At 48.7% G+C, this 115,343-nt stretch carries 112 protein-coding genes, 1 tRNA gene, 1 other RNA gene, 4 pseudogenes and 3 other annotated features (2 of these 121 cut by a window edge); of the genes and pseudogenes, 12 read left to right on the top strand and 106 right to left on the bottom strand.

What is annotated here, in order from left to right:
• The 4 genes from alaS to BCOA_RS31165 all read right to left on the bottom strand — a co-directional run.
• Positions 1-829 carry the start of an alanine--tRNA ligase gene (gene alaS / locus BCOA_RS31175; protein ID WP_014097921.1) on the bottom strand. The gene continues 1,817 nt to the left of window position 1, outside the view, so only the first 829 of its 2,646 coding nucleotides appear in the window; its start codon is at positions 827-829; the stop codon falls past the left edge of the window.
• A gap of 417 nt (positions 830-1,246) precedes the next feature.
• Entirely contained in the window at positions 1,247-2,338 is a 1,092-nt protein-coding gene (locus BCOA_RS31170) for an AI-2E family transporter (RefSeq protein WP_014097920.1), read from the bottom strand.
• A gap of 261 nt (positions 2,339-2,599) precedes the next feature.
• On the bottom strand, positions 2,600-2,731 hold the full coding sequence (locus tag BCOA_RS34830) for a DUF3918 family protein (RefSeq protein ID WP_014097919.1): 132 nt from the start codon (positions 2,729-2,731) through the stop codon (positions 2,600-2,602).
• Between the two features lie 17 nt (positions 2,732-2,748).
• Positions 2,749-2,961: a hypothetical protein gene (locus BCOA_RS31165; protein WP_035188196.1), complete on the bottom strand. Its 213-nt coding sequence runs from the start codon at positions 2,959-2,961 to the stop codon at positions 2,749-2,751.
• 159 nt (positions 2,962-3,120) lie between these two features.
• Here BCOA_RS31165 and BCOA_RS31160 point away from each other — a divergent pair, with 159 nt between their 5' ends.
• Positions 3,121-3,561 carry a YndM family protein gene (locus BCOA_RS31160; protein WP_014097917.1) on the top strand — a complete coding sequence of 147 codons (441 nt, stop codon included), beginning with the start codon at positions 3,121-3,123 and terminating at the stop codon, positions 3,559-3,561.
• Between the two features lie 38 nt (positions 3,562-3,599).
• On the opposite strand, the gene BCOA_RS31155 is transcribed toward BCOA_RS31160, so the two are convergent.
• Complete coding sequence (locus BCOA_RS31155; protein ID WP_014097916.1) at positions 3,600-3,950, bottom strand: Lrp/AsnC family transcriptional regulator; 351 nt, start codon at positions 3,948-3,950, stop codon at positions 3,600-3,602.
• A 6-nt stretch (positions 3,951-3,956) separates the two neighbouring features.
• Complete coding sequence (locus BCOA_RS35655; RefSeq protein ID WP_014097915.1) at positions 3,957-4,061, bottom strand: AsnC family transcriptional regulator; 105 nt, start codon at positions 4,059-4,061, stop codon at positions 3,957-3,959.
• A 331-nt stretch (positions 4,062-4,392) separates the two neighbouring features.
• Between BCOA_RS35655 and BCOA_RS31145 the strand changes: the two are divergent.
• A pseudogene (locus tag BCOA_RS31145) lies at positions 4,393-4,737 on the top strand (Glu/Leu/Phe/Val dehydrogenase dimerization domain-containing protein); the annotation flags it as partial.
• 166 nt (positions 4,738-4,903) lie between these two features.
• Here the strand turns inward: BCOA_RS31145 and recD2 are convergent.
• The 9 genes from recD2 to BCOA_RS31105 all read right to left on the bottom strand — a co-directional run bounded on the left by recD2 (position 4,904) and on the right by BCOA_RS31105 (position 14,934).
• A complete protein-coding gene (recD2, locus tag BCOA_RS31140) occupies positions 4,904-7,327 on the bottom strand; it encodes an SF1B family DNA helicase RecD2 (protein ID WP_014097912.1) in 2,424 nt (807 codons plus the stop codon).
• 10 nt (positions 7,328-7,337) lie between these two features.
• A complete protein-coding gene (locus tag BCOA_RS31135; protein ID WP_014097911.1) occupies positions 7,338-8,006 on the bottom strand; it encodes a tetratricopeptide repeat protein in 669 nt (222 codons plus the stop codon).
• 365 nt (positions 8,007-8,371) lie between these two features.
• The gene (mnmA, locus tag BCOA_RS31130) at positions 8,372-9,487 is read right to left on the bottom strand and encodes a tRNA 2-thiouridine(34) synthase MnmA (protein ID WP_014097910.1); all 1,116 of its coding nucleotides are present in this window, start codon (positions 9,485-9,487) and stop codon (positions 8,372-8,374) included.
• A 15-nt stretch (positions 9,488-9,502) separates the two neighbouring features.
• The gene (locus tag BCOA_RS31125; RefSeq protein ID WP_014097909.1) at positions 9,503-10,648 is read right to left on the bottom strand and encodes a cysteine desulfurase family protein; all 1,146 of its coding nucleotides are present in this window, start codon (positions 10,646-10,648) and stop codon (positions 9,503-9,505) included.
• Between the two features lie 16 nt (positions 10,649-10,664).
• Positions 10,665-11,084, bottom strand: a complete 420-nt coding sequence (gene cymR, locus BCOA_RS31120; protein WP_014097908.1) for a cysteine metabolism transcriptional regulator CymR — start codon at positions 11,082-11,084, stop codon at positions 10,665-10,667.
• Between the two features lie 466 nt (positions 11,085-11,550).
• Positions 11,551-12,966 (bottom strand): ISLre2-like element ISBco6 family transposase, encoded by a 1,416-nt coding sequence (locus tag BCOA_RS31115; protein WP_014095994.1) that lies wholly within the window; start codon positions 12,964-12,966, stop codon positions 11,551-11,553.
• Positions 12,967-13,430: 464 nt separating this feature from the next.
• Positions 13,431-13,898, bottom strand: a complete 468-nt coding sequence (locus BCOA_RS31110) for a hypothetical protein (RefSeq protein ID WP_014097907.1) — start codon at positions 13,896-13,898, stop codon at positions 13,431-13,433.
• A gap of 30 nt (positions 13,899-13,928) precedes the next feature.
• Entirely contained in the window at positions 13,929-14,024 is a 96-nt protein-coding gene (locus BCOA_RS35720; RefSeq protein ID WP_080564929.1) for a hypothetical protein, read from the bottom strand.
• Between the two features lie 166 nt (positions 14,025-14,190).
• Complete coding sequence (locus BCOA_RS31105) at positions 14,191-14,934, bottom strand: SDR family NAD(P)-dependent oxidoreductase (RefSeq protein WP_014097906.1); 744 nt, start codon at positions 14,932-14,934, stop codon at positions 14,191-14,193.
• A gap of 267 nt (positions 14,935-15,201) precedes the next feature.
• On the opposite strand from BCOA_RS31105, the gene BCOA_RS31100 reads away from it, so the two are divergent.
• Complete coding sequence (locus BCOA_RS31100; RefSeq protein ID WP_014097905.1) at positions 15,202-16,479, top strand: replication-associated recombination protein A; 1,278 nt, start codon at positions 15,202-15,204, stop codon at positions 16,477-16,479.
• A 32-nt stretch (positions 16,480-16,511) separates the two neighbouring features.
• Here BCOA_RS31100 and BCOA_RS31095 read toward each other — a convergent pair whose 3' ends face one another.
• From BCOA_RS31095 to BCOA_RS35410, 6 genes are all read right to left on the bottom strand, one after another.
• Positions 16,512-17,279, bottom strand: coding sequence for a tRNA threonylcarbamoyladenosine dehydratase (locus tag BCOA_RS31095; RefSeq protein WP_014097904.1), 768 nt, complete (start codon positions 17,277-17,279; stop codon positions 16,512-16,514).
• Positions 17,280-17,352: 73 nt separating this feature from the next.
• Entirely contained in the window at positions 17,353-18,288 is a 936-nt protein-coding gene (locus BCOA_RS31090) for a bile acid:sodium symporter family protein (protein ID WP_044051948.1), read from the bottom strand.
• A gap of 106 nt (positions 18,289-18,394) precedes the next feature.
• Positions 18,395-18,579, bottom strand: a non-coding RNA gene (gene ssrS / locus BCOA_RS34820) — 6S RNA.
• A gap of 163 nt (positions 18,580-18,742) precedes the next feature.
• The gene (gene aspS / locus BCOA_RS31085) at positions 18,743-20,515 is read right to left on the bottom strand and encodes an aspartate--tRNA ligase (RefSeq protein ID WP_014097901.1); all 1,773 of its coding nucleotides are present in this window, start codon (positions 20,513-20,515) and stop codon (positions 18,743-18,745) included.
• Positions 20,512-21,795, bottom strand: coding sequence for a histidine--tRNA ligase (gene hisS / locus BCOA_RS31080; protein ID WP_014097900.1), 1,284 nt, complete (start codon positions 21,793-21,795; stop codon positions 20,512-20,514). Before hisS ends, aspS begins: the two co-directional genes overlap by 4 nt.
• A gap of 144 nt (positions 21,796-21,939) precedes the next feature.
• Positions 21,940-22,162: a binding site (T-box leader), on the bottom strand.
• 127 nt (positions 22,163-22,289) lie between these two features.
• On the bottom strand, positions 22,290-22,466 hold the full coding sequence (locus BCOA_RS35410; protein ID WP_014097899.1) for a hypothetical protein: 177 nt from the start codon (positions 22,464-22,466) through the stop codon (positions 22,290-22,292).
• A gap of 137 nt (positions 22,467-22,603) precedes the next feature.
• On the opposite strand from BCOA_RS35410, the gene BCOA_RS31075 reads away from it, so the two are divergent.
• Positions 22,604-24,067, top strand: a complete 1,464-nt coding sequence (locus tag BCOA_RS31075; protein ID WP_014097898.1) for an N-acetylmuramoyl-L-alanine amidase — start codon at positions 22,604-22,606, stop codon at positions 24,065-24,067.
• A 29-nt stretch (positions 24,068-24,096) separates the two neighbouring features.
• Here the strand turns inward: BCOA_RS31075 and BCOA_RS31070 are convergent, their stop codons facing one another.
• From BCOA_RS31070 to BCOA_RS31030, 9 genes and pseudogenes are all read right to left on the bottom strand, one after another.
• Positions 24,097-25,923: a DHA2 family efflux MFS transporter permease subunit gene (locus BCOA_RS31070; RefSeq protein WP_014097897.1), complete on the bottom strand. Its 1,827-nt coding sequence runs from the start codon at positions 25,921-25,923 to the stop codon at positions 24,097-24,099.
• A gap of 9 nt (positions 25,924-25,932) precedes the next feature.
• Positions 25,933-26,583 carry an efflux RND transporter periplasmic adaptor subunit gene (locus BCOA_RS31065; RefSeq protein ID WP_014097896.1) on the bottom strand — a complete coding sequence of 217 codons (651 nt, stop codon included), beginning with the start codon at positions 26,581-26,583 and terminating at the stop codon, positions 25,933-25,935.
• Positions 26,584-26,590: 7 nt separating this feature from the next.
• Positions 26,591-27,031: a MarR family winged helix-turn-helix transcriptional regulator gene (locus BCOA_RS31060; RefSeq protein WP_014097895.1), complete on the bottom strand. Its 441-nt coding sequence runs from the start codon at positions 27,029-27,031 to the stop codon at positions 26,591-26,593.
• A gap of 246 nt (positions 27,032-27,277) precedes the next feature.
• Positions 27,278-27,718: a D-aminoacyl-tRNA deacylase gene (gene dtd, locus BCOA_RS31055; RefSeq protein ID WP_014097894.1), complete on the bottom strand. Its 441-nt coding sequence runs from the start codon at positions 27,716-27,718 to the stop codon at positions 27,278-27,280.
• Positions 27,719-27,731: 13 nt separating this feature from the next.
• A complete protein-coding gene (locus BCOA_RS31050; RefSeq protein ID WP_014097893.1) occupies positions 27,732-29,921 on the bottom strand; it encodes a RelA/SpoT family protein in 2,190 nt (729 codons plus the stop codon).
• Positions 29,922-30,142: 221 nt separating this feature from the next.
• Positions 30,143-30,664, bottom strand: a complete 522-nt coding sequence (locus BCOA_RS31045) for an adenine phosphoribosyltransferase (protein WP_014097892.1) — start codon at positions 30,662-30,664, stop codon at positions 30,143-30,145.
• Positions 30,655-33,018 carry a single-stranded-DNA-specific exonuclease RecJ gene (gene recJ / locus BCOA_RS31040; RefSeq protein WP_014097891.1) on the bottom strand — a complete coding sequence of 788 codons (2,364 nt, stop codon included), beginning with the start codon at positions 33,016-33,018 and terminating at the stop codon, positions 30,655-30,657. Before recJ ends, BCOA_RS31045 begins: the two co-directional genes overlap by 10 nt.
• An 88-nt stretch (positions 33,019-33,106) precedes the next feature.
• A pseudogene (gene secDF / locus BCOA_RS31035) lies at positions 33,107-35,372 on the bottom strand (protein translocase subunit SecDF).
• Positions 35,373-35,517: 145 nt separating this feature from the next.
• On the bottom strand, positions 35,518-35,838 hold the full coding sequence (locus BCOA_RS31030) for a post-transcriptional regulator (RefSeq protein WP_014097888.1): 321 nt from the start codon (positions 35,836-35,838) through the stop codon (positions 35,518-35,520).
• Between the two features lie 103 nt (positions 35,839-35,941).
• Between BCOA_RS31030 and spoVB the strand changes: the two genes are divergently transcribed.
• On the top strand, positions 35,942-37,486 hold the full coding sequence (gene spoVB / locus BCOA_RS31025) for a stage V sporulation protein B (protein WP_014097887.1): 1,545 nt from the start codon (positions 35,942-35,944) through the stop codon (positions 37,484-37,486).
• 33 nt (positions 37,487-37,519) lie between these two features.
• Here spoVB and BCOA_RS31020 read toward each other — a convergent pair whose 3' ends face one another.
• Entirely contained in the window at positions 37,520-38,173 is a 654-nt protein-coding gene (locus BCOA_RS31020) for a DUF421 domain-containing protein (protein WP_014097886.1), read from the bottom strand.
• 146 nt (positions 38,174-38,319) lie between these two features.
• On the opposite strand from BCOA_RS31020, the gene BCOA_RS31015 reads away from it, so the two are divergent.
• Positions 38,320-38,715, top strand: a complete 396-nt coding sequence (locus BCOA_RS31015) for a TIGR04086 family membrane protein (protein ID WP_014097885.1) — start codon at positions 38,320-38,322, stop codon at positions 38,713-38,715.
• Between the two features lie 30 nt (positions 38,716-38,745).
• On the opposite strand, the gene yajC is transcribed toward BCOA_RS31015, so the two are convergent.
• From yajC to safA, 9 genes and pseudogenes are all read right to left on the bottom strand, one after another.
• A complete protein-coding gene (gene yajC, locus BCOA_RS31010; protein ID WP_014097884.1) occupies positions 38,746-39,081 on the bottom strand; it encodes a preprotein translocase subunit YajC in 336 nt (111 codons plus the stop codon).
• A gap of 29 nt (positions 39,082-39,110) precedes the next feature.
• A complete protein-coding gene (tgt, locus tag BCOA_RS31005) occupies positions 39,111-40,250 on the bottom strand; it encodes a tRNA guanosine(34) transglycosylase Tgt (protein ID WP_014097883.1) in 1,140 nt (379 codons plus the stop codon).
• Positions 40,251-40,267: 17 nt separating this feature from the next.
• Positions 40,268-41,296: a tRNA preQ1(34) S-adenosylmethionine ribosyltransferase-isomerase QueA gene (gene queA, locus BCOA_RS31000; protein ID WP_014097882.1), complete on the bottom strand. Its 1,029-nt coding sequence runs from the start codon at positions 41,294-41,296 to the stop codon at positions 40,268-40,270.
• Positions 41,297-41,331: 35 nt separating this feature from the next.
• Complete coding sequence (locus BCOA_RS30995; RefSeq protein ID WP_014097881.1) at positions 41,332-41,538, bottom strand: DUF2905 domain-containing protein; 207 nt, start codon at positions 41,536-41,538, stop codon at positions 41,332-41,334.
• Positions 41,535-42,533, bottom strand: a complete 999-nt coding sequence (gene ruvB, locus BCOA_RS30990) for a Holliday junction branch migration DNA helicase RuvB (RefSeq protein WP_014097880.1) — start codon at positions 42,531-42,533, stop codon at positions 41,535-41,537. Before ruvB ends, BCOA_RS30995 begins: the two co-directional genes overlap by 4 nt.
• 16 nt (positions 42,534-42,549) lie before the next feature.
• A complete protein-coding gene (ruvA, locus tag BCOA_RS30985; RefSeq protein WP_014097879.1) occupies positions 42,550-43,152 on the bottom strand; it encodes a Holliday junction branch migration protein RuvA in 603 nt (200 codons plus the stop codon).
• A gap of 498 nt (positions 43,153-43,650) precedes the next feature.
• On the bottom strand, positions 43,651-44,370 hold the full coding sequence (locus BCOA_RS30970) for a YebC/PmpR family DNA-binding transcriptional regulator (RefSeq protein WP_014097878.1): 720 nt from the start codon (positions 44,368-44,370) through the stop codon (positions 43,651-43,653).
• A gap of 112 nt (positions 44,371-44,482) precedes the next feature.
• A complete protein-coding gene (locus tag BCOA_RS30965; protein WP_014097877.1) occupies positions 44,483-45,451 on the bottom strand; it encodes an aminoglycoside phosphotransferase family protein in 969 nt (322 codons plus the stop codon).
• 1,123 nt (positions 45,452-46,574) lie between these two features.
• Positions 46,575-46,722 (bottom strand): annotated as a pseudogene (gene safA / locus BCOA_RS35715) (SafA/ExsA family spore coat assembly protein); the annotation flags it as partial.
• Between the two features lie 186 nt (positions 46,723-46,908).
• Between safA and BCOA_RS30955 the strand changes: the two are divergent.
• The gene (locus BCOA_RS30955; protein ID WP_014097875.1) at positions 46,909-47,466 is read left to right on the top strand and encodes a transcription repressor NadR; all 558 of its coding nucleotides are present in this window, start codon (positions 46,909-46,911) and stop codon (positions 47,464-47,466) included.
• Positions 47,467-47,592: 126 nt separating this feature from the next.
• On the opposite strand, the gene pheA is transcribed toward BCOA_RS30955, so the two are convergent.
• The 33 genes and pseudogenes from pheA to BCOA_RS30790 form a co-directional block, all read right to left on the bottom strand.
• Entirely contained in the window at positions 47,593-48,438 is an 846-nt protein-coding gene (gene pheA, locus BCOA_RS30950) for a prephenate dehydratase (RefSeq protein WP_014097874.1), read from the bottom strand.
• 25 nt (positions 48,439-48,463) lie between these two features.
• Positions 48,464-48,916, bottom strand: coding sequence for an ACT domain-containing protein (locus tag BCOA_RS30945; protein WP_014097873.1), 453 nt, complete (start codon positions 48,914-48,916; stop codon positions 48,464-48,466).
• A gap of 48 nt (positions 48,917-48,964) precedes the next feature.
• The gene (gene obgE, locus BCOA_RS30940; protein ID WP_014097872.1) at positions 48,965-50,257 is read right to left on the bottom strand and encodes a GTPase ObgE; all 1,293 of its coding nucleotides are present in this window, start codon (positions 50,255-50,257) and stop codon (positions 48,965-48,967) included.
• Positions 50,258-50,291: 34 nt separating this feature from the next.
• A complete protein-coding gene (locus BCOA_RS30935; protein WP_014097871.1) occupies positions 50,292-50,822 on the bottom strand; it encodes a Spo0B C-terminal domain-containing protein in 531 nt (176 codons plus the stop codon).
• A 211-nt stretch (positions 50,823-51,033) separates the two neighbouring features.
• Positions 51,034-51,324 (bottom strand): 50S ribosomal protein L27, encoded by a 291-nt coding sequence (rpmA, locus tag BCOA_RS30930; RefSeq protein ID WP_013859801.1) that lies wholly within the window; start codon positions 51,322-51,324, stop codon positions 51,034-51,036.
• Positions 51,325-51,336: 12 nt separating this feature from the next.
• Positions 51,337-51,666 (bottom strand): ribosomal-processing cysteine protease Prp, encoded by a 330-nt coding sequence (locus BCOA_RS30925; RefSeq protein ID WP_014097870.1) that lies wholly within the window; start codon positions 51,664-51,666, stop codon positions 51,337-51,339.
• A gap of 12 nt (positions 51,667-51,678) precedes the next feature.
• Positions 51,679-51,987, bottom strand: coding sequence for a 50S ribosomal protein L21 (rplU, locus tag BCOA_RS30920; protein WP_013859803.1), 309 nt, complete (start codon positions 51,985-51,987; stop codon positions 51,679-51,681).
• 11 nt (positions 51,988-51,998) lie between these two features.
• Positions 51,999-52,082 (bottom strand) — a sequence feature (ribosomal protein L21 leader region).
• A 47-nt stretch (positions 52,083-52,129) separates the two neighbouring features.
• A complete protein-coding gene (locus BCOA_RS30915; protein WP_014097869.1) occupies positions 52,130-53,608 on the bottom strand; it encodes an Rne/Rng family ribonuclease in 1,479 nt (492 codons plus the stop codon).
• Between the two features lie 51 nt (positions 53,609-53,659).
• Positions 53,660-54,526: a M50 family metallopeptidase gene (locus BCOA_RS30910; RefSeq protein ID WP_014097868.1), complete on the bottom strand. Its 867-nt coding sequence runs from the start codon at positions 54,524-54,526 to the stop codon at positions 53,660-53,662.
• Positions 54,519-55,271, bottom strand: a complete 753-nt coding sequence (locus tag BCOA_RS30905) for a M23 family metallopeptidase (protein ID WP_013859806.1) — start codon at positions 55,269-55,271, stop codon at positions 54,519-54,521. The genes BCOA_RS30910 and BCOA_RS30905 overlap by 8 nt, the downstream gene beginning before the upstream one ends.
• 126 nt (positions 55,272-55,397) lie before the next feature.
• Positions 55,398-56,207 (bottom strand): septum site-determining protein MinD, encoded by an 810-nt coding sequence (gene minD, locus BCOA_RS30900; RefSeq protein ID WP_013859807.1) that lies wholly within the window; start codon positions 56,205-56,207, stop codon positions 55,398-55,400.
• Positions 56,200-56,892, bottom strand: coding sequence for a septum site-determining protein MinC (minC, locus tag BCOA_RS30895; protein WP_014097867.1), 693 nt, complete (start codon positions 56,890-56,892; stop codon positions 56,200-56,202). Before minC ends, minD begins: the two co-directional genes overlap by 8 nt.
• Before the next feature lie 224 nt (positions 56,893-57,116).
• Entirely contained in the window at positions 57,117-57,635 is a 519-nt protein-coding gene (gene mreD, locus BCOA_RS30890) for a rod shape-determining protein MreD (protein WP_014097866.1), read from the bottom strand.
• Entirely contained in the window at positions 57,635-58,501 is an 867-nt protein-coding gene (gene mreC, locus BCOA_RS30885; RefSeq protein ID WP_014097865.1) for a rod shape-determining protein MreC, read from the bottom strand. Before mreC ends, mreD begins: the two co-directional genes overlap by 1 nt.
• A 106-nt stretch (positions 58,502-58,607) precedes the next feature.
• Positions 58,608-59,625, bottom strand: a pseudogene (locus tag BCOA_RS30880) (rod shape-determining protein).
• Positions 59,626-59,798: 173 nt separating this feature from the next.
• On the bottom strand, positions 59,799-60,482 hold the full coding sequence (gene radC, locus BCOA_RS30875; RefSeq protein WP_014097864.1) for a RadC family protein: 684 nt from the start codon (positions 60,480-60,482) through the stop codon (positions 59,799-59,801).
• A gap of 199 nt (positions 60,483-60,681) precedes the next feature.
• On the bottom strand, positions 60,682-61,674 hold the full coding sequence (locus BCOA_RS30870; protein ID WP_225620896.1) for a hypothetical protein: 993 nt from the start codon (positions 61,672-61,674) through the stop codon (positions 60,682-60,684).
• 109 nt (positions 61,675-61,783) lie between these two features.
• Complete coding sequence (locus BCOA_RS30865) at positions 61,784-62,545, bottom strand: prepilin peptidase (protein WP_014097862.1); 762 nt, start codon at positions 62,543-62,545, stop codon at positions 61,784-61,786.
• A gap of 107 nt (positions 62,546-62,652) precedes the next feature.
• Complete coding sequence (gene pilO, locus BCOA_RS30860; protein ID WP_014097861.1) at positions 62,653-63,357, bottom strand: type 4a pilus biogenesis protein PilO; 705 nt, start codon at positions 63,355-63,357, stop codon at positions 62,653-62,655.
• Positions 63,354-64,202 (bottom strand): PilN domain-containing protein, encoded by an 849-nt coding sequence (locus BCOA_RS30855; protein ID WP_014097860.1) that lies wholly within the window; start codon positions 64,200-64,202, stop codon positions 63,354-63,356. The genes pilO and BCOA_RS30855 overlap by 4 nt, the downstream gene beginning before the upstream one ends.
• On the bottom strand, positions 64,203-65,201 hold the full coding sequence (gene pilM / locus BCOA_RS30850; RefSeq protein ID WP_026683603.1) for a type IV pilus biogenesis protein PilM: 999 nt from the start codon (positions 65,199-65,201) through the stop codon (positions 64,203-64,205).
• Positions 65,202-65,293: 92 nt separating this feature from the next.
• Positions 65,294-65,716: a prepilin-type N-terminal cleavage/methylation domain-containing protein gene (locus BCOA_RS30845; RefSeq protein WP_014097858.1), complete on the bottom strand. Its 423-nt coding sequence runs from the start codon at positions 65,714-65,716 to the stop codon at positions 65,294-65,296.
• A gap of 82 nt (positions 65,717-65,798) precedes the next feature.
• Positions 65,799-67,004, bottom strand: a complete 1,206-nt coding sequence (locus tag BCOA_RS30840; protein ID WP_014097857.1) for a type II secretion system F family protein — start codon at positions 67,002-67,004, stop codon at positions 65,799-65,801.
• Entirely contained in the window at positions 66,991-68,043 is a 1,053-nt protein-coding gene (locus BCOA_RS30835) for a type IV pilus twitching motility protein PilT (RefSeq protein ID WP_014097856.1), read from the bottom strand. The genes BCOA_RS30840 and BCOA_RS30835 overlap by 14 nt, the downstream gene beginning before the upstream one ends.
• Positions 68,044-68,052: 9 nt before the next feature.
• Positions 68,053-69,714, bottom strand: a complete 1,662-nt coding sequence (locus BCOA_RS30830; RefSeq protein ID WP_014097855.1) for a GspE/PulE family protein — start codon at positions 69,712-69,714, stop codon at positions 68,053-68,055.
• A gap of 45 nt (positions 69,715-69,759) precedes the next feature.
• Positions 69,760-71,214, bottom strand: coding sequence for a VanW family protein (locus BCOA_RS30825; protein WP_014097854.1), 1,455 nt, complete (start codon positions 71,212-71,214; stop codon positions 69,760-69,762).
• 16 nt (positions 71,215-71,230) lie between these two features.
• The gene (locus BCOA_RS30820; protein WP_014097853.1) at positions 71,231-71,959 is read right to left on the bottom strand and encodes a PRC-barrel domain-containing protein; all 729 of its coding nucleotides are present in this window, start codon (positions 71,957-71,959) and stop codon (positions 71,231-71,233) included.
• 26 nt (positions 71,960-71,985) lie between these two features.
• The gene (locus tag BCOA_RS30815) at positions 71,986-73,758 is read right to left on the bottom strand and encodes a hypothetical protein (protein ID WP_014097852.1); all 1,773 of its coding nucleotides are present in this window, start codon (positions 73,756-73,758) and stop codon (positions 71,986-71,988) included.
• 127 nt (positions 73,759-73,885) lie between these two features.
• The gene (locus tag BCOA_RS30810; protein ID WP_014097851.1) at positions 73,886-75,550 is read right to left on the bottom strand and encodes a polymer-forming cytoskeletal protein; all 1,665 of its coding nucleotides are present in this window, start codon (positions 75,548-75,550) and stop codon (positions 73,886-73,888) included.
• A complete protein-coding gene (locus BCOA_RS30805) occupies positions 75,547-76,056 on the bottom strand; it encodes a prepilin-type N-terminal cleavage/methylation domain-containing protein (RefSeq protein WP_013859826.1) in 510 nt (169 codons plus the stop codon). The genes BCOA_RS30810 and BCOA_RS30805 overlap by 4 nt, the downstream gene beginning before the upstream one ends.
• The gene (locus BCOA_RS30800; protein ID WP_013859827.1) at positions 76,053-76,472 is read right to left on the bottom strand and encodes a prepilin-type N-terminal cleavage/methylation domain-containing protein; all 420 of its coding nucleotides are present in this window, start codon (positions 76,470-76,472) and stop codon (positions 76,053-76,055) included. Before BCOA_RS30800 ends, BCOA_RS30805 begins: the two co-directional genes overlap by 4 nt.
• Before the next feature lie 118 nt (positions 76,473-76,590).
• On the bottom strand, positions 76,591-77,913 hold the full coding sequence (locus BCOA_RS30795) for a bifunctional folylpolyglutamate synthase/dihydrofolate synthase (RefSeq protein ID WP_014097850.1): 1,323 nt from the start codon (positions 77,911-77,913) through the stop codon (positions 76,591-76,593).
• A gap of 62 nt (positions 77,914-77,975) precedes the next feature.
• Positions 77,976-80,621 carry a valine--tRNA ligase gene (locus tag BCOA_RS30790; protein WP_014097849.1) on the bottom strand — a complete coding sequence of 882 codons (2,646 nt, stop codon included), beginning with the start codon at positions 80,619-80,621 and terminating at the stop codon, positions 77,976-77,978.
• 55 nt (positions 80,622-80,676) lie between these two features.
• Positions 80,677-80,905: a binding site (T-box leader), on the bottom strand.
• Between the two features lie 142 nt (positions 80,906-81,047).
• Between BCOA_RS30790 and BCOA_RS30785 the strand changes: the two genes are divergently transcribed.
• A complete protein-coding gene (locus tag BCOA_RS30785) occupies positions 81,048-81,239 on the top strand; it encodes a hypothetical protein (protein ID WP_014097848.1) in 192 nt (63 codons plus the stop codon).
• Positions 81,240-81,255: 16 nt separating this feature from the next.
• On the opposite strand, the gene ysxE is transcribed toward BCOA_RS30785, so the two are convergent.
• The 8 genes from ysxE to hemA all read right to left on the bottom strand — a co-directional run bounded on the left by ysxE (position 81,256) and on the right by hemA (position 91,094).
• Positions 81,256-82,272, bottom strand: a complete 1,017-nt coding sequence (ysxE, locus tag BCOA_RS30780; RefSeq protein WP_026104585.1) for a spore coat protein YsxE — start codon at positions 82,270-82,272, stop codon at positions 81,256-81,258.
• Positions 82,273-82,470: 198 nt separating this feature from the next.
• Positions 82,471-84,288 carry a LysM peptidoglycan-binding domain-containing protein gene (locus BCOA_RS30775; RefSeq protein WP_014097846.1) on the bottom strand — a complete coding sequence of 606 codons (1,818 nt, stop codon included), beginning with the start codon at positions 84,286-84,288 and terminating at the stop codon, positions 82,471-82,473.
• 385 nt (positions 84,289-84,673) lie between these two features.
• Complete coding sequence (gene hemL, locus BCOA_RS30770) at positions 84,674-85,963, bottom strand: glutamate-1-semialdehyde 2,1-aminomutase (RefSeq protein WP_014097845.1); 1,290 nt, start codon at positions 85,961-85,963, stop codon at positions 84,674-84,676.
• 15 nt (positions 85,964-85,978) lie between these two features.
• Positions 85,979-86,956: a porphobilinogen synthase gene (gene hemB, locus BCOA_RS30765; protein ID WP_014097844.1), complete on the bottom strand. Its 978-nt coding sequence runs from the start codon at positions 86,954-86,956 to the stop codon at positions 85,979-85,981.
• Positions 86,957-87,192: 236 nt separating this feature from the next.
• The gene (locus BCOA_RS30755; protein ID WP_014097843.1) at positions 87,193-87,981 is read right to left on the bottom strand and encodes a uroporphyrinogen-III synthase; all 789 of its coding nucleotides are present in this window, start codon (positions 87,979-87,981) and stop codon (positions 87,193-87,195) included.
• Complete coding sequence (gene hemC / locus BCOA_RS30750; RefSeq protein WP_014097842.1) at positions 87,978-88,910, bottom strand: hydroxymethylbilane synthase; 933 nt, start codon at positions 88,908-88,910, stop codon at positions 87,978-87,980. The genes BCOA_RS30755 and hemC overlap by 4 nt, the downstream gene beginning before the upstream one ends.
• A gap of 12 nt (positions 88,911-88,922) precedes the next feature.
• Entirely contained in the window at positions 88,923-89,747 is an 825-nt protein-coding gene (ccsA, locus tag BCOA_RS30745; protein WP_014097841.1) for a cytochrome c biogenesis protein CcsA, read from the bottom strand.
• A gap of 15 nt (positions 89,748-89,762) precedes the next feature.
• Complete coding sequence (gene hemA, locus BCOA_RS30740) at positions 89,763-91,094, bottom strand: glutamyl-tRNA reductase (RefSeq protein ID WP_014097840.1); 1,332 nt, start codon at positions 91,092-91,094, stop codon at positions 89,763-89,765.
• Positions 91,095-91,279: 185 nt separating this feature from the next.
• Here hemA and BCOA_RS30735 point away from each other — a divergent pair, with 185 nt between their 5' ends.
• The gene (locus tag BCOA_RS30735; protein WP_014097839.1) at positions 91,280-91,774 is read left to right on the top strand and encodes a LiaI-LiaF-like domain-containing protein; all 495 of its coding nucleotides are present in this window, start codon (positions 91,280-91,282) and stop codon (positions 91,772-91,774) included.
• 176 nt (positions 91,775-91,950) lie between these two features.
• Here BCOA_RS30735 and yihA read toward each other — a convergent pair whose 3' ends face one another.
• The 7 genes from yihA to BCOA_RS30700 all read right to left on the bottom strand — a co-directional run bounded on the left by yihA (position 91,951) and on the right by BCOA_RS30700 (position 101,491).
• Positions 91,951-92,535: a ribosome biogenesis GTP-binding protein YihA/YsxC gene (gene yihA, locus BCOA_RS30730; RefSeq protein WP_014097838.1), complete on the bottom strand. Its 585-nt coding sequence runs from the start codon at positions 92,533-92,535 to the stop codon at positions 91,951-91,953.
• On the bottom strand, positions 92,532-94,856 hold the full coding sequence (gene lon, locus BCOA_RS30725; RefSeq protein WP_014097837.1) for an endopeptidase La: 2,325 nt from the start codon (positions 94,854-94,856) through the stop codon (positions 92,532-92,534). The genes yihA and lon overlap by 4 nt, the downstream gene beginning before the upstream one ends.
• A 43-nt stretch (positions 94,857-94,899) precedes the next feature.
• Positions 94,900-96,537: an ATP-dependent protease LonB gene (lonB, locus tag BCOA_RS30720; protein WP_014097836.1), complete on the bottom strand. Its 1,638-nt coding sequence runs from the start codon at positions 96,535-96,537 to the stop codon at positions 94,900-94,902.
• Positions 96,538-96,828: 291 nt separating this feature from the next.
• The gene (clpX, locus tag BCOA_RS30715; protein WP_014097835.1) at positions 96,829-98,097 is read right to left on the bottom strand and encodes an ATP-dependent protease ATP-binding subunit ClpX; all 1,269 of its coding nucleotides are present in this window, start codon (positions 98,095-98,097) and stop codon (positions 96,829-96,831) included.
• 368 nt (positions 98,098-98,465) lie between these two features.
• Entirely contained in the window at positions 98,466-99,752 is a 1,287-nt protein-coding gene (gene tig / locus BCOA_RS30710) for a trigger factor (RefSeq protein ID WP_014097834.1), read from the bottom strand.
• 163 nt (positions 99,753-99,915) lie between these two features.
• Positions 99,916-100,908, bottom strand: coding sequence for a tetratricopeptide repeat protein (locus tag BCOA_RS30705; protein ID WP_014097833.1), 993 nt, complete (start codon positions 100,906-100,908; stop codon positions 99,916-99,918).
• A 139-nt stretch (positions 100,909-101,047) separates the two neighbouring features.
• Positions 101,048-101,491 carry a YndM family protein gene (locus tag BCOA_RS30700; protein WP_014097832.1) on the bottom strand — a complete coding sequence of 148 codons (444 nt, stop codon included), beginning with the start codon at positions 101,489-101,491 and terminating at the stop codon, positions 101,048-101,050.
• Between the two features lie 134 nt (positions 101,492-101,625).
• Here BCOA_RS30700 and BCOA_RS30695 point away from each other — a divergent pair, with 134 nt between their 5' ends.
• Positions 101,626-101,922, top strand: a complete 297-nt coding sequence (locus BCOA_RS30695; protein ID WP_014097831.1) for a hypothetical protein — start codon at positions 101,626-101,628, stop codon at positions 101,920-101,922.
• A gap of 238 nt (positions 101,923-102,160) precedes the next feature.
• Here BCOA_RS30695 and BCOA_RS30690 read toward each other — a convergent pair whose 3' ends face one another.
• The 5 genes from BCOA_RS30690 to BCOA_RS30670 form a co-directional block, all read right to left on the bottom strand.
• Positions 102,161-102,574 carry a hypothetical protein gene (locus tag BCOA_RS30690; protein WP_233896578.1) on the bottom strand — a complete coding sequence of 138 codons (414 nt, stop codon included), beginning with the start codon at positions 102,572-102,574 and terminating at the stop codon, positions 102,161-102,163.
• A 533-nt stretch (positions 102,575-103,107) separates the two neighbouring features.
• Positions 103,108-103,181 (bottom strand) — tRNA-Arg (locus tag BCOA_RS30685).
• Between the two features lie 184 nt (positions 103,182-103,365).
• Entirely contained in the window at positions 103,366-103,875 is a 510-nt protein-coding gene (locus BCOA_RS30680; protein WP_014097829.1) for a metallophosphoesterase, read from the bottom strand.
• On the bottom strand, positions 103,872-104,480 hold the full coding sequence (locus BCOA_RS30675) for an XTP/dITP diphosphatase (RefSeq protein WP_014097828.1): 609 nt from the start codon (positions 104,478-104,480) through the stop codon (positions 103,872-103,874). Before BCOA_RS30675 ends, BCOA_RS30680 begins: the two co-directional genes overlap by 4 nt.
• Before the next feature lie 107 nt (positions 104,481-104,587).
• Complete coding sequence (locus tag BCOA_RS30670; RefSeq protein ID WP_014097827.1) at positions 104,588-105,628, bottom strand: GerMN domain-containing protein; 1,041 nt, start codon at positions 105,626-105,628, stop codon at positions 104,588-104,590.
• 143 nt (positions 105,629-105,771) lie between these two features.
• Here BCOA_RS30670 and BCOA_RS30665 point away from each other — a divergent pair, with 143 nt between their 5' ends.
• The gene (locus BCOA_RS30665) at positions 105,772-105,972 is read left to right on the top strand and encodes a hypothetical protein (RefSeq protein WP_014097826.1); all 201 of its coding nucleotides are present in this window, start codon (positions 105,772-105,774) and stop codon (positions 105,970-105,972) included.
• Entirely contained in the window at positions 105,969-106,271 is a 303-nt protein-coding gene (locus BCOA_RS30660; RefSeq protein WP_014097825.1) for a spore coat protein, read from the top strand. Before BCOA_RS30665 ends, BCOA_RS30660 begins: the two co-directional genes overlap by 4 nt.
• Positions 106,272-106,417: 146 nt before the next feature.
• On the opposite strand, the gene BCOA_RS30655 is transcribed toward BCOA_RS30660, so the two are convergent.
• From BCOA_RS30655 to sdhA, 13 genes are all read right to left on the bottom strand, one after another.
• Positions 106,418-107,554, bottom strand: a complete 1,137-nt coding sequence (locus BCOA_RS30655; protein ID WP_014097824.1) for a zinc-dependent alcohol dehydrogenase — start codon at positions 107,552-107,554, stop codon at positions 106,418-106,420.
• A gap of 9 nt (positions 107,555-107,563) precedes the next feature.
• The gene (locus tag BCOA_RS30650; RefSeq protein ID WP_014097823.1) at positions 107,564-107,932 is read right to left on the bottom strand and encodes a spore coat protein; all 369 of its coding nucleotides are present in this window, start codon (positions 107,930-107,932) and stop codon (positions 107,564-107,566) included.
• Positions 107,929-108,144 (bottom strand): hypothetical protein, encoded by a 216-nt coding sequence (locus BCOA_RS30645; protein ID WP_014097822.1) that lies wholly within the window; start codon positions 108,142-108,144, stop codon positions 107,929-107,931. Before BCOA_RS30645 ends, BCOA_RS30650 begins: the two co-directional genes overlap by 4 nt.
• 90 nt (positions 108,145-108,234) lie before the next feature.
• Positions 108,235-109,044, bottom strand: coding sequence for a glutamate racemase (racE, locus tag BCOA_RS30640; RefSeq protein ID WP_014097821.1), 810 nt, complete (start codon positions 109,042-109,044; stop codon positions 108,235-108,237).
• 10 nt (positions 109,045-109,054) lie between these two features.
• Positions 109,055-109,507 (bottom strand): MarR family winged helix-turn-helix transcriptional regulator, encoded by a 453-nt coding sequence (locus tag BCOA_RS30635; RefSeq protein WP_035184469.1) that lies wholly within the window; start codon positions 109,505-109,507, stop codon positions 109,055-109,057.
• 441 nt (positions 109,508-109,948) lie between these two features.
• Positions 109,949-110,473, bottom strand: a complete 525-nt coding sequence (locus tag BCOA_RS30625; protein WP_014097819.1) for a GDYXXLXY domain-containing protein — start codon at positions 110,471-110,473, stop codon at positions 109,949-109,951.
• Positions 110,466-111,554, bottom strand: a complete 1,089-nt coding sequence (locus tag BCOA_RS30620) for a DUF2157 domain-containing protein (protein WP_014097818.1) — start codon at positions 111,552-111,554, stop codon at positions 110,466-110,468. The genes BCOA_RS30625 and BCOA_RS30620 overlap by 8 nt, the downstream gene beginning before the upstream one ends.
• Positions 111,555-111,566: 12 nt before the next feature.
• Positions 111,567-111,866, bottom strand: coding sequence for a DUF1648 domain-containing protein (locus BCOA_RS30615; protein ID WP_014097817.1), 300 nt, complete (start codon positions 111,864-111,866; stop codon positions 111,567-111,569).
• Between the two features lie 266 nt (positions 111,867-112,132).
• The gene (locus BCOA_RS30610) at positions 112,133-112,318 is read right to left on the bottom strand and encodes a hypothetical protein (protein WP_035184465.1); all 186 of its coding nucleotides are present in this window, start codon (positions 112,316-112,318) and stop codon (positions 112,133-112,135) included.
• A gap of 285 nt (positions 112,319-112,603) precedes the next feature.
• Positions 112,604-112,828, bottom strand: a complete 225-nt coding sequence (locus BCOA_RS30605) for a helix-turn-helix domain-containing protein (RefSeq protein WP_014097816.1) — start codon at positions 112,826-112,828, stop codon at positions 112,604-112,606.
• A 359-nt stretch (positions 112,829-113,187) separates the two neighbouring features.
• The gene (locus BCOA_RS30600) at positions 113,188-113,664 is read right to left on the bottom strand and encodes an acyl-CoA thioesterase (RefSeq protein ID WP_014097815.1); all 477 of its coding nucleotides are present in this window, start codon (positions 113,662-113,664) and stop codon (positions 113,188-113,190) included.
• Between the two features lie 97 nt (positions 113,665-113,761).
• Positions 113,762-114,529, bottom strand: coding sequence for a succinate dehydrogenase iron-sulfur subunit (gene sdhB / locus BCOA_RS30595; protein ID WP_014097814.1), 768 nt, complete (start codon positions 114,527-114,529; stop codon positions 113,762-113,764).
• Positions 114,530-114,601: 72 nt separating this feature from the next.
• Positions 114,602-115,343 carry the 3' portion of a succinate dehydrogenase flavoprotein subunit gene (sdhA, locus tag BCOA_RS30590; RefSeq protein WP_014097813.1) on the bottom strand. The gene runs 1,010 nt beyond the window's last position, so only the last 742 of its 1,752 coding nucleotides appear in the window; its start codon lies off the right edge, out of view; its stop codon occupies positions 114,602-114,604.

Genomic DNA, 115,343 nt, shown 5'->3' with positions numbered 1-115,343 from the left:
TATCTGCCTCTTTGTTTCCGGCACGGTATTTTTTACCGGAGATTTTTTCGACCTCTTGAATAATCGGCATGAACAAGTCGCTGTCATAGTTGGTATCGACCCCTTGCAGCACGCATGCCATCCGTTCGAGGCCCATTCCGGTATCAATGTTTTTCTTCGGCAGCTCCGGATACTCGCTGCGCGGAACCCCTGGTATCGCATTAAACTGGGATAACACGATATTCCAGATTTCAATATAGCGGTCGTTTTCCATATCTTCCTGAAGGAGCCGGATTCCTAACCGTTCCGGGTCGTATTTTTCCCCGCGGTCGAAGAAAATTTCCGTATCCGGCCCGGATGGCCCTTCGCCGATTTCCCAGAAATTGCCCTCGAGCGGGATAATATGATCCGGGGACACCCCGATTTTTTTCCAGCATGCAATCGAATCCAGGTCATCGGGATAAACGGTGACATACAGTTTTTCTTTTGGCATGCCGAACCATTTGTCGGAAGTCAGCAGCTCCCATGCCCAGGCAATCGCTTCTTCACGGAAATAATCCCCAATCGAAAAGTTGCCGAGCATTTCAAAAAATGTATGGTGGCGCGCTGTTTTTCCGACATTTTCAATATCGTTTGTCCGGATTGCTTTTTGCGCGTTGACAATGCGCGGGTTTTCCGGAATGACCGTGCCGTCAAAATATTTTTTTAAAGTGGCCACACCGCTGTTAATCCAAAGTAGCGACGGGTCATTGACCGGGATCAGTGAAGCGCTCGGCTCGACTTTATGCCCTTTTTCCTTAAAAAAGTCCAAAAACATGCTGCGGATTTCCGCACTTGATCTTTTCTTCATGAGAAAACCTCCTCTGTTTATTTATGAAAACCGGAACCCCCCGGACGCAAAAAAGCCCCCATCCCGGACAGGGACGAGAGGCTTGCTCGCGGTACCACCCTGATTAAAGGCAAAAAACGCCCTTCTCTTTGGGTGCCTGTAACGGGGCAAAACGGCAGGGTTTGGCTGCACTCCGGATTAGCGTTCTGTTATCCTTCATTTTGGAATTTCTTTCAGCCGCGGAAATTCCTCTCTGGGCCGTACATCACGGTTTAAAATGGGCGATAACATACTCGATCTTTCTTCGTTTTTTGATATGCAGTTCTATCAATAGGAACGGCCTGTGCTGCGCAATTCCCAAGCCCGGACAAAAATCCCTGTCCGGAAGCCTATTTTGCCCACAGGACACGTATGTTCATGGGTAAATTATAAAAAAGTTTACTCCGGTTTGTCAACTTGATTCGTGCGGCCTGAAAAGCGCAAAGTTTTGCGAGCATGGATGATGGCCACTTTCAGCACGGCAAGCGCCGGCACAGCGAGAATCAGTCCTGCGATCCCCGCGATTTCCTCTCCCGCGATCAAGGCGATGATGATAAACAGCGGGTGAAGATGCAAAGATTTCCCGACAATAAAAGGGGAAAGGATATTGCTTTCAATAAATTGCAGGACGAACACAATGATGACCACATAAAGGACAAATTTTAATGAAATGGTCGCCGCAATAACCGAAACGGGAATGGCGCCCAAAACAGGGCCGAAATACGGAATGACATTGGTGACCCCGATGATGATACCGAGTAAAATCGGGTATTTCATGCCAAGGATGGCAAATGCGACAAAAGAAAGAAAGCCGATCAACAGGCAGTCCAAAAGCTGGCCGCGGAGATAGCCACCGATCGACCGGTCGACATCGCGAATAAATGCTGCAGCGGACGGCCGCCATTTTTCCGGCGTCAATGCCAGTGCCGCTTTTTTGACATGTTCAAAATCTTTCAGAAGGTAAAATGAAATAAACGGAATGACGGCAAGCGCAATGGCGTAATTGACAAGTTGCATCAGCATATTGATTGAATTTGAAACATTTGCAGAGAGCCATAATTCAAAGCGTTCAATGCGCTCGTCAATCTGGTCCTGAAGCCCGTCCGGCCAGTGCTTCATCGATGTTTGCAAGTAAACAACGCCGTCCCTGTACTGGTCTGCAAACTGCGGCAGATGTTCCGACAGATCGTTCATTTGGGCGATCACAAGCGGCAGCCCTCTGTAAACGCCGTAAGCGGTGCCGCCAAAAAACAAAATATAGATAATCAGGATGGCAAGCCCTCTCGGCAGCCCGTTTTTATAAAGAAATTCAACAAGTGGGTGGAGGATGTAAGCGATAAAACCGCCGATTAAAAGCGGCAGGCATACCGCCAGTACGACGCGCAATACGGGCGCCCAAAAAGGCTTGAGTAAAAGCAGCACATATAAAATAATCAGAATAAATAACAACCAAAACAATTTATACAGCCATGTACCGCGAAACCGTTGCATAAAAAAACCTCCCTCCTTCAAGTGTTTGCGAAAGAGGGAAGTTTATGAGGATTTTTATCACCGGTCCAATGCAGCAACCTTTGGGACAACTGAAATACGGAGGACGCAAAACCTTATAAACGAGAACACCGGGCTTCGTGAAAAGGGATGCAGCGGGACAGGGATATCCGCCCATTTGGCAAGATGCATCCGTGCGTTTCCTTTCGTCCGTTGGCGTCCGGCCAGGGAAACGAGACCGGGGTTTTTATCGGATAGGCGGTTTTAACGGAATGCCTTGCGCACCCGCTTTGCCATTTTCCGCATCTGCCGCCTGTCCGCGAAGCCATTCTTCGCCATCTGGGCAGCGGCCATTCCCGCACCAAAACCGACTGCAGCCATCATCATTTTGTTCATTTCCCCATTCCCTCCATTCAGCTGAGTTTGCGTGCTTCTTCCTCAAACAAATCATCCAAAGAGCTCAATGTGCCGTCTTCTTCCACCTGATGCGTATGGATTGTATTTTTTGCAACCGATAGTTCAATAAAACAGTTCCAGCAGTAATACTGGTTCACGCCGATTTTTCCGATGTCCTTGCTTCGGCAATTCGGGCATTGCATGGTAAGCACCTCGCTTTCAAGGTCCATTTTTGCTTACCAATATGCCCAATTTTTCCAAAAAGCATACGTCAAACCGGCATATATAGTTTGCCGGAGCGGACTGACAGCATGCAAGGAAACGGTTCCCAGCGTATGATCGTCCATTCCGGAAAAAATATAGGAAACCAACAGCAGGAAGTGACATGTATGCAAAACATTAAACCGCTTTTGATTAAAATCGCCGGGCATTTTATTTTTTTGTATTTGGTGCTCGGCTTCATTTACGGCATGTCTTTTTTCGGTGTGCTGTTTACAGCGCTCTTGCTTAGCGTGATTTCTTATTTTTTGGCTGATCTTGGCCTTCTTCCGCGCACAGCGGACTGGTTTGTACTGATCTTAGACTTTGGGCTTGCATTTTCTGTCATCTGGGGGATGACTCGGTTTTTCGCCCACAACCATTTGCCGGGGCTTCAGGTTTCGATCGGTGCTGCCGTCGTCATCAGCGTATTCGAACATTTTTATCACCAATATTTAACCGACTATGTGCTCCAAAAAGGGGTTCCGCGGCGGAGCAAAGCACAAACCCTCCGGTACGGCACGGAAACCGCAGAGGAAATCCGTCCGGAAACGGGAAAGAAACAGCAATAAGGGCTTGCCGGGATGTTTAAACCGGGGTTTCGCAAGCCCTAATTTTTTTGTTTTTCTTCAAAAGGAACCGGCGTCATACAGCGAAAAGCGACCGGTGATGACAGTACGATCGATGTGTTGATGTTTCCATAAGGGGTGAGCCGGTCAATCAGCTTGCTCAGATGGTCCATAGAGGTAACGGCAGCTTTCAGCAAATAGCTGACAGCGCCTGTCAAGCGATGGCATTCAACAATTTCGGGAACCTGCACAATCCATTTCTCAAATTCTGTATAAGTGGACATCTTGATCTCACTTACCTGCATGTAAGCAACCACTTCCCTGCCCACAGCTTTCGGGGATACCCTTGCGCTGAATCCTTCGATAATCCCCTTCTCCTGCAGCCGTTTCAACCGTTCCTAAATGCTCGGGCGGCTGAGGGACAATTTCTTCGATAAATCACTTAAAGTCATGCGCCCATCCTTTTGCAGCATTTCAAGAAGACGAATGTCCAACTGATCCATGAAAAAGCCCCCTTTGCAAAATGCAGTTTGCAATACGAAAACTTATTCAAAATAGAAAGGTTTACACCCGAAATTGATACAGTTTATTATTTCGTTTCTTTTTGCAATCATTTATGATGGATTCCGACACAAAATCTTATAAATTTTTAGATTTAACATGATGTTACCGCTTTTATTCTAGCGCATCGTTTCTGGTGCAATAAAGTATTCAATTGCAATGATTTTTAGGCGGCGGTCCGGTGAAATATAAACGCTGTCAAAATAAGTGCAGAAAACCTTTTCTTTTACACTTTTATCACTATATCCACAGTACAAATAGAGGTAATCTGAAATGAATGTGATCAAACCGTATATGCAAACAACGGAAACATTGCTCGATAAAATGCAGGAACATGAACAAATTGTTTTTTGTAATGATCCTGCAACAGGTTTGAAAGCCATTATCGCAATCCATAATACGACACTCGGGCCGGCATTGGGGGGCTGCCGCATGCAGCCGTACCGGACGCTGGATGAAGCGTTGGAAGATGTGTTGCAGTTATCGAAAGGGATGACCTATAAATGTGCAGCGGCGGATGTCGATTTTGGCGGAGGAAAAGCAGTGTTGATCGGCAACCCGTCAAAGGATAAAACCCCCGCCATGTTCAGAGCTTTTGGTCAGTTTGTTGACTCCTTATGATTGCCTGTGTCATCGTTTTAGCCCTATTAACGGCCATATCCATCTTTAAGTTTAAAAACGCCGGGGATAAAAGTGTCCAAATCAGCCAGGTCCAACCTGCCAGAAAACTTGATCCTTGAGCCAAACCAAAAAGCAGCGGGGCCTGCCGCTGCTTTTTGGTTGCTTAATCCGGTTGGGACGCAGTCTGTCCTTCTTCTGCGTACGTGTACGGGGTAATGCCCGCCATGCCAATCATCGGGTCGACCCGGTCCCAATTTTCTTCTGTTAAGGACAGGGCTGTCTCCGTCCCTGCCTCTTTTTGTGCCGTTTTTAATGCTTCAGCCAGTTTTTCACACAGTGTCGTCTTCCGCTTTTGGTCATCTTCCCTTTCCACACCCATCCGGAAAGCCGGTTCTTCGCCAAGCAGAATTAAAATTTTTTTGCTCCTTGTAATCGCCGTATACAGCAAGTTTCGGCGCAGCATCCGGTAATAGCTGCGGACAACCGGCAAAATTACGACCGGAAACTCGCTTCCTTGCGATTTATGGATCGAACAGCAATACGCAAGCGTAATCTGATTGAAATCTGGCTTCGTATACGTCACTTCAATCCCATCAAAAGAAACGATGAGCATATCTTGTTTTTCCGTATTTTCTTTTGCGGTAAAAAGCGAGACAATCTCGCCGATATCGCCGTTATACACCCCGTGTTCCGGCTGGTTGACAAGCTGCAGTACCTTATCGCCGATCCGGTAAACCGCGTCCCCGTGCTTCAGCTCTTTGCGGGCCCCGTTCTCATTCGGATTAAAAATATTTTGCAACAGGCTGTTCAGACGGTCAATGCCGGCCGGCCCCCTGTACATCGGCGCCAGCACCTGAATGTCTTTTGCCGTATAGCCTTTCCGTTTCGCGCTTTTCACCACTTTTTCCACCGCTTCCGCCACCTGCCCGGAAGAACAGCGGATAAACGAACGGTCTGCCTGCATTTGAAAAATATTTTCCGGAATACGGCCATTTTTAACATGGTGGGCCAGTTCAATAATCGAAGAACCATCTTTCTGCCTGTATATGTCTGTCAGCCTAACAACCGGAATGGCGTTCGATTTCAATAAATCTTTCAGCACCTGGCCTGGACCGACGGACGGCAGCTGGTCTTCATCCCCAACCATGATGACTTGGATTTCATCCGGCAGCGCCTTTAACAGCTGGTTCGCAAGCCATGTATCGACCATCGACATTTCATCAATGATGACAAGCTTGCCTTCTACTTGCCGTTCCTCTGAATCGTCCAGGTCCTCCATGCCGGTCATGCCGAGCAGGCGGTGGATCGTCATCGCCGGCAGACCAGTTGACTCCGCCATTCTTTTCGCGGCCCTCCCTGTCGGCGCCGCGAGAACAATCGGAAATACCTCATCTTTTTTATAGGTTTGCGGGTCAAGCGAGACGCCGTGCAATTCACCGTACAGTTCCACAATCCCTTTAATGACCGTTGTTTTCCCTGTGCCGGGCCCGCCCGTTAAAATCATCATCGGACTCATCAGCGCTTTTTGGATGGCTTCCTTTTGCGACGGGGCATACTCGACCCCGATCCGTTCCTCAAGACTGCCTAAAGCAAGCAGGAATTCAGATTCCGGGAACTGTTCCGCATACTCGGTTTGCGACATAATCCGCTCAATATTGGAAACGATTCCTTTTTCCGAAAAATAGAGGGACGGAAGATAGACTTTGTCTTCTTCCATGATGACTTTGCTCTCTTCCTGAAGTTTCACCAGCTCATTTTCAATCAAGTCCATCGGGATTTCAACATGCTGGTATTCTTCCAAAAGGGCTTTGACATCCTGTGCAAGTTCTTCTTTCAGGACGTACACATGACCGTGCTGCATGCTTTCCATTTCCAGCATGTAACAGCAGCCGGCCTGGATGCGGTGCGGATGCGTCCCGCTGATGCCGAGCTGCCGGCCGAGTTCATCGGCCCGCCCGAAACCGATGCCTTTAATATCATCAACGAGCTGGTATGGATTTTGCGCAATTTTTTCGAGCGCCTCATCCTCGTAAACCTGGTAAATGCGCATCGCAATCTGCGGCCCGAAACCGTATTGCGCAAGCCCGATCATAACACGTTCAAGCCCCTGATGTTCAACTAACGTATCACGGATCAGCTGCGCTTTTTCCGGTGCCAGTTTCGGTACTTCGTCAAGGGCGGCGGGATTTTCCAATATTTTGCTGATCGCATTTTCACCGAGCACGCCAACGATCCGCTCCGCCGTTTTTTTGCCGATGCCGTTAAATAAATCACTGGAAAGATACTCAATAACGCCCTGCTTTGTATTGGGGATGTCTTTTTGGAAGCGATTTGCCTGGAACTGGGGGCCGAATTTCGGGTGTTCCTGCATTTTTCCAAAAAAGGTGTACGTTTCCTGTTCATGGATGCGCGGAAAATAGCCGGTAATCACCGTTTCCTTATCTTCCAGCCCGGTATTGGTCTCTTCCACCCGCACACGGATGACGGAATACAAATTTTGCTCGTTATGGAAGATGGTCGCGAGATGCTTTCCTTTTATAAAATTTTCCTCGTCCTGGAATAAATCCATCGCATGCTGTTTTTCCAATTTCATCACCTTACAGCGTTTCAATGTCTTTCAGTTTTTCAACCATTTTCAAGCCGTATCCCGAAAGCAGATGGCCCGGCTGAATCTCCACCGCTTTTTTGAAGTAGCCGGCCGCTTTCTCCAGGTCGCCAAGGAACTGCATATAAATCGCGCCTGTATTGTATAAAGCATCCGTATGTTTTGGGTCCTGTTCCAGCACTTTTTGAAATTGTTTCAGCGCTTCGTCCGCGAAATTGGATTTGATAAGGGAGAGCGCGTACTGAAATCTCGCTTCCGTATCCCCTTCATCCAGTTCAACGCTCCTTTGCAAATACGGCATGGCAAAGCGCGGATTGCCGAGCATCATAAAACACATGCCGAGCATAAAATACGTATCTTTGTCCTTGAGCCCGAGCTGGATTGCTTTTTCAAAACAGCCGGCAGCCGCTTCATAATGCCCCTCTTCGTATTGGATTGTGCCAAGGCTGTAAAAGGGGGTGGGAAGTTCTTTCAATGCCAGCGCTTTCCGGTAAAAATTCTGCGCCTTTTCCCGCTCGCCTGCAGCAAGCAGCACATCGCCGAAATGGATATAGCCGACCGGATCGTCCGGATTGTCTTCGATCACTTCATTAAACCATTTCAGCGCTTCATCATATTTTTTTTTCTGCAAGGCTTTCATACCGCGTTCATGCTTGTTCATTTCGTACACTCCTGATTAATGATACGAGTATTATAACATAAAATGAATCGCTTCACTTTTTAAACGAACCCCGACATTTTGTGAGGGCATGCTTTTGCACTTCCCCCACCCGGTCCAGATCATCGTCTTCGCAGGCTGTGTGAAAGATGAGGTGATTTTTACAGCTGTATGCAAATGGAGCGGGTCTTTTCACGCTGTGTGAAGGAGTACTGCCCTTTCCTGTTTCATGAAAAAACCTGTACTGCGATCATGGCGAGCTTCCCCGTTTCCTTGTTTCCGGCGATCACGTTTCCCCTGGTCAACATTTCACTGTTTTGTCCATAAATAGAGCCATGCCCACAATTGTGTGCATGGCTCCTGTAAGATCAGCCGACGTACATGAGCTGTTCTTCGTTTTTATAAATTTTATCGATCGTGGCACCGCCAAGGCATTCTTCACCGTTGTAAAAAACAACAGCCTGGCCGGGGGTGACGGCACGAACCGGTTCGTCGTAAATGACTTTGACTTCATCATTACCAAGCAGCTGGACCGTTACTTTCTGATCCGGCTGGCGGTAGCGGAACTTCGCGGTGCACCGGAATACTTCAGGCGGCTTTTTGCCCGATACCCAGTTTGCTTTCACGCCGGTCATATAGTCGGAGTAGAGGGCCGGATGGTGGAATCCCTGTTCCACATAAAGAACATTTTCTTTCAGGTCTTTGCCGACAGCAAACCATGGCTCGCCGGAACCGCCGATCCCAAGGCCGTGGCGCTGGCCGATCGTATAGTACATCAAACCTTCGTGTTCGCCCATCACTTTACCGTCGAGCGTTTTCATCAGCCCTTTTTGCGCAGGCAGATAATGGCTTAAAAATTCTTTGAAATTGCGTTCGCCGATAAAGCAGATGCCGGTCGAGTCTTTTTTATTTGCCGTGGCAAGCCCGGCTTCTTTCGCAATTTCGCGGACGCGCGGTTTTTCCAGATCCCCGATCGGGAACATCACGCGCGAAAGCTGGTACTGCCCGAGCTGGTTGAGAAAATACGTCTGGTCTTTATTTCCATCCACGCCCCGCAGCATTTTATATTCGCCGTCCTGGTGAGTCACGCGTGCGTAATGGCCAGTCGCAAGATAATCGGCGCCGAGGTTTAAAGCATGTTCAAGAAAAGCCTTGAACTTGATTTCCTTGTTGCACATTACATCCGGGTTCGGCGTCCTTCCCGCGCGGTACTCATCCAGAAAATAGGTGAACACTTTATCCCAATACTGTTTTTCAAAATTAACGGCATAGTACGGAATGCCGATCTGGTTGCAGACGCGGATGACATCATTGTAGTCTTCCGTTGCCGTACAGACGCCGTTTTCATCGGTATCATCCCAGTTTTTCATAAAAATGCCGATCACATCATAGCCCTGCTGTTTAAGCAAATAGGCGGCAACAGAAGAATCAACGCCGCCCGACATGCCAACAACCACTCTTGTATCTTTTGGTGCTTTTTGCATAATGCCTCCTCTTTTCTATTGTTGCTGGAACTTGCGGACGATTTCTGCCGTTTTACGGGCGGCTGCTTCCACTTGCTCCATCGTATTGGCAATCCCGAAACTGAAACGGATGGAGGTACGGAGCCGTTCCGAATCGCGCCCGAACATGGCAACAAGGACATGGGAAGGCTCAATCGACCCGGCTGTGCAGGCAGAACCGCTCGAGGCCGCAATCCCGGCAAGATCCAGATTGACAAGCATCGATTCCACATCCGTTTTCGGAAAACTTAAGTTGAGCACATGCGGAAGGGCCGCCTCCGCGTTGCCGTTCAGCTGAAATTCCACCTTTTCCTGCTTTAAAATTTCCATAAATCTTTGTTTAAAAGCGCTGTATTGCTTTGGTTTATCCACAAGCGCCTGCTGCGCCCATTTGACGGCCTCGGCAAAACCGGCAATGGACGCCGTATTTTCCGTCCCGGGGCGGCGTTTTAATTCCTGGGCGCCGCCGAAGTTGCGGTTTTTCAATTTTGTTCCGTTCCGAACGTATAAAAATCCGATCCCTTTTGGCCCGCCGATTTTATGGGCCGAAACGGAAAGCATGTCCACGTTCAGGGCATTTACGTCGATCTTCTCATTTCCGTAAGCCTGGACGGCGTCCGTATGAAAAACGGCCGGATGGTTTTTCAGCAGCTCACCGATTTCGGCGATTGGCTGGATCGTTCCGACTTCATTATTTCCATACATCACGCTGACAAGAATGGTATCATCTCGGAGCGCTTTTTGCACGTCTTCCGCCTTAATCCGCCCTGTTTCATCCGGCTGCAAATACGTGACGTCATACCCTTTTGTTTCCAGGTATTCCAGCGGATGCAAAACGGCATGATGTTCGATTGCCGTGGAAATAATATGTTTTCCCTTTTCAGCGGCTGCTTCTGCCGTACCGAGAATCGCGTAATTATCCGCTTCGGTTCCGCCGCTTGTAAAAATGATTTCATTAAACTGTGCGCCGATGCTGTCTGCAATCACCTGGCGCGCTTCGTCCAAAATGCGGCGCGCTTCCCTGCCGAATGCATGAATGCTCGACGGATTCCCGAAATGGCCGGTAAGCACTTGCATCATTTTTTCTGCAACTTGCGGAAGAACAGGGGAAGTGGCCGCATGGTCCAAATAAATTTTTTCCACTTTTCGCACCTCTTAATTAGATATAATACATGTAGGCATCCGGTTCTGTATCTTCCCGGTATTTGGCCAGATCTTCAATGGTTGTGCTGTCAAGAACGTCCTTGACCGCGTCCCGGATCCGGATCCAGAGCTGGCGTTTCACCGGTTCTTCGTCTTCAATGCCCTCTACCGGTGTAATCGGTCCCTCCAGCACACGGATCACATCACCGGCTGTGATTTGCGAAGGTTTTCGCGTTAAAACATAGCCGCCGTAAGCGCCGCGGATGCTTTTGACAAACCCGGCATTACGGAGCGGAGAAATCAGCTGCTCCAGATAATGTTCAGACAAATTCTGGCTCTGGGCAATGGATTTCAGGGAAGTCGGCCCCATGCCGTACCGCTTTGCCAGTTCAATCATAATGGTCAGCCCATAGCGGCCCTTCGTTGAGATTTTCATTTCATTCCACCTCTTTCCGATTATTCCCGAAAAAAAATTGTTAAGCCAAAAACGGCAGATGAGCGCGTAAAAAAATAAGCCCATTCATATAAATGAACGAACAGACTGGTCCCAAACTTAACATATTATAGCATATTTATCGGCTTAATGCGAAACAAGAGCGGCGTGTGTATGTGTCAAGTTTTTCTCGACAAGGTTTAAATATCGGGTATTCCAAGACACTCTTTTTGTACACTTTCGGCTACCGTGCTTTACTTGCTCGGTGTAATTTTCGGAAAAGATGTAATATTTCCGTATAAAGATGGATAACGGGGATGTTGAGGCGCGCGAAATTCACTCGCTTTCCGCGGGCGGCCGGCGAGCCTCCTCGCTCGTACCTCGCTGCGGGGTCTTTCCTGGCTCGCTTTTCCCGCAGGAGTCTCGTAAATTTCGCGCGCCTCAACGATCAGTCCCCACTGAGCCAGGCTTAAAACGAAAGCTCTAATATTTTGCTTAAATGTCCCATTGCCGATGAACTGCTTGAATGCAGGGCAACTGATCCGTGCTTTACGCCCACTGACGGGCGTACAGGCTGCTTGAGTAGTTGAGACATCCTGATGAATTGTTTCAAGTTCCGTTGCTTTCTCTCGCTTCTTGAACGGTGTTTCAGATAGGCTTCTCTCAATGTCCCATTGAGTATGCCTTGTTTGATTTTCACCATGGCTTCTGCGCCAAGTTCACTCCAATGCATGCCCCTTTTTTTCATCCTGAAGGAGATATGCCTTTGATTCGATTCCATCGCTCCTAGGCCTCTCGCACCTTCCGGCACGTTTTTCACCCTGTCTCTCCAGTCAAAAATGCGGTCCCAGTTTTTCAAGATATACGAACGGAATTCCTTGATTTTCTTGAGGGCCTTTTTATCCGTCAAGGTGCTTTCGTGCGTATCCAAATATAACGTGAATTGGTCCAGGTCATGCGTTCTAATCGCTTTTCTAATTTGCTCCTTGATCTCGCTCTTTCCGCCCCCAAATGTCCTTATGATGGCTTGTGCAACGTGGTAGGTATCCAGCTGGTTGAGCACCGGAAATTCCGACTGTGAGAATGCTGTTTGAAACCGTTCAGCTGTGTACCCAGCACCTCCATCACTGTTTGTAATGACATGCGTTTTTTCGAGGGAGTAGGTGTTGGCAGCTGTGGCTTGGACTTCATCCCAAAATGTCTGAATGTCTTCCGTCGTCATGATGACTGTGGGCTGACGCAGGGAGACCCTTTTACCATTGGTTTCCCATCCCTCATAGAGAATGGCGTGGTGGACTTCCATACTCTGTTTCTTTTTTAGTCCCCGAACGAATACACCATCTGCTTCAGAAAACAGGTAGTCTACCTTCTTCCCCTCAGGCAGGGAAACAGCTATTTCTAGCTCTTCTACAAGTGCCTTATCGGCTTCCGCCTGAGTTTTCCCTACGTGTTTTACCATGTTCCCTACAGTTGTGTGACTAAGACTCACTGCTGTCCACTCTTTTAAAATATCAGCTACTTCCCGATAGGTGTTCTCACTTGCCAACTCTGCCACCTTTAATTCCACTAACGGGCTGTATCGTTGGTGTGGTACCAGCCCTAACCATTCATCCAGAGGATAATGGGAATTTCCTCTCTTGTCATGCATTAATGAGCGTTTAAAGGTCACACTTCCAAATAGAAACTGAATGTTTCTGTTATCACTCCGGCAGTACACCCAGCCCTCCTCTAACTTCTCCTGTTTAATTGTTTTATCTAACTCTTCAAATATTTCCCCAACCCATTGTGTAAAAGCCTTCTGCATCAGAAGTTTAAGCTGTTCTTCAAATTCGATAAGACTCTTTGTATCCTTTAATAATCCAGCAATTATTGATATAATATCCATGGGAAGACCTCTCTCTCTAGATGTTCATCTTGAAGTGTACAATTAGATGATAGAGCGTCTTCCCATTTTTTTCCACTCATTTGCCCCTTCGAGTAAAATTTTACACATACGCGGCGTGTGAATGCTGCTTTAACTTGAAAAACATCATTGAAAACAGGAAAAAGCCCCCTTTAATTCATAAGAGGCTATAGAGGGTGTTTTGCTATGTTCGATTAAGGCGAATTTTTGCGTTTTTTTCACAAGTTCCATAATAAAATCATCTTTTAATCTTTGGTTTTGTCATATTTGGAAATACTTCGTTTTCTATCTGACTTGACTTGGTGTTTCAATGCATTTTTATGCGCTTTCATGACGGAAGAATGATTAACAGAAGAGGATTCGATTGTGTCACTTGTGTCCGTATCGTCAATTCCTGAAACCTCTGTATTTGAGTTGGGGCCTGAAACAAGTAAAGAACCATCATCTTATGCATATGCTAAAAATACATAAGATTGGCCAACTTCAGGAAGCACATCATCATCAAATGTTACGATTGAACTCCCATCTTTCGAAATGCCGCCAGCTTTTTGAAGAGGAATCGGTTTGTCAGTCTCTAGTTCACCTTTCATATTTTCCAATACTGTTATTTTGTAATTGGTATAGGGTGTGGAAATTTCCTTCGTACCCTCTTCTGTTTCAATTTGTGTTGTATTTTTATATGCCGTACCTGTTTTCTCCTCAACGCGTGCTAAAAATACATAATCGGCGTCCCCGACAGTTTCTTCAGGATGATCCCTATTAATTGAAAAAGTACCGTCCATCTGCACTTTTTTAGGATGTTTGCTCGTTTTATTGGTTGCAGAATGATGAGAGCAAGCCCCTATCGCCATTGCAGCAATCAATACCAGAACGACCACCAATGGAAGCAATGTTTTTTTCTGTGAAAAACTCATTCTGAATCACTCCTTTGATTTTAGGTTCTTTTAGCCGACAAAGTGTAATGCGCTTTCATTAGCGTTTAATGTTATTCTGGCTGTTTCGTATTTATACATCATGTCACTGCTCGTATGATGTTTCAAGCCTAAAGCATGTCCAAGTTCATGGGTCCCGACATTTTGCCTTTCTGATAAATGCCATCAGGCGACAATCATTATGGATTAAGACAATTTGAAGGGGGGCCTGGTTCTTTCAAAAAACCAACTTCATCCGAAAAAACACCATCCGGTTTTCCCCGGATGGTGTTTTTTATTGTGCCGTATAACCCCCGTCCACATGGAGATCCGTGCCGGTAATAAACGATGCGTCATCGCTTACAAGGAACAAAACGGCTTTCGCCACTTCTTCCGGCTTGCCAAGTCTTTTCATCGGATTGTGGTCAATGGTTTCCTGAATTTGTTCTTTTGTGAAATATTTCAGTGCCGGCGATTCTGTTGTACCCGGAGAAACGCTGTTGACGCGGATGCCCTGTTTGGCATACGTAACAGCTTCCGCCCGCGTCAAATTCACAACCGCAGCTTTGGCGGCGGAATAGGCCGCACTGTTGGTAATCCCGACGTGGGCCATAAAAGAGCCCATGTTGACAATCGCGCCTTTTCCGTTTTTCAGCATGTACGGGATCGCATATTTATTGGAAAGCATGACACCGGTTAAGTTAATGTCCAATACTTTTTGCCAGTAGTCCTGGTCGAGTTCATGAACAGGCCCGTGCTTTTCCGGAATCCCGGCACACGCAACCAGAATGTCAAGCTTCCCGTAAGTATCCGTCGCCTTCTCCATTAAATGCCTGACACTGTAATAATCGGAAACATCACAATGAACAAAAAGCGCTTCCCCACCGGTTTCTTTGATTTTGTCGGCAATTTCCATCTTGGATTCCGCCACATCCCCGATGACGACTTTCGCACCCTCGTTCGCAAAAAGCCAGGCCGTCGCTTCCCCGATTCCGGAAGCGCCGCCTGTAATGACGGCAACTTTATTTTTCAGTCTCACCGCGTTCACCTTCCTATGTCAAATCATACAAAAACCATGCACAGCCGGATCTCATTTTTTTCCGCAGCCGTTTATGGCGCCCATTTTCCTAGCCTACAATCATTATATCAAAAAAGCAACAATGTACAGCCGGGAAAACTGAAAAATACAAAAAGCCCCCATCAATGCTATTCCTTTTAAGCCTACGCCCGAAAAACCTGATTGCTTCCCGCATGCCCGTGAAATCTGTTAAGATAAGGATACGAAAACAGGTTTGGAGCGATTAAAATGAAAGACGAACCGCTTGCCTACCGGATGCGGCCGCGCACGATTGATGAAGTGATCGGACAGGAGCATCTCGTCGGCAAAAATAAAATCATATACCGGATGGTCAAAGCACGCCAGCTTTCTTCCATGATTTTGTACGGGCCGCCGGGCGTTGGGAAAACGTCGATTGCCAGCGCGATTGCGGGAAGCACCAAATATGCATTCCGTACGTTAAATGCCGTGACGAACAATAAAAAGGATATGGAGATTGTCGCCGCCGAAGCAAAAATGAGCGGAAAAGTCATTTTGCTTCTCGATGAAGTCCACCGGCTCGACAAAGCAAAACAGGATTTTTTGCTGCCGTATCTTGAGTCCGGCATGATCGTCCTGATCGGGGCCACAACGAGCAACCCGTACCATGCCATTAACCCGGCGATCCGGAGCCGCTGCCAGATTTTTGAGCTTTTCCCATTATCGCTTGATGAGATCAAGACGGCGCTTACCCGTGCCCTTGATGATGCGGACAGGGGCCTTGGCAAATACAAAGTGAAAATAGAGGAAGCGGCTTTCAACCATTTTGCGCAAGGATCGAACGGCGATGTGCGTAGCGCGTTAAATGCGCTGGAGCTGGCCGTGATTTCAAGCGAACCTGATGATGACGGCGTGATCCACATTACGCTTGCCATTGCCGAAGAATGCCTGCAGAAAAAAAGCCTTGCCCATGATAAGGACGGCGACGCGCACTACGATGTGCTGAGCGCTTTTCAAAAATCGATCCGCGGCAGCGATGCCAATGCCGCCCTCCATTATTTGGGCCGGCTGATCGAAGCCGGGGACTTGCCGAGCATTGCGCGCAGACTCCTTGTGATTGCTTACGAAGACATCGGCCTTGCAAGCCCGCAGGCCGGCGCGCGCACCCTTGCCGCCATCGAAGCGGCAGAAAGGCTCGGGTTTCCGGAAGCGCGCATCCCGCTTGCAGCTGCGGTCATCGAATTATGCCTGTCGCCGAAATCAAATTCCGCGATCATGGCGATTGATGCCGCCCTTTCTGATATCCGTGCCGGAAAAAGCGGCGAAGTGCCCGCCCATCTGAAAGACGCCCATTATAAAAGCGCAAAACAGCTGGGACGGGGCATCGGTTACAAATACCCGCATGACTTTGAAAATGGCTGGGTCAAACAGCAATATCTTCCGGACACCCTCAAATATGCCCGTTATTATGACCCGAAAAAAACGGGCAAATTTGAACGGGCGCTTGCCCAAGTGTATGAAAAAATGGAGCAGAACCATAAGCCGTAAAAAAAGAAAGCATCCGTGATGCTTTCTTTTTTTCAATGTTCATCTTTTACCCTTTTTACCGGGATGTCTTTCAAAATGTCACGGACAACGAAACTCGCCATAAACAGCCCTGCGGTTGACGGAACAAACGCATTGGATGAAGGTGGCATTTGTGCTTTACGGATTTCGGCTTCATCATTTCCGACCACTTTGCGGACATCTTCGCGGATGACGATCGGGCTTTCGTCGGAAAACACGACCGGAATGCCTTTTTTGATGCCTTCTTTTCGCAGCTTCAGGCGCACAACGCGGGCAATCGGATCGGTGTGCGTTTCGGAAATGTCTGCGATGCGGAGGCGTGTCGGGTCCATTTTATTGGCCGCCCCCATGCTGGATATCATTTTGATCTTCCGTTTCAGGCATTCTTTCATTACATGCACTTTGTAAATAATCGTATCACTTGCATCCACCACATAGTCCGGCTTATAAGAGAAAAACTGTTCAGCCGTTTCTTCCGTATAGAACATTTTTAAAGAAATCACGTCACAATCCGGATTGATATCGGCAATCCGTTTTTTCATCAAATCGGCTTTCGCCTGCCCAACGGTGGAAAGCAGCGCCGGAATCTGGCGGTTAATATTTGTAATGTCAACATCATCTTTGTCAACAAGGATTAACCTTCCGATTGCCGACCGAGCCAAAGCTTCAACCGCAAACGAACCCACGCCGCCGACACCGAGAATAGCAACGGTGCTGTTTTTCAGCTTTTGCAGCCCTTCCTGCCCGATTGCCAATTCATTCCGTGAAAACTGATGCAGCAATTTCCTCATCTCCAAACATACTCATTTCTTTCCTAGATTATCCAAAAACGGCCCGGAAAGCAAACCTTTATGTTCAGCTGCTTGCCGCCGGCTTTTCCGTTTTTTTATCCCTGTATACGCTCGAAAGCAATGTTCCGAAAAAAGAGGCCAGCACCTGCTGAAAAAGCATGCCGGAGATGACCGGCAGCACAACCTGGGCCGGGAAAAAGGTGACTGCGATGACAGATCCGGCACTGATATTGCGCATGCCGCCGCTGTATGTTAAGGTCACGATCATGCCGCGGTCAAGATGGAACAAAGCGCCGATCAGCCAGCTTAATAAATAGCCGCAAGCCGAAATGAACAGCACAGTCAGGATAATAAACAGCACATGGGCATCCATTCCCCTGAGGTACGGCGATACGACCCCGCCGTTGATCATGACGACAAGAAACATGCCGATTTTGGAAAACGGAGAAAGTACTGAAGAAGCCTTCCGCTGGGTTTCGAGCTGTGTAAACTGGCTGAACAGGATGCCGAGCAAAGACGGGATGACGATCATCGTAAAAAGATCTTGCATGAGCGGCCAAACCTCAATATGTACATTCTTACCGACAAACAAGAGCAAAGTAAGCGGCACAACAACCGGCGAAAGCAGGGTATCTATCAAAATGACCGTTAAAACAAGCGGGATATTCCCTTTTTGCATCATGACCCATACAAAGCTTGTCACACCTGTCGGAATGGCGGCCGAAAGCAAAAACCCGGTTGTCGTCAGCGGGTGCCCGGGAAAGAGCAAATGCCCCGTTCCGTACGCAAACAAGGGCATAAAAAGGTGTAGCACCCCTAAAGCAAGCAAAACCGGAAACGGATGGCGAACAACCGCCCCGAGCTGCTTAAAGGTTGAGCCGATGCTCCCTGTAAAAGTCATAAAAGCAAACAGCCACGGCACTAAAAATAAAAGGCCCGTCAACCGGTGCCCGAGCACCATCCCGATGATCAAGCTTCCCGGGATAAAAACCGGCATCATTTTGCCAAGGAAACGGTTTGCGCGATCAAAAAACGAAAAACACACAAAAATTCCTTCTTTTCCAAAAAATAAAAACCCTCTTTTTCTAAAGAGGGAAAGGAGTGGAATGAGCCCCGGACGTGCCGTTCTTGCAATCCTCTGTTTTGATCCCGCTCTCGAGCAGGTGGGTGCCCTGCACCAGGCTTTATGCGTCCCCGCAAAGGGCATGCACGCCGTCTGGTGACTCCGGGCCCCCGATAATGAAGTGTTCGGTCAAAACGATAGGAACATATACGAACACCCCAGGACTCATTCAACTTGTTTATATCATAGCATTTTTTTCACCCGTTTTCAAACGAAAAAAGGCTCGCAGGCGGTCCGCATTTTTCCCGTTCTTACGGGATAGCGGCAGCGGACGCGTTTCTTCGTGAAGCGGCTGGAAAAATTTTACGCCGCCTTTTTCCGGGTTTTGATCTCATTTTTTTGCTTTTAATTTCAATTGCAGCTCATCCAGCTGCGCCTCGCTGACCGCGCCCGGTGCATTCGTCAGCAGGCAGCTGGCGCTGGCTGTCTTCGGAAATGCAATCGTGTCGCGCAAGTTGCTGCGGCCGGCAAGGAGCATGACAATCCGGTCAAGGCCGAGTGCGATGCCCCCGTGCGGCGGCGTGCCATAATCAAACGCATCAAGCAAAAAGCCGAACTGGGACTGTGCCTGCTCTTTTGAAAAGCCGAGCGCCTTAAACATTTTTTCCTGGACATCCCGTTTATAAATCCGGAGCGATCCGCCGCCGAGTTCATACCCGTTCAATACAATATCATAGGCCTGCGCCTTTACGCTTGCCGGGTCGGTTTCCAGCTTCTCAATATCTTCTTCAAACGGCATCGTGAACGGATGATGTGCCGCCGTATAACGCCCTGCATCTTCGTCATATTCCAAAAGCGGCCAGTCCGTCACCCACAGGAAGTTGAATTTCGACTCGTCAATCAGGCCGAGTTCTTTGCCGAGCTTGTTTCTTAGCGCCCCGAGCGCATCGGCGACGACTGATTTTTTATCCGCCACAAACAACAGCAAATCGCCCGTTTCTGCATTTGTAGCAGCCGCTAATTGCGATTGTTCCGCTTCTGTAAAAAATTTTGCGATCGGGCCCTTTAACCCTTCGTTTTCCGCTTTCAGCCAGGCAAGGCCTTTCGCGCCGTAACGTGCGGCAAATTCGCCGAGCGCGTCGATGTCTTTTCTCGAATATTTGCTTGCCGCGCCCTTTGCATTGATCGCTTTTACTTGCCCGCCCGAGGTAACGGCAGATGCGAACACTTTAAAACCGGCGTTTTGGACGATTTCGGAGACGTCCACCAGTTCCATGCCAAAGCGGGTGTCCGGTTTATCCGATCCGTACCGGTTCACGGCTTCCTCGTAGGTCAGCCTCGGCAGCGGCGTTTCGATATCGATGTTTTTCACTTCTTTCATCAGCCGTTTGATCATTTTTTCTGTCATGGTCAAAATGTCTTCCTGGCTCATGAAACTCGTTTCAATATCAATTTGCGTAAATTCCGGCTGCCTGTCTGCACGCAAGTCTTCATCACGGAAACAGCGAGCAATCTGGTAATAGCGGTCAAAACCGGAGATCATCAAAAGCTGCTTAAACAATTGCGGCGACTGCGGCAAGGCGTAAAATTCGCCAGGATGCACCCGGCTCGGCACGAGATAATCGCGGGCGCCTTCCGGGGTGCTTTTTGTCAAAACCGGGGTTTCAACATCGATAAACCCTTCTTCATCGAGAAAGCCTCTAATTGATTTTGTAATCGCATGGCGCATTTTCATCGTTTCAAACATGACCGGGCGCCGCAAGTCGAGGTAACGGTATTTCAGGCGCACATCTTCCGCCACGCCCGTCTCGTTTTCAATCATAAACGGCGGGGTTTTTGCATTGTTGATGATCGCAAGGCGGTCGGCCTGAATTTCAATTTTGCCCGTTTTTAAGTTCGGATTTACCGTATTTTCGGAACGGGCGATGACTTTCCCCTCTACTTCGAGCACATACTCGTTCCGGACTTTTTCCGCAAGTTTAAAAGCTTCTTCAGAGACCGCCGTATTAAATACAATTTGGACGATACCGGCACGGTCGCGCAAATCGATGAAAATGAGGCCGCCCAAGTCGCGCCTTCTCTGCACCCATCCTTTCAGCACCACTTTTTCGCCAATCTGTTGTTCCGTCACATCACCGCAATAGTAAGAACGTCCTTCCATCATGCTTCCCCCCTGTTTGCCATATCTTTAAAAGCTGTAATAAACCCTTCAAGCGGCAGTTCTTTTTGTTCGCCTGTCGCCATATTTCTGACGCTTGCTTTCCCGGCCCGCAGCTCCTCTTCGCCGATGACCGCAACAAATGCGGCTTTCACCCGGTCCGCCGCTTTAAACTGTGCCTTCACTTTGCGTCCCAAATAATCCTGGTCAGCTGAGAATCCGGCACTTCTTAATGCCTGGAGCAATTTAAAAGCAGCCGGTTTCGTCTCCTCGCCGATCGCGACCACATAGCAGTCCGTCCTGTGGCCAACAGGAAGTTCGATGCCTTCCGCGTCCAGTGCCGCAAGCAGCCGTTCAATGCTTAAGGCAAACCCGATCCCCGGCGTTTCCGGCCCGCCCATTTCCTCAACAAGGCCGTTGTAACGCCCGCCGCCGCAAAGGGTGGTGATCGCGCCGAATCCCTCCGCATTGCTCATAATTTCAAAACAAGTATGCACATAGTAATCAAGGCCGCGCACAAGCCCGGGGTCGATTTCATAAGGGATGCCGAGCGTGCCAAGAAACTGCAAAACTTTATCAAAATAAGCTTTTGATGCATCATTTAAATAATCCAAAATGGATGGCGCTGTTTTCATGAGCGGATGGTCATGATCTTTTTTGCAGTCAAGAATACGCAGCGGATTTTGTTCAAGGCGTTTTTGGCAGTCCGCGCAAAACTCCCCGATATGCGGTTTGAAATGATCAATAAGCGCTTCCCGGTGCCTGAGCCGGCTTTCTTTATCGCCGAGGCTGTTGATCACAAGTTTGACATTTTTTAAACCAAGCTGTTTGTAAATATCCATTGCGAGCGCAATGACTTCGGCATCGATGGCCGGGTCTTCGCTTCCGAGCGCTTCAACGCCGAACTGGACAAACTGACGGAAGCGCCCTGCTTGCGGCCGTTCATAACGGAACATCGGGCCGTTATAATACAGTTTGACCGGCTGAACCGTGTTTCCGAACATTTTATGCCCGATAAAGGAACGGACGACCGGCGCTGTTCCCTCCGGCCGCAGTGTCAGGCTGCGCCCGCCCCTGTCATCGAATGTGTACATCTCTTTTTGGACAATATCCGTCGTGTCCCCGACCCCTTTTTGGAAAAGCTCGGTATATTCGAAAATCGGTGTCCGGATTTCCCGGTACTGATAGTTTTCACATATTTTTTTTGCGGTGTTCTCAATATAATTCCATTTTTCCACCTCGCCGGGCAGGATGTCCTGCGTGCCGCGCGGAATTTGAACGGTCATGGCGTACTCCTCCTTCTATTGCTGAAAAATGATGGGTTTTCATTTTCATCCTGCATGCCTAAAAATGTTGATATGAAGACGAGTATCCTCCTTCTCAATCAATGTTTATGTAAAATAAAAAACCCCCGGTCCCTTGTCTTATAAACAAGGGACGAGAGTTGAATTCCCGTGGTGCCACCCTAATTGAAGCGTCTGCTTCCACTTTTACAGTTAACGCCTGTAACGCCCGTCCCTACTGGATTTCCGTTCAGGACAGAACCTACAAAGTGTTCGTTCATTAAGCCGTTGTGCAGAAATGTTTTCAGCCCGGGACATTTCCTCTCTTTTCACACGGATCTTAATTACTCTTCTTTGTCATCGGTTTTGCCAATTTTACCATCTATTTTTATTATGTTACGCGTGGCACCGGCTGTTGTCAAGGCTGCCGGCAAAGTTTTTCCCCGATCTGCGTTCAGCGCCTGAAAAAGTTCGTTTTCCGCGGATCGGGTCTTTCATTATGAGCGCCCCAGTTTCTTTTTCAAAAGTTTCAGGTCCCCTTTTGAAAGACCAGTTTCAATCGCTGATTCAGCGTTGAACGCTTCCTGCCCGGCACTTCCCGGATCCTGGAAATTAACGCCGTAAATTTGATTCAATGCATTACCGGCTGTCCTATTTTTATCCGCTGCTCTCAATGCCGTTCACTCCTTCTCGTTCCATCCTTTCTATTTTTCCCTTTTTTATTTTTTCTTACCCGCAAAAAGGAGTTTTTTTACGGAGCGCGAATAACAAATAGTGGACAATTTTCCGGACAGGGATGAGGGGTGGAGATGTGAAAAAACTTTTTTTCCGGCTGTTTTTCCTGGTGCTCTTTTTTCTGATTGCACCCGGCGTGATCCATGCGGGGGCGGAAGAGGCCGGGACGGTAACGGTGACGCATGCGGCTGTCTACATCCGCAGCGGGCCCGGGGTGTCCTACCCGATCGCAGGCAAAGCAGCCAAAAACGACACGTACACGGTTCTTCAAAAAGACGGGGATTGGTTTCAAATCCGCCTCCCGCAAGGAAATACAGGCTGGATTGCGGGCTGGCTTGTGGAAACAGGCACCCCTTCCGCAAAACAATCAAAACAAGGAAAAATCACCGCTGACCGCCTGCGCATTAGAAAAGCGCCGGACCAGTCTGCCGCAATCGTTGGCACGCTTGAAAAAAATGCCGTAGTCACGGTTACCAGGGCAGAAGGCGGCTGGGTTTATATTGAAAGCGGCAATGTTTCAGGCTGGGCAGACAGCCAGTATGTACAGACGGAAAAAAACAAAAACGCCGGGAAAACGGCGGAAAACAACGTAAGCGCCGCAATTGTTGCCGCCACAAGCCTGAATATCCGCCGGTCTCCTTCGCTTCAAAGCGGAACGGTAGCGACAGTAACGTACGGGACGAGACTTGAAATTACCGGAACCGACCACGGCTGGTATGAAGTGGAACTGGAAGACGGCACGCACGGATGGGTCGCAGGCTTCTATGTGACGCGCGAAAGCCAGGCAAAGCGCAGCAGTGAAGCAGAAGTGACCCTCCATTCCGGCACAAACCTTTACAAAAGGCCCCAATCCGGCTCGGACACGGTGGGAACCGCCAAGGCCGGAGACCGGTTTCCCATCGTTTCAGAAATGGACGGCTGGTATAAAATCAGGCTGGAAAGCGGCACTTCAGCCTATATTTCGGCAAAAGCCGCCCAAAAAAGTGATACGGCTGTAAAAAAAGGAATCAAGGGAAAGACGATTGTGCTTGACCCCGGTCACGGCGGAACGGATAACGGCACAACCGGCGCTTACGGCACGCTCGAAAAACTGGTGACGTTAAAAACGGCGAATGCCCTGTACGAAAAGCTGAAAAAAGCGGGCGCCCGGGTCATTTTAACCCGGAACAGCGATACGTACGTATCTTTGTCGGAAAGAACCGCCATCAGCAATACAAATCATGCCGATGCTTTTGTCAGCATTCATTTTGACAGCGCTGAAGATTCCCATACGCGCGGGCATACGACGTATTATTATCATGCGCAGGACTATGATTTCGCAAGGCTTGTCAATAACCAGATCACAAGCCGGCTCGGCACCGTTGACAGGGGCGTAAAATTCGGGGATTTCCATGTTATCCGTGAAAATACCCAGCCTGCCATTTTGCTTGAACTCGGTTATTTGAGCAGTCCGGCTGAAGAAAAGCATATCGTGGAGAAGTCTTTTCAAACGAAGGCAGTGGCCGGCATTTATAACGGGTTAAAAGCTTATTTTCAGTAAGAAAATGCCGGGGCATCCCCGGCATTTTTTTATTTCTTAATATTTGGCTGCGGCATTGCGCGTTTGATAAAGAACGACAAAATTAACGCAAACGCTGCGATCCCGGTCGCGACGAAAAAGGCATCGTTTATGCCGCTGATCGTCGCATTCACAACCGATTTTTGATACACAATAGAGGAGCCGAGCACCTGCCCGTACTGGGAAGGCAGCCCGGAAGCATGGGCCAGGCCCTGCCCGATGGCCGCGATTTTAGCAGACACATACGGGTTGATATTTGCATAGGCATTGACGTAGTTTGCCGTATGGAAATCGGCACGGGTGGACATGACGGTTACGAGAAATGCCGTTCCGAGACTTCCGGCAACCGTACGGGCGGTGTTGGCCGCAGCCGTCCCGTGGCTGGTCATATGAATCGGCAGCTGGTTCATCCCTTCGGTCATGATCGTCATCATAATGAAAGACATCCCGAAGCTGCGCAAAACATACAAGAATAACAAGTGGCCGTAGGAGGTCGTCATCGACAGCTTCGTAAATTCGTAAGTTGTCCAGACGGTGATAATCAAGCCGAAGACAGCGAGCGGTCTTGCCCCCAACTTGTCAAACAGCCAGCCGGATATCGGCGACATAATCCCCATGACGATCGCCCCCGGCAGCATCAGCAAACCGGAATCAAGCGCAGTAAACCCGCGGATGTTTTGCAAATAAATCGGCAGCAAAATCATCCCGGCAAACATCGCCATATTCACTACCATGCTGACAATCGTCGTTAAAGCAAAGATATCATATTTGAATACACGCAAATCAAGCATCGGTTTTTCCGTCGTTAATTCTCGCCATACGAACAAAACAAGCGAGATAACGGCAATGATCAGGGAAATGACAACTTGTTTGCTGCTCCAGCCGTCATTCCCGGCTTCACTGAATCCGTACAGCAAAAAGCCGAAACCGAGCGTGGAGAAGATAATACCCGGAATATCGATTTTCGGGTTTGTCGTTTTCATGACATCTTTCATCCATGCCAAAGTGACAAAAATATCAATCACGCCGAACGGAATGACAATCCAGAACAAAATATGCCAGTCGTAATGGCCGACCAGCCACCCTGACAATGTCGGGCCGATCGCCGGGGCGAAAATCATGGCAACCCCCATCATTCCCATCGCGCTGCCGCGTTTTTCTGGCGGGAAGATGGTTAAGAACACCGTCATCATCAACGGCATGATGATCCCGGCACCGGAAGCCTGGACAATGCGCCCGAGCATCAGAATCGAGAAGTTTGTCGAAATGGCGCACAAAACCGATCCGGCCGTAAAGAGGGAAACGGCTGTAATCAGCATTTTCCGCGTGCCCCATTTACTGATCATAAATGCCGTAACCGGAACAAGAATCCCGTTTACAAGCATATATCCGGTTGACAGCCATTGCACCGTATTCGCCGTCACATTCAAGTCGTTCATAATATGCGGAATGGCGACATTCAAAAGTGTTTGGTTCAAAATCGCCACAAATGCCCCGAGCATCATCGCAAAAACAATTTTCCCCCTGCCGTGTTCTTCCTCCACTTCCGGGGGAACGGCAGCTCGCCCGGGTGCTTCAGCCGGACGTTTTTCGTCGTCCGTACGAGCGCGGCGCGTTTCCATTTTTTCAGGCTCTGCCGCCAATCCTTCATCTGTTTTTGCCGGCACCTGCGTTTCCGCTTTTTCAGGCGGCGCAGGCATTGTTTCCATTTCCGGCGCCCGCTTGTCAAGAAGCGGGCTTTCCATCTTTTTCTTTCTTCCCCTGTTCCTTAATATGAGATTCAGGATAAGAAGGACAATGACCGATAAAAGAACATAACCTGCGATAAATTTTCCCATCGGATTCACCTACTTATGAATGCGCACAGTCACGTTCATGCCCGGAACCAGGTCCAGCCCGCCATAGCTGTCAAGTTTGACTTTAACAGGAATGACCTGTGTTTCTTTCGTATAATTGCCTGAGCTTCTGTCTGTCGGCATAAGAGAGAACGTGCTGGCAGCCGCTTTTCCGATTGAATCGACGGTTCCTGTCAGTTTGGTGTTCGGATAGGCATCCACATACACGTCAACGTCCTGGCCGGTTTTCACGTCATTAAGATCTGTTTCTTTTACTTCAGCAGTGACATACAAGTCGTCCAAATCATAGCTTTGTGCAAGTGTTGTACCGGCTGCCACATACGTATTCGCAACCGCGGAATTTTTTACGATCGTGCCGTCTGCCGGCGCTTTAATATCCATTTTCACCGTATTGGCGCCGTTTTGTACTTCAACGGTACCGACTTTATCCCCTTTGGTAAATGCCTTGCCTTCCTTACCGTCCCATGAAACGAGTTTGCCGGTTGCAGGGGAAGCGATGGTGACCGACTGGCCGTCAATATAGGCGTTATCGGTTGTGACATAGCTGACCGAGCGGTTGTAAAAATAATATCCGGTAAAACCGCCACCAACGAGAATAACAAGAATAATAATATTGATCAAAATCATCCGTCTTGCGCTCATAAAAAGTTTACTCCTCCTCAGATGTTAAAATTTCCAGCATTTCGTTGTGGAGCCTTAACAGATTTTCCAACTCCGCTCCGTAACGTTCTGTGATCAGGTACATTTTTTGTTTCAGTACTGTATTGCCGCCCATAAACGCTTTGAGCCTGCTTTTCCCCTTTTCGGTCAGACAGAGGACAACGGCTCTCCGGTCATCCTTGGATGATACCCTGTTGACAAATTCCTGCTGGACAAGCCGGTCAACAATGCCGCTGACTGTGCTGTTCGTTAAATAGAGGCTTTCCGCCAGCTCATTTAATCGCATATTGGGATGAAGCGCGATGGCTTTTAGCGCAAACATTTGCATCGCGGTCAAGCCATGCTGTTCCGCCTCTTTTTCGGCCAAACGTAAAATGGCTTTATTCAGCCTGAAAAGCGATTGTAACAATTCATATGAACCGTTCTCCATGTATCCCCCTTCCTTTAGCCCTTAAATGATTCTTTGCGAAATAATTCGCATCCGAATGATTAACGCTATCTATCTTTGCATATCCAAAGTTCAATTGTCAACTATATTACACTAAAACTTTTTTGGAAACGTTTTTGCTTTTCAAAAAGAAAAAACCCCGAATGATCAGGGTTTTGGCTGCTTATTTGCTTTCCAAAAGGAGGCTGTTTGTCGTAAATCCAACGCCATGATGCTCACTTCGGCTGTTTATTGACTTTCCAAAATGAGCGTAACCGGCCCGTCATTTGTCAGCCGGACATCCATCATCTCCCCGAATCTGCCGGTTTCGACATGGACACCCTTTTCTTCCAGCTTCTGATTAAACAGATGGTAAAGCTGTTCTGCCTGTCCGGGCTTTGCCGCCGCCATAAAATTCGGGCGCCGCCCTTTCCGGCAATCGCCGTACAAAGTAAACTGGGAAACCGACAAGATTTCCCCTCCGGTATCCAAAAGCGACAAATTCATTTTTCCCTGTTCATCTTCAAACACACGGAGATGGACGATTTTTTCGGCGAGATAGACTACATCTTTTTCGGTATCTTCGTGCGTTACGCCGACGAGGAGGACAAAGCCTTTTGTAATGCTTCCTGCCACTTCCCCGCCAACAGTGACGCACGCTTCCTTACTGCGCTGCAAAACAACCCGCATTTTTCTGACTCCTTTAACTCATGATCCTTCTGACTGAATAAATATCCGGAATATGTTTAATTCTTTCCACGACTCGGTGCAAATGGCTAATGTTCTGAATGGAAATCGACATGATAATCGTGGCCATTTTGTTGCGGTCACTGCGCCCGCTGACGGCCGAAATATTCGTTTTCGTTTCATTGACCACCTGCAGAACTTCATTGAGCAGGCCGCGGCGGTCGTATCCGGTAATCTCAATGTCGACATTATACTCTTTCCGGTCGGCCGCATCCGTCTCCCATTCGACCGGAATGAGCCGGCTTTGCGCCTCTTCGTTCTGCACGTTCGGACAGTCAGCGCGGTGGACGGAAACGCCTCTGCCTTTTGTTATAAAACCGACAATTTCATCGCCCGGCACTGGATTGCAACATTTCGAAAGGCGGATCAGCAAATTGTCGACGCCCTTCACGGTTACGCCTGCATCCTTTTTCCGGTGCTTTGCGGCCGGTTTCTGCTCGGAGACAATCTCCTTAATCGCTTCTTCGGAGTCCCGCTGCTTCCGCCATTTTTCTGTCAGCCGGTTGGCGATTTGGCTTGCGGTAATCCCGTTGTACCCGACAGCAGCATACATATCGTCTTCATTGGCAAAATTAAATTTTTCGGCAACTCGTTTGATATTGTCGGCGGTCATCACTTCTTTTACGTCGAATTCCATCGCCCGGATTTCTTTTTCCACCATTTCGCGGCCTTTTTCAATATTTTCTTCTTTCCGCTGGCGTTTGAAAAACTGGCGGATTTTGTTTTTCGCCTGCGATGTCTGGGCAAGGTTCACCCAGTCGAGGCTCGGCCCGTATGAGTGTTTTGAAGTGAGAATTTCGACAATATCGCCAGTTTTTAACTGGTAATCGAGCGTCACCATTTTGCCGTTGACTTTCGCGCCGATTGTCTTGTTGCCGATTTCCGAGTGGATCCGGTAGGCAAAATCAATCGGGACGGACCCGGACGGCAGTTCAATGACGTCCCCCTTTGGCGTAAAGACAAACACCATATCGGAAAACAGGTCGATTTTCAGTGATTCCATGAATTCTTCCGCATTATTGGTGTCATTTTGAAATTCGAGAATTTCGCGGAACCATGACAATTTTTTCTCAAAAGACGTTTTCTCATTGACCGTTTTGCCTTCTTTATATGCCCAGTGTGCAGCAACCCCGTATTCGGCAATGCGGTGCATTTCAAACGTCCGGATCTGCACTTCAAGCGGTTCGCCTTTTGGCCCGATCACCGTCGTATGGAGCGACTGGTACATGTTCGGCTTTGGCATCGCAATATAGTCTTTAAACCGGCCCGGCATCGGTTTCCAGCATGTATGGATGACACCGAGCACGGCATAGCAGTCTTTGATGCTTTTGACAATAATCCTTACGGCAAGCAAGTCATAAATTTCGTTAAATTGCTTATGCTGCTGGACCATTTTCCGGTAAATCGAGTAAATATGCTTCGGTCTGCCAGAAATTTCCGATTTGATATGGATATCCGCAAGCCGTTCCTTCACTTCTTCAATGACATTTTGCAGGTACTGTTCACGCTCGGCGCGCTTCCGCTTCATCAAATTCACAATCCGGTAATATTGCTGGGGATTTAAATAACGGAGCGAGGTGTCCTCAAGCTCCCATTTGATGGCGGAAATGCCGAGGCGGTGGGCGAGCGGCGCAAAAATTTCGAGCGTTTCATTCGCGATCCGCCGCTGCTTTTCGGGGGGAAGATGTTTCAATGTACGCATATTGTGCAGCCGGTCCGCGAGTTTGATCAAAATGACGCGGATATCCTGCGCCATCGCGACAAACATTTTCCGGTGGTTTTCCGCCTGCTGCTCTTCATGCGATTTATACTTAATTTTCCCGAGTTTCGTCACCCCGTCAACAAGCATCGCCACTTCATCGTTAAATTCTTCACGAAGCTCGTCAAGTGTCACATCTGTATCTTCCACAACGTCATGCAGAAAACCTGCTGCAACCGTTGAAGGATCCATCTCCAAATCCGCCAGTATCCCGGCAACCTGAATCGGGTGAATGATATACGGCTCCCCCGATTTGCGCTTCTGGCCTTCATGCGCTTTACTGGCGAACGCACAGGCATGCCGCACCATTTCAACATGTTCGTCGTTTAAATATTGTTTTGTCCTGTCAATGACGTCCTCGGCGGTCATTATTCGGTCATTCGCCATAAAAAAATCACCTTTAAACTGGAATATATGAATTGATGATTGCAATATCATATTGACATTATTATCATGAAAAAAAAGAAGATTGTAAAGTAAATGACACAGAATGGAAGAAATTTGGCGAAAACAGCCGGTTTTTCCCAGTACGGACAAAACCGGCCCGTCATTTCATCCGGATGAAGGATAAATAAAGAAACCGACAATTTTGCCGATTTCCTTACAATTTATTCATTCTCGTATTCCATCAGGGTGAGGATATCATAGCCCTTCAGTTTATCGCGCCCGTGCAAATAATTCAATTCAATTAAAAAAGCAAGGCCGGCTACAACCCCGCCCAGTTCTTCAACGAGCCGGACGGTTGCTTCCATCGTGCCGCCTGTTGCCAAAAGATCGTCCGTAACCAAAACGCGCTGGCCCGGCCTGATCGCATCTTTATGGATCGTGAGCACCGCTTTTCCGTATTCGAGATCATATTCCGCACGGATCGTTTCCCGCGGCAGTTTGCCTTCTTTGCGGACCGGGGCAAAGCCGACGCCAAGTTCGTATGCGACCGGGCAGCCGATAATAAAGCCGCGCGCCTCAGGGCCGACTACGAGATCAATCTGTTTGTCTTTCGCATACTGGACGATCTGGTCCGTCGCATATTTAAACGCATCCCCGTTATTCATCAAAGGCGTCACATCCTTAAACATCACGCCTTTTTTGGGCCAGTCCGGGACGAGTGCAATATATTGTTTTAAATCCATTTTGCTGTTTCCTCCTCATACTGTACAGCAGGCTTGATCATTTGGTCAAACCACATCTTCAGCTCCTGGAAAGATGAGTACAGCAGGTCCTTTTCCATTTGATATTGTGCTAGTTTTTTTTGATACGTAAGAGATTCCTTTAAATCGCGTTTTTGTTTGGCTGCTTTCAGGGAAATAAATCCATCCTTTATTGTAACAAAATCAAGTTCAAAAAACACCTGCGAAATAAAATCGATGGTATTTCTCGACCAGCCGCGATAAGCCGCCAGCTCATCCCCGTGCTGCTTTAGGTTGAACGTTTTCCTTTTTGCAAGAAAAGCGTAAAACCATTTAAAATGTTCGCGTGTCGGGAACATGCTGAAAAAGTGGTTCCCGGCATGGTAAAAATACGCATAAATCCTGGCCGGCGAACCGCCCTCAAGCAGTGCCGCCATCATCCGCGGGCCTTTCGGAAGATCCAGAAACACAATGTTTTTATTTGAAGGATCAAATGCCCTTGCCTCTTCCATTGTCGCAACCGACACAAGGCGGACGGAAAAATCCGGCAGCGGCAGGTTCCGCAATGTTTCTTTTTGAAAAACAACAAAAGCCTGGTCTTCTTCCGGGACGTACCGTGCCCATTGCTTTAAAGGCCTGTTGCCCCTGAAATCAAACAATTGCCAGTTTGTGATTTTGATATCCTTCACCATCATTTGCGGCTTGCGGATATTGTTCCATTCATTGATGGACAGCTCCCCGACAACCGATATGCAGGCAGAAGGAGAAATATGCGGGGCAAGATGCCCGAGCCCGAAGCCGATCCCATCGAGCGTTGTGCCGTTTTTAGAAAGCGTCAATTTCAAATGTTTCCCGTCTGCGCCGATCGCCCGGATTTGCGGGCATTCGGCCCCGTCCAGCAACAGAAGCGGCTTCGGATTCGCCGTGCCAAACGGCGAGAGCAATGCCATTTCGCGGATCGCTTCCATCCCCGCTTCTTCTATGGAAATTTCAGCGCTGATGTTCGTAACCGGCACAAACATCTCATCCGGCAATGCCGCGGCCTGTTCGTTCAGCCGGCGCCGCAGTTCCTCCACATCGGATAAAGAAAGCGTCATCCCCGCCGCCATCGGATGCCCGCCAAAATGCGGCAAAATATCCCTGCATTTCGATAATTCGTTAAACATATGGAAGCCGTCAATGCTGCGCGCCGATCCTTTTGCCAGCCCTGTTTCCGGGTCAAAGCTGAGCACAATCGCAGGCCGGTAAAAGCGTTCTGTAAGGCGCGAGGCGGCAATGCCGATTACGCCGGCATTCCAGCCTTCTTTCCCGACAACAAGGACACGCGCCCCCTTTTCCACTTCTTCTTCCACCAGTTCGATTGCTTCATTTGTCATGTCGTTTACGATTTTTTGCCGTTCTTTATTGAGCCCGTCAATCGTTTCAGCGAGCATCCCGGCTTCTTCTGTGTCTTCGGTCATTAGCAGTTCCGCTGCCGGTGCCGCATGCTGCAGGCGCCCGGCTGCATTTAAGCGGGGGGCGAGCACAAAGCCGATGGTTTCTTCATTGATCTCTTCCTGGCGGATATCCGCACACCGGCACAGCGCCACAAGCCCCGCCCGCTTTGTCGTTCTCAACCGTTTGATGCCGTTTATGGCAATCAGCCGGTTTTCGTCCAGAAGCGGCACAAGATCCGCGACCGTCCCGATAGCGGCCAAATCTTCAAGCTGTTCCGGCACTTTGCCGTACAGCGCATGGGCGACTTTAAAAGCGACGCCTGCGCCCGACAGTTCCCGGAACGGGTATGTACTTTCCGGATGCTTCGGATGGACGATGGCAAAGGCTTCCGGCAATACCGGCCCAGGTTCGTGATGGTCCGTAATAATGAGCGTGATCCCGAGTTCGCGGGCCACTTCCGCTTCGTGGACAGCGGCAATACCGGTATCAACGGTAATGATTAGCTGAAAACCCTCTTCAGCCGCCCGGCGGAAAGCCGCTTCATTTGGCCCATACCCTTCTTTAAACCGGTCCGGGATATAAAATTCAGCATGGGCGCCAAGATCGTTTAAAGCGGCCATCATGATGGCAGTACTCGTTACGCCGTCCGCATCGTAATCGCCGAAGACGAGAACCGGTTCTTCTTTTTTAATCGCTTCGCGGATGCGGGCCGCTGCTTTTTCCATATCATGCAGCAAAAACGGATCATAATACGCTAGCCCTTCATGGAATAAAAAAGACCGCGCTTCTTCAACATCCGTTATGCCGCGGTTTACAAGCAATTTTGAAACAAGTGGCGAAACGTTCAATTGTTGCGAGATCGTTGCGGCTGCTTTTGGTTCCATTTCCGGCACCCGCCATCTTGTTCTTGACTGCAGCATATCTCCACCTCTTTCACAATACTTTATTATAACGTTTCGGCGGAAAACTGTCATTACAAAAAATGCAGGCATTTCGCCTGCATTTTTCTTATACTTGCGGTTCATCCGCGCGGGTACGCCGCGCTTTTTGAATGACGATGGCGCCATGTTTTTTCAGCTGCCGTTTTTTCAGTACAAACCAGATTTGTGCGGCAATGAAAATAGACGAGTATGTTCCGGTAATCAACCCGACAATCAGCGCGATCGAGAAATTGCGGATCGATTCACTGCCGAAAATGGCCAGGGCCACGGACGTCATCAGCACGGTCAAAACGGTATTGACCGACCGGGCCAGTGTCTGGCGGATCCCGGCGTTGACAATATCATGAATTTCCTTCGCGGTTTTAATTTTCCGCCGCCGGTTTAAATTGTCGCGGATCCGGTCGAATGTGACAATCGAGTCGTTGATGGAATAACCGACAATCGTCAGGACCGCCGCAATGAATGTGACATCGACCTCAAGCCTTGTGATGCTGAAAAAGGCGATCATGAAAAAGGCGTCATGGAAGAGTGCGACGATGGAGGCAACCCCCATTCTCCATTCAAACCGGAAGGCCACGTAAATAATGATGCCGACTGCCGCCAACAGCAAAGAATACACGGCGCTTAAGGCCAACTCTTTCCCGACTGTCGGCGAAACGGAGCTGATGCTCGGGCTCTTCCCGTATTTTTCTGTAAAATACTGGTTGATTTGCGTGCTCTTCTCTTTATCGCTGAACGAGCCTTTCACCCGGATCACGGCATGATGCCGGTTGGTCCCCTGCATCACAATATCTTCTGATTTCAAATGCAGATGGTCAAGGTCGCGCTGAATCTCCTGCTGGCTGAGTGCTTGATTTGAACTGACTTCAATGCGCGTCCCGCTCGAAAAATCAATGCTCAAATTCAATTTGAAAATAGACAGGAGAATAAACCCGCCAATGATCAGCACAGCTGAAATCGTAAAGAAAATGTTGCGGTGCTTGACAAAGTCGTACCAGTCAAATTTCGTTTTCAAATCATGCGTATCAATGTTTTCAGCAATATTGTGGATCGCCGATTTTTTCACGCCGAACCAGTGCGGCCGCTTTTTCAGGAAATTGCTGTTCACCCAGAGGCCGAGCAGCCATCTCGAGCCGTAAACCGCCGTCAGGAAGCTGAGCAGAATACTGATAATCAAAGTTGTTGCAAAGCCTCTGATCGAGCTTGTCCCGAAATAAAAGAGGATGACCGCCGCAAGAATCGTCGTTAAGTTGGAATCAAAAATGGCCACGAACGATGACTTGTTCCCTGCCCGGAACGCGGATTTCACGCTTTTTCCGACGCGCAGTTCCTCTTTAATCCGCTCGTAGGTAATAATATTGGCATCGACCGCCATCCCGACCCCGAGAACAAGCGCAGCAATCCCGGGAAGCGTCAGAACCGCGCCCATTAAACGGTAAATGAGCAAAATCAGGAAAATGTAAACGGACAGCGTAATACATGCGATAAAACCAGGAAAACGGTAGTAGCCGATCATAAAGAGAAAAATGGCTGCAACGCCGATAATCCCGGCAAGAATCGTGTCATGCAGCGCTTCCTGTCCGAAAGATGCGCCGACAGAGGTCGAATAGATTTCGTGCAGCTTCACCGGAAGCGCTCCTGCATTCAAGAGGTCTGCAAGATTGGACGCTTCTTTTACCGTAAAGTTCCCGGTAATTTCAACCTGGTCTGTGTTTAAAACAGAATTCACACTCGGATTGGACAAAAATTTTGGATTCTTCTTCGCCACTTCTTTTTTATAGGAATCGCCCTTTTGAAAGTCCATCCAGATGACAAGCTGGTTATTCGGTGCCATCGCCAGAATTTTTTTCGTGACGTCGGCAAACTTTTTCCGGCTCTTTAACTGCAGGACAACATCCGGTTTGCCGTTCTGGTCAAATGACTGTTTCGCTTTTCCCTGCACAAGGTCTGTCCCGTCCATCATCACTTTGTCATTGACGTCACGGAATGTCAGATTGGCAGTTGTCGAAAGCATCTTTCTCGCTTCGTTCTGGTCTTTCACGCCGGCAAGCTGGACGCGGATCCGGTTATTGCCTTCGACCGAGATCTGCGGTTCGCTGACGCCAAGCGCATTGATCCGCCGGTCCAATGCGGCAGCCGTATCCGCAAGCGCGGCTTTATCGATCTTCTGCCCTTTTTTGGCCGGTTCCACTTTGTAAAGCACTTCAAACCCGCCCCGTAAATCAAGGCCAAGGTTAATTTTTTTTGACAATTTTATCCGTCGTTCCCCCTATTAATCCCGCAAACAGCAGGACAATGAGAAAGAAGGCAACGATGCGGCTCCTTTTCACCATTATGTACAGCCTCCTAGCGAATCAAAACATATCACATGCCAAAAAATACATGCGCCCGTGAATCATTTCTATTATGATGCAGGGCAAAAAGCGTGTCAATTTTTCTTATTATTCCGCATGCAGCCGTTTTTGCTTATTTGCCCGCTTATTCTTCCGTCTTGTCCCCGTTAAAAAGCGCATCCAGCTCCTTTTCGTCCAGCTCGGCAAACCAGTTTGGCGAACGGTAAGCTTCCACGGTTTTAAAACTCATCAAATCGCCGGGCTTAACCGATAAAACGTCGGAAACAAGCGCATACATACGGACATGCGCCGGATCCGGATTTTTCCACACTTTCCGGATTAAATATTTCCAGACATCCCTCGCTTCAATCGCGCCGTAGCCAAAGACGGCCAGTTCTTCCGCCTTGCTTTTTACGGCAGGTTCAAGTTTTTTATAGTATTTTTCATAAGGATGGCGGTCCTTCACACGCTCTGCCCCTTTCCTTAGGCATTGATGTATTCTTGTCCATTACCGTGCATATACATCATTGTATAGGAAAATTGCGGATTTGAGAAGGCAGGTTAACAGAATGTCCAAGTTTTTAAGGGGAACGATTATATTGCTCGCCGCAGGCTTTGTAACAAGGGTGCTTGGTTTTATCAACCGGATTGTCATTGCCCGGTCGCTCGGGGAAACGGGTGTCGGGCTCCATCAGATGGCTTTTCCGACCTTAATGCTCGTCATTACGGTAACCCAGCTCGGACTGCCGGTCGCGATCTCGAAATGCATTGCCGAAGCAGACGCGGTCGGGGACAGGGCGAAAATTAAAAAAATTCTTGTCATCTCCCTAACGGTTACCATTTCGCTGTCGGCCGTTTTTACGCCCGGGCTGATTTTACTCGCGCCGTATCTGGCTGATCATTTATTCACAGATCCGCGCGTCTATTACCCGCTTGCCGCCATCACGCCGATTATCCCGATTGTGGCGGTTTCCGCTGTATTGCGCGGCTATTTCCAGGGGAAGCAAAACATGAAGCCTTATGCCGTCTCGCAGGTCATCGAGCAAAGTGTGCGGATTATGCTGATCGCATTTTTTGCCAATTTGCTTCTGCCGTACGGGATTGAATATGCGGCAGCAGGGGTGATGTTTGCATCGATATTGGGAGAACTGTCATCCCTTCTTTATATGTTTACGATGTTTAAACTGAAAAAGCAGATTCGCGTCCGCAAACATTTTTTCAAAGCCGTAAAATCGGCGAAAGATACGTTTTACGAACTGATGCGCGTGGCGGTTCCGACCGTCTGGAGCCGGCTGATCGGCAATCTCTCCTGGTTCCTCGAGCCGATTGTCGTCTCCCACTGCCTTGCTCTTGCCGGTGTCGCTTCACATCTTGCGACAAAACAGTACGGTTCTTTAACCGGCTTTGCGATGCCGCTGTTGATGCTCCCGTCTTTTGTCACGGTTTCCTTGTCAACCGCCCTTGTGCCCGCAATCAGCGAAGCAAATTCCCGGAAAAATGCCAGACTTGTTGAACACAGGCTCCAGCAGGCATTGCGTTTTTCCCTTTTAACCGGCGGCATTTCGGTTGTCATCCTGTATGTCTTTGCAGAACCGCTCATGCAGGCGATGTACGGGACGGCAAACGGGTCACAGTTTATCAAAATCATGGCGCCATTTTTTATTTTCCAGGCATGCCAGGCGCCGCTCCAGGCCGCACTGCAGGCAATGGATCTGGCAAAAGCGGCGATGATCAACAGCATCATCGGAGCCGTCGTGAAACTGGGCACCATTTTTGTCCTTGCTTCCCGCCCGGAGTTCGGGATCAACGGCGCCGCGATCGGCATCATGGCGGGAATGGTGCTTGTAACATTTCTTCATTTTGCAACCGTTTTGAAAAAAATCCAGTTTACCCTGTATGTCCATGACTGGGCCAAGCTTCTGGCCGTTTCGGTCGTTTCCGGCGCGGTCGGGCACTGGTGGTTCACCGGTATGATGGCACAAGACGCATCTTTCCTGCGGCTTTTAGCGGGCATTTGTTTGACCGTGGCCGTCTATACGCTGCTGCTTATAATGACAAAATTGATCCGCCGGTCCGATCTCATGTATATTCCGATCCTCAAAAAATGGTTATAAAAAAGCAATAGGCCCTGCATGTTCCGGCCGGGCTTATTGCACATCATCCAGATCAATATAAAACGCGCCATCCTGATAACTGCAAAACGAAATCCGGGCGATATCCCCGTACCCTCTTTTTTGCAGCTCGCTGCGCAGCCACGCTTCGGTTTTGTTGCTTTTCTTTAAATTGCTTTGCTGGATCTTCCCTCCGACAATGAGCGGTTCCGTATAGGATGCCGGTTTGTTTTTATTTTTGTTTTTTTTCACCACCGACAGCTGCCCGGAAGTTTCCAAAATCGCAAATTCCACATCCGCAATATTATCAATATCTTTTGAACGGAGCTGCATTAAAAGGTCGTCAAAATTGTAACGCTGCCTGCGCATTTCCTTTTCATCGATTTTTCCTTTATTGATGAGAATGCTCGGCTTGCCGTCAATCAGTTTGCGGATCCGGCTGCTGCGGAGCGAGAAAAGTGCCAGCGCGATTTGGATGCCGAGCAGGACAACCATTGGCAAAAGGGTATTTACAACGGGCTCACTGTGATTTTCAATGGCGACGACCGCCATTTCCCCGATCATGATGAACACAACAAGATCCAAAACGTTTAGTTCGCCAATCTCCCTTTTTCCCATTAACCGGAAAATAACAAGAATGGCAACATACATGAGCAGTGTCCGAAAAAAAATAATCAATAAATTTTCCAACGCCAATCCCCCCGTTCGGTCAAGGTCAAAATCATGTTTAGTATGCTCAGCCTGCGAAAAAACTTTCTAAAAATCTTTTGCCCGGTTCTTTTTGCTGTTTCCAGGCATATGCTTGTACTGAGGAAAAAGCTTGTCAAAGGGGGAGAATGAAAATCGGAGCGCAAAAATACAGTATCGGCCTTGTTTACGGGCTGGGCGTCATTTTTGTCCTGCTTGCCATATCAAGCCTCGTGATTTCACTGATTCTGCGGTTTTCGGATATGACGGAGCATGCTTTGCATACGGCGGTCACGATGATTTCTTTTTTCAGTTTATTTCTCGGGGGGCTCGTCGGCGGCGGAAAAGGAAAAAAGAAAGGGTGGCTCCTCGGCAGTTTGACGGGGATCCTCTACACAGCGATTGTTTTTCTCGTCCAGTACCTTGGTTATGATGAACTCTTTACGGTGAAACAAGCCATTTACCATGCTTGCTATATTGTTGTCGCCGCAATGGGGGGCATTTTAGGGGTCAACCTCTTCTCAGGAAGGTCACGGGAATCCTGAAAAAAAGCGCCGCATTACACGGCGCTTTTTTTATTTCGTTTCTCCGGCATTTTTTTCTGCCACTGTTTTGTCTGCTTTCTGGCTTTCGACTTTTGCTTTTTTCGCTGCAACGGATTCCGTTACTTCACGGATCGCCGAGCGGTCAAACGTCAGCCGCGTGCCGTTATCGCATCTTAAGACGACTTTATTTTCATCAATCGAATCCACGGTTGCATGCAAGCCGCCGATGGTGACAATTTTGTCCCCTTTCGCCAGATTGCTCTGCATCTGCTGGATGTTTTTCTGCCTCTTTTGCTGTGGCCTGATGAGCAGGAAATAAAACAGGACAAACAGAATCACCAAAGGCAGTAACTGAGCCCACGCCATCTGAATCCTCCCTTCTTTAGTTGCTTGTATTAGAAATTTTTTGCATCCGGACGGTTAAATCCGTATTGCTCAAAAAATTCTTCCCTGAAATCAAGCAGCCGGTCTTCGCGGATCGCCTGCCTTACATTTTCCATTAATTTTAACAAAAAATATAAATTATGGTAAGTGGTCAGACGAATTCCGAAAGTTTCGCCACATTTAATCAAATGCCGGATGTAAGCGCGTGAATAGTGCCGACATGTATAACAGTTGCAATGCTCATCTAGCGGGCGGAAATCGCGGGCGTACTGCGCGTTTTTGACAACGAGCCGGCCGGCTGATGTCATCACCGTGCCGTTTCTTGCAATCCGGGTTGGCAGCACGCAGTCAAACATGTCAATGCCGCGGATGGCGCCGTCAATCAAAGAATCGGGCGAACCGACCCCCATCAAGTAACGCGGCTTGTCCGCCGGAAGCAGCGGTGTTGTAAATTCGAGCATCCGGTTCATCACGTCCTTCGGCTCGCCAACGGACAGGCCGCCGATCGCATAGCCCGGAAACCCAAGCGAAACAAGGGCATTTGCGCTTTCAAGCCGCAAATCTTCATACGCTCCGCCCTGTACGATCCCGAATAATCCTTGCACATCCGGACGCCGATGCGCACGAAGACAGCGTTCCGCCCAGCGCGATGTCCTTTCCACCGACTGCTTCATATATTCATAAGAAGCAGGGTACGGCGGGCACTCATCGAATGCCATCATGATATCAGAACCAAGTGCATTCTGGATTTCCATTGATTTTTCCGGCGACAAAAACAGCTTGTCCCCGTTTAAATGGTTCCGAAAATGGACGCCCTCTTCCGTAATATCACGGATCTTGCTCAGGCTGAAGACCTGGAATCCGCCCGAATCGGTCAGGATCGCCTGGTCCCAGTTCATAAATTTGTGCAGCCCGCCTGCTTCTTTAACAATATCATGCCCGGGGCGCAGCCACAAATGATATGTATTGCTCAAAATGGTGCCGGCCCCCATTGTTTTTAATTCTTCCGGCGACATCGTCTTCACCGTGGCGAGCGTTCCGACCGGCATGAACATTGGGGTATCATAGGTGCCATGCGGCGTATGGAGTTTTCCAAGGCGGGCGCCCGTATGCTTTTCCGTTTTGATCAGTTCATAAGTAATGGCAGCCAAGTGATGCGCTCCTTCCACTATTTAATCAGCATCGCATCCCCGAAACTGAAGAAACGGTATTTTTCTTTTACCGCCGTCTCGTAGGCATGCAAAATATTTTCCCTTCCCGCCAATGCGCTTACCATCATAATAAGCGTCGACTTCGGCAGGTGGAAATTGGTGATCAGGGCATCAATTGCTTTATATTGATAGCCCGGATAAATGAAAATATCCGTCCAACCGCTTGAGGCGACGATTTTTCCGTCATGGGCGCTTGCCACCGTTTCAAGTGTGCGGGTGGAGGTGGTGCCAACAGAGACCACACGGCCGCCGTTTTCTTTTACTTCCGTAATCGTGCGGGCCGCTTCTTCTGATACCTGATAAAATTCCGCATGCATATCGTGGTTTTCAATATTTTCCTCATTGACGGGGCGGAAAGTGCCAAGGCCGACATGGAGCGTAATATAGACAATTTTCACGCCCATTGCCTCAATTTCTTTCAATAACGCTTCCGTAAAATGGAGCCCGGCAGTCGGCGCTGCGGCAGAACCCGGCTCTTTTGCATACACCGTCTGATAGCGGTCCTGGTCCTCGAGTTGTTCTTTAATATAGGGTGGCAGCGGCATTTTTCCGAGTTCATTCAGCACTTCGTAAAAAATTCCTTCGTACTGGAAATCCATTACCCGGCCGCCATGGTCCAGCTCCTCCGCACAAACGGCGGAAAGCTGCCCGTCGCCGAACCGGACAACCGTCCCTGTTTTCACACGTTTTGCCGGTTTGACAAGCGTTTCCCAGCGGTCTCCTTCGAGCTGTTTTAAAAGCAGCACTTCAATTTTTGCGCCTGTTTCGTCTTTTATGCCGAAAAGCCTTGCCGGCAGCACTTTTGTGTTGTTTAAGACAAGGCAGTCCCCCGGGCGCAAGTATTGTGTAATGTTTTTAAATACGCTGTGTTCAATTTCTCCTGTTTTTTTATCCAGTACCATCAGCCGACTGTCCGAACGATTTTTTAAAGGCGTTTGGGCAATCAGTTCTTCCGGCAGTTCATAATCAAATAAATCGAGTTTCATTGTTGTTTCCCCTTCATTTTGAATCCCATTTGCGGTTATTTGAACCGTCCAATGATATATAATAACACACTTAAGATCACGCTTAAAAGGATCGATGTTGCGATTGGAAAATAAAAGGTTGTGTTCCCTTTTTTAATGAGGATATCGCCCGGCAGCCGGCCGATTTTCGTAAACTGCATCAACAGGCCGATAGCAAAAAGAATCACGGCGATCGTCATCAGCACTTTTCCAAATCCGCTCATTCCGGTACCTCCATATGAAAATGTGCGTAGCAAAGCGGGGTCGCTACCCTGCCGCGCGGCGTGCGCTGCAAAAAGCCAATTTGCAGCAAATACGGCTCATATACATCTTCAATCGTTTCCCTTTCTTCCCCGATGCTGGCCGCAATCGTGTCGAGCCCGACAGGACCGCCCCGGAAGCGCTCTATGATCGCTTTTAACAGCTTATGATCAATATGGTCAAGCCCGCGTTTGTCAACTTGCAAAAGTTCAAGGGCATAATTGGCGATCTCAAGGGTGACCTTTCCGTCTCCTTTGACCTGGGCAAAGTCGCGCACCCTTCTTAACAGCCGGTTCGCAATCCGCGGCGTGCCCCGCGAACGCCTTGCAATTTCCGCTGCCCCCTCAGGCTCAATCGCCGTCTCGAGGATGCCGGCTGTCCGCAGCACAATTTCCGCCAGTTGCGCTTCGTTATAATATTCGAGCCGGCTGATCACCCCGAACCGGTCGCGCAGCGGTGCTGAAACCGAACCGGCCCTCGTCGTCGCCCCGATCAAGGTAAACGGGGGCAGGTCAAGGCGGATGGAGCGGGCACCCGATCCTTTGCCGATCACGATATCAAGGCAAAAGTCTTCCATTGCCGGGTACAGCACTTCTTCAATCGCTTTCGGCAGGCGGTGGATTTCGTCAATAAACAGCACTTCCCCCGGCTCAAGCGCGGTTAACACGCTGGCAAGATCGCCCGGCCGCTCGATGGCAGGCCCTGAAGTCGTCCGGATGTTCGCGCCCATTTCGTTTGCGATCACGGTGGCAAGCGTCGTTTTGCCAAGCCCCGGCGGACCATAAAGCAGCACGTGGTCAAGTGTTTCGCGCCGCCCTTTCGCCGCTTCAATAAACACGGCTAAATTATGCTTCACTTCATCCTGGCCGATATATTGCGCAAGGGTTTGCGGCCTGAGGCTCATTTCAAAGGAAACTTCCTGTTCATTTGCCTCGCCGGAAACTACGCGGTCTTCCATGCTCTCCCCTCCTCCATTATTTTACCATTGCTTTTAAAGCGAGTTTAATATATTCATCCGCAGAAAGCACTTCTTCCGGAAGTTCTGGCACCACTTTCGCGATTTCTTTTTCCGAATAGCCGAGCGCCGCCAAAGCGAGCATCGCTTCTTCGAGGTTTTGGTTGGTGGATGCAGGCACCGCTTTTTCCACGCCTGCCTCGTCCGGCATCTCCGGCACGAGGCCTTGCAGCTTTCCTTTCAGATCAAGAATCATCTGCCTTGCCGTTTTTTTGCCGACACCGGGGAATTTGACAAGGAAAGATTCATTTTCATTCTCAATGGCGTCAACGACCTGCTGTGGCTGCCCGTACGCAAGAATGGCAAGCGCCCCTTTTGGCCCGATGCCGGAAACATTGAGCAGCTTTTGAAACAGCGCCCGTTCTTCCGCCGTTTCAAAACCGTAAAGCGCGATCAGATCTTCGCGCACATGCTGGTATGTAAAAATTTTTCGTTCTTGTCCGATGCTTTTTGAAAAAATATACGGGTTCGGCGCCAGCAGCCGGTAGCCGATCCCCCCGTTTTCCACGACAATGTAATCCGGGCTCACGGAATCAATGATGCCTTTAATATATTCGTACAACCTTCCCACACGCTCCTCAAAAACTTGCTATCCCATATTGTACCACAGAATGCAACCGTTTTGGGAACGAATGTCCGGTCCCGCCTTTTTTTCCGGCCGGATGATTCCTAAGGCTGGGCGCTTTTCCTGTTTCCATGGCGGAAAAAACGCCTGCAACCGGAGACAGATCCGTGTCCGTGTGGCTTACCGGGCTCACTTTTTTTCGAATGCCCGCTGCCTCTTAACGCCCTTCCAGGATTTCCAGTCGAAACCATCGTCCGGGTTTTAACGGCACGATTCTTTAGCCACAGTGCAGCCGGTTTAAAAACGGCATGGTCCCTTTTCCGCAGTGCGCCGGTCTAAAACAGCATGGTCCTCTCTCGTAGTGCGCCGGTTTAAAAACAGCAAGGGCCCTCTCCACAGTGTAGCCGGTTGGATACAGGGCTAACCGGCTTTGCTGCAAAAAAGTCACTTTCCGCACCCGGCCGGAACCGGGTGCGGAAAGTGACTGGGACATTATCATTCGGCGTTATGGTAAACTTCCTGGACATCGTCATCGTCTTCCAGCCTGTCCAGCAATCGCTCCATCTTTTCTTTTTGCGCTTCATCCAAAGCAATTGTGTTTTGCGGCACCATGGTAATTTCTGCCCGGGCAAACGTAAAGCCTTTTTCCTCGAGGTTCTTCTTCACATCCATGAATTGCTCCGGATCTGTATAAATTTCAAACACTTCATCGCTCGTTTCCATTTCCTCGGCGCCTGCTTCAATCGCGGCAAGCAGCATTCCGTCTTCATCTATCTCGAGCCCTTCCCGCTCAATGACAAGATAGCCTTTGCGGTCAAACAGGAAAGACACGCATCCGTTTTCGCCGAGATTTCCGCCGTTGCGCGAAAACGCAACACGGACATTGGAAGCGGTCCGGTTTTTATTATCGGTTAAAGCCGTGACCATGACGGCAACGCCGCCCGGCCCGTACCCTTCATATGTGATTTCCTCGTAATGTTCGGCGTTTTGGCTGCCGCTTGCTTTCTCGATGGCGCGTTTAATATTGTCATTCGGCATATTGGCGGCCTTTGCCTTTTCAATGACCAGGCGGAGGCTTGAGTTCGCTTCCGGGTCAGGGCCGTTTTTCGCCGCTACATAAATTTCCTTTGCCAGTTTTTGAAAGATTTTTCCGCGCTTTGCATCTTGCGCATTTTTTCTGCCTTGAATATTTTTCCATTTGGAATGGCCGGACATGGCCATCACTCCTTTCTGACAGCGCTGATACAGTCCCCTATTACTATACCATAACTCGCCCGAAAGGAGGATGAAAAGCATTATGCTGGCCGTAAGCGTCCAGGTTTTTCCGTTATGCTTGCAAACGCCTTTTTACTTCTTTTTGAAAGCGGGCGCGTTCCCCGAATTGCCCGATGGAAAGCAGGGAAAGATGCGGCCAGTACTGCTCTTTTTCTTTTTTGCCGCTTCCAACAAACCGGTTCCACTCTCTTAAAACATCCGTCGGGTAAAGGAGCGCCTCAAGAAAAGTTTCCCTGTCCGGCGCACCGTCCAGCATTCCCCACTTTTCAAGAGCAGCAAGCGACCATGAAGCAGCGGGCAAAACCCGGTTGCAAAACTGGAGATCATCGGTCCAGGCCGGGGCAAGGCGGGCAAGGTCAAAATCAATCAAATACAGTTCCCCGTTTTTCGCACGCAAAAAATTATGGTGGGCAACATCACCGTGCGTGATGCAATACGGCGGACGGTGAAGCAAATGCTGTTTTTTCTCAAGCCGGTTTAACGCCTCGGCTGCCCATCTTTCGTACGCGGCAAAATACGTTTCCGGCAAATACCGGACAATTTGTTCTTTGTTTTCCAGAAATGTCCGGTACCGCGCCTGCCATTTTCTCAGCTGGAAAAAGCGCGGAAATTCCATTTTTACGGCTTGCGGAAAGTGCGCGGTCTTTTCGTGATACTGTTTTAACAGGCGGAAAGCGGCGTGGATGTCTGCTTCCGTCCCGAAGGTAAAACCGGCCGGGTCTTCTTCAATGTATGCCATAAACCCAAAAGCTTTGCCTTGAAAGGGGCTGTCGTTGTCATCTTCCAGAAAACGGCAAGTTTGGGTGAAACCGCTTTTCCGCAGTTCCGATGTAAGCAGCATTTGCCGTTTAAGGCGCGTATCGGAACCATATTGCTTCATGATCACTTTCTTTGTCTTTGTTCCGATAAGCCATACCCGGTCACGCAACCTGCGCCAGTCAACAATCGGTTCCTGCAGTCTGTTTTCCGCATAAAGAAGGAGACGTTTGGTTTCGTCTCCCTCTTGTCTCCGGCCGCCCATTATTTTTCTTCTTCGCCGGAAGGATCCCGTTTTTCCTGCGGCTGGTCCGTTTTTTCGCCCCGGTCATATCCGAACGGGGCCTGCATCCCGTACGGTTCCTGCATGCCGTATGGTGGTTGCGACATCCCGTATGGCGGTTGCGGCATGCCACCAAATGGTTCCTGCATGCCGTACGGTTGCGGCGCCATCCCGTACGGTTCCTGCACGCCGCCGTAAGGTTGCTCCTGGCACCCGCATGGCTGCTGGTGCGGCGGATACGGGGCGTACTGCGGCATCGTTTGCGGCGGCATGTACTGCGGCATATAGGCGGAGCTTTCTGAAGCAGCGCCGTATAAAGGAGCCTGCTGCGCTCCCCATTGCGGCGCGGCGGCAGGATGTTGCGCAGAAACCCCCGCCTGCATACCGGGGCCATACGGATAAGGAGAAGACGAAGAGGATTCTTCTTCCCATTCATAACCTGGCATCACTTGCTGCCCCTCATGCCATGCCGGCTGCTGCTGCGGCATAAACCCTGCCGGCGCGGCCATCGCCGGTATTTGCGTGAACCCTGTTGGCGCGGCCATCGCCGGCATTTGCGGATAGGCCATTGGGTACGGCATCGGATATGGGACTTGCGGATATGGCATGCTGTAAGGAGGCGGGAAAAATCCGGCGTGCATGTCCCCTCCCCCGCAGCCGCAATCGTATACCGGCATCACGGGCGGACACGGATTATACGGTACATACATTTCCGGGCACTCTTCCTTTACCGGCATGGTGTAGTGCACGCTTTCCGACGATTCGCTTTCATGGTGCTTCGGCGGCGGTGCAGCTGTATGGGTTTCGATTTCAGCCATATTGGTCACATAGTAATTATGGATGTCAATTTCAGGAATGACCGGTTGCGGCATCACCGGCTTATAAATCGTTTCTTTTTTTTCAACCACTTTTTCTTTCACCTGTGTTTCTTTCGGTGCTGGCGCTTTTGGCACCTCTTTTGGTACCGGCATTTCTTTTGCGACGGGCATCTTGGCCTCAGGCATTTGCTCGTACGGATGGGTCACGAGCGGCATTTCTTTTGCACCCGCGTGGCCCGTATAACCTGCATGGCCTGTATGTGTCTCTTTTTTTACCATGCCGCCCGTTGTCGGAACTTTAATTTTCATGCCGGGCATAATCATTTCCGGATTGGATAATTGCGCATTCAATTTTTTCAATTCGTCAAAATCGGCGCCGTATTTTTTGGCGATTTTCCAGAGCGTATCGCCTTTTTGCACGATATGGATTTTCACACATTTCCCCTCCTCAAGGCTTAAGTCCATACATTCTATGTGGTGCCGGGCAAAATGCGATTGATTTTACATAAAAACTTATGAACGTCCCGCGTCCTTTATGCCCTTTAAAGGGTTGATTCTTTCATCCCGGCGCCTTCGTATGATAAAATCCGAATGAGGCCGAATGAATGGGGGGAAACGCTGTTGGCAGAGAAGAAAAAAATTCTTGGGGATGAAAGGCGGCATTTGATCCTCGAATGGCTGCAGAATAGCCGGGAGCCGATTACGGGCGGGGAACTGGCAAAAAGGACAAATGTGAGCCGACAGATTATAGTAAATGATATTACGCTCCTGAAAGCGAAAAACGAACCGATCCTGGCAACGAGCCAGGGATATTTGTACATACACCCCGCCGGTGCGGAAAACAAAGTGGAGAAAACGCTTGTTTGTATGCATAGTCGCGAACAGGTCACAGATGAGCTGAATTTGCTCGTGGACCACGGGGTGACCGTAAAAGATGTCAAGGTGGAGCATCCGGTATACGGCGATCTGACCGCCTCGATCATGGTCTCCACCCGCGCAGAAGTGGCCCGGTTTATCCGCCGCATTGAAGAAACAAATGCCAGCTACTTATCCGAATTAACAGGCGGCATCCACTTGCATACGGTGGAAGCCGCAAGCGGGCGGCAGGTTGAAGAAGCGGAACAGGCGCTGAAAGAAGCTGGCATTTTATTTGCAGAAAATGAAAAAGAGCTGCCCTAAACATAAAGGACAGCTCTTTTTCATCACCCATCCGGCCTAAAAACCTGGGTTTAAAGCTTGTTTTGCAAAAAATAATAAGCCCGGGTTCCAGCCGGGCTTATCCTAACATTCTTGAAGAAGCGATCATCATTTATCCGCCATATACCTATAATAGGTCCCGAGTTCTTTCACGGTGCAGCCGAGCGCGTGGATTTCCTCAAGCGAAAAGCGGACAAGCTTTTCTTCTAAGGAGTGGTTCAGGTCAATCATAAAAAAGTAGTTTCCAAGCCCCGTCTTTAACGGCCGCGATTCAAGCTTGCTCAAGTTAATCTTTCGCCAGGCAAAGGCAGACAACACCTGGTGCAGTGATCCGGCCTTGTCCGTCGGCAATGTGACCATGATCGTCGATTTCAGGAAATCAGGCGTTTTTTCGATATGAAGCTCCTCATTTGAAAGGACAATGAATCTCGTATGGTTAAACGGATAATCATGGATTGCACGCCTGACAATTTCAAGACCGTACAGTTCCGCTGCCATTTCGTTGGCGATCGCCCCCCATTTCAGTTCCGGGTGTTCGCTTACATATTTCGCAGCAGCGGCCGTAGAGCCCATTGCTTCCACTTCCGCATGCCGGAATTCCCGGCGCAGAAACTGGTGGCACTGCGCAAGCGCATGGGAATGGGAAATGATTTTTTCCGTTTCCCGCCAGGCGCCGGCATTTGCAGGATGAACCATAAAATGCTGCTCGATCGGCACAATGATTTCCGCGCGGATCGGCGGCAGTTCTTCATGATACAAGTAATCGACCGTTAAATTTACCGAACCTTCCAGGGCGTTTTCAAGCGGAACAACCGCCATATCCACCTGTTTTGTCTTCACGGCTTCTAGACATTCCGGAATCGTCCGATACGCAACCCGGCTGGCCTCCGGGAACACTGACTGGACCGCGATATCGGTAAACGTCGCTTCCGGCCCGAAAAAAGCTGCTTTCATTTCCTCTCCCCCGCCGGCCGGAGTTCTAGGCTCCGGACCCTAATATTTCTACTTTATTGACAAACTCAAATGCCTGCAGTTCTTCCAGCAGATCATTTAAACTCCTGTTGATCCCGGACACATTCAGCGAAACAGTGACATTTGCCCGCCCCTGTATCGGAATCGTCTGGTGAATCGTTAAAATATTGCATGAGTAAGATGCAATAATCCTTAAAATTTCGGATAATGTCCCGGACCGGTCTTCCAAATAAAAAAACAAGGTCACAATTTTTTCTTTTACAACCGAATGGAACGGAAAAACGGTATCGCGGTATTTATAAAAAGCGCTGCGGCTTAAGCCCGCTTTTTTCGCCGCGTCCCCGACCGATACCGCTTGTCCCCTTTCCAGCAGTTCTTTCGCCTGAAGTGTTTTGATCATCGCTTCCGGCAAAACATCCTCACGCACCAAGATAAACTTATGCTCTGCTTTCTTTTCCAAAGTGCCCTTTCCTCCACTCGGGAGCCGGGATTCCCCGGCCCAGCACGGTTAATCTACAAATTCAAACTCAAAATCCAAAAGGCGGACGGTATCGCCGTTTTTCGCGCCGCGTGCACGGAGCGCGTCATCAATGCCCATTCCGCGCAGCTGGCGGGCAAATCTCCGGACAGACTCGTCATGGCTGAAATTTGTCATTTTAAACAGCTTCTCGACTTTTTCCCCGTGGATGACGAAGCTGCCGTCCGGATCGCGTGTAATGGTAAAATCGGCCTTTTCTTTTTCATGCTTGTACAATACACGGGACGGTTCCGCATCCGATTCTTCGCCAGCATGAAGCGGGAAGGCAGGTGTTTCATCGAGCAGATCGGCAATCGCAAACAAAACATCCCTTAATCCTTTGCGCGTCACCGCGGAAATCGGGAAGACGCGTGCGACATCGCCCAGCTTCTCTTTAAACGCCGCCAGATTTTCTTCCGCGCCCGGAAGGTCCATTTTATTGGCAATAATGAGCTGCGGGCGCTCAGAAAGGCGTTCATGATAAGCTTTCAGTTCTTTGTTGATCGTCAAATAATCTTCATACGGGTCGCGCCCTTCCACCGCCGCCATGTCAATGACGTGGACGATCAACCGCGTCCGTTCGATATGGCGCAAAAACTGGTGGCCGAGCCCGACGCCTTCGTGCGCGCCTTCGATCAGCCCCGGCAGATCGGCCATGACAAAACTTCTGCCGTCCTCCGTTTCGACTACACCGAGATTCGGCACAAGCGTCGTAAAATGGTATTCCGCAATTTTCGGGCGTGCCGAAGAGATAACGGAAAGCAAGGTTGATTTCCCGACGCTCGGAAAACCAACAAGGCCGACATCAGCAAGCAGTTTTAATTCAAGAACAATATAACGTTCCTGGCCCGGTTCGCCGTTTTCGGCAATTTCCGGAGCGGGATTGGCCGGTGTCGCAAAGCGGATATTGCCCCTGCCGCCGCGCCCGCCTTTGGCAATCACTGCCCGTTCCCCGTGGCGCGTTAAATCGGCAATCGTTTGTTTTGTATCATCATCAATGACGACCGTTCCCGGCGGCACCTTGACAATCATGTCTTTCGCCCCGCGGCCGTGTTTTCCTTTGCTCATGCCGTTTTCGCCATGGTCCGCTTTAAAATGGCGCTTGTAGCGGAAATCCATGAGCGTCCGCAACCCTTCATCGACTTCAAAAATGACATCGCCGCCGCGGCCGCCATCCCCGCCGGCAGGGCCGCCCATCGGCACATATTTCTCGCGGCGGAATGCGACCATCCCGTTGCCGCCGTCCCCGCCTTTCACATAAATTTTCACCTGGTCCACAAACATAAAAGATAAAACCACCTTTGCAATTGCTGTATCGTTAGGCTTTCAGAAAGATTATTTCAACCGGGAAAGCGGATTGCGGGTACGCGTGGATCACGTTCATCCCCGGACAATCGTTTTCCAGAAACCCGGCAAGCAGTCCGTACTTTTTTATTGTACCGCTAAACTCGAAAAAGAAACGGGCGCCGGATGGCAAAGTGCTGACCGACAAAGATAACCGGTTGTCTCCGTTTGGATCGACTGCTTCTTCAACGATAGCGAAAAAATTCTTCATCCAGCCGGTCAGCTCCCTATCGTCCGGTAGCACATTCCGGTCCACATCCAATATTTCGTATGCAATCCGCACCGTGTGCCCTTCCCAGTTATATGTAAGCAAAAGCTCGGCAAATTCCGGCAGATGCAAATTTGATAATTTTGACTCCTGCTGCGCTTCCCGGATAATGTCTTCCACAATATTTTTGACCTTTTCCATTTTGTTCAAGCTGGCGTATCCTTTGATCAGCTGCACCTTGTTCAGCCAGTCATGCCTGGCGTGGCGAAGCACGTCAACCGTCGTCCATTCCCGCATTTTCATAGCTCCCGTTCTCCGAAATAGGTTATGTTTAAGTATAGCAAAAATTGCCTCATGTTGCACGGGACGCGAATGATAGCGGCATGTGCCCGGCACTCGCCAGAAGAACGCGGCAACCCGTTTTTTGTACGTTTTTCAGAACGGGAGTGGTTTATTGGAAAATGCAAAAGCCCCGGGCCGCGAATATCGCAGCCCGGGGCTTTATGGGTTAGGCTTCTTGTGCCACCGGATATACGCTCACTTTTTTCTTGTCGCGGCCGAGTCGTTCAAAACGCACAACGCCGTCAACTTTCGCAAACAAAGTGTCGTCGCCCCCGCGGCCGACGTTTTCGCCCGGAAAAACTTTCGTCCCGCGCTGGCGGTAAAGGATCGAGCCGCCTGTTACGAACTGGCCGTCCGCACGTTTTGCGCCGAGGCGTTTTGCAATCGAGTCACGACCGTTTTTCGTGGAGCCGACCCCTTTTTTGGAAGCGAAAAACTGAAGATCTAATTTCAACATGATGCTCACCTCCTATTCAAAGGTTATATGGATAAATTCGCCGTATTCCCGTTCTATCGTCTCGAGGGATACAACCATGCCTTCAAGCAGAATCTGCACTTTTGTCGCCTGTTCTTCCGAAAGATGCGAAGGGATTTTGCATTCCAAAAGGCCTCTTTCGGACTGGCGGATTTCGGGTTCAACCCCCGCCACTTGCATAATGGCGTTCACCGTCCCGAAAGAAACAGCGGAAGCGCCGGCACAGACAATGTCCTGGCCGTATTCGGCAAATTCAGCATGGCCACTCATTTGAAAAGATGAGATGTTCCCATTCTTTTTGCGTTTGATGCGGACCCGGATCATGCCGCGTGCACCTTACGCATTGATTTTTTCAATGACCACTTTTGTGTACGGCTGACGGTGGCCTTGTTTTTTGTGGTAATTTTTCTTCGCTTTATATTTGAATACAACGATTTTTTTCGCACGGCCGTGTTTTTCCACTTTACCCGTAACCGTAGCGCCTTCAACAACAGGGCTACCGACTTTTACCGATTCGCCGCCGACAAAAAGAACGCGGTCAAATGTAACCGATTCGCCTTCTGCTGCATCCAATTTTTCAATATATACAGCTTGGCCTTCTTCTACTTTGATTTGTTTCCCGCCGGTTTCAATAATTGCGTACATCACTGCACCTCCTTAAGACTCAGACTCGCCAAAGACAGGCGTTTTACGAAATGTAAAAACTTGCAAAGCCTGTTCCTGAGCGGTTGTAGCACAGGGCGCTACAAACATAACATACTGATGGTAACACACACTTTTTCCTTTGTCAATTGGGATCTTTGCCTTTTGCGGCAAGGCCGGCTGCCGTCCCGAACTGCCGGATGGCATAAAACGGATGCGGATCGCGAGTGATGTGAAAAATGAGTTTCATGCCGAGCAGGTTTTCCAGCCGCTTTAAATGTACGTCCGTTTCCCCGCAAAAACAGTCCTTCACATCTTGCGTGCATTCAATCAAGACGGCTTCGTAATCCGCGTACGGCGCTTCCCACAGCTCGCGTTCGAGGCGGAAAGCAAGCGTCTCGGGGCTTTCGATTTTGCCGCTGCCCCCGCAGACCGGGCAAACGGAAAGCAGTGCCTCGGGGAGCGATTTACGCGTTTTCTTGCGCGTCATTTGTAAAATGCCAAGCTCCGTAAAACCGGTGATGCGGGTTTGTTTCTCGTCGTTTTCCAGTTCTTTTTCAAGCACCGCCCTCACTTGTGCGCGCTGTTCATCGCGCTGCATATCGATAAAATCGACGAGAATGATGCCGCCGTAATCGCGCAGTTTCAGCTGGCGGCCGATTTCTTTCGCCGCAAGCAGATTCGTTTTCAGCACCGTTTCGGCCTGATCCGTTGTGCCCGTATATTTTCCGGTATTCACATCAATAATGGTGAGCGCTTCTGTTTCGTCGATGACAAGATAGGCGCCGTTTTCAAGCCAGACCACTCTTTTCAAGGCATCCTCAAGCGTCCGGTCGATACGGTAGCGGGTAAAAATATTCTGTTTTCCGCTGTAGAGCTCAAACGACCAGTCCAGTTCCGGCCGGCCCGCAAGCAATGCTTTCAGGCGGGCAAGTGCCTCCGCATCATCCACGATCACCGTGCCGCTTTTTAAGCGGACAAGTTCGCGGAAAATTTCCGCTTCCACCGTGCTTTTTTCGTGCAGAACAGCCGGCGCTTTCAGTTGTGCCGCCTTTTCGAGCAGGCATTTGTACCGAAGCCTGAGGCATTTTAGTTCATCGCGCCACCCGTCCCCACCGGCATGGATGGCTGCGGTCCGGACAATGATCCCTTCCTGCGGTTCAAGCGCTTTGCGGACCCTGTTCCGCCACCTGTTTCGGTCTGCATCATCCGCTTTTTTGGAAACAGCCGTGTACTTTCCTTCTGGCAGATACACAATCTGTTCTCCTGAAAGCTCAATGATGCCGGTCAAAAGCGGCCCTTTTTGCCCTGTTTCATCTTTTTTCACCTGGACCATGACCGTCTGCCCGGGCGAAAGATAAGCTGAAATCGTTGGATTCGAATTTTTGCTGTTCGCAAAAGCAGGGAGCCGGCTGATATGCAAGTAACCGTGCCGGATGCCGCCGATATCAATAAACGCGGCATTGATTCCGGGTTTGACGTCTGCCACCTTGCCGAGATAAATATTCCCGACTTTTGCTGCATCGCCCGGCTGCCGGATGCGGATGCCAGATACTTTGCCGTTTTCGATGACCGCATATCGTTTTTCCCTTGTTTTCACATTGATGATGATTGATCTGTCCAAAAAATTCCACCACACTGTCTTCGCTTTCAGCCGCTTTAATTGCGGCTTCCATCAATAACTATACAGGATATCGCTTACTTTCGCATTGGTTTGCTTCTCGGAAAAAAAGGCATGAAGGAGTTCATTTTCATCAAGCTTCCCGACTTCCACCCCGTTTTTAAGGACAATGAGCGGATGTTTGCGTCCCCGTTTAAAGCTTTCGAGCACTTCATACAAGTATGCTCCCGCATCCACCTCGATCGTTTCCAGATGACGGAGCGGATCCCTTTTTCCGTAATACCGTTCAAGCAGGAAACGGATAAAAACAAAGTAAAGCTGTTTCCATTCTTTCCAAAGGGCGGCATATAAATAAACGGCGATCGCCCAGACGTTCAAATTTGCCGGCGCATTCAGCAGGGCGGCCGCATGAAAAAGGAGCAGCACGATAAACGAACAGCAAATCGTCATCCGGAATGCGCGCAAAAAAGGATAAACCGTGGAAAACGCCATATTCAGCAATTTCCCGCCGTCAAGCGGCCAAATCGGGAGCAAATTAAAAAAAAGAATGGCCCGGTTCCACTCCCCGATTTGCGTATACATCTGTCCGGGCAAGACATCGAAGCGGAACAACAAATACGCGAAAACGGCGATCCAAACATGCTGGAGGGGGCCTGAGAGTGTCACGATCAGTTCTTCTTTCAGCGGGCGGTTTCCGTGTTCCTCTGTTTCAGCGACGCCGCCAAACGGCAAAATGGCGATTTTTTTAACCCGCCATGAAAAATATTGCGCCGCAACCGCGTGCCCCATTTCGTGAATGAAAATGATCGCAAACAGCAGGATGAGATCTTGGAAACGGGCGGTAACAGCAGCAATGGCAGCCACGAGCCAGAAAAGGGGATGGATTTTGATTTTTTTCAGAAGCCAAAACCGCTCACTCAAATTTAATCACCTGGATCGGATCGATAAAACCGCCGTCTTTTTTAAGCGCAAAATAAAATTCCCCTTTTTCCCCGCTGCTTCGCGCCGTGCCGACCTTTTCGCCCGTCTTGAGGCTGTCATACTGGCCCACATCGATTTTGCTGAGGTTTGCGTACCATGTTTCCGTTGAATCGGCATGCTGGATAATAACGGTATTGCCGAGTTTCGGCTTTTTCCCGGCAAAAATGACCGTCCCGCCGCTCATCGCTTTCACGCTTGCGCCCGGCTTTGTTTCAATCGTAACCCCTCTTCCATCAGCAGAAAAACGGGTCAGAATTTTTCCCGATACCGGCATGGCATATTGCGAATCTTCATTGGAAGCAGCGGTTTCCGTTTTTGACGATTTTTCCGGGAAGAGCGCAACCGGCTTGCCAAACTTTTTTTCATACCAGGCGGCTGCTTTTGCAAATTGAAATTCGGACGCCATTACCTGTTTGACGGCGGCTTTCGGCTTGTCAAATTCCGGACGTTCCGATTTAAACAGAATCGCCACAACGAGGACAAGACAGGCAGAAGCCAGAATTTTAAACAGCATCGTTTCTTTTTTAAAAAGCGGATGCGGCGTTTTGCCCGGCGGTTCATATACATGTGTGCCCTCATCTTTGATCAGGCTCGCATAGACCGTTTCTTTGCCGTTATAAGCCTGCTTGATCGTTTTTCTCCGCTTCGCCATTTGTCTCCGGATTTCATCGGCGCGGTTTCCCAATCGATTCACCCCTTCTGTACAGGCATTCGTTTATTACCAATGTATGACCTGTCCAAAGCGGTTAGAACCGGGAACAAAACAAGCCGCCCTGATCGTTTGGAAAAACGTTCAGAAACGGCTCTGCCATTAAGAAGATTTCGAACTAAATAATTTTTTAAAGCGCGCAAACATGCCGGGTTTCTGGTCTTCAAGCGGCATTAAAGGCACCGTTTCCCCCAAAATCCGGCGGGCAATATTCCGGTAGGCAAGGGAGGCGCGGTTCGTCGGATGGAGTGCAATCGGTTCGCCCTGGTTCGAAGCGCGGATCACTTCTTCATCATCGGCTACAATCCCGATCAAATCGATTGATAAATGGCTTGTCACTTCATCGATGTCAAGCATGTCCCCGCTTTTCATCATATGGCTCCGGATCCGGTTGATGATCAGTTTCGGCGGCTCGATATGTTCTTCCTTTTCCAAAAGCCCGATGATCCGGTCGGCATCCCTTACCGCCGAGATTTCCGGTGTTGTCACAACAATCGCCTGGTCAGCGCCCGCCACTGCATTTTTATATCCCTGCTCAATGCCGGCCGGGCAGTCAATCAGAATATAATCGTAATCCTGTTTTAACCCGTGGATCAATTGTTTCATCTGTTCCGGCGTGACGGCGGATTTGTCGCTTGTCTGGGCAGCCGGCAGCAAAAAGAGCTTGTCATCGAAACGCTTGTCCTTTACGATTGCCTGGTGGATTTTACAGCGGCCTTCTACGACATCGACTAGATCGTAGATAATCCGGTTTTCAAGCCCCAGCAGGACGTCAAGATTGCGGAGCCCGATGTCTGTATCGACAAGGCAGACTTTCTTTCCGAGAAGCGCGAGCGCAGTCCCGAGGTTTGCCGATGTCGTCGTTTTGCCGACGCCGCCTTTTCCGGATGTAATGACAATCGCTTCACCCATATGAGAACCCTCCTTTTAATCTTGTCATATTCGGCCGCAAAGTTTTCAACACTTGCAATTTATCAATGATAATATGGTCCGATTCATCTATGTAAGCACATTCCATCTCATGCCGGTCTTCTTCCCCGTAATCATCAGGCGCCCGGTTCAGGCAATCGGCAATCCGGATTTGGGACGGAACCATATTGGAAGCGACAACAACGGCGTCCCTTCTCCCGCTGTAGCCGGCGTGCGCAATGCCGCGGAGGTTTCCCATGATAAAAATATTGCCGTTTGCAATCACGGTTCCGCCCGGATTGACATTGCCGACAAGCAAAAGATCGCCTTCCGCCTTTAACACCTGACCGGACCGGACGATGGTGGTAACAGGCACAATTTCATTTTCCACTTTTTCGCGCGCAGCCGCTTCTTTTGTGATGACATTGCTGATGATTTCATCGACAACAAGGTTCCGCCGGGCACGCACAAGGCTTTTGATCTCTTCTTCCTGCGCTGGCGTCAAATAGCGGTTTCCAAGCTGAATTTTGACGGCAAGGATCGGGCTGTTTTCCTCCTCATCGACAGCCTGGGCCAGTAATTTTTGTTCTAATTCCGCCTTTAAAGCTTGATAGGAGCATTGGTCGTTTAAATGCAGCACAATTCCGTCTTTCGTGCCTTTTATGGTTACATTTTGCGTTTTCTTCATTTCAAACTGCTCACCTCAACGGCTCAATAAATAACGACACATCCGAAATGGCTTTCAGACGGCGTTTTGCGGCCCGGCACGCAAGAATAAGCCTCCGTGCGTGCGGTTCCGGCTGGTTTCGGCCCGCAAACCCTTTTGCTTTTTCCATTCCCCCTTGTCCGGATCATTCGACAAAAAGGCGGAAAATCCTTCTTTCCCATTTTAACAGATTTTCTCCCCGCCGGTTATTCCTTTTCTTCTTCCCTTGCACGCCGCTTTAAAAAATTCCCCATCGGATACCATGCCAAAATAAAAAAAGCGGCATTTAAAATCAAAGTCGGCCAAAGCCTGAGCAAGAGAAAATCGTCAAATCCCATCACCTGCGGATTAATTAAAGCATTGATGCCATAGACCAAAAATTCGACAATCGCCATGTTCAAGACTGCCACAAGCGTGCCGGTGAAAATATTGGATTGGAGGATCCTGTCCATTTTTTCTGTCAGGTAAACCGCAAGCGGATAGAAAAACAGATAAACGCCCAGAATGCCCGTGTAAAAAGCATCAAACAGCATGCCGAATACAAAGGCATAAATGATGGAGAGCCTTTTTCGGTAATGCATCCCCATTAAAATCAGCATAACGAGCAGAAAATGGGGAACAATGGTAAATTTTCCGCCAAAAGAACGGGCGGCAAAAAAATGGGCAAATAAACTTTCAGCAATATAGCACAGGCTTAAAATCAGAGGGAGCACGATCCGTTTCATCACTGCTCTCCTCCTGCGCTGCCTAGGTTCACTGCTTTCCGGTTGATGACGAGCACTTCGCGGACATCATAAAAATTGGCTGCCGGCTTCACATAAGCGGTTTGCGTCAGCCCGTTTTCATCCGGGGTCACTTTTTCAATGTCACCAATCAGAAGCCCGCTCGGAAACATGCCGCTTAAACCGGATGTTACGACATGATCGCCTTTTTTGACTTTGATATTAAAATCAAGCTGTTTCAAAAGCAGCATTTTTGCTTTTTTGTCGTATCCTTCGATTAAACCGTAAGCGTCTTTTTTGGCATTTTGCACTTTGGCGGATACGCGGTTCGTTTCATCGGGCGAGCTCAAAAGTTCGACGGTTGAATAAAATTTGTCGACCTGCGTAACTTTTCCGAGGAAACCACCTGAAGTGACGACAGCCATGTTTTTGGTAACGCCGTTGACTTCGCCTTTATCAATCACCACTTGCTCGTACCAATTATCCGGGTTGCGTGCAATGACCTGGGCCTGAATGGACTCTGAATCTCCAAGACTGTTTTTTTCCTTTATAATAGATCTCAAATTTTCATTTTCTTTTTTCAGTTCATGATTTTGCGCTTCCAAGCTTGTCAGCTGTTCCAAATGGGATTTCAGTTTTTTGTTTTCAGTATATGTATTTTTTAAGTCCTCGATATTGTCAAAAAAACCGGCAAGGGCATTGGCGGGTTTGGCAATGACGGACTGGCCGAGCCCGACGATATCGCGCACAAACTGTTCCGGTTTTGAAATCCGATCACGTTCCCTAATGGAAAATCCGATCATGGCGACAAGCAGAATGACACTGATTAAAAGGACGATCAATCGTTTATTCAAAAAAAACTGTGGCATAAAATCCACTCCTATAACACTTTGTTCCGGCCATTCCCGGATTGAAAACCATTCTCCCGCCAGAAAAAACCGGCAGGAGAATGCGTTAACAGGACACTAGCATGCCCTATTTAGAATTTTTTGCTTTGTTTTTAAACAGTTCGATATTTTCGAGCGCGCTGCCTGTTCCGATTGCTACGCAGTCGAGCGGGTTTTCAGCAATCAGCACCGGCATTTCGGTTTCTTTGCTGATGACATGGTCGAGGTTGCGCAACAGGGCGCCCCCACCTGTCAGGACGATGCCGCGATCCATAATATCAGCTGCCAGTTCAGGCGGTGTCTGCTCAAGCGTGTATTTGACCGCATCGACAATGGCATACACCGTATCGTGGAGCGCATCGGCCACCTCATCCGCGGTAATCGTGATCGTCTTCGGCAAACCGGTCAGCAAATCCCGGCCCCTGATATCCATCGGTTCGATCCCCTCCGGCTCACCTGCTGAACCAATTTCCATTTTAATTTGTTCTGCGGTTCGGTCCCCTATTAAAAGATTATAATTTTTGCGGATATAACTGATGATCGCTTCGTCCATTTCATCCCCGGCCACCCGGATCGACTGGCTTGTCACAATTCCGCCCAGCGAAATAATCGCCACTTCCGTTGTGCCGCCGCCGATATCAACAACCATGCTTCCGGTCGGCTCCCAGACAGGCAGCCCGGCACCGATCGCAGCCGCAAAAGGCTCTTCAATCGTAAAAGCATCCCGTGCCCCGGCCTGGCGGGTTGCATCAATCACCGCGCGCTCTTCCACCGCCGTAATGCCGGAAGGGACGCAGACCATGACATACGGATTTTTTGAAAAAAAGCCCTTTTTTATTTGTGGCCTGCTGAATATAATATTTCATCATCGCCGCCGTCGTTTCATAATCCGCAATCACGCCGTCTTTCATCGGCCGCGTCGCCACAATGTTTCCCGGCGTCCTGCCGATCATTTTTTTTGCGGCATCCCCGACTGCGACAATCTGTTTCGTATCCGTCTGGATGGCCACAACGGAAGGTTCCCGCACCACAATTCCTTTCCCTTTTATAAAAACCAATGTATTGGCTGTCCCAAGATCAATCCCCAGGTCTTTACTTCCGAACATGGATGTATCTCCCTTTCTACACGATAAATTTTCATCACCAGTTGGTGCCATACTTTTGCTTATTTATGGATGTCACTTTAAATCTACATCCGGAATTCAGGTATTTCCGGCGCAGTGCCGGCCGTAAAAATCATACGATTTATTATATCGTAACCATAAAAAAATTCAAAGCCTTACAAATACCCTTTTTGTCTCAGACTTACAAATTTTTTCTCACCGATGATCAAATGGTCAAGAATCTCAATCCCCATTATTTTACCACATTCGGCAAGCCGTTTGGTAACTTCAATATCTTCTTTGGAAGGAGAAGGGTCTCCGGATGGATGGTTATGGAAACAAATAATGGAAGCAGCTGAACGCCTGAGCGCTTCTTTGAACACTTCGCGGGGATGGACGATCGAGGCATTTAAGCTTCCGATGAAAATCGTCTGCCGGTGGATCACCTGGTTTTTAATATTTAAATACAGGCAGACAAAATGCTCCTGGGATAAAAAGCGCATATCATTCATGACATAATTGGCCCCGTCTTGCGGCGTGCGGATTACATAACGTGTATCGTGCTGCAAATTGGCAATCCTTCTGCCGAGTTCAATCGCGGCCAGAATCTGGACCGCTTTTGCTGTGCCGATGCCTTTGATGGACGTCATTTCCTCAAGGGAAGCATCTTTTAAAAACCGCAAGCCTTCAAAATGGCGGATCAGTCTGTTGGCAAGCTCGAGCACCGATTCTTCTTTCGTGCCGGTACGGAGTAAAATGGCAAGCAGTTCCTGATTGGAGAGGCTCTCCGCTCCTGTGCGGATCAACCGTTCACGCGGGCGGTCTTCTGCAGGAAAATCTTTGATCAGCATTTTTTCCAAATGAATTCCTCCTTTTCTGGTGCAGGAGGCGGGGGAATCGAACCAATGGGCTTTGGTATGGGAGATACAATTGTATCGTACCAAAAAACGGGCCGTGAAACAACTGCAAATTCAACCTTTTCAGACAAAAAATAATGCTATGCGGGCGCATGCCTTTATCTGGCACCACAGCCTTTCAGCCGGAAGCCCGCATTTGATTTCAATGCCCGCTGTAGACCTTTACGTAGTCCAGCAGGTTTTGTTCGGCATCCGTTAAATCCTGCCGGTTGCCGCTTTTTTGATAAGCAACGAGCGATTCATACGCGGCCGTTTCGTATTTTTTCAACCGGCCGAGCGTTTCCTGCCTGACTTTTGCCAGCTTTTTGACGTTGCCGGCTGCTGTTTCGGCTGTCTTCATGCCGTCCGGTGAAACCCGCCCGTTCTGGACAGCGGCGGCCGTTTCTTTTGCCAGTTTTTGAAAAAGCGGAACCGTTTCCCGGGCAAAAATTTGCTCATCCTTTGTCGTCGTTTGGACCTTTTTGCTGGAAAAACTGATTTCTTTTGCATACAGTTCGACGCCTTTATCTTTCCAGGCAGTTTCCATTTTTTTGGCTGTGCCGAGGCTGTCGGCCACACCTGCAAAAATATAGCGTTGCCCGTCCATCGAAAGCTGCATCGACGGAACCTTTTTCGCGGCAAGTTCGCGTGACACTTTAGAGGCGGCGCCTTCCGTGCTGAACACCCCTGCCTGGATGATGCCGATGCTTAACGCCGGAAGCTGGGCCTCTTGCTGCGCTGTGCCCGCTGCAGCGCCTTCAGCCTGCTGTTTCGGGAGTTTTGTTTGATGATCGCCGTACGCAATGAATTTTAATACAACAAACCCGAGCAGCGCCCCGAACACCAACGCGGACACGACAGAAAACAAAATCGCCGGCGCAGCCCTTTTCGCAACCGCTTTTTTCGGGAATATGCTTTTCTTTTTGGGCGCGGGTGTGTAATGGATCGGCCGGAATTCTTCAATCTGATCCGCATCAAGTTCGGGCAGCACCCATTCAAATGACTCCTCTTCTTTTACACTGTCTTCCTGTGCGGCAGCCGTTTCTTCGGCCGCTTTCCAGTCATGGACTTTCACGCTTTCTTCCGGCTGCACCTTTTTTCCGCCCACTTTGACTGTAATTTTCGCCTTTTTTTTCGCCTTGTCCAATGTTTTCACCTCTCCTGCCCGATTTGCTTCATGCTACCATAACCGGCAAAAAAAAGAACAAGACTTTTGTCGTCTTGTCCGAAAACCATTCGCCGATTTCCGGCATTTTATGCAAATTTTATCCGAGCCCGGAGATGCGCAAATACATCCCGATAAGGCTGTTTCCGAAAAAATAGGCGGCAAGCGCACCGATGGCGATAAACGGCCCGAACGGCACCGGTTTTCGTTTTTTAAATTTGCCGGCAGCCATCAAACCAACGCCGTAAAGCGCGCCAAAAAAGCAGGCTAGAAAAAAGGCCAGAAAGGTTTTCTCTATGCCGAGCACAAGCCCGATGACAAAAAACAATTTAATGTCCCCGCCACCCATCGCGCCTTTTGTGAAAAAGGCAATGAGGTAGAGGAGGCAAAAGCCGAAAACCGCCCCGAGCCAGGCGGACCACCACGGTGACGCCGGATGAAAAAGCCGGACGGCGGCAATGGCGGCTGCAAAAGGAAACAGCACTTTATCGGGAATGAGCATATACGCCAAATCGGAAACGGTAATGATGACAAGCAGTGAAATAAACAAAACGGCAAGCAAAAATTCGGGACTCCACCCGAACCGGTAAAAAGAATAGGCAAACAAGCCCCCGGTCAGCGCCTCAAATACCGGATAGACCGGGGAGATCGGCGCGCGGCAGCTTCTGCATCTGCCCCGTAAAGCAAGAAAAGACAACACCGGTATATTTTCATACCAGCTTAACGAGTGCCCACACTTCGGGCAATGCGACCCGGGACGGATAATCGATTCATGATTCGGCACGCGTAGCCCGATGACATTATAAAACGAGCCGAACACCATTCCCAGTGCCGCAAAATAAGCAGTCCACAATCCATGCATGTTTGATCCCTCTGATCTTTCAGCATAAGGTATTTTCTTGGTTCGCTACCGGCAAGCAACGGGCGATATTAAGCATATGTAATGGCAAGGATGAACATGCCGAAAACTTATTGCTCCTTTATTGCGACCGGGTCACTTTTATGTCCCGCTGCCGGCACGTCGATTTCCGGCAAATAGTCCGAATACCGGCTTAACGCCGGGTAATAAAAAGTGGAAACCGTGACGGTGTACTGCAATCCACTCGATCCAGGCGCTCCTTCCCCCGGACTGAAATTGAGGCTTTCGATCACTGTAATGCGCGGCAAGTTTTCAATCGTCTGTAAAAATGTTTTCATGCTCTTGTAGCTGTCTGACTCCACTTTTAAAGTATACGACAGTTTTTTGACACCGGCAGGCAGCACGTCTGTTTTTTGCTGTGTGCCGGATGAGGTGCCGCTCGTTGTGCTTTGTGTAGCCTCCTCGCTCCCGGACGTACCGGCAGAGTCCTGCTGGGCGTCTGTTTCCGTAATCCGGCTGCCGGAAAGGGCCTCTGCCATCCTGAACTGAAGCAGCACTTGTTCCGCAAGCGGTTTTGCCGGGATTTTCCGCAACAGGCTGACAACATTGCCAAGCTGCAGTTCCGGGCTTTGCTGTTTTTTTGACTGCAGGCTGGATAGCACCTGCTGTTCCGATTTCAATGCAGCTTTTTGTCCGGCCAGCTCGGACTTAGCCGGCGCCAGCACAAACCAGTACAAACCGAATGCGCCGGCAAGGCAAACGGCAAAGAGGGCAAGCATGATAAAAAGCTGTTTCCGGTTTAAACGGAGGTTCATTGCTGTTCCTCCTTTTTGCTAGCGGCATTGAGTGCAGTTTGATTGAGCTGGATCGTATATGTCGCTTCATAAACCGTTACACCCTCTGCTTCACCGGTTGCTGCAGTATCCGCGCCGGCTGTGCCACCTGTTGCACCCGGTTCGGAAGAGGAACCGCCCCCCTTTGTTTCACCGGCCGTTTTGGATGCAGCAGATGTGGAAGAGGAACCGGTTTTAGACGTTCCCGAAGAAGATTCGCCGGCCGTTTTGGACGCATCTGATCCGGAAGATGTGCTGCTTGCCGTTTTGGAAGTGCCGGATGTTGTGCCCGTTCCCGCAGCTGAGCCGGTTGCAGCATCGGATGTGCCGCTTGAAGAAGCGCTGGCCGTTTCCGTATTTACTTTGATGCTGTTTAAGACGGCGCCGCTGAAATACGGACTGTCATTCAGCCGTTTTAAGAAGTAAACCGCTTCATCGGACGCATCAAACTGGACGGTCACATTCGCGCCCGTGCTACTGCAGGAAAAGTCCGTGATATAGCCGTATTCCGGCAAAAGTTTAGTAAGCTTGTCCAATACCGGCACCGTCTTGACCGGCGTATCGCTTGCCCATTTAACGGCGGACGAGAGCTTTTTAAAATCCTGTATGTCCGCATTGCTTTTTTGTGCTGCCTGTTCAGCGGCCTGGAGCGCTTCCGTCTGTTTGATTTGCTGATTAACGGCAGCAAGATCCTGTTTTGTCTGATGGAGCGCGATAAAGAAGATGATGACAAAAATGGCGGCTGCACCGGCCAGTATCCCGCCCCAAAAGAGCAGCGCGATATTTTTCGGTTCTTTTTTCGGCAGCAGGTTAATCTCGACGAGCATTTATTTCACCTCTTTCAGTGCAAGGCCCAAAACAGGCGCAAAGCGGGCGGGAAACGGCTGCCCGGTTGTGGAAGATACTTTTTCCGTTTCGATCATCTTGACCGACAGGCCAAACTGCTCCGCAAGATTGTCCGCAACCTCGGGCAAATACGGATAATCGCCGTTCAGCAAAATTTGATTGACCGCATCCTGCCCTTTCCGGATCGAAAACTGGTAATAATTCATGATTCTGTCCAGCTCTTTATAAATATTTTCCGTCTGGTAGCGGAGCAGTGGATCGTCTTCCGGCCAGCGGTACTTTTTTTCGCCAAAAGCATTGGTCTCCGTCTCCCATTTGGAAAGCGGAATATCGACTTCAAGCTCCCTGGCAAGCAGCGGGAAATGCCGGTGGAAAATGGTCGCATTGACCATGGATAAATCAAACTGGAGAAGGAGCAGATGGTCCATCGCATTCAGTGTATTCAAATGATAAAAAGACCGGTAGGCGCATAGCGGGGAAATATCGGCAGCAACCGGGCTCAGGCGGATATCGTTAAAAAAACCGGCATAATCTTCGACGACATCCCGGGGCGCAGCAAATAACAACACCTGCTTTTCCTGATTCGACTCACCAAGGAGCGCAAAGTCAAATACAGGATCGTCAAACGGCAAATGGATGGTGGAACCGAGCTCAAGGGTAATATAACCTTCCATTTCATCCATGGCAATCTCATCCGGAACAGCAATTTGGCGCACGACAACAAAATTGTCGGGCACAGCAAAACGAACTGGGTGTTTTCCCTTCAGCCCCCAATCACCAAGACATTCTTCAGCGATCATCGCAAGCGTCTCGGCATCAGCAATTTTCCCGCCGCGGATCAGTCCTTCCGGCAAATACCGCTCGCCCATTTTTGCAACAACAGGCGGGTCAGTCTGTCTCAATTCGAGAAAACGAATGACATGGTCTTTGATAATGAAATTTCCGGTTTTTTTCGATGATGGAAAAAATGAGCGTGGCATCATGATGGCTCCTTAAATAGCAATCTTAAAAACCAGTAACCAAGGCCTGGCACGGAGGGCAGGCCTTGGAAAATAGATGGGGTTACTCAAAATTATTTTTTAGGTACTTCAGTAGCACCTTTAGGCGAATTGTTAATATCAGTTAACGTAGCATTTTTAAACGTAACATATTTCCCATTAGCCGTTAAAGCATAAGTAACTTTTCCTGTTGTTTCATCTTCTGTAACAGACACACTAATTTCAGAAAGATTAACCTCATCATCTAAGTATGGATCCAATTCAGTGATGCTTAAAGCTTCACTTGGTATTCCTTTTTGTGAAACATATAATTTCGCTGCATTTATTACTTGAACTGCATCTGATTTATCCCCATCAATATGAGAATTCTTAATAATGTGTCCAATCGCCGGGATCGCAATCGCTGCAATAATGGCCAAAATGACAATAACTGCCAACAGTTCAATCAACGTAAAGCCCTTTTGATTTTTCAATAACTTTCTTTTCTTGTGTAACATCGTTTCTCCTCCTAATGTCCTAGAACTTTTTACCTATATTATACATGGTTGTGTTGCATAATCCTACCTTTTTTTGATCAATTTATTGAACATTATTATAAATTTCGAACATTGGTATCATAATCGCGGCAATGATCGTGCCGACAACGGCTGCGAGCACGACGATCATAAACGGCTCAATCAGCGCTTTGATCTGGTCGGTAGCGGCTTCTACTTCGGCCTCGTAAAAGTCAGCGACTTTACCAAGCATGGCGTCCAGCGCACCGGTTTCCTCACCAATCGCAATCATCTGCGTGACAAGCGGCGGAAAGACCCAGTGGCGCCGCATCGGTTCTGTCATCGACTGCCCTTTTTCCAGCGCATCGCGGGCCTGGCGGAGCACTTTTGTCATCACTTCGTTTTCGACGATTGCCTCCACGATCGACAATGCCTGTAAAATCGGCACGGAACTGGAAAACAACGAGCTCAATGTCCGCGTCATCCGGGCAATGATCGATTTTTGGACGAGTTTGCCGAAAATCGGGAATTTGAGCATCGCATAGTCCAAATAAAATTTACTCGTTTTGTTTTTGCGCAAAACGACCAGCAGCACGTACACCCCGATCAAAATCAGCACGACGAGCCACCAGTAGTGCTGCATAAACCCGCTTGCCGACAAAACAAGGCGCGTAACCGCAGGCAGGCTGGCTTTATAGTTTTTGAGCATCGATACAAAGGTCGGGACGATTTTTACAAGCATAAAAATGACGACAACAATCGCCATCACCCCGACAAAAGCCGGATACGTCAGCGCCGACCTTACCTTTTGCCTTGTGCGGTGCTGCTTTTCGTAGTAGGTTGCGAGCCTTTCCAATGTACCGTCAAGATTGCCGCCCGCTTCACCGGCATAAACCATATTAATGAACATCGGGGTAAACACTTTTTTATGTTTTGCGGCCGCCTGGGAAAGCGGAATCCCGCCACGCAAATCTTCCTCAACGGCCAAAAGCGTTTTCTTTAATGTTTTGCTGCTCGTCTGGCTGGCAAGTATGTTTGTAGAATCGACGACGGTTACGCCGGCTTTCAGCAGTGTTGAAAACTGGCGGAGGAAAATGACAAAATCCTGCAGTTTCACCCTGCCGCCGAGACTGATTTCCATCGTCATTAACGTTTCCGGCATCTCATTGATTTGGAGCACGCGGACGCCTTGCCCGCGCAGCTTTACCAGCGCCTCCCGTTTCGATTCGGCCGTGACGACGCCGTTTTTCTTCCCGGCTTTTGTCCTTCCCTCGTACTTAAATCGTGGCATTTTGGACAATCTCCTGTAAATAAGGTTCCGCCGCTTCTTTGGAAATCGCGCCCGCTGCAAGCAATTCCTTCACATCGGTTTCAAGCGTGTGCATCCCGAGTGCGCGGCTCGTCTGCAGGACATTCACGATCTGGTGAACTTTCTCATTGCGGATCAGATTGGCAATGGCCGCGTTGTTGACGAGCACTTCCGTGGCCGCCCTCCGCCCTTTGTTGTCGGCTGTCGGAAAGAGGCGCTGTGAAATAATTCCAACTAAAACATTTGCCAGCTGGATGCGGATTTGCGCCTGCTGGGACGGCGGAAAAACGTCAATGATCCGGTCAATCGTCGACGGCGCGCCCGATGTGTGCAGCGTACCGAGGACAAGGTGCCCGGTTTCCGCTGCCGTAATCGCTATATGGATCGTTTCGAGATCGCGCATTTCCCCGACTAAAATCACGTCCGGGTCCTGCCTGAGTGCCGCGCGAAGGCCGTTCGCAAAGTTTTGCGTGTCAAACCCGACTTCACGCTGGTCAATGATGCATTTTTGATGTTTATGTAAATACTCAATCGGGTCTTCAAGCGTAATAATATGTTTGTGCAGCGTTTTGTTCATATGGTCGATCATGGCAGCGAGAGTCGTCGACTTTCCGCTTCCGGTCGGCCCTGTTACCAGCACTAAGCCATGCGGTTTTTCCGTGAATGCATACAATACAGGCGGCAAATGCAGTTCTTCAACTGTCGGGATCGTAGTCGGGACAACACGGATCGCCAGCGACACGCAGTTGCGCTGCCGGTACACATTGATCCGGAAACGGGATACGCCCGGGATGCCGTAAGAAAAATCAAGCTCCCCGCGTTCCTGGAAAACCGGCCACATGGTATCGGAAATGATCGCTTTTGCCATTCCTTCCGTCAATTGCGGCGTCATCACTTCTTTTCCGTAACGTTTCAGTTGGCCGTTTAAACGCAGAATCGGCGGCACGCCAACGGATAAGTGAAGATCCGATGCTTTCAGTTCAAATGCTGAGCGAAGCAAGTATTCAATTTTTTCCTTCATTCCTTTCACCTACTCCGGTAGGGCGACGCGCAACACTTCTTCGGTCGTTGTCAGCCCCTGCTTTACCTTTAGTAATCCGTCATCGAGCAGAAAAATCGTTTTATTTTGGATCGCATATTCCCTTAATTTGGATAAAGGTTCCCCGTTCATAATCCCACGCCGGATGTTTTCATTGATCATCAGCAGTTCCTGGATCGCCATCCGTCCTTTGTATCCGGTCATGTTGCAGTTTCCGCATCCTCGGCCGCGAATGATTTTCTCAATTTTGATGCCGCGTTTTTTAAAAATTTCTATTTCCCGTTTTGTCGGCACCTGTTCTTCTGCGCAGTCGCGGCACACTTTGCGAACGAGCCGCTGCGACACGACGCCACTGAGTGAGGTGGCAACGAGAAACGGCTCAACGCCCATGTCTATTAATCTTGTAATTGTGCCGAGCGCATCATTGGTATGCAGCGTACTTAAGACAAGATGGCCGGTGAGGGAAGCGCGGATAGCAATTTCAGCCGTTTCCTTGTCGCGGATTTCCCCGACCATGATAATATTCGGATCCTGCCGCAAAATCGCGCGCAGCCCTTTGCCGAACGTCATCCCGACCGCCGGATTGACCTGAATTTGGTTGACGCCTTCAATCTGGAACTCCACCGGGTCTTCCACCGTAATGATATTCACCTGTTCATCATTGAGATGGTTTAGGGCCGCATATAAAGTTGATGACTTCCCGGAACCGGTCGGCCCTGTGATCAAAATGATGCCATTCGGGCGGTGGATCAACTGCGTAAAACGCTTGAGATTCAGTTTGTTGAAATCGAGCTGGCGGATATCGTGGATGGCTGTTGAAAGATCCAAAATCCGGAGCACGATTTTTTCCCCGAATACGGTTGGCAGCGTCGATACCCGGATATCAACGGGATGGAAATCGACGTCAATTTTAATACGCCCGTCCTGCGGGATGCGGTGTTCGGTAATATCTAGATTTGCCATAATTTTAATGCGCGCCACAAGCACGCTTTGCATCGATTTCGGCAGCACCCGTTCCGTCCGCAAAATTCCGTCCACCCGGTAACGGACGATGTATTTTGTTTCCTGCGGGTCCAGATGGATATCGCTTGCCCGCATTTGGACGGCATTTTGCAAAAGCTGGTTGACGAGCTGGACAACAGGCGAATCTTCTTCCCCGGGTGCGGTTTCGGTTGCCTCTTCCTTTTCAGCAATGCCGTCCAGCAGTTCTTCCATATTGTCATCCAGGTCGTAATACTTATGGATTGCCCGCAAAATATCGTCTTTGGAGGCAATCGCCGGTTCAATCCGGAAGCCGGTCGATAGCCGCAAGTCATCGATCGCATTAAAATCCATCGGGTCCGCCATTGCGACAAACAGTTTATCCCCGTCTTTTTTGAGCGGAATGAGAAGATTTCGTTTCGCCATTTCTTTCGGCACAAGATTCATGATGCTCTGGTCAAAAGGATAGCGGAAAAGGCTGATGTGCGGGATGCCGAGCTGGAATTCGAGCGCTTCAATGAGCTGCTGCTCGGTAATCAGCCCACGCTGAAGAAGCGCATCGCCCAGTTTTTGGCCCGCCCCCTTTTCCTTCAGCACCTGTTCCAGCTGTTCTGCTGTAATTAATCCTGCATCCACCAATAAATCGCCAAGCCTTTTTCGCACTTGCTTCATCCGAATTCCCCCGCTTTATCTGTCATGTCCCGGGTCTTTATTATGTCAGCTTTTGCTGTCTGCCCCGTTATCCTTGCCGTCATGCGTGCCGGTGCTGTCTTTGCTGTCATTTGAAGTCTCAGCTTTTGTGCTGGTAGAGTTTTCGCGATCCTTTGAAGTCTCAGCTTTTGTACTGGTACTTTTTTCGCTCTTTTTTGAAGCCTCTGTACCGGCACTTTTTTTGCTTTTTGAAGTCTCTTTGCCGGCACTTTTTTCGCTGCCTTTTGAACTGCTGCCACTTGTTGACGTGTCCGTTTCATGACCAGAACCGTTATCTGTTTCCGATGAGTCCTCCGTATTTTCCACTTGTGCCGGATTGCCTTTTGCAACGATTTGTGCCACTGGCGGATAAAAATCTTCCGCCAACAGCACGGATTTCAGCAGGCCGTGATTCTGGCTGTAAATATTGCGGAATACCTTGGCATAATAACCCGCTTTTCCGGCTTGCAAGACAACAGACTGATCCGCTTTTAAAGCAGGATGATATTGCACGGTTGTTTCGGGGCCAATCGTTTTTTGATCTTTCAGCACCATTTTATAGTTTTCGAGAAAAGGCCGGCCTGCCACAGATACGGAAAAAGCGCCGTTTCGAACCGTGAATTTCAACTGATAAGCGGTTGGGTTCGGGTTGACAAAAGAGAAATCCAGCTTGCCTTTCACCACTTTTGCTTCTTTTCCAAGCGTTGCATAGTACGGCAGTTCGTTTCCCGTATTGCGTTCAATGATTTCGAAATTGGTCGGCAGCACCGCCCCGTATATGGCGGTTGCAATCATGCTGAGTGCTTCATTTGAAAACGAAGCGCCTGTTTTTTCCGCTGTTTTGAATAAGGAAAACATCCCGTGCGCAGGAATGTTGACTTGCGGAAACTGCTTTGCCCAATTTTCGAGTTCTGTTGCTTCCGCAAGCGAAACATTTGCTACTGAACCTTTTGATACTGTCGTTTCTTTTTCATTTCCGTCCACGGCATAACCGGACAAATCAAAGGAAAGATTGGCAGTCTCAAGCCGGGCGGCGGCGTGGCATATGGCCATGTAGAGCCGGGCAATATCCACGTCATCCGGGCTGACGTCGGGAAAAGACTTTGAGACCAGGTCCCGAAGCCTATTATGGTCAAGCGTGACAACAAGCGGCGCGGCCTCGCCGTTTTTTACCCGAACCATGCTTTCTGTTACGGAAAAATGCAGCTGTTCAGCCGGAAGCTTCACCGTTTTTGCCAAATAGACGATTTCTACCGGATTGGACGCCTTCCATTTCTGAACGGCAGATGATAATTTTTGCTGTGCCTGCTCTTCCGTCAGCCCGGACAGCTGTATTCCTCCGGCTATAGTGCCCTGCGCATATTTTTCTTTATGTCCGAATCCGTTCGCAATGGCCAAAGCCCCAAAATGTGAGAAACTGAATATAAATGCTGTGCTGATCAATAAGATCGTAAAAACTTTTAAATACCGCTTGTTTCCCACACTTCAGCGCCGCCTTTCATTCATCAACATGCATAGACAACTCGACAAAAACACCCGGACCGGCCTCCTGTGCCCGCTTAATGTCTTCTTCAGACAAAACCGTTCCTGCCGCGATAACCTGTTCCCCGTTTCCCGCGTAAATGTCTTTTACCGCTTTCTTTCCTTTTAAAAGTTCCACTTGTTTTGCCCGGAGTGCCTCCATTCCCTCTTCGCCCGGTTGTTCAAGCTCTTCTTCTACTTCTTTTGTCAGCAGTTTTTCAGGATCATCAAGAAAATGGCCGGGTGCTTCCTCTTTCACAACAACAATATCTCTTCCGTACGTCATCACAAAATCAGCAGAAAGGATCGTTTCCAACTCGCCTGTTTGCAAAACAACCCCTAAAATTTTGCCTGTATTTTCATCTGCGTAAAATTCTTTTACTTCGCCAACTAGCTCCCCTTTTCGTGTCATCACTTTAGCGCCGACAATGCGAATTTTTTTGTTGACGAGCTGGTCCGCAATCGGAATTTCGTTTAAATCGATGACAGCCCTGTCGCTTTCCACGGTGACCGCATACTCGCCGATCCCGACCACTTTTTTGAACGGAATTGCTTTTACGCTTACTTGCCAGTCTTCGTGTTCGATCGTTAAAAAATCGACGGATCCTTTGTCCGGGTTAATGACAAAAGACTTTACTTTTCCGATTTCAGCGCCTTCAGAAATGCTGATGATCGGCTGGCCCAAAATTTGCGTGCTTTTTTTCATCTACCTCACACCTGTTTCTTCATGGATTATTGACCGTATTTTGTCCTTAAAAAATCGATTTCTTCGCGGATGACCGGGTATTCTGCATAGGTTTCCGCCAAGTCTTTCAGCAGGACTTGCAGCTTGCCAAATTGTTGTTCAGCTATGTAATGTTCGACCAGAAGGCTTGCAAAGGTGAAATAATCTTCCGGTGCAAGCTGCGGATGCAAATGTGCTTTCACTAGCTGTTCGTACGCGTCAGCCGGCTGCGTAAGACGGTAAAGGTTCAGTTGTTCCACTAGTACCCCAAGCAATTGCTTTTGAATAGGCGTTGTCCCGTTTGGCACGGATGCTAAAGTGTCCGATGCTTCCTCAACGGCAGGGTTGCCTTTCGGTTCCATTGCTTTCTCACCGACAGAATTGCCTGCCGATTCCGCTTCGTTTGCGGCAACCGTTTCGCCCGTACCTGCGCCGCTTTCGCCTTGTCGTTCCCGTCCCTGGCCCGCTTCCGAATAGAACTTTTCGGGCTCTGCCACCTGGCCGGTTTCCTTGTCAGGCATCACGTCGATTTCTTCCGGTTCGTCTGTGTCTTCACCTGTCGCACCGCCAACTATTTCAATTTCCGTATCTGATGGCAGCTTTTCGCGTTGCCCGGCATTGTCGGTTTCATGGAAAGGAATCTCATCGATTTCTTCCAGTCCGTCTGTGCTGTCACGCTTAGACCCGCTGGCTGCTTCATCCGCCGCATCCAGATCTAAATTTACGGATTGTTCAGTTGAATTAGTTTCTTGGACAGGCACCAAACCGATTTCTTCCGGCTCGTTTGTATCTTCACCTTTCGCACCGCCAACTGTTTCATTTTCCGCATCTGATGGCAGCTTTTCACGTTGCCCGGCATTGTCGGTTTCGCGGAAAGGAATCACATCGATTTCTTCCAGTTCGTCCATGGCAGGCATGTCTGTCCCGGAAAGTTCAGCAGGTGCTTCTGTTTCCTTTTCAAAAGAAAGGAGTGGGATCTCTTCTTGTTCCACATATTGAACCTCTTTAGAACCGGATAACGTTACCGATCCTTCTCCTGCAATCACTTCGGAATCTTGACCTGTGGTTGTCCCGTCCAAAGGTTTGATATCCGGGCTCTCCGCTTCCGCCACCCATTCTTCAACTTCGTACATTTCCGGCAAATGATCCGCCTTATTTTCTTCATTTGCTTCTTCAAGCATCTCCAGACGGTTTTCAAGAAAATCAATTTCTTCTTCCCCGGAGCGTTCTGCCGCCTGTTCGTTTGCCGGAAAAGCGGTTCCCGTTTCGTTTCCGGCCGCAGCATCCTCCAGTTCTTCCCATTCGGGTTCATCCTTTTCTTCCCGTTTTAGCAGTGTCCCTTCTGTTTCAGATCCCGGCCCGTTTTTCTCCGGCAAAATCTCTTCCGTTTCAGCGGCCGGAGCACTTTTTTCAGCCGGAAGAACAGCGGCATTTACGTCAGGCAAGACCAGTGCTGCCGGCCGATTTTTCCGCGCCACCGCCATCTCTTCCTGCTCCTCCCCTACTGGAAATTCGTCTGAATCGTTATCCTGTCCAGCGAACAAAAATGCCAACTTTTTTTCGAACAGATAGGCCACACAAATTACGAGCAAAAAAGTAATTAAACCACTCTCCCATAGCGGAACCACACTGCCCGCCAAAATGCCGAAAAGCGCCAGCAAAAAAGCGGAGCCGGCCAGCACAACCACCCCTTTTTTAGAAAAGCCGAAAGAAAAAAAGACAAAAAATGCCATTACGCATAAAAATCCAATTACGGCAAACGCCGCAGTGAGAAGATCCATCATCCCACCTCTGTTTCTATCAGAGTACAATATTCCCAGAAAAACCAATTGTCGAAAATCAACTAAGACTATTTTATTATAAATCATGGCGAATGGGAAGATTGTACTGCATCTTTTTACCTGTCTCTTACTGGACTGATGTATTGATTTCTTTCAAAGTCACTTTATTCACTGTCGGGATCCCTTTCGGCGGGTTTAAAATCATATCTTTTTTAAAATTAACGGTGAGTCTGGACTTTACATGATCCGCAGGCTGGGGGTTTTGAAATTCCAATTCATATCTTTTGAAAATTAACAATTCATAGATTAACTTATTTATCGTCCAGCCCCTTGATGCACTTAAACCAATCGTATTCCCATAGATACCCCCATTAATTTTCAAATTTGATCCGATGCCATATATAAACAAGTCACGATTTGAGTAGAGATAAGCATCAATCACTTTTGGACGGTCTTCATACAAATTATTGTTGGCTAACTTAATATTTCCATCACAAAGTAAAATAAGCGTGCCACTACTGTTCGAGAAATTTTCGACATCTGCGTCTCCTCGTACATAAATGCTGCCGTTTGTATTGACATCCCCCCTACTTGTAAGGGACCCATTGACATACATCACTCCGTTTAAATTCAATGCTGAAACCTCACTCAATGTCGCATTCCCGGCAATATAAATATACTGATTTTCCCCTGTCGACAGCACTCCGTTTAAATTAGCGCCACCGCCTACATAAATCTTGCCTTTTACTGTTAAATTTCCTTTGACAGTCAAATCATCTTTTACATAAAGATCTCCATTTACAGTCAGGCTTTTGTTTTCCCCAACGGTTAAATCATCGCCGACGTACAAGTTTCCTTTTATTGGTTGACTGCCAACCTGGCTGACTGTTACATCATAACCAAAAGCGTTCCCATACTTATCTATATTATAAGAATCGTAAGAATTTATTTTTAAATTCCCCGGCCATCCCAGCGCCTTGGCTGTAATCATATCGCCTACATTTATTTTGTCAACCGTTAACTGACGATTTTTCACAACCGGGGCAACAGAAAAGTAGCGGCTGAAGCTTTCAGGTCCAAATGGCTTCCATGAATAAAAGTTGTAAACCGGCGCCGATGTTCCTGTTCCTACCGGCTGCTGATCGGCCTCAAAATATCTTCCCTTCACTGTTAACGTCCCATTGATCGCTGGATAGTAAGTTTGAATATATTTCGTGTACCCCTCAACATAGTTCCCGTAGTTTGAAACATACAGATTCCCCCCGATATTCACATCCCCGATAATATAAGGAGACCCGTACAAATACATATTCGACGGTGTCACGGCTGTATATTGAAAAACGTCCGAGACAGTGGAAAGCGTCATCACCTTTGTTAACGTTTTTCCGGACTTTCCGATTGGCACTGTTATGGTGACTTTGCCCAAAACAATGCCATCTGGTGCTGTCCCGTCTTTCAATGTTTTATATGCGATGCTGCATTTGCCGTTTTTCTGTTGCTGTATGCTCGTTATGGCTGCCTGAAGCATGCTGATCAGCTGGCTTGGCATGACAGTACCGTTCGCAATGGTACTATTGATGCTGTCAACTTGTTTCTCAATTAAAGCAGTCGCTTCATCCGCTACCATTTCCGCATTTAATTTATCCTGTGTGCCCGTTTCAGATACTTTTACTGTTTTAAAAGTACTGACGGATGCGGATACGAGTGAAACGGTGATAATCGCCGCGACTGCGAAAATGAGAAGGACGGTCACAAGCGTATATCCCTTCTCTTCTCTTAAAACATGCATCATGGATTCCCCTCTTCGCCCAGTTTATAAGCGGCATAGATCTTTTTCTCGAAATGATTTTGCGTGTCTTTCATTACAAAATGGCATATCAGGCTACCATTCTCAGCCGTAAAAGTTGTCCCGTCAAGTGAAATTCCATCGCTGTTTACAATCGTGCCCCCTACTGACAAGTTCCCATCTGATACAGCGATTGTCTTGTCAGTTGAACTTTCCTGGTAGGTGCCGTCACTTCCAACATTTATATTGACATCCACTGCTTTGAAACGGGTAAAAGTCCCGTCATCATTTTCGTCATCAGGTTCAATGTCGTCCACATTTTCCATTGCGCTGTTCATGTATTGTAAAATAGCCGTTTGTTCTTTGACAAAATTTTTACGTGCCATGTCGCTTTTGGATTGGGTGATCACCGTATTTAAAACGGCATAAATGACCCCGATGATCATAAATGAAATGGTAACAGCCGCCAGTAATTCTACTAAAGTGAGCCCTTTTTCATTCCGGCATTTCATCTTTTCACATACCCTTTCACTTCAACCGGTTTTAGATGATTTCCACTGTCGACTTTTACTTTGACCAGCAGGAGGCGGTCAGAAAGGGAAGAATCCGCCGGAAGGGAAACGGACACATATGCCTTATAACCGGAAATTTCCGCAGCGCTATCAAGCCCTAAAACCGATTGAATATCAGCTTGTTGTGTGGTGTTCGCCATCTGCTGCACTTCATTAAAGTTTTTTTTCTGGTAAGCTCTTAATATCCCGGTTGCAATTTGCAATGCAGACAGCGAGTCATCCGCTTTCTTTGTCACGCCCGCATTATTGGCCAAAATGGAACCCACTGTGAGCATCACAATCGCTAAAATCGTAATCGAAGCGAGCACTTCGACAAGTGTAAATCCCCGGTTGTTTTTAAAAAGGGGTTTTTTCATAACAACCTCCGCTAAGCATTTTGTCCTGCGTCTTATTTCCTATAAAACTTATTTTATCAAAAAGCGCCGGGAAAGTAATTCAACAAATAGAACAAATAAAAAAAAGGGCAGAACTTTTTCAGCTCTGCCCGTTCCTTTCTGATTGGCCCAAAATGTATTTCCGGACTTTCGAAATAAAGTATAAAGACCCCGTAATGACTAAAACATCTCTTGAGCCTTTCATTTCTTTTATTTTAGCAAGTACGGTTTCTTTCCAATCCTCCGAAAATGATTTATTTTGATGATGGCTTATCTTATACAACATCTCTGCCGGAATCGCTCTTGGAAAATCAAAAGTTGTGAAAATGATTTCGTCTGTTTTGTGGTCGAGTTTCGGAATCATGTGATCCAAGTCTTTGTCGCCAAGTGCGGAAAAAATCATGTGAATGTTTTTCCCGCGCAGATGGGTGTCCATTGTTTCGATCAGGCTGTCAATGCCTTCCGGGTTGTGGGCGCCATCGATGATAACGAGCGGGTCATCCAGCAGTTTTTCAAATCGGCCGATCCACTTGCTGAGGAGAAGGCCTTTTTCCAGTGCATGCTGCGGGATGCGAAAATGGTGGATATGTCTTAACAGTTCTGCCCCCATAACGGCAAGCGCGGCATTGTAAATCTGATGGCGACCCATCATGGTGATCGACAAGCAGTCATAGGCGCCGTACGGAGAAGCAAAGCGGAAATGTTCACCAGTTAGATCCCCACCAATCTCCGCAAAAGAAAATTCCTTTCCGGCACGGAAAAGCGGTGCCTTTTCTTTTGCCGCTTTTTCTTCAATCACCGCTAGCGCATCAGGCAGCATTGCTGTTGTTGCAACTGGCACCCCGTGTTTGATGATGCCCGCTTTTTCAAATGCAATCTCCGCAATCGTATGGCCAAGCACATTCATATGGTCATGGCCGATATTGGTAATCAGGCTGACAAGCGGTGTGATGACGTTTGTGGAATCAAGCCTGCCGCCAAGGCCGACTTCATAAATAACGATATCCACCGGCTGGATCCCGGCAAAATACACAAGCGACATCGCTGTAATGACTTCAAACTCTGTCGGTGCGCCGAATGCTGTGTGCTCCAGTTCTTCTGCAAGCGGGCGGATCTCGTTTGTAAGCCGGATGAGGTCTGCATCTGACACCGGCGTTCCGTTTATGCTGATCCTTTCGTTAAACTGCTCAATATACGGGGAAGTAAAGGTGCCGACCGTATAGCTTGCCTGCTCTAAAATGTTGCGCAAAAAGGTGACGGTCGACCCTTTGCCGTTCGTCCCGGCCACGTGAACCGTCCGGATTTTTTGTTCCGGGTGGTGCAATTTTTCCATCAGCCACTGCATCCGCTCAAGCCCTGGTTTCATCCCGAATTTCGAGCGGGACCGGATCCAGCCGACCGCTTCTTCATAGGTTTCAAACATATGCCTTTCCTCCCGTATGCAAGGAAGACGAATCCGTAAAGAATTCGCCTTCCACCCTTGTATTACTGGTTTTCAAGTTCTTTGATGCGCGCTTCGACGGTGCTTCGTTTTTCAAGATAGTCTTTTTCTTTTGCCCGTTCTTCGGCAACGACATTTTCCGGCGCTTTTTTCAGGAACCCTTGATTGGACAGTTTTTTCTGGACGCGTTCGACTTCTTTATTCCATTTCGCCAACTCTTTCCGGAGCCGGGCCAGTTCTTCTTCAAAATTAATGAGTCCTTCAAGCGGCAGGAACAGTTCGACGCCGGAAACAACTGCAGTCATGGCTTTGTCCGGTGCCTCGAGGTCAAGCCCCATTTTCAATTCATCCGGGTTGCAGAAACGGGTAATGTACGCTTCGTTTCGTTTTAAAGCCGCTAAGACCGTTTCGTCTTTCGCTTTCAAATGCAGTTTGATTTTTTTGCTTAACGGCGTATTCACTTCCGCGCGGATATTGCGGACGGAACGGATGATGTCGACAAGCAGTTTCATTTCTTCGCTAGCCGCTGCATCTGTAAGGCTTTCGTCCACCTCCGGCCAAGCGGCTGTTGTGATCGATTCCCCCTGATGCGGAAGGTTTTGCCAAATTTCCTCGGTAATAAACGGCATGAACGGGTGCAAAAGCCGCATCGTATTGTCGAGCACATACGCAAGGACCGAGCGTGTCGTTTTCTTCGCTGCTTCATCTTCGCTGTAGAGCGGCAGTTTTGCCATTTCGATGTACCAGTCGCAGAAATCGTCCCAGATAAAATTGTAAAGTGCGCGCCCAGCTTCGCCAAATTCGTATTTGTCCGCCAGTTTTGTAACGGTTTCGATCGTTTCGTTCAAACGCGTTAAAATCCATTTGTCAGCGACTGATTTTTCACCGGACAGATCCATTTCTTCGTATTTCAGCCCGTTCATGTTCATGAGTGCAAAACGGGAGGCGTTCCAAATTTTATTGGCGAAATTCCAGACCGCTTCAACTTTTTCGTAACTGAAACGCAAATCCTGGCCCGGTGCGCTACCGGTGGTAAGGAAATAGCGGAGCGAGTCCGCGCCGTATTTGTCGATGACTTCCATCGGGTCGACACCGTTGCCGAGCGATTTGCTCATTTTCCGCCCCTGCTCGTCGCGGACAAGGCCGTGGATCAGAACATCTTTGAACGGGCGCTTGCCGGTAAACGCAAGCCCCTGGAAAATCATCCGCGATACCCAGAAGAAAATGATGTCATAGCCGGTCACAAGCGTATCGGTCGGATAATAACGCTTGTAGTCTTTAGCTTCTTCATCCGGCCAGCCCATTGTCGAAAACGGCCAGAGCGCCGAGCTGAACCACGTATCGAGCACGTCCGGATCCTGTTCCCAGTTTTCAATATCGCGGGGCGGCTCAGTGTCAACATACACTTCGCCGGTTTCTTTATGGTACCAGGCCGGAATCCGGTGGCCCCACCAGAGCTGGCGCGAAATGCACCAGTCGCGGATATTTTCCATCCAGTGCAAGTATGTTTTTTCGAAGCGTTCCGGCACAAAATGGACTTTTCCTTCCGACGCCTGCAGTTTTACCGCGGCATCAGCGAGCGGCTGCATTTTCACAAACCATTGCGTCGACAAATACGGTTCGACAACCGCGCCGCTCCGTTCGGAATGGCCGACCGAATGAAGATGGTCTTCCACTTTGACAAGAACGCCAAGTGCTTTCAAGTCCTCCACAATCTGTTTGCGGCATTCAAACCGGTCCATGCCTTTATATTTTCCGGCATTTTCATTCATTGTGCCATCCTCGTTCATCACAAGGATACGTTCGAGGTTGTGGCGGTTCCCGACTTCGAAGTCGTTCGGGTCATGGGCCGGCGTAATTTTTACGGCACCAGAACCAAATGTCATGTCCACATACTCGTCTGCGATAATCGGAATTTCGCGGCCGACGATCGGCAATACAATCGTTTTCCCGATTAAATGTTTGTAGCGTTCATCATCCGGGTGGACAGCGACCGCCGTATCACCGAGCATCGTTTCCGGGCGCGTTGTCGCGATTTCGATCGTGCCGGATCCGTCGCTTAACGGGTATGCCAGATGGTAAAATGCGCCCTGCACCTCTTTGTAGACGACTTCAATATCGGAAAGCGCCGTTTTCGTTTCCGGGTCCCAGTTGATAATGTACTCGCCACGGTAAATCAAGCCTTTTTTATAAAGCGAAACAAATACTTCTTTTACAGCTTTTGACAGCCCTTCATCGAGCGTAAAACGTTCGCGCGAATAATCGAGCCCAAGGCCAAGTTTTGCCCATTGTTTGCGGATAAATTGAGCGTATTCCGCTTTCCACTTCCATGCTTCTTCCGTAAACTTTTCGCGGCCGAGGTCATAGCGGGATTTGCCTTCTTCACGCAGTTTGGCTTCCACCTTTGCCTGTGTTGCAATCCCGGCGTGGTCCATCCCCGGCAGCCAGAGCACATCATAGCCTTGCATCCGTTTCATCCGGGTTAAAATATCCTGCAAAGCCGTATCCCAGGCATGGCCGAGGTGGAGCTTCCCGGTTACGTTCGGCGGCGGAATCACAATCGTGTACGGTTTCTTTTCCGGGTCCCCTTTTGCCTCGAAAAATTTACCGTTCACCCACCATTCATAGCGCCCTTTTTCAACAGCCTGCGGATCATATTTGGTCGGCATGCTGATGTCCTGCTGTTCCATTTGCATCATTCCTTTCTGCGTCTTTTACGGATAAACACAAAAACTCCCTTCGTCATAAAAGGACGAAAGGAGTCTGTTCGCGGTACCACCTTTTTTCACGGGCAAACGGATGCCCGGCACTCTCGGGTCAGTAACGGCACTTCGCCGGCTTTTGCTACTTTCGGTTTCACAAAAGCTACTCCCGGGCGACCTTCCAGCCTGTTTCGCATAGGAAATCTTTCAGCAGCTGATTTCCCTCTCTGCATGGAAACAAAATCTGTACTCTTCCCGTTCATTGTACTTTGATTTTTGAAATTGACTATAGTTTATGGTATCGGTTTTTGTGAAAATCGTCAATAGCATTGCCCATTTTTAGAAAAAATATGCGGCGGATGCACTGATCCGCCCGCTTTTCATACATTATTTTTGAGGGATAGGTGGATGATGATGAAGAAAAAAATTGACAAACAGGCCGTCCGTACATGGGCGCGGAATGCAAAAAAAGTGTGCAAGCAGCTGATTCTTCCGTTCTCCGTCTTTCAGGCCATCCGTACGATTATTTTTCCGACGACGTTTGACGTTTTGCTGCTTGCCATATTTATTCTCATTTATCTCGGGTTTCAGTATGAATGGTTTTAGTGGCCGTTCCTGCTTTTCATGACGCGGGGGCGGCCCCTTGTGACAACTGCATGACGACATACTCGGTATTTTTCATTCGCCAGTACTTTTCCTGCAGTTTCGCGACTGCTCTCGCTTCATGGCGTTTTCCTTCATTTGCAAAGTATTCCTCCACGGTTTGGATGATCGGTGCGGGATAAGCGAGATAGCTGAAAAATAAGCTTTTTTCATCTTCTTTCAGCGGAAAATAGCTGAAATAGGTCTTCACCCAATCCACGCAGTCGTCAAACCGGCTCGGATAGGAATCGAGCGTCCGCGACAAGAAGGGAAGCAAGTCATAAAAAGGCGCAGCGTTTTTCGCCAGTTCGAAATTGGTAAAGTACCCGAGCCCGCGTTCATCGTACAAAAAATGCTCCGTTGAAATTTTTCCGTGGATGGTCACCGTTCTCGCTTTCTCCATCTCTTTTGATTGTTCATACCAGTTTTCCAGCTGCCGGATCGAAAATTTGAGCGCCTGGTTCGTTTCATTGTAAAAGGTGCAGTACAACAGGGCAAACGGGGACATATAGACCTGCTCTTCACACCGTTCAAGGAACTCTTCCAAAAAATCCTGCTGCCCGTACCAGCGGGAAAGGGTTTCTTCATAGTATTCCCGCCGTTTTTCTATTGAGATCTCCGTATCTTTGACGGACAAGCTGTGCAGGCGTGCGAGTTCCCTGAACATTTTTTGATGTTTCTCGCCGCGTGCTTCTTTTTCTTCGTTTGGCAGCCAGGGCATTAAATAGTATAATGCCCCGTTATACAGCACCCCGTAACGGCCGTCCAACGCGGGATAGACCGGGACAATACGGTTGTATCCCCGCTGGTACAGAGACTGGACATGCCGGATAAATCCCATCCCGTTTTGCGGTGCAATTTTTTTTAAAGCAAAGATGCCCTGGCCGGTATAAATTTTATACACTTTTCCGTACCGCCCGACATATTCAGCGTTCAGGCCGTAATGCTTTACAATCCGATTGATGTCCTGCTGCGAAAGGTCAGTCACCCGTTTCACCTTCTTAGAGCGCTTCTCCTGAAAAATAGGCGCTTGCTCATTTTCATTCCCCCGCTGCGCCGCATTCGCCGCGGCTTGAACATAGGCGCAATCTAGGTTAAGAATAGCTCGTTTTGCACGCTTCCTTACGCAGGCGCTTAGCCCCTGAATTTCAGATGCATCCTTCACCTAGACGCCCGTGCCTGTGAATGCTCCGGCTCAGTGATTTTTTTCGGCGCGCGCGTTTGCGGGAACGTACAGCACTTGCCCCTCATATACATCCTGGTTCACTTCCAAATGGTTCATCCTTAAAATCTGCTGGACATTGATATTGTATTTTTCAGCAAGCTGGTCGAGCGTCTCCCCGCTTTGGACGATGCAAACCTTTAACTTGGCAGGCTTTTCTTCATCTCTCCGGGCAAAAAAGTCGGCAAGCGAAATAGATTCGTATTTTTGCTTCTTTTTCTTCTTGGCAGCCGAATCCTTTTCTTCCGGCACTTCCTCTATTTTCTCCCCGCTTTCCGGCGACTCTTCCACAATCGTTTCGCTGCTCGCCACAGAAGAAGATTCATCTTTTTCAGGCGATTCTTGCTTGAGATAAGCAGAAGATTCATCTTCCATTGCCTTGCTCTCGATCCGGAAAACGGGCTCCGTCTTCCCGGCGTCATCCGGCTCAAGAGATTCTTCGTTCAGAGCCGTTTTGCTCTCCGTCCGGAACGCGGATGCGGTTTTTCCGGACAATTCCTGTTCAGGATGCCCTTCATCCCGCACTGGGTCGGCCTGCCATTCGTTCCGCACCGGTACGCTTTCCGCTATGGATGCAGACTCGTTTTTGCCTGAAAACTCCGGTTCTGCATGCCATTCGTTCTGCACCACTCCGCTCTCCGCTATGGATGCGGATTCGTTTTTGCCGGAAAACCCCGGCTCAGCGTGCCACTCATCCCGCACCGGTTCACTTTCCGCTATGGATGCAGACTCATTTTTGCCTGAAAGATCCGCTTCAGCATGCCATTCGTTCTGCACCACTCCGCTCTCTGCCAACGATGCAGACTCATTTTTTCCTGGAAACTCCGGCCCAGGATGCCACTCATTCTGTACCAGTTCGCTTTCTGCCAACGATGCAGACTCATTTTTTCCGGAAAACTCCGGTTCCGCATGCCATTCATCCCGTACCGGCGCGGCTGTTTCCGCCTGCCATGAAGCACTTTCCGGCACTTTTCCGCCTGCTTCCGGCAAGAGACTCTCCTCTTCTTCTTCCGGCAGTTCGACCGGTGCTAGCACATTCAGTTCGTTTGTGTACGGTTCCGGCTGAGCAACCGATTCTTCCGGCACCACGCGCGATTCGATCGTAAAAGGTGTATACAATTCCGGGTCAGCGTGAGATTCATCCTCTTCTTCTTTTTCCTCATCTGCACGCAAAGGCACTTCTTCAAAGCTTTCCGCTTCTTCCATAAAATGGCGGGGCGGTTCGGTGCTCTCTTCTTCTTGTTCCGATAAACTCCACTCGGAATGGCTAAAAGGCGCCTGATATGCTGCGTCCGGCTCATCCAAATAGGTTTCCCGGCCGTTCAAATCCGGGTATGGTGCTGTTTCGGCTTCGTCCTCTTCCTCATCCCCGTCTTGCAATATTCCCTCAATCGCAATATCCGCATTGATTTTTAAACAATCGGTTCCGTGAAATTGATAGTCAAATCCTTCTATATTGACGTCCAGTTCCTCAATATCCGCAATTCTTGTCTTCGGAATGGTAACGTCTACCGGGAAAGATTGGTAAAATTCAAATATGCCGTCTTCTTCCCGGTACTGGACCGCCTGCACATACTTCCTGAACAGCACATCTTCCCCTTCTTCTTCCCCGCAACCGATATACTCCCCGGCCAAATAGAGATTGCCTTTGATCACGACATACTGCTCCAATTCCTGTATGGTGATATGGGGATCCAATGATATTGATAAAAGTTCTTCAACTTCCTGTCCTTTTTTAAACCAAATCAATTCTTCTAATGAAAATCGTATGGACGATTGATTTTGCGGCAAAGCGGGTTCCTCCCTTCAATTCCTCCAAATCCCAATGAATATGTCATTTACACTGTATGAAGCAATCGGGGTTTTTATGATCGCAAATAAACCGCAGCATCCGTAAATCACTTGAATGGCTTTTTCGCAACAATATTGGACGGGGAGAGAAATCGATAAAAACCGGCTCATCTGTTTTCAGGTTACCCGTTCAAAAACTTAGATTTGGTCGAGCTAGGCGAACTGATTCGGCCATCCGTTTTCGGAGTGATCCGTTCAAAAACCATCGGGCCACCCACAGAGCGTGAAATTTTCCCTACTGCTACTTCTCTCTCGCCCGCAGCGGACAGAACGCAAAAAAAACCGGCTCATCCATTTTTGGACTTGCCGGTTCATAGCCGCAGGATTACCCGCGGATTGCCTTAAATGTTTTTTCTGCTGCTTCAACGGTACGGTCAATATCCTCGTCCGTATGCGCGGCGGACAAGAAGATGCCTTCGAATTGGGACGGCGGGAGGAAAATGCCGTTTTCCGCCATGCCGCGGTAGTAGCGGGCAAACAGATCCAAATCCGAAGTGCTTGCTGATGCAAAATTATTGACTTCTTCATTGGTGAAAAAGATGCCAATCATCGATCCTGCCCGGTTAATGGTATGCGGGATATCGTATTTCACCGCTGCCTCATGAAAACCTTGTTCGAGGCGGTCGGCTTTTCGCCTGAATTCCGCATACGTTTCAGGTGTTAACTGCCGCAATGTTTCATATCCGGCCGTCATCGCAAGCGGATTGCCGGACAAAGTTCCTGCCTGGTAAACAGGGCCGGTCGGTGCGATTTTTTCCATAATGTCGGCCCGTCCGCCAAATGCGCCGACAGGAAGGCCGCCGCCGATTACTTTGCCGAGGCAGGTCAAATCAGGCGTTACATCAAAGTAGCCTTGTGCACAGTGATAGTCGACACGGAAACCGGTCATCACTTCATCAAAGATCAGGAGGGCGCCGTATGCTGATGTGACTTCGCGCAACCCTTGCAAAAAGCCGGGCTTCGGCGGAACAACGCCCATATTGCCGGCAACCGGTTCGACGATGATGCAGGCAATATCTTCTCCGTACTGCTCGAATGCCGATCGGACGGCTTCCAGATCATTGTACGGGACGGCAATGGTATTTTGCGCGATTCCGAGTGGCACGCCGGGGCTATCCGGCAGACCGAGTGTGGCAACGCCCGACCCTGCTTTGATCAGGAGCGAATCGCCATGGCCGTGGTAGCTGCCTTCGAATTTTAAAATTTTATTCCGGCCTGTATAACCTCTTGCTAGGCGCAGAGCACTCATTGTGGCTTCCGTGCCGGATGAGACCATGCGGACGATTTCAATCGACGGTACGCGTTCTTTCACGAGTGACGCCAGTTTATTTTCCATGATCGTCGGCGTGCCGAAACTCGTCCCTTTTTCGGCCGTTTTTTTCAGCGCATCCACGACCCCAGGATTGGCATGGCCAAGGATGAGCGGCCCCCATGACAGCACGTAATCAATATATTCGTTTCCGTCAATATCATAAATTTTTGCGCCTTTGCCGTGGTCCATAAAAATCGGGTTCATGCCGACCGCTTTAAAGGCACGGACAGGGCTGTTCACCCCGCCCGGCATTAATGTGACCGCTTCTTTGTATGCTTCGATTGAATTTTCATATGAGCGCATCTTTCAACCTCCCGTTTATTCCGCAAGCCAGCGAGCAATATCGAGTGAAAAATAGGTAATGATGAGATCGCAGCCGGCACGCTTCATGCTTGTGATCATTTCAAGAACAATCGCCTTTTCATCAATCCAGCCGTTTTGTGCGGCGCCTTTTACCATGGAATACTCCCCGCTCACATTATACCCGACAACCGGGAGGCGGAATTCATTGCGCACATCACGGACGATATCAAGATAAGAAAGCGTCGGTTTTACGATTAGAAAATCTGCCCCTTCTTCCACATCCGACTGTGCTTCACGCAATGCTTCGAGCCGGTTGGCCGGATCCATCTGGTACGTTTTCCGGTCCCCGAAAGCGGGTGTGCTGTCAGCAGCTTCGCGGAACGGACCGTAAAACGCGGATGCATATTTGACCGCATAACTCATGATCGGCACATCTTCAAAGCCTGCTTCATCAAGCCCTTTGCGAATCGCGGTGACAAACCCGTCCATCATATTCGAAGGAGCAATGATATCAGCGCCTGCTTTTGCCTGGCTGACCGCCGTTTTCGCAAGCAGGTCAAGGCTTGGGTCGTTTAAAATTTTCCCATCTTCCACAACGCCGCAATGGCCGTGATCAGTGTACTCGCACAGGCAGGTATCCGCGATCACAATGATATCCGGGTAATTTTTCTTGATGAAACGGATGGCTTCCTGAACGATGCCGTGATCGTGGTACGCTTCCGTTCCGGTTGCATCTTTATGGTTCGGTACGCCGAATAAAATGACGGATTTAATGCCAAGGGAAACGACTTCATCCATGATTTCATGGAGCCGGTCCAGCGACCAGTGATACACACCCGGCATCGAAGCAATTTCATTTTTAATATTTTCGCCTTCAACTGCAAAAATCGGATAAATCAAGTCGTTCACTGTTAAATTCGTTTCGCGCACCAAAGCCCGCATATTGGCACTTTGGCGAAGTCTACGGTGACGGGCAAACTGTAAATCTTTCATTTTATTTCCTCCTAAACTGGTAGAATGCCGCAATGTATTGCATATTTATCCGGGAAGTATGCACAGCTGCCGGCTTGTTGGGAATGATTGCGACGGTCGCGGGCAAATCCCGCTTTTTCTATTTTGTTTTCTTCGTGTCGAACATCGCCCGGCTGGTAATCTCTCGGAGAAAACCGTACATGGCAGCCGGTTTGTTAGGCCGGCCGCTTCAATCCCGGGTTCGTGCCGGTTTCTATCTATTTTTCTTCTAAACGGACAAAATCGCATAATGCCCCAAGCATGGCCTCGACGGTGTATTCATCCGGGCAAACCGCTGCACGGCTGCCGGCTTTTTCCACTGCCTGCCTGGTTGAAGGGCCGATGACTGCGATCCGGGTTGAAAGCCCAGCGATATCCATGCCGCTTTCTTCAAGCGCGCCTTTAAAATGGCGGAAGGCGGACGGGCTTAAAAACAGAGCAAAATCGATGTGCTCCCGCCCGAGCAAACGGGTAAGCTTTTCTTTTGCCCCCTCCGGCATATACGTCTCATAGACAATCCATTCCTCTGCTATTATACCGCTTTTTCTTAGAAAATCCGCAATTTCTGTCCCGGCCAAGTTTCCTTTCGGGAGAAGGACGCGGCTTGCCCGGTGTCCGCTCCGCAAAAATTCCCGGGCAAAATCTTTTGCCGTAAACTTCCGGGGCGCAAAAGAAACCTTTAAACCGGACTGTTCCATACAGGCAGCCGTCTTTTTTCCCACAGCTGCCCAGTTTATGTTCAAATGCTCACATGCTATACCCGCACGGCTGCATGCTTCCAAAAAATAACGGACCCCGTTTTTGCTTGTAAACACAACCCAGTCGTATGCCGAGAGTTTTCGCAAAAATACAGATGCGGACAGGTCGGCATATGCACGGAAGGAAACCATCGGGACGACAAAAGGGGTGCCGCCGAGCGCTTCAATTTGTGCGGCGAGCTTTTCGCCGTCTTTTCCGCCTCTTGTGATCAGGATATTTTTCCCGCTTAAAGGCCCATTTGCCGTCATGACTGCCCGAGCTCCGCTTTCACTTGTTCAATCAGCGCCTTTGCCCCTTGCCGGCTTAAAATATCTGCCGCCTTTTCTCCGGCCGTTACCGGGTTGTGGGAGACAACCGTTTCTTTATATACCGTTTTGCCATCAGGGGAAGCGACAAGGGCAGTGAGGGAAATGCCTTCTGCCGTTTTCTTCGCAAGGCCGGCAATCGGTACCTGGCAGCCGCCTTCCATTTTATCAAGGAAGACGCGCTCCGCCTTTACCGTTTCCGCCGTTTCTGCGCTGTCGAGCTTCCGGAGCGCATCGAGCAGTTCCCCGTCATCGGCGCGGCATTCGACAGCGAGCGCGCCCTGCCCGATTGCAGGCAGGCAAATATCCGGATCAAAAAATTCGGTGACGGTATCCGCACTCCAGCCCATCCGTTTTAAACCGGCTGCCGCGAGGACGATCGCATCGTAATCCCCGTTTTTTAATTTTTCCAGCCTTGTATCAATATTGCCGCGAACAGACTTAATGCGGATATCGCTTCTTACAGCAAGCAGCTGGGCGCCGCGGCGGAGGCTGCTTGTCCCGACAACCGCCCCTTCCTTAAGGCTGGAAAAAGGGGTGCCGTTTTTGGAAATCAAGGCATCCCGGACATCTTCACGTTCCGGAATGCAGCCGATCACAAGCCCGTCCGGAAGCACAGCCGGCACGTCCTTCATGCTATGTACAGCCATGTCAATTTCATGATTCAACATGGCATCTTCAATTTCTTTCACAAACAGGCCTTTCCCGCCGACTTTGGACAGGGTGACATCGAGCACTTTATCGCCTTTTGTGGTGATTTCCCTGATTTCAAAACGAAAAGGCAGTCCGAGCTGTTCAAGCTTCGCCACCACCCATTTCGTCTGCGTCAGGGCAAGTTTGCTCCGCCTCGACCCTACGACAATTGTTCTCATCCGGCAATCCTCCTAATAATACAAATGAAAATCCGATAATCCTGTAATTAGAAAAAAGTTAATCAAAATGATTAAAAAAGCAGCCATATTCCAATAAGCCAGTGTTTTTCCGAACATGTGGCGGCGTTCGCCCCCATACAGGAGAAAACTGTATACAAGCAGCACGACAAACGACCCGACAATTTTCGGATCAAGCCAGTGAATGGCCGGAAGCCGCAAGTATGCCCACCATAGCCCGAGAATCAGCCCGAGCAAAAGGACCGGGACCGCAATGGCATTCATCCATTTCGAAAGCCGCTCCAGTTTTGCAAGGTCATTCAGGCGCCAGATTCTGTGGCTCCATTTCTTTTCCTTCAGCCACTTATATTGTAATAAATACAGAACGGAAAAGACAAAGGACAGGGAAAACAGCACATAAGCAATCAGCGTCATCGTAATATGCATGAGCAAAAGTTCCGATACCATTCTTCCTGCCCCTTGTGAGACCTTCTCCGGGGCAAAAGCGTGGACCGTCATGATAAAAAAGCCGATGACATTTGTAAAAAACACGGTAAAGTCAACGCGCAGCAGGCGGTTCAGGGCCAGAGACAGCGTCAGCAATGCCCATGCATAAAAATAAAGCCCCTCAGACAATGTCAAGACCGGGAACCGTCTGGTGTGAGCCATGTACAAAATAAATATAACCGTCTGCAATGCCCAGACAACGGAAAGAAAACGGAAGGCAGCCTTGTTAGCCTTCCGGTTCCGGTGGAGAAAGTCAAGAAAATAAAGCAAAATACTGGCTGCATAAAGCAAAATCATGCCTTCATGCAGTCTGTCCGTCCATACGGCATACATTGCCGGGCTCCCCGGTTAACCCGAATAGGACGGGCGGACTGCATGCCGCGCCATTTCGGCTGCCGGTTCCGCTTGTCCCGTTTCTGTTTCTAAATTAAAAATTTGGCGGAACAGTTCTAGATTCCGGGCTGCATCCGGCGAACCCGCCATTTCTTTTGCCTGCAGAATCGGATCTTTCAGCATCTGGTTAATAATGCTTTTTGTATGTTTGCTGATGACTTTCCGTTCGCGTTCTGTTAAGTCCGGCAGCTTCCGTTCAATGCTTTTCATCGTTTCCGCCTGGATCGCGAGCGCTTTTTCCCTGAGCGCCGTGATCACCGGCACCACCCCGAGTGTATGGACCCATTCATTGAATGCGCAAACGGCATCGGAAATCATGTCCGCAATCTGCCGGGCGGCTTTTTCGCGTTCTTTCAAGTTGGCTTCCACGATGCCTTCCAGGTCGTCAATATCATACAAGAAAACGGATTCAAGGGACGCGGCTTCCGGATCAATATCGCGCGGCACGGCAATATCGACAAGCAGCAGTGGGCGCCCGTTCCGTTTCTTTTCAATGGGTTTTAACTTGTCTGCTGTAAGGATGTACCCTTTTGCCGAAGTGGAGGTAATCGCGATATCCGCATCCAAAAGCGCCGTTTCCAAAGATGCCAGCCCGAGTGCCTCGCCATCGAAGCGTGCGGCAAGAAGCCCGGCTTTTTCCGGCGTCCGGTTGATGACGGTAATCCGGGTGGCACCGCTGCCGTGAATGTTTTCCGCAGCCAGTTCGCCCATCTTGCCGGCGCCGATGATGACCACTTTTTTATCAGCCATATCGCCAAAAATTTTCTTCGCAAGCTCCACAGCCGCATAACTGACCGAAACAGCATTGGAAGCAATTTCCGTTTCCGTATGGGCTTTTTTCGCTAGTGTGACCGCATCTTTGAACAGGCGGTTAAAAATGGTGCCGGTTGAACCGGATGCTTGGGCCAGCAGAAAACTGTCCCTCACCTGCCCGAGAATTTGCGTTTCACCGAGCACCATCGAGTCAAGCCCGCAAATCACTTTAAACAAATGCGCAATGGCTTCGTTGTCTTCGTAAATAAACAGATAGGGGGCAAATGCTTCCTTATCTATTCCGAACCATTCTGACAGAAAATCTTTAATATAATAACGCCCGGTGTGTGCCTGGTCGGCAACCGCATAAATTTCCGTACGATTGCATGTAGACACGATGACATTTTCCAAAATGCTCTTTTTCTTTTGCAGCGCCGCCATCGCATCCGCGAGTTCCGCCTCATCAAACGACAGCTGTTCGCGGATTTCAACCGGCGCAGATTTATAATTTAATCCGACAGTAAGTATTCTCATTGTTGCCCTCCGGCACCCCCATTTTATCTTGCCAAATGCATAGGATTGAATGTTGATCTATGTTAAGATGAATAGAAGAAAAAAGCTCGTTTTTCTCTTTTGAAATAATACCATTCCTACCTGTAAAATAGCAGAAACAGGCGATGGTTTCAAGCATCTAGATTGAAGGAAAGAAGTGTGTCCCATTGAAAAGCCGCAAAATTTTTTCCGCGATTATCCTGATCGGGTTCGGGCTGTATTTTTATTTGCAGCGTTTTGACCTCACCGGCATGAAGGACTACTTTACATGGCCGACGCTGTTGATCATTGTCGGGCTCGCTTTTTTAGGCGAAGGCTACTGGGGCCGAGACGGGGAATCAATTTTGCCGGGGGTCATTCTCGTCGGGTTCGGCCTCCACTTCCACCTTGCCGGCAAAATCGCCATTTGGCCGGATAATATCGGGGTCTTTGTTCTCATTATTGCCATCGGCTTTTTGCTCCGTTCGCAAAAAACCGGGGACGGCACGTTTTACGGGCTGTTGTTTCTCGTGCTATCCATATTGCTCCTGTTTTCCGATAAAGTAATGGGATGGTTCGGCCTTGTCGAAAACAATGTTTCTTCCCTGATCAATTTCTGGCCGGCCGTGCTTGTCGTAATCGGCGTCTACCTGCTGTTTGCGAAAAGAAGGGGGCGGAAATAACACCCGCCCGTGCAGTCCGGCATGAAAAGCCAAGTACCCAAACAGCCCCGCGCGCCCAAAAAAACAACCAGGCGCTCATTACCGGCATTTTCCGGGGCCGGACCGCTAAAAAATACGATTTTAGATCCGGATCCTGCAGAAAAGCCCGGTGCCCGCATGCTGGCCCCGGGCTTTATTCACTTAATTCTTTCCATCAGGGAAGCCCACACTTTGTCCTTTCCCTCTCCTGTTTCAGATGAAAATAAAATGATTTCGTCTTCTTTTTCCAGATTCAGCGTTTCTTTTGCTGTTTTCAAATGAGATGCCCATTTGCCTTTCGGGATTTTGTCAGCTTTTGTGGCAACGACGATACACGGGATTTTATAGTACTTTAAAAAATTGTACATCAAACAGTCATCGTTTGTCGGCGGATGCCGGACATCGACAATGAGCACGACCGTCTTCAGCTGTTTTCTTGACGTCATGTACGTCTCAATCATCCGGCCCCATTTTTCCCGTTCTTTTTTCGACACCTTCGCAAACCCGTAGCCGGGAACGTCGACAAAGTATAATTTGTTTTCGATTTTGTAAAAGTTCAGCGTCTGGGTTTTCCCCGGCTTGGAAGAGGTTCTGGCAAGGGCTTTACGGTTGATCATTTTATTGATAAAGGAAGACTTTCCCACATTTGACCGTCCGGCAAGCGCAATTTCCGGCAAATGCCCTTCCGGATATTGCTCCTGCCGCACCGCGCTGATGACCAGTTCTGCCTCCGTTACTTTCATTTCTCCTCACCTGCAATGGCAATTTCAATGACTTCATCCATATGCGTGACCGGGTAAAAATGGAGATCCCCACGCACGCTTTCCGGAATGTCATCCAAATCTCTCTCATTTTCTTTCGGAATAATAATTTTCTTCAGCCCCGCTCTATGTGCGCCGAGCGACTTTTCCTTCAATCCGCCGATCGGGAGTACTCTGCCGCGCAGGGTGATTTCGCCTGTCATCCCGACTTCCTTATGCACGGCATGCTTCGTCAGTGCGGAAATCAGGGCGGTCGCAATCGTGATCCCGGCAGAAGGGCCGTCTTTCGGCACAGCGCCTTCCGGAACGTGGATATGAATATCATACTTTTCATGGAAATCAGGCGCAAGCCCGAGTGCTTCCGCTTTGGAGCGGACAAAACTGAAGGCGGTCTGAGCGGACTCTTTCATCACATCACCGAGTTTTCCGGTCAGGACCAGCTTTCCTTTCCCCGGTGAAAGCGACACTTCGATCTGAAGCGTATCGCCACCGACGGTCGTGTAGGCAAGCCCGGTCGCTACGCCAATCTGGTCTTCCATCTCGGCCTGCCCGTAATGGAAAAGCGGCTTCCCGAGAAAGTCAACGATATTTTTTGCTGAGACCGTGACCCGTTTCCTTTTCCCTGATACTATGATTTTCGCCGTTTTCCTGCAAATTTCGGCCAATCTCCGTTCCAGGCCGCGCACGCCTGCTTCGCGTGTATAGCGGCGCACGATCAGGCGGAGGGCTTCCGCATCCATCCTCAGCTGATTGCGAGCAAGCCCGTTTTCTTTTATTTGCTTAGGGAGCAGATGGGTCTTGGCAATTTCAATTTTTTCCAATTCCGTATATCCGGAGATCGAAATGATTTCCATCCGGTCGCGCAAAGGGCCGGGAACCCCAGACAGATCGTTGGCCGTTGCAATAAACATCACTTTCGACAAATCATACGGCTCTTCAATAAAATGGTCGCTGAACGCATGGTTCTGTTCCGGATCGAGCACCTCAAGCATTGCGGCTGAGGGGTCGCCGCGAAAGTCGCTGGCCATTTTATCGATTTCATCGAGCAAAAAAACCGGATTTATCGTGCCGGCTTTTTTCATGCCCTGGATGATCCGCCCCGGCATCGCGCCGACATACGTTCTCCGGTGGCCACGGATTTCCGATTCGTCCCTTACACCGCCGAGCGAAACGCGGACAAATTTTCTGCCCAAAGATTTTGCGATTGACCGTGCCAGGCTCGTTTTCCCGACACCCGGAGGCCCGGCAAGGCAAAGAATCGGCCCCTTGATCGAACGGGTCAACTGCTGCACCGCCAAGTATTCAAGGACGCGCTCCTTTACTTTTTCAAGGCCGTAGTGGTCTTCATTCAAAATCTTTTCCGCTTTCGCGACGTTGAGATCATCTTCCGTAGCGTTCGACCACGGGAGCGTGATCAGCCAGTCCAAATAATTGCGGATCACCGCGCTTTCAGACGAGGCAGCCGGGATTTTTTCATACCGGTCCAATTCTTTGAACGCGGTATTGGCCACATGCTCGGGCATGCCAGCATTTAAAATTTTTTCGCGCAGCTCATGCACTTCCGCCGTTTTGCCTTCTTTATCACCGAGTTCTTTCTGGATGGCTTTCATTTGTTCCCGCAAATAATATTCTTTTTGCGTCCGCTCCATCGACTTTTTCACTTGTTGGCTGATTTCTTTTTCAAGTTGCAAAATTTCCTGTTCATTTTTGATCAGCCCGATCAGCTTTCGTATTCTTTCTTTTATATCAATCGTTTCGAGAATGTCCTGCTTTTGCGGAAGGCGGAGCGGCAAATGGGATGCGATAATATCGGCCGCCTTGCCCCCGTCTTCCATATCGGAGACCGCCTGGAAGGTTTCACCCGAAATTTTTTTCGACTGGCTGATGTACTGATCGAAAAATTCGAGCATCGTGCGCATCAACGCTTCCGTTTCAGCATCCGGCCGAAACTGCTCATCAAATGTTTCGACTTCGACGGAATAAAAGGTGCCTTCATCTTCAAAAGAGACGATTTTTGCGCGCCGCACGCCTTCCACGAGCACCCGGATCGTCCCGTTCTGCAGTTTCATCATCTGGTTCACTTTTGTGAGCGTTCCGGTTTGGTATAAATCTTCCTGTTTTGGTTCTTCGATGGAAACGTCTTTTTGTGTCGTCATGAAAACTTCGCTGCCATGCATCATGGCGTTTTCAAGGGCCTGGACAGAGTAGTCCCGGCCGACGTCCAAGTGCAAAACCATCGATGGATACACAAGAATCCCCCGTAAAGGAAGCAAAGGAATTGTGTATGCGGATTGTGTTGTCATCTCAGCACCCCTATCTTGATACGTCTTTTAGGGGGCCTGTCCATTAACCCCCTATGAGCGCATTGTCGTTAAAATGTTTCTTTAATGCGATATCCAGGACTTCTTCCAGCTGCCGGACCGGAACGATCGCAATGCCTGTGATTTCCTTGAACGAGGCCTGCATGTTTTCGGCAGGAATGATCACCGTTTTGGCTCCTGCCTGTTTTGCTGCTTTTATTTTGGCATACACGCCGCCGACCGGTTTGACCTTGCCGTGCAGGCTGATTTCCCCTGTCATGGCTACTGTCTGGTCAACAGGAATTTTATAAATGGCGGAATAAATGCCGCATGCCATCGCAATCCCGGCGGAAGGGCCGTCAACCGGAATCCCACCCGGAAAATTAACATGGAGGTCATACTGGTCAGCGGGTACACCCATCGTCCGTAAAACGGTAATGACGTTTTCGGCGGAACCTCTCGCCATGCTTTTTCTGCGGACCGATTTCCCTTCGCCGCCGATACTCTCTTCGTCCACAATCCCGGTAATGTTGACGCTGCCCCTTTCTTTTGCCGGAATGGCCGCTACTTCAATTTCAAGAAGCATCCCTGTGTTCGGACCGGTTACGGCAAGCCCGTTAACAAGCCCTGCAGCCGGCTGTTCAGGGGCCTTTTTCTCATAGCGCGGCGACAACTGGCTGGCTGTTGCCACCCATTCCAGGTCCTCCTCCCGGATAAAATCCTGTCCTTCCTGGATTGCAAGCCCTGCAGCAATTTGCACCATATTGACCGCTTCCCTGCCATTTTGCGTATATTGCGCCAAAATGTCCAGGCCATTTTCGCTGATTGCCATATGGATTTTATCAGCTGCTTTTTTTGCAACCTGTTTAATTTCACCACGGTCAAGTTCGCGAAAAAACACTTCCATGCAGCGCGAACGGATGGCAGCCGGAATTTCTTTCGGCGTTCTGGTCGTTGCGCCGATCAGCCGGAAATCTGCAGGTAGTCCATTTTGAAAAATATCATGGATATGATGTGGAATTTCCCGGTTTTCGGGATTGTAATACGCACTTTCCAAAAAAACTTTCCTGTCTTCTAGTACTTTCAATAATTTATTCATTTGGATCGGATGCAATTCCCCGATTTCATCAATAAACAAGACGCCGCCGTGGGCAGAGGTGACCGCACCCTGTTTCGGCTGCGGGATGCCGGCCTGCCCCATGGCGCCCGCCCCCTGGTAGATCGGGTCGTGCACGGAACCGATTAAAGGATCGGCAATGCCCCTCTCATCAAAGCGGGCTGTTGTGGCATCCAGTTCAACAAAAACAGCGTCACGTTGAAAAGGGGATTTCGGATTTTTTTTAGCTTCCTCAAGCACAAGCCGGGCCGCTGCCGTTTTGCCGACACCGGGCGGCCCGTAAATGATACAGTGCTGCGGGTTTGGGCCGCAAAGTGCCGCCCGCAGTGCTTTAATGCCGTCTTCCTGGCCCACAATATCCGCGAATGCTGCCGGGCGGACGCGTTCCGAAAGCGGCACAGATAAAGAAATTTCCCGTAGTTTCCGCAACTGTTCCATTTCTTTTTTTGATTCGCGGTCTATCGTAATTTTTTGTGTTTTTTGGCTTTTTAGCAAGTTCCAAAAGTAAAGCCCGATAATGATCCCGAAAAATAGCTGGATCAATAAGGCAATCCCCGTCCAATTCATCCTGTTCCCTCCAAGCATTTCAGTTGCAGCCTGATCATGCCGCTTCCTTATTTACCTAGTATCTCCGGCTGCCGGAGGGAATAAACGGGGATTTCTGAAAACCAGGAACGGCTGGGCGGAAGAAAAAAGGGCAAGCGCACCGCTCGCCCATTGCTTCTTTATTCTGCTTCGCCTCTCATTTTTCCGGCGCTGTGCCAATACCAGGAATTTAGCCCTGCTGCCTTAGACCGGTTCCTGTTCAAAAAAGAATGTTCACGCCGGATTGCCGGCGGGCAGCCCGGCTCCGCTTATTTATGCCGATTTTGTCTGGTCGCTGCCTTCAATGACTGTGCCGTCTTTCAGCACGAGCCTCGGGAATTCTTTGTCCAGGACGGATTCTTTTGTAACAATACATTTTTCAATATCTTCCCGGGACGGCAAGTCAAACATGACATCGAGCATAATGCCTTCAATAATGGAACGCAAGCCGCGTGCACCCGTTTTTCTTTCGATCGCTTTTTTCGCGATTTCCTTCAGCGCATCCTGTTCAAATTCCAATTCTACATGGTCGAGTTCCAACATTTTTTTGTACTGCTTGACCAGCGCATTTTTCGGTTCGGTCAAAATCTTAATCAATGCTTCTTCATCCAATTGTTCCAAAGTGGCAATAACCGGAAGACGGCCGATGAATTCTGGAATCAGCCCGAAAGAAAGCAAATCTTCCGGCAGTACGTGCTTCAGGAGCGATTGTTCATCGAGTTCGTCATTTTTTAAATCGGTGCCGAAACCGATCACTTTTTTGCCGAGGCGGCGTTTAATGATCTGGTCGATGCCGTCAAACGCACCGCCGCAAATAAACAGAATATTGGTTGTGTCAATCTGGATAAATTCCTGGTGCGGATGTTTGCGCCCTCCTTGAGGCGGAACGCTCGCAACCGTGCCTTCCAGAATTTTCAGGAGCGCCTGCTGCACGCCTTCGCCGGAAACATCGCGTGTAATCGAAGGGTTTTCCGATTTACGGGCAATTTTATCAATCTCATCAATGTAGATGATGCCTTTTTCCGCTTTTTCCACATCATAATCAGCTGCTTGAATCAGCTTTAACAAAATATTTTCGACGTCTTCCCCGACATAACCGGCTTCCGTCAACGATGTGGCATCGGCAATCGCAAACGGCACATTTAAAATACGTGCCAGCGTTTGCGCAAGCAGCGTTTTCCCGCTCCCTGTCGGCCCGATTAAGCAAATATTGCTTTTTGCCAGTTCGACTTCATCGATTTTGCTGTTGGAATTAATCCGTTTATAATGGTTATATACGGCAACCGCAAGCGATTTTTTCGCCTGTTCCTGGCCGATCACGTATTCCGCAAGAATTTCACGGATTTCATGCGGCTTCGGAATGTCTTTGAATTCTACTTCTTCTTCTGTGCCAAATTCTTCTTCAACAATTTCCGTGCACAATTCAATACATTCATCACATATATACACACCCGGACCAGCGACCAATTTTCGCACCTGGTCCTGCGATTTTCCGCAGAAAGAACATTTTAACTGCTGTTTTTCATCGCTGAATTTGAACATTCCATTCACCCCTTATATTGTACTTCTTCCATTCCATTGGCAGTTCCCGAAATAACAGGGACCCTTCATGACTCCCGCTTACCATTATACAAACCCCTTTTGCTGTGATTTGTATATGGATTGTATCACAAAACGATGCCGGCAGGAAATAAACTGCTTATACCATTCTCCATGCATATGTAAAATTCCTGTCTACTCCAGATTTTCCCAAAAACCAGACGAATATGCTTCTCCATCCTGAAAAATTGCATCGGCTAAGTTTCTGGTGCGCTTATCTTACAGTATGGGCTTCTATGTATTTTTTGGCACAGCCCGCAGGTTAGAAAACAAGACACGAGCCAGTGCCGTGCCTTGTATTTCTATTTATATTATGCAACAGTTTTGCTGTTTTGCACAAGAAAATCGATCGCTTTGCGCGCTTTCAGATCGGCTTTAATGCCGTCCGTAGAACCGAGCACCCGCCTGATATCGTCAACGGACATGCCGTACATTTCGGACATGCGCTTCAGTTCTTCATCCACTTCTTCATCGGATACTTCAAGGTTTTCCGCATTGGCAATCGCTTCAAGCGTCAGATTAAAGCGGACGCGTTTTTCCGCATCTTCTTTCATCTGATTGCGGAGCGCTTCTTCATTCTGGCCGGAGAACTGATAGTAAAGTTCGAGGTTCAGCCCCTGGGCACTCAAGTTTTGTTCGAATTCTTGCAGCATGCGGTTTAATTCCGTATTGATCATCGCTTCTGGAATGTCCATTTCTGCATTTTCCGCAGCTTTTTCGACCACTGCATCTTCAACCGCGTGTTTTGCTGCATGTTCTTTCGATTCTTTTAAATCTTTTTGGATTTTTTCTTTTAATGCATCCAGCGTTTCCACTTCGTCATCCGCATCCTGCGCGAATTCATCGTCCAGTTCAGGCAGGTGTTTCGCTTTGATTTCATGGACTTTCACCTTGAAAGTAGCTTTTTTGCCTGCAAGTTCACTAGCGTGGTATTCTTCCGGGAAAGTAACTTCAATTTCTTTTTCATCGCCGGTTTTTACGCCTGCTAATTGTTCTTCAAAACCTGGGATAAAGTTGCCCGAACCAAGTTCAAGCGAATAGTTTTCCGCAGATCCGCCTTCAAACGCTTCGCCGTCAACGAATCCTTCGAAGTCGATGACAACCGTGTCGCCCATTTCCGCTTCGCCGTCTTCTTTGATCACGAGTTCGGCAAGGCGTTCCTGCAATTTCTTCAATTCTTCTTCCACGTCTTCGTCCGTTACGTCTGTATCCGGTTTTTCGACTTCAAGGCCTTTGTATTCGCCAAGTTTCACTTCCGGTTTCACGGTAACAGTCGCTTTAAAGATTAGCGGTTTACCTTTTTCCATTTGTTCGACATCGATATTCGGCGTATCAACCGGTTCAATACCGGTTTCTTCGATCGCTTTTTCGTATTCGCCAGGCACGATCATATCCAGTGCATCCTGGTAAAGAGATTCTACACCGAAACGTTTTTCAAATAAAGGACGCGGGATTTTGCCCTTCCGGAAACCCGGGACATTGATTTGTTTCACTACTTTTTTGAAGGCTTTATCCAGACTTTTATCAACCGTTTCAGCATCTACTTCAACTGTCAGGATCCCCTGGTTTCCTTCAGTTTTTTCCCATTTTGCTGACATACCTTTCCCTCCAACAATCTATAAATAATAATGTAATAATAGGAAATAGACCGGGTCTGTTTCCTGATTCCCTTGTCTATTGCTTTTTTCAAATACGGATTGAAAAAAGACAGTTTACAACCATTTAATTATAACATAGCTTTTTTGTCTTTCAATGATGAGCCTACAGATTCGGCAAAGAAATTTCCTCAAGGCTTTCGAGATAGCGGACGGCCTCAAGCAAGGTATCCGGCTCCACCGAATAGTACATCGCGATTTTATCAAAATACGCTTCCTGCCCGAAAAGCTTCAGGCCCATGCTGTAGTAGGCAGCCGTCCACAGCGCGGGATCTTCCGGCTCCGGTTCAAACGGGTACAGCAGGAAAAAATGCCGGTCCAAAACCGTTTTAATCTGAGCAAAAAGTGTCGGATTTTTTTGTTCGACATCCCTTGAAAGCCGCGTAATCAAAAGATTATACAGCTGCGTTTCAAAAATCGGCAAAAGATGCGCGGGATTTACGGCGCCAGCCTTGCCGAGTTTTTGCACCTCGAATTCATCCGTGATCCCCTGTTCTTTTAAAACGTTCAGCAAAAGGGTCTGGATAAACGGATGTTTGTCCGGATCCCGGATATATGCCCGGATTTCATCGAGATACGGCCGGATATTTTCATGCACAAGATGCGAAACCCGCAAGATTTGTTCTTCCTGGTCCCCGGTTTCAAAAAGCTTACGGCCCGTATGCTCGGGCTCCCGTTCTGGTTTTGGCATTTGCATCCGCTTTTCACTGAAAGCGAGCAGTTTTTCATAATGATCCAGCTTGTCCGGTGGGGCTTCTTTTTCTTCCAGCAGAGCGCGCAAGGTACTGCTGATTTCTTCATGTTCACCGAGCTGGACAAGAATCATGAGAAACAGATCGAGGATTTCGAAGTAGTCACCGTTTCCTTCACGAAGCATTTGTCTGCCTTGTTCTTTCGCCCCTTCATAATCGCCGGCTTCATAGAGCGCAATCATGTAGGCGGTCCCGATTTCCCCATCGTCATGGTCAAGCCGGCGTGCCTGGCGAAGCAGCGCGGCAGCTTCTTTATATTCTTTTTGGCTGATGGATTCGAGTCCCCGCTCCAAGAGGCGTTCTTTCAGACGGGGGAACGGCACCACATTGCTTTTTCCGTTTTTCATTGTCCATTCCGCCTTTTTTTAGATCGTCACTAGTGTAGCATGAACCGGTTTTTTTGCAAAGGGTTTATACTGCCAGGGGGCTTTCTATTATGAAAAAAGCCAAACACAGAAAGCCATAAAGCTTCCGTGTCCGGCTTGCTTATTTCTTGTCCGGTCTGATATCGTGAATGTCCTCTTCCTCAGCCATTTCCGTGCCATAAGCAAGGCGTTGATTTTGCCTTTTTGCCGTGTTTTCAGCGCTTGGGGCATCATGATGCAAAAACCTGTGCACGAGCACTTCCGCAGCCGAAATCAGGCAGGCGGCAATGAAGCTGCCCCATGCAATTTGCAAATAATTGTCAAGCACGACGTTCCCGAAAATCCAGACACTGGCATAAACAAGCAAAAAATCAACAACGGTTGCTTTCCAATTCCCAATGCGTGGCAAAAGGAGCACATCTCCAACAACATAAGACACTATTGTGACAAGCAGGCTGAACGATAAAATGTCTGTGATCGTCGCATCGAAAAAGAGATCAAGCGCAACCGCAAAAGCGACAATGCACGTGATAAATTTTGCCAGTAAAACGATTGCATTTCGCATTTCAATTCCTCCCTTAAACAGGCAGTTTTACTTATAGTTTGTCCAAATGAAAAAGGATTGAAACATGATGGGATGATTTAAAAGAAGAAAAAAGGGGTAATGAATAACAAGTCTACACATGACGGAGGGATTCGATGAAAAGGTCAATGATGAATCTGATTTCAGGCACTTTGCTTTCCGCCGGGGGAGCCGTGCTGGTCATGGCCGCTTGCAATAAACGGCAAAAAGATTCGGCTGAAACGTGGGAAGATACGGATATGAGAAACAGCAAAAAAATCGACCAAATGGAAAGTGTGGATGCGGACAAAGTACCGGAAGAAAAAGGGCTCACACAGCTGGACTCCACATACCGTTCCGAATGGATCGCAAACGGATTTCCGCAAACCCATAAAGAAATGAAAGAACTGGAAAAAGAAGGGAAAAAATCATAACGGCTCTTTACACCCTTTTTACACAAAAGGACGGGTCACAAGGTTTTTCCTTGCTGCCCGGCCTTTTTGCGGTTATGTGCTACGTCCCAGGCGACCCCTTCGCTTCCTTCAACTCCCATCTCCCAATAGACACCCTTGCTCTTGACTGTCCCCCTTACAAACAGATGTCCACACCGAGAGTATCCCACATGCATCGCAATAAAAATAAAGACGGCCTTTTTGCCGCCGTCGTCTTATTTCAATCTTGAGATAAATGCATCAAATGCTCGTGATCAAAAATATGATCAGAAATATTAAAACCAGATTCCACTAACTCCAATAATTTCTGATAATCTGCAGGGCCAGGGTCCACAGGACGTTCATAGAAAAATTTTTCATTGACATGTGTTTTACATAAGTAAGCACAATGGGGCTTCCCGTCTACTAAATCCATTGCAAATTCTTCAAAAATCCCCCGCTCTTCACTACTATAATCATCCCCATCTAATACGATATCTATTTTAATTGTATTCTTGACATCGTCAATATCCTCTTCATCCATTGTACGAAATGGCAAGAGTTGAAGCTCGCTTTCGTTTAGTGGCCTTCTTAAATCCTCGATAATTAAATATCCCATAGAAACATTGTCATTATATAGCATATATATTTCCAAATCCCTTAATCTAACCTCTCTTCTATAGCTAATCAGCTTTATTCACCTCTTCCCTTCTCCGATTTGGAAACATTCATACCCTTGCTCTATTTTCCGCAGGATTCTTTTGATTTTTTCAAATAGATCATCGGGCATTCTAGCGATCGGTTCGGATTCTGTAGCTTCCCTAAACATTGTGATGGAGTGGATTACGTTCTTTTTGTATCCTTTCTTCTTTGAGTCTTTCCCTTCTTCGCGCCGGATTCCAGCATATTCTTTCGTGGTTGGACATCAAGCAGGCCTGTTTTGCCATTCCAGGTAAGGTTTGATCCGTTTGGTGTTCTCATAGTGGACAACCCTCATTCTGTCCTGCCCTTTCCGGTTCAGCAAGCATTCAGAAAGGCGATGCGGCTTGTGTAAAAAATGTGTAAAACGAAATCAAAACCCACCTTTTTGAACTTTTCTCAGAAAAATTAAAAACGCTTGAAAAAGTTGATATAACAGCATTTTCAAGCATCTTTAAGACCTCTATTTGTCCTAACTGGACGTGCATACGTCCCAGGAGGGATTCGAACCCCCGACCTGCGGCTTAGAAGGCCGATGCTCTATCCTGCTGAGCTACTGGGACATTTTAAAATGGTTTGTTACGAACATATATCATTTTAATCAGCAGGCGGGCAAATGTCAATCATGAATTTGAAAAAAACACGATTTTTTCCTGCAACGGGCGGGTGCAGCAGCAGGCAGCGGTTTCCGCAACCGGATTGGCCCGGCTTCGTACCCGCCTTGCTCTGCAGCCGGAGTTCCCGGCGTCATAACGAGAATTCCTGGCGTAAATCCTCAAGTTCGCGGTGCTTGTCCGTATAAAATGAAACACGGATCGTATTTCCGTTTTTCTCCACAACCGCATACGTCCGTTCCGTCCTGCCCCTTGGCATCAAAAGGCTGCCGGGATTCAGGAAAAGAGTATTTTCAATCAGCTCGGCACCGAGAATATGGGAGTGCCCGAAAAAAACAAAATCCGCCCCCACTTCTTTTGCTTTATAAGACAAATTCAACAGGGTCATTTTTACATTATAATGGTGGCCGTGGGTGACAAATATTTTGCTGTCCCCAATTTCTTTCGTGATATCAAGCGGAAATTTCCGCTCATAATCGCAATTGCCGCGCACGGTTAAAAAGTCCCGGATGGCCTCCTCGTCCGCTCGCAACTCCGAATCGCCGCAATGGATCATCGCGTCCATTTCCCCGCCGTACCGCCGTTTAAGCTCGATCAGCTCTTCCGTAAGTCCGTGGCTGTCACTTGCAATCAGCAGTTTCATTTTTTGCCTTCCTCCCCTAAAATCGAATACAGTGCATCCGAAAGTTTTGCCAGTGCATGGGCACGGTGGCTGATTTTATTTTTTTCTTCGGCAGAAAGCTGGGCAAGCGTTTTGCCGGACGGAAGCATAAAAATGGGATCGTACCCGAATCCGTTCTCTCCGATCCTTTCCCGCGTGATCCTTCCCTGAAGCGTCCCGGACACCGTAAATGTTTCTTTTCCAGGGCGGGCAACCGCAAGTGCACAATAAAAAGAAGCTGTACGTTTTTCATCCGGTACCCCTTCAAGCTCGGAAAGCACCTTATCGATGTTTGCCTCATCATTTTTCTCTTTCCCTGCATAGCGTGCAGAATAAACCCCCGGCCTGCCGCCAAGCGCATCGATCATAAGCCCCGAATCATCGGCAATTGCCATCATGCCGTATGCATTGGCCGCCGCTTCCGCTTTTAAAATCGCATTTTCTTCAAACGTTTTCCCCGTTTCCTCTACGTCCGGTGCGCCTTCCATATCCAAAAACGTTTTCACCTCGAGCTCGAACCGGGAAAATAAAGCTGCAAATTCTTTTGCTTTACCTTTGTTTTTTGTTGCAATCAAAACAGCCGCCAATTTTCTCCCCCTTTTAAAGGAAATGTATTATGTATGCACGATACAAATAAGAGGTAGTCTGGCTACCCCTTTTGTCCCATATTCTATAGTATAACAAAAAAACCACGCTAAAAACTACCCGTGTTGACTTTTTCCGGCCTTGTCACCGGTTCTGAAACCGATTTTCCGTCTTCTGTAACAAGCTTTGTACTGCCGTCCACTTCGACTGCAACGCTTTTAATCCCTTTTTGCTCGGTCAGCGTCAGGACGAGCGGATCGAGCACTTCGTTTGAGATCATCTTTTTATCGAGGCTCCCTAAAATTTCTTTATTAAAATCAACCGTCACTTTCCCGTTTGCCACTTCCGGCTGTTTCTTCAGTTTGACATCGTCCATGAATCCGGACACAAGATGGGAACCCGGGGAAGGACCTTTAACCAGTTCTTCAACCGCTGCTGCGACATCGTCCTTGTTACTGTCCGCAACGCGCTTCGTTACCGGCACATAATAGCTTTGCTCCCCTGTTTCCGCCAAATAATAAACGGTGACCGGATGGGTATTTGTAATATCGGCAACATACTTTGTATCCGTATTGATGCCTGCCTCCCTTGTCAAACCATCCGGGCTTACGGGTGTCCCCGCAACCGGCATCGCCTTCAGTTTTTTGCCATTCATTTTAAGCGAGACCTTTTGAATGGAGTCGAACTGGGTCAGCGTCCATGTGACCGATTCCAATATTTTTTGTTCATCGTGCGCTTGATAGTCTTTGAAATCCCCCGAAAAGTCGACCGTCGCCAAACCGTCTTTCACATCTACCGACAACTGCGTATTCGCGGGAAGGACCGCGCGGAAGCCGTTCGGCAGCAAATTGGAAACCGGGCCGTCCTGCACGAGGTATTCCAGTGCCTGTTTTGCAATGCTTTTGCTTTCGGGCAAGGCGATCGTTTGTGGAACGACATAACCGTATTTATCAATCAAATACAGCTCTGTTAGCACCTGCCCTTTCTTTGCTTTTGCGGTTTGTTTCGCTCCGTCTTTTACAGAAACACTTTGATGTGGATCAATTTTTTCCGGCTGCTTCTCAGGTAGCAGGCTGCAACCCGAGATCCAGATGCTGCATGCCGCAAACGCCAGGGCAAGTTTGCCGGCTGCCTTTGCTTTTTTTACCATCCCTTTCCCCTCCCGAAGACTGTTTGTACTACTATGTATACTGGCATTCCGAAAAATTAGACCGGACATGCAAAAATTTCGGGGCAGAATAAAAACGGCACGCTTTTCCATAATAAAAATACAGCTGAACAGGAGGGATTGATTTGGACCAGACACTGGGCGTTCATGAAACGCTTGATATGCACGAAATATTAATGTTTAAAAACATCTGCTTAACAAAATCCGCAACCATGTCGGCCATTGCACAGGATCCGGCTTTAAAAGAACTGCTCGGGCAGAATGCAAAGCAGGCGAAGCAGGATATCGAACAACTCATGTCGCTTTTGGGGAGGGAAGAAAAATGAACGGCTTTCTCCAAAACATCATCGGGATGGGGGACATGTCAGACAGCATCATTGCATCTGACTTGCTCATTTCAACAAAGTCCGGTGTGAAGATGCTCGCGTTTGCGGTAACCGAGGCGGCAACAGCGGAAGCCAGAGCCGCTCTTTCCGCACAGCTTCTGGCGGCCATTGACATGCATGATAAGATCATGGACTTTATGATTGAAAAGGGTTACTATCACCCTTATCATATAGAGGACCAGTTGCATGTCGACATGCAGGCAGCCCGGACCGCCTTACAAATCCCCCTTCCCGATTAAACGGCGTACCCACTGCTTTACTTTACGTCAGTTTAAAGCGCAGCCGGCCTTCTCCCTCTTATCTGCTGGCTTTCGCTTTACACATTTGAAGAGGACAGGCACGAAAAACCCGGCCTGCTTTTAAAAAAAGCAGCGCCGGGCTTTTTTTACGGCTTGAGGACCACTTTTATGCAATTGTCCGTTCTTGTATCAAACACTTCGTATCCTTTTTCAGCCTGGTCAAGCGGCAATACATGCGTCACGATGTCGCTGAGTGTGACTTTTTCCTGCGCCACAAGGTCATACAGAAACGGCATATAATGAATGACCGGCGCCTGTCCCGTGCGAAGGCTGACATTGCGCTGGAAAATATCGCCGAGCGGAAATGCGTTGTAACGGTCGCCGTAAACACCTGTTACCTGGATGGTGCCGCCTTTTCTCACCGCCTGTGACGCGATGACAAGCGCACTCATCGCCCCGCCCTGGAGTTTCAGCCCGGATGTCAAATATTCCATCGGTGTCATTTTTCCGTCCATGCCAACTGCATCAATGACAACATCCGCACCGCCTTTAGTGAGTTCTTTCAAATATTCGCCGGTATTGTCGTGCTGTTCAAAGTTGACGGTTTCCACTTTGTTATACTTCTTGGCATGCTGCAACCGGTAATCCAGATAATCAACGGCAATGACACGTTTCGCCCCTTTCAGCCATGCAAATTTTTGCGCAAGCAGGCCGACCGGTCCACAGCCGAGCACGACAACCGTGTCACCGTCTTTTACACCCGCATTGTCCACCGACCAGAACGCAGTGGAAGCGGCATCTGAAAGCAACACGAGTTCTTCATCTTTGACTTCGCTGTTTTCCGGAATTTTAAACGGTGTAAAATTCGCATACGGGACGCGTAAATATTCCGCCTGGCCCCCCGGATAGCCGCCTGTCAGATGGGAATATCCAAAATAGCCGCCCATCTCGCCGTTCGCATTCGCATTGTCACACTGGCTTTCCAGATGGTGTGTGCAATACCAGCATTCCCCGCAGGCGACAGTGAACGGTATAATCACCCTATCCCCTTTTTTGACTTTCGTGACATCCGGTCCGGTTTCTTCGACAATCCCGAGCGGCTCATGCCCGATGATATAGTCTTCCGGAAAATTCGGTATCATGCCGTGGATGAGATGCAAATCGGAGCCGCAAATGGCCGATGACGTAATTTTCACAATAATATCATCTTTTTTCTCTATTTTCGGTTCCGGCACATCTTTTACTCTGACATCTTTGATTCCCTGGAAAGTGACTGCTTTCATGTTTTCCTCCTATTCGTCCGCATCAATCTGCGCCATCATGCCCATGCGCGATGTATTGCCGGGAAACAGGTTCAGTTTGCCGATCATCAGCGCCATATCAGCGGATTTCATATCCAGTTTGTACTGGTCATCTACGTTATACGGGTGGAGCCAGCCTTTTTGCATCATGAAATTTGAAACCTCTTCATGAAGGGAAAGGCCCTCTGCAAGCTGTTTCTGGAATGCGGCCCTCACTGCAGGCGTTCTTGATTCCGTAATGGCTGCCGCTGCGTTCCGGATCCCGGTTTTAATACTCATCAAAAATTCAAGTGCAACCGCTGAATCCGCCATTTCTGGCATGCCTTCCGCGTTTTCGATTTCCAAGTAATCATGAATCATTGCAGCATCCCTCCCGGATTCAGCTTGTATAAAGCTTTCATTTCTTGAATGGCTGCTTCTGCCTGCTGCACGTCTTTTTCCATCAATGCCTTCAAATCCTGGTCGAATACCAGGCCGGACATCATTTTCGATTTTAATAAACAAATGGTTTTGAAATTGAGCATTTCATGGAGCTCCCTTGTTTCGTGGTAAGCCAAACCATTGTTTTCCATATATCCACCTCCGTTTTTCAAAAGCTATTGTGCCTATTCGCGGCCGTTTCTATGCGGGCTTGGGCTAAGGCAAAACAAAAAACCATCCAATCAGGAGAGCGTCTCCCCCAATTGAATGGTTTCCACACAAGTAATATCCTGTTCAAGCCAGTCTGATGCAAGCGCGGCAAATATTTTGCTCGAGCCGGTGGTGTAAAAGCGGTGCTTCTGCCGCGTGTCTTCCATATTAAAAAGGTCGTGGAAGTAAAGAAGCGTGCTTACTTCGCGCGCGGTTTCCTCCCCGGAACTGATGACCGAAACGCCCGCGCCCATCACGTTTTTGATAATCGGCCCGAGGAGCGGATAATGGGTACACCCGAGAATGACTGTGTCAATGCCGCAATTTTGGATCGGATACAAGGTTTCGGCGACAATTTTTTTGGCAATCGGGCTGTTGTACTGGCCGCTTTCCACAAGCGGGACAAATTTCGGGCAGGCAAGCGCCGTAATCTTGACTTTTTTATTGATGCTTTTTAACGCCCGTTCATACGCCTGGCTTTTAATCGTGCCGATCGTGCCGAGCACGCCGATCCGGAAATTTTTAGTATGTTTTAAAGCGGCCCGCGCGCCGGGATAAATGACGCCGAGCACCGGAATCTTCAGCTCTTCTCTGACTTCGTCCAAAATCACTGCCGTAGCCGTATTGCAGGCGATGACCAGCATTTTTATTTGTTTGTCCATCAGAAATCGGATCATCTGCCAAGTGAATTTTTTGACTTCTTCCACCGGCCGCGGTCCATACGGGCATCGTGCTGTATCGCCCACATAATAAATGGTCTCATTCGGAAGCTGGCGCATCATTTCCTTTGCGACGGTCAGGCCGCCAACCCCCGAATCAATCACGCCTATTGGTGCATTCAAACTTCTCGCCTCATTCTGTCTTCATTTCCTGATGCAATTGCAGTAAGTTGTTTTTTAATTTGACCAGTTCATCCGGTGAAAAATGGCTCAGCACACCCTGCAAGTAAGCTTGCCGTTTTCGGATCACTTCGTCGATCAATACTCGTCCCTTTTCCAGTAAATGGATGCGGACAACCCGCCTGTCATGCGGATCTTTTACGCGCCTGACGAGTTCATTTTTTTCCATCCGGTCAATCAGGTCTGTCGTTGTACTGAAAGCCAGGTACATTCGGTTCGACAGTTCCCCGATCGTCATATCGCCTTCCTCAAAAAGCCATTGAAGCGCCAGAAACTGTGGCGGCGTGATTTTATAATCGCTTAATAATTCACGGCCCTTTTGCTTGACAATGCCGGATATGTAACGCAAATCTTTTTCAATTTGTGCTACAACTTCCGGATCATGTATGTATGGTTGCTGTTCCATGTCCAAAGCGGCCCCTCTCTCAAAAATACGGTGATGACTGTTTTACTATAAGCTATTTTGACCCTTTTCACCCGAAATTTCAAGACAGATTTTTACATAGTTTCGTTCCATTGCTTTCCAAGTAAAGCTGTGGAAGGAAAAGCGGCCCGGTATAGGGTTGTGAAAACACTGTCCGGGTAAAATTTGCATATTGAACAAGCTTCCGGTCCGCTATTTTTTGAAAAAGAAAACGGCCCGGTGCGGTTTCAAACCATATGGCGCTGTTGCGAACGACATTTATGTGGGTGTAGACTTGCATAAGCAACACCGTTTCAAACCATATGGCGCTGTTGCGAACGTGCACCGGGTGCGGGATGCAGGGGGATTTTTTGCCCGGCATTTCCCAACCGGATTTCTATATGCGTGAAAAAACGTGCAAGAGAAATTCGGTCGGGTAGGCCGTCACTCAGTTACGAGATTCGTGATAACGGCACGGCCGCGGTAAATTTTTACCACTGCTGCAGCGCGCCCTTTTGTTGCCGCCTGCTCGATTTCTTTCCCGCTATGTTGAGGCACAAAAAATTTATCAAGATGATAATCAATATACACTTTTTGCTCATCGTCTTCCCACTCGTAAGCCTTCCCTTTTAAATATATTCCGCCCCGCGGCTTTTCGGCGGATACACTTTTCACATGGCAAATGCCCTTTTCATCTTTTTTAAGCAGGGCATACACGGTCAGTTCCCCGCCTTTATGGCCCGCAAAATACTCGATGGCACTGCGGTCCAGACGGCTGGCCGGTACCGTTTCCGCTTCAAGATTCACCTGTATATAATCGCCCCTGAAGGCATCCGTCGGGTCCACCGGTTCCATTTGCAGTTTGACCGGTTCCCCCACCGCAACCGTATATAACGGCAAAACAATCATCCCGAGTAAAATGGCAATCGGAACAAACGCAGCAAGCCCTCTTTTCACCAGATCATGCATGGCCGTTTCCCCCTTCTTTCCGCTGCTTTTCAAAATAAAAGCCAAAACCGATAAAAATTAGGCCGCCAATGATGAAAACAATGGATTTCGGCAAAAAGTCGTAGGAAAAGTCAAGGTAAAAACGCAGCACAAAAATGCAGAGAATGAAGATATTGGTAAGGCTGCCGGTTTTGATAAAATACAGGACAAGCAGAAAGTACACAACTGAAAATGCTAAATTGAAGTGGCTGCCAAAAACCGTACCTTCCCAAACAGACGAAAAAGTAAGCAGGATGCCCATCAAACCGTGAAGTAAATGGCCTTCCAGCCGCATCACTTCTCTGTACGCTTCCTGAACCGGCAATCGCAGCATCACGAAGCCGGCAACAAAGAGAAGCAGAAAGGCAGCCAAATGTCCGTATGCGGGAAAGAATGCACTGAGTTTAAACAGAAATACGGACAGCACGGCAATCGAAAGCGCGTTTACGAAAAACAGAAGCAGGCGGGAAGCAACCGTTTTTTCATTTATCCAGTAAAGTAATCCTGCTAAAAGTGCGGTAATGAGAACAGCGAAGTACCCGATGCCGGTATTTTCAGCATCCAAATACAAAAGGAAAAGCACTGTGGCAAAAATGGAGAGCCATTTGTCTTTCAGCACATAGGCCATTGGCAGCGATCCAATCCCCCACCATAAAAATGCCTGGCCGAATGAGCCGCCAAGGTTAAAAATTTGCCCGGTGAGAAAAATGCCCGCCCCGAAAAACAGGACACCAAGAAAGTACAAGCCGCGTGCTGTTTTCGGATGGCTGTTCTCCAGTTTGATAGCCGCTCCGTTCACGCCTGCAATCGCAGCAAGGATGATGAGAAATTTGACCGTTTTGCCAAGATAGACCCAATTGCTGGCAATAAAGCTGAAAATGCCCGCCCCAAGCAAAAGGGCCCCGACCATGACAAGAATGCGGACAAGGCTCACCCCCCGGGAAACCTCATACTGTGCAAGCATCTCGTCTTTTTGCGTATGCGTAATGGTCCCTTCTTCTTCAAAAAAAGCAAGCTCGCTTTTCATCCATGCATAGTTTTTTCTGCCAATCTTTCTTTTCATTTTGACTCCCCCTCATTTTGAAAAAAGCGCATACAGAACAAGCAAGACATGGATGATAAATAAAAATAGAATGCACAGTGACGCTTTGTATGACACTCCTTTCCTTGAGAGTAGCCAGATAAGCCACATCACGACAGGCAAAATGGAAAAACCGGCCCACTTATTTATAAATCCGTCCGGCCGTAAATATCCGTTAAAATGGAACGGAATGATCGCCGGTGCAAATGCAAACCCGATCAGGGATACAAGCGCGGCAACCAGTATCAAAATAAGCAAAAATGCCAGATCCGTCACTTTGAGAAAAAACCGCATAAACTCACATCCTTTCATGCTATTGTACTGTATTTTGGCGAATGTTCATATCATTTTTCCAGGCGGGAAAAGCCGGAAACAAAATGCCGGCAAAATATCATTCGCCCGTATGTTAAATTGCGATGCTTGCAGCTATAAATTTATTAATCTACATAAAACGTGCCAAAATCAATGACGTTCAGGACAGACATTGCTTCTGGCAACGTATAAAGAAGTAGTAATGTTTAGTTCAACTATATATCCTGAAAATATGTGCCGGCTGGCTTTCATTCTTCTGCTTGTGGCGCATCCATTGCGGTATGGGCGTCTATTTGCAAATTGGGCACAGCGGCGTTTGATTTTAGCCCAAATCGTCCGGCATCTTTGGAGAAATCTTCACACTGTCTCATTGAGGCGGGCTTGTAAAAAAGATAACATCCGGAAACCTGTAAAAACATCATTTGTTTCTCCATCCTCGTGATTTCCTTATACGGTATCCAGCGTTTAAACGGCCCGCCTTTTTAACATGATCCATTTTCGATCGGAACTTCATTCAAACGTCCATTGAAAACGATTCCGCTACGTGCACTTGTGGTCATTTTACTAAAACCGCCGGCAGATTTCCAGGTTCATCTAAAAATATGCAATCAATGTAAAAAACGGAATCAGAAAGGGTAAACGCTTTGTCCAAAAATCATCCCGTTTCTATCCCTTCTTTAAACCACAAAATCGACTGCAACATTGCAGCCGATTTTGTTTCAAAGCTTTAATTCCCCCATGCGGAGTAATTCAACAACAGCTTGCGAGCGCCCCTTGACTCCCAATTTCTGCATGGCGTTGGAAATATGATTTCGAACTGTTTTTTCGCTGATAAACAATTCGCTCGCGATTTCTTTTGTTGTCTTGTCTTGTACTAACAGCTCGAATACTTCTTTTTCTCTTTTTGTCAGCAGCGGTTTATGTGTGAAATCGTTGTCCTTCAACTATGATAACCCTCCTTGCCTTCGCCAGCTCTAAACCGCGGGGATGGGTATTTTGGTTGTCACGATATCTTATGTTCTTGCGCGGCCGGGAGTGACTTGACGAGGCAAGGAACAGCACAAATCCGAAAAAAAGGGCGGATGCCGGAACCCTTTCTGTATGAAAGGCAAACGAAACATTATCCGGCATTGTAAACTGGCAGATATAGATTCTATTTATGTCCTGGCCGGAGATGGCAAAACAGGCAAACAAGTGTTGTAAAAGCAATAAAATATACCAAGTATTGCCGCTCTTTTCTCCGCTAAAAAACAGTCCTCAACGTAAACACTTAAGCTTATTTTTTATGGCGGGTTACTTTCATTCAGTTGACGGATGAGACGGCGGCTTGCGGGTCGGCGAACCTCGCTCTTTCTTCCGCAGTCCACGGTATTCCTTTTCCGGTTGTGACCGAGATCTGCACCATTGTCCCGCGCCCGGTAAAACAGATTTCATTCGCTTCATTTTTCGCCATGTAGTGCAAGTCGACGGACGAGTTGCCGATTTTTGAAACTTTTACATAAATGCGGAGTTTGTCATTGAAAAAAACCTGTTGTAAAAAATCACACTGCAAATCCGCCACGACCGGGATGGAGCCGGTGCCTTTTTTTGCCCAGTCGCCCATAAACCCGAGTTGCTGGAGAAATTCAATCCGCGCTTGTTCAAAATAAATAAACGGAACCGTATTGTTCATGTGACCAAACATATCGGTTTCAGAAAAACGGACCGTGACCGGGAGATAATAGGAAAATCCTTCTTCCCAGGCGTTCCAGTCATCAATATAAGAGATGTGCTTTTTCAATGGGATACCTCCTTTTAATGAGTGAACAACCATTCATTTTTTATTTGAAAAGAAGTGCCACATCTACTGTTTCCGCTTTGATGTGGCACTTTTGGCATTAGTCAACCGTATGGTCACTGCCAAAGAATTTTTTAAACATATAGATGGTTGTTTCACGGTTTAATGCTGCGATGGATGTTGTCAGCGGGATACCTTTCGGGCAGGCTTGTACACAGTTTTGCGAGTTGCCGCAATTGGCAAGACCGCCGTCACCCATGATCGCTTCAAGTCGTTCATCGCGGTTCATATGGCCGGTCGGGTGCGCATTAAATAACCGTACTTGCGAAAGCGGCGCTGGCCCGATAAAGTTTGAACGGCTGTTGACATTCGGGCAGGCTTCCAAACATACGCCGCAAGTCATGCATTTTGCCAGTTCATAAGCCCACTGCCTTTTTTTCTCCGGCATGCGCGGCCCTTCCCCTAAGTCGTAAGTGCCGTCAATCGGAATCCAAGCTTTCACTTTTTTCAGCGAGTCAAACATGCGGCCGCGGTCAATTTGCAAATCTCTGACAACCGGGAATGTCCGCATTGGGGCAAGGCGGATCGGCTGCTGCAGTTTGTCCACAAGCGCTGAACAAGCCTGGCGTGGTTTGCCGTTAATCACCATGGAACAGGCACCGCAAACTTCTTCCAAACAGTTCATTTCCCAAACAACAGGTGTTGTTTTTTCCCCTTTGGCATTGACCGGATTCCGGCGGATTTCCATCAGGGCCGAAATGACATTCATATTCGGCCGGTACGGAACTTCAAACGTTTCGTCATATGGTTCTGATTCCGGATTATCCTGGCGTTGTATGATAAATGTAACGGTTTTTTGTTCACCCATCCTTATTCTCCTCTTTCCTTATGAAATCACCCGGGAAAAAGCCGGAAAAAATCCGTTTTTGCCCGATCCGAATCAGTGCTTCTTCGTGTAGTCGCGTACGCGCGGTTTGATCAGCGATACATCTACATCTTCATAGCTGAAGACCGGTTCATTGTTCACAGGGTCATAATTTGCCATCGTCGTTTTCAGCCATTCTTCGTCGTTGCGGTCCGGAAAATCAGGTTTATAGTGGGCGCCGCGGCTTTCATTGCGGTTCAGGGCGCCGATCGTGATAACGCGCGCCAGCTGCAGCATATTATACAGCTGCCGTGTAAACGAAGCCGCCTGGTTGCTCCATTTCGATGTATCTACAACATTAATATTTTTCCATCTTTCCATTAATTCCTGAATCTTTTCGTCCGTTTTCTTCAGACGATCATTGTAACGGACAACTGTCACATTGTCTGTCATCCATTCGCCCAGTTCTTTATGCAGCACATAGGCATTTTCGGTTCCGTTAAGCGACAAAATATCTTTCCATTTTTTCTCCTGTTCTTGGACAGCACGTTCAAAGACAGTTGACGGCAGTGCATCCGTGCTCTTTTCAAGCCCGTCGATGTAGTTGACAGCTTCAGGGCCGGCTACCATCCCGCCGTAAATGGCAGAAAGCAGGGAGTTTGCTCCTAAGCGGTTCGCGCCGTGCATCGAGTAGTCGCATTCGCCTGCTGCGAACAGCCCCGGAATGCTCGTATGCTGTTTATAGTCCACCCATAATCCGCCCATGGAATAGTGGACGGCCGGGAACACTTTCATCGGCACTTTATGCGGGTCATCG

Source organism: Heyndrickxia coagulans 36D1, from assembly GCF_000169195.2.
In the GTDB taxonomy this organism is placed as follows: domain Bacteria; phylum Bacillota; class Bacilli; order Bacillales; family Bacillaceae_C; genus Weizmannia; species Weizmannia faecalis.
The sequence above is the reverse complement of the archived record's forward strand: the minus strand, read 5'-3'. Positions and strand labels throughout refer to the sequence as shown.

Excerpts from the sequence above, each read along its gene's own strand:
- BCOA_RS31170 (WP_014097920.1), bottom strand. The coding sequence starts at position 2,338 with ATGCAACGGTTTCGCGGTACATGGCTGTATAAATTGTTTTGGTTGTTA.
- BCOA_RS34830 (WP_014097919.1), bottom strand. The coding sequence starts at position 2,731 with ATGAACAAAATGATGATGGCTGCAGTCGGTTTTGGTGCGGGAATGGCC.
- BCOA_RS31165 (WP_035188196.1), bottom strand. The coding sequence starts at position 2,961 with ATGGACCTTGAAAGCGAGGTGCTTACCATGCAATGCCCGAATTGCCGA.
- BCOA_RS31160 (WP_014097917.1), top strand. The coding sequence starts at position 3,121 with ATGCAAAACATTAAACCGCTTTTGATTAAAATCGCCGGGCATTTTATT.
- BCOA_RS35655 (WP_014097915.1), bottom strand. The coding sequence starts at position 4,061 with ATGGATCAGTTGGACATTCGTCTTCTTGAAATGCTGCAAAAGGATGGG.
- BCOA_RS31135 (WP_014097911.1), bottom strand. The coding sequence starts at position 8,006 with ATGAACAAGCATGAACGCGGTATGAAAGCCTTGCAGAAAAAAAAATAT.
- mnmA (WP_014097910.1), bottom strand. The coding sequence starts at position 9,487 with ATGCAAAAAGCACCAAAAGATACAAGAGTGGTTGTTGGCATGTCGGGC.
- cymR (WP_014097908.1), bottom strand. The coding sequence starts at position 11,084 with ATGAAAATCTCAACGAAGGGCCGCTATGGGCTGACCATTATGATTGAA.
- BCOA_RS31115 (WP_014095994.1), bottom strand. The coding sequence starts at position 12,966 with ATGGATATTATATCAATAATTGCTGGATTATTAAAGGATACAAAGAGT.
- BCOA_RS31110 (WP_014097907.1), bottom strand. The coding sequence starts at position 13,898 with ATGAGTTTTTCACAGAAAAAAACATTGCTTCCATTGGTGGTCGTTCTG.
- BCOA_RS31100 (WP_014097905.1), top strand. The coding sequence starts at position 15,202 with ATGAAAGACGAACCGCTTGCCTACCGGATGCGGCCGCGCACGATTGAT.
- BCOA_RS31090 (WP_044051948.1), bottom strand. The coding sequence starts at position 18,288 with ATGATGCCGGTTTTTATCCCGGGAAGCTTGATCATCGGGATGGTGCTC.
- aspS (WP_014097901.1), bottom strand. The coding sequence starts at position 20,515 with ATGATGGAAGGACGTTCTTACTATTGCGGTGATGTGACGGAACAACAG.
- hisS (WP_014097900.1), bottom strand. The coding sequence starts at position 21,795 with ATGACCGTTCAAATTCCGCGCGGCACGCAGGACATCCTGCCCGGCGAG.
- BCOA_RS31070 (WP_014097897.1), bottom strand. The coding sequence starts at position 25,923 with ATGGGAAAATTTATCGCAGGTTATGTTCTTTTATCGGTCATTGTCCTT.
- BCOA_RS31065 (WP_014097896.1), bottom strand. The coding sequence starts at position 26,583 with ATGAGCGCAAGACGGATGATTTTGATCAATATTATTATTCTTGTTATT.
- BCOA_RS31060 (WP_014097895.1), bottom strand. The coding sequence starts at position 27,031 with ATGGAGAACGGTTCATATGAATTGTTACAATCGCTTTTCAGGCTGAAT.
- dtd (WP_014097894.1), bottom strand. The coding sequence starts at position 27,718 with ATGCGGGTTGTTTTGCAGCGCAGTAAGGAAGCGTGCGTCACTGTTGGC.
- BCOA_RS31050 (WP_014097893.1), bottom strand. The coding sequence starts at position 29,921 with ATGGCGAATGACCGAATAATGACCGCCGAGGACGTCATTGACAGGACA.
- BCOA_RS31045 (WP_014097892.1), bottom strand. The coding sequence starts at position 30,664 with ATGGATTTAAAACAATATATTGCACTCGTCCCGGACTGGCCCAAAAAA.
- recJ (WP_014097891.1), bottom strand. The coding sequence starts at position 33,018 with ATGCTGCAGTCAAGAACAAGATGGCGGGTGCCGGAAATGGAACCAAAA.
- spoVB (WP_014097887.1), top strand. The coding sequence starts at position 35,942 with ATGTCCAAGTTTTTAAGGGGAACGATTATATTGCTCGCCGCAGGCTTT.
- BCOA_RS31015 (WP_014097885.1), top strand. The coding sequence starts at position 38,320 with ATGAAAATCGGAGCGCAAAAATACAGTATCGGCCTTGTTTACGGGCTG.
- yajC (WP_014097884.1), bottom strand. The coding sequence starts at position 39,081 with ATGGCGTGGGCTCAGTTACTGCCTTTGGTGATTCTGTTTGTCCTGTTT.
- queA (WP_014097882.1), bottom strand. The coding sequence starts at position 41,296 with ATGAAACTCGATTTATTTGATTATGAACTGCCGGAAGAACTGATTGCC.
- BCOA_RS30995 (WP_014097881.1), bottom strand. The coding sequence starts at position 41,538 with ATGAGCGGATTTGGAAAAGTGCTGATGACGATCGCCGTGATTCTTTTT.
- ruvB (WP_014097880.1), bottom strand. The coding sequence starts at position 42,533 with ATGGAAGACCGCGTAGTTTCCGGCGAGGCAAATGAACAGGAAGTTTCC.
- BCOA_RS30970 (WP_014097878.1), bottom strand. The coding sequence starts at position 44,370 with ATGTCCGGCCATTCCAAATGGAAAAATATTCAAGGCAGAAAAAATGCG.
- BCOA_RS30965 (WP_014097877.1), bottom strand. The coding sequence starts at position 45,451 with ATGGGCGGCCGGAGACAAGAGGGAGACGAAACCAAACGTCTCCTTCTT.
- pheA (WP_014097874.1), bottom strand. The coding sequence starts at position 48,438 with ATGAAAGCAGCTTTTTTCGGGCCGGAAGCGACGTTTACCGATATCGCG.
- obgE (WP_014097872.1), bottom strand. The coding sequence starts at position 50,257 with ATGTTTGTGGACCAGGTGAAAATTTATGTGAAAGGCGGGGACGGCGGC.
- BCOA_RS30935 (WP_014097871.1), bottom strand. The coding sequence starts at position 50,822 with ATGCGGGAATGGACGACGGTTGACGTGCTTCGCCACGCCAGGCATGAC.
- rpmA (WP_013859801.1), bottom strand. The coding sequence starts at position 51,324 with ATGTTGAAATTAGATCTTCAGTTTTTCGCTTCCAAAAAAGGGGTCGGC.
- BCOA_RS30925 (WP_014097870.1), bottom strand. The coding sequence starts at position 51,666 with ATGATCCGGGTCCGCATCAAACGCAAAAAGAATGGGAACATCTCATCT.
- rplU (WP_013859803.1), bottom strand. The coding sequence starts at position 51,987 with ATGTACGCAATTATTGAAACCGGCGGGAAACAAATCAAAGTAGAAGAA.
- minD (WP_013859807.1), bottom strand. The coding sequence starts at position 56,207 with ATGGGTGAAGCGATTGTCATTACATCCGGAAAAGGCGGCGTCGGCAAA.
- minC (WP_014097867.1), bottom strand. The coding sequence starts at position 56,892 with ATGAAGAAAACGCAAAATGTAACCATAAAAGGCACGAAAGACGGAATT.
- mreD (WP_014097866.1), bottom strand. The coding sequence starts at position 57,635 with ATGAAACGGATCGTGCTCCCTCTGATTTTAAGCCTGTGCTATATTGCT.
- mreC (WP_014097865.1), bottom strand. The coding sequence starts at position 58,501 with ATGCCACAGTTTTTTTTGAATAAACGATTGATCGTCCTTTTAATCAGT.
- BCOA_RS30865 (WP_014097862.1), bottom strand. The coding sequence starts at position 62,545 with ATGCATGGATTGTGGACTGCTTATTTTGCGGCACTGGGAATGGTGTTC.
- pilO (WP_014097861.1), bottom strand. The coding sequence starts at position 63,357 with ATGAACCTCCGTTTAAACCGGAAACAGCTTTTTATCATGCTTGCCCTC.
- BCOA_RS30855 (WP_014097860.1), bottom strand. The coding sequence starts at position 64,202 with ATGCTCGTCGAGATTAACCTGCTGCCGAAAAAAGAACCGAAAAATATC.
- pilM (WP_026683603.1), bottom strand. The coding sequence starts at position 65,201 with ATGCCACGCTCATTTTTTCCATCATCGAAAAAAACCGGAAATTTCATT.
- BCOA_RS30845 (WP_014097858.1), bottom strand. The coding sequence starts at position 65,716 with ATGTTACACAAGAAAAGAAAGTTATTGAAAAATCAAAAGGGCTTTACG.
- BCOA_RS30840 (WP_014097857.1), bottom strand. The coding sequence starts at position 67,004 with ATGCCACGATTTAAGTACGAGGGAAGGACAAAAGCCGGGAAGAAAAAC.
- BCOA_RS30835 (WP_014097856.1), bottom strand. The coding sequence starts at position 68,043 with ATGAAGGAAAAAATTGAATACTTGCTTCGCTCAGCATTTGAACTGAAA.
- BCOA_RS30830 (WP_014097855.1), bottom strand. The coding sequence starts at position 69,714 with ATGAAGCAAGTGCGAAAAAGGCTTGGCGATTTATTGGTGGATGCAGGA.
- BCOA_RS30820 (WP_014097853.1), bottom strand. The coding sequence starts at position 71,959 with ATGAAAAAAAGCACGCAAATTTTGGGCCAGCCGATCATCAGCATTTCT.
- BCOA_RS30815 (WP_014097852.1), bottom strand. The coding sequence starts at position 73,758 with ATGGATCTTCTCACTGCGGCGTTTGCCGTAATTGGATTTTTATGCGTA.
- BCOA_RS30810 (WP_014097851.1), bottom strand. The coding sequence starts at position 75,550 with ATGATGCATGTTTTAAGAGAAGAGAAGGGATATACGCTTGTGACCGTC.
- BCOA_RS30805 (WP_013859826.1), bottom strand. The coding sequence starts at position 76,056 with ATGAAATGCCGGAATGAAAAAGGGCTCACTTTAGTAGAATTACTGGCG.
- BCOA_RS30800 (WP_013859827.1), bottom strand. The coding sequence starts at position 76,472 with ATGAAAAAACCCCTTTTTAAAAACAACCGGGGATTTACACTTGTCGAA.
- BCOA_RS30795 (WP_014097850.1), bottom strand. The coding sequence starts at position 77,913 with ATGTTTGAAACCTATGAAGAAGCGGTCGGCTGGATCCGGTCCCGCTCG.
- BCOA_RS30790 (WP_014097849.1), bottom strand. The coding sequence starts at position 80,621 with ATGGAACAGCAGGACATCAGCATGCCGACCAAATATGATCCGCAGGCT.
- BCOA_RS30785 (WP_014097848.1), top strand. The coding sequence starts at position 81,048 with ATGAAGAAAAAAATTGACAAACAGGCCGTCCGTACATGGGCGCGGAAT.
- hemL (WP_014097845.1), bottom strand. The coding sequence starts at position 85,963 with ATGCGCTCATATGAAAATTCAATCGAAGCATACAAAGAAGCGGTCACA.
- hemB (WP_014097844.1), bottom strand. The coding sequence starts at position 86,956 with ATGAAAGATTTACAGTTTGCCCGTCACCGTAGACTTCGCCAAAGTGCC.
- BCOA_RS30755 (WP_014097843.1), bottom strand. The coding sequence starts at position 87,981 with ATGACGGCAAATGGGCCTTTAAGCGGGAAAAATATCCTGATCACAAGA.
- hemC (WP_014097842.1), bottom strand. The coding sequence starts at position 88,910 with ATGAGAACAATTGTCGTAGGGTCGAGGCGGAGCAAACTTGCCCTGACG.
- ccsA (WP_014097841.1), bottom strand. The coding sequence starts at position 89,747 with ATGTATGCCGTATGGACGGACAGACTGCATGAAGGCATGATTTTGCTT.
- hemA (WP_014097840.1), bottom strand. The coding sequence starts at position 91,094 with ATGAGAATACTTACTGTCGGATTAAATTATAAATCTGCGCCGGTTGAA.
- yihA (WP_014097838.1), bottom strand. The coding sequence starts at position 92,535 with ATGAAAGTAACGGAGGCAGAACTGGTCATCAGCGCGGTGCGGCAGGAG.
- lon (WP_014097837.1), bottom strand. The coding sequence starts at position 94,856 with ATGACAACACAATCCGCATACACAATTCCTTTGCTTCCTTTACGGGGG.
- lonB (WP_014097836.1), bottom strand. The coding sequence starts at position 96,537 with ATGAATTGGACGGGGATTGCCTTATTGATCCAGCTATTTTTCGGGATC.
- clpX (WP_014097835.1), bottom strand. The coding sequence starts at position 98,097 with ATGTTCAAATTCAGCGATGAAAAACAGCAGTTAAAATGTTCTTTCTGC.
- tig (WP_014097834.1), bottom strand. The coding sequence starts at position 99,752 with ATGTCAGCAAAATGGGAAAAAACTGAAGGAAACCAGGGGATCCTGACA.
- BCOA_RS30705 (WP_014097833.1), bottom strand. The coding sequence starts at position 100,908 with ATGAAAAACGGAAAAAGCAATGTGGTGCCGTTCCCCCGTCTGAAAGAA.
- BCOA_RS30700 (WP_014097832.1), bottom strand. The coding sequence starts at position 101,491 with ATGCGAAATGCAATCGTTTTACTGGCAAAATTTATCACGTGCATTGTC.
- BCOA_RS30695 (WP_014097831.1), top strand. The coding sequence starts at position 101,626 with ATGAAAAGGTCAATGATGAATCTGATTTCAGGCACTTTGCTTTCCGCC.
- BCOA_RS30680 (WP_014097829.1), bottom strand. The coding sequence starts at position 103,875 with ATGAAACTGCTGATTGCAAGTGACAGCCACGGACTTACGGAAGAGCTG.
- BCOA_RS30670 (WP_014097827.1), bottom strand. The coding sequence starts at position 105,628 with ATGGTAAAAAAAGCAAAGGCAGCCGGCAAACTTGCCCTGGCGTTTGCG.
- BCOA_RS30660 (WP_014097825.1), top strand. The coding sequence starts at position 105,969 with ATGAACGGCTTTCTCCAAAACATCATCGGGATGGGGGACATGTCAGAC.
- BCOA_RS30655 (WP_014097824.1), bottom strand. The coding sequence starts at position 107,554 with ATGAAAGCAGTCACTTTCCAGGGAATCAAAGATGTCAGAGTAAAAGAT.
- BCOA_RS30650 (WP_014097823.1), bottom strand. The coding sequence starts at position 107,932 with ATGATTCATGATTACTTGGAAATCGAAAACGCGGAAGGCATGCCAGAA.
- BCOA_RS30645 (WP_014097822.1), bottom strand. The coding sequence starts at position 108,144 with ATGGAAAACAATGGTTTGGCTTACCACGAAACAAGGGAGCTCCATGAA.
- BCOA_RS30635 (WP_035184469.1), bottom strand. The coding sequence starts at position 109,507 with ATGGAACAGCAACCATACATACATGATCCGGAAGTTGTAGCACAAATT.
- BCOA_RS30625 (WP_014097819.1), bottom strand. The coding sequence starts at position 110,473 with ATGCATGATCTGGTGAAAAGAGGGCTTGCTGCGTTTGTTCCGATTGCC.
- BCOA_RS30620 (WP_014097818.1), bottom strand. The coding sequence starts at position 111,554 with ATGAAAAGAAAGATTGGCAGAAAAAACTATGCATGGATGAAAAGCGAG.
- BCOA_RS30615 (WP_014097817.1), bottom strand. The coding sequence starts at position 111,866 with ATGCGGTTTTTTCTCAAAGTGACGGATCTGGCATTTTTGCTTATTTTG.
- BCOA_RS30610 (WP_035184465.1), bottom strand. The coding sequence starts at position 112,318 with ATGGAGAAACAAATGATGTTTTTACAGGTTTCCGGATGTTATCTTTTT.
- sdhB (WP_014097814.1), bottom strand. The coding sequence starts at position 114,529 with ATGGGTGAACAAAAAACCGTTACATTTATCATACAACGCCAGGATAAT.